The following is a 115343-nucleotide window of genomic DNA, read 5'->3' on the forward strand; positions in this document are numbered from 1 at the left end:
TATGGCCGCACAGTGGCTACCGACTCCCTTGGAGCGCTAGATCCTGACATTGGAGAATGGCTTAGCCCCACGCGCAGGCGCTCGACTGGCGGCGATGCTCAACACGCGGGTGCGGAAAACGCCTAGCGCGGAGCAGAAAACACCAACCGCGGAATATGGACTGGTGGCTTGTTGAGCGTTGGCAGTGTCGCGCCTGCGTGAAGCTGCCGGCAGACCGGCCGTATGCTCTATCGATGCGAACAACCATCCTTCGGGTTGGATCCTTTCCACGCGGCACCGCACCCATCGACGGTCTCTGGATGTTCTCCAATGAGGATTCGGTGAACTACAAGAAGTTCCTTGGATTGAGCGATCTCAGCGGACCTTTTTGACGCCTTTGCGACCATCGCCCGTCTGCCGGTGATACGCACTCGCGCCGAGGCGGAGTAGCTCAGTTCGCGCTACGGGCCTGATGCCTTGCTTCGCCGTGATCGCGCGCTGCCGGTGCTTCTGTCACCACGCATGGCGCACCCTCCCCTTGCCCGCGTAGCTTCGCGTCATGTTCGAGAACTCGCCCTCGAACGTCGCGGCCGCCGACCAGCCGTTGACCTACCGCCATTCGGCGGATGCGGTGGTGAGCACGGAGTCGGCAGCCTGCGCTGCGCCGTTTACGAGGAAGCTCGCTCCGGGCAGCAACTGGAAGGTCGCGGCGATGGTGCGGTCCGGATCGAAGTCGTGCGCCCAGGCGAGGCGGCCGCGCAGCGTCAGCACGCCGTTGGACATGACGAAGAACTTGTCGGTGCGGATGCCGATTTCGCTGCGCGGCTCGGTGACGCTGCGTGCGCCATAAGCCAGCGCGAAGTTCGGCGTACCGGCAATGGCGCGCTCGCAATAGGCCGGAAGATCGAAGGTCGTGAACTGCCCCGCGGCATAGGGCGTTATGCCGACACCAGCCATCACCTGCGCGACGAAGCGATAGACGCCTTCGATGCGACCCGAATAGGCATTCGCGTTGAACTCGGCGCGCAATTGATCGATGCCGGCAAGGCTCACGGTGCGATTGGTGGTGATCTCCTGCCAGCCATAGGCCAGCGCGCCGGTGATGTAGGCCGGCCCGCTGGGGTGCCGGACACAAGTGCCGGCCTGGAACAGATCGGAGCGGCCGCAAAGCGCTGGTCGAAATGCAGCCACGCTAGAGATATTCGTGAATCGTGGCTTGTACTCTTCATACGTCGCTTGGCCGGCATGGCCAGGCGTTCCCGCCATGATCGCAGCTTGCCATTGGCGACGCCCGTTACGGCTCGGTCAAAAGCATTGCTGCGGTGCTTGGTGAACCATTCATGTCGATGGCGGCTCGAAGATCTGAGTTGCGGGCCACCCGGAGATTTCGCCAGGTTGCGTCTGTTCACTCATGCCCCAACGGGGATCCAGTCGCCATACGGCACTACGCCGTCCACGCCAACCGCTCAGCTGAATGATGGCTGACCAGACGCCAAACCTAATGACGGTGAAGTGCCATCGTCAGCACGCCCCTCAATTCGCATCGAAACTCCGCCGCGGACCTGGCATCGATCGGGTGGCCAGCGTTTCAGCAAAGTTACGCCTCGGCGTATTCGCCTGATACACCTTGTACCGTTGCGATGAAGGCCCTGGCGGCCGCCGAGCAATAAGCGTTGCGGCGGCGGAGCAACGCCGCTCGCCGTGGTTCGAACCCGGGCTTTATCTTCACTGTGGAAAGTCCTGGGCCAGCCACGTTCTCCGGCAGAATTGTCGCAAGATCTGTCGAACGAACAAGATCGATCAAAGTCGATACTGAATTCGCCTCCACGACGACGTTGGCCTGGAAGCCCTGCTCCCGGAAATAGCGATCGACCATCCGGCGGATTGAAAACGTCGGGGTGAGCAGCGCCATTGGCATATTCGCGACATTGGCCGCAGATACGACCGACCTGCGCGCGCCCCCTCGTTTGGCGCTGACGATCAACACAAAACGTTCCTCATGCAGCGCAATAACTTCGATATCGTCGGAAGGAAGATCGGCGAACCCGATCCCGAGATCGATCTTGTCATCCATCAATGCCGGCTCGAACTCCTCGTGAGATGAGACGGTGATCGAGAGCATGATGTTGGGGTAGCTTGCCCGGAAACGCCGCGATACGGGCCCGATCAAATATGTGCCGACAGTCGGGGTTATCCCGAGGCGAACCGTACCGGCGGATAGATCCTCGACGTCGCGAAGCGCGCGTGCGCCTTCATCCAATTCGCGCAACGCTCGCCCCACGCGTTCCAGATAGGCCCGACCCAGGTCGGTCGGACGCACGCGGCGGCCGCTACGATCAAGCAGTTGCGCGCCAAGGCGCAATTCCAGTTCCTTGATCTGTTGCGACAGAGCGGGCTGCGAAACGTGAAGCGTCTGCGCCGCTCGGGTGAAGCTGCCGAGGTCGGCGACGGCCTTCAAATAGCGAATATGACGGAGGAGCATGTTTATAATCCTGGCTTATAGCCACGCTAATAAATTGGTCTTGGACGATTATATCTCGAGATTCTACCTTTTCTCCAGACGCACCGAGGCGGGGCGTCATTTCTGAATGCAATCAAAAGGCCTTGACCGGTCGCCGCAAACCTCCGGCGCGTCCGATCGCAGCCACGTTCAAAGAGGAGAGTTCGACAATGCAGCAGTTTGCACGCGTGCTAACGAAAAATGGCGTCGTCCCGGTGATCCTCCGGCGCGACGTCCATCTGGATCTTCGTCCGATCGTCGCCGACATCACCCCGGACGCCATCGCGAGCGGCGCCCTGACGGCCGTTGATACCGGCGGCTTGTCGCCCGTCAGCGGTCCGTTCACCTACCTCACGCCGATCAACGGTGTGCGCCAAATCGCGGCAACTGGTTTCAATTACAAAAAGCACATCGAGGAATTCAAGATGCAGCCGCCGACCGAGCCCGAAGTGTTCCTGAAGGCGATCACATCGCTGACCGGCCCCGATGATCCCATCTCCCGCGGCTTGAATCCAGGAACAAAACTCGACTGGGAAGTGGAGTTGACGATCGTCGTCGGACGCGAGGCCCAAGACATCACAGCGGCCGAAGCAGCCAACTACATCTTCGGCTATGTCTGCTTGAACGATGTTTCCGACCGCACAACCCAGGTCGACAGCGAGGGCGGTCAGCATCTCGTTCGCGCGAAATCCCGGCCTGGCTATACGCCGGTCGGACCTTTCCTGACCACGGGCGTCGACGGCATGAATCTCAACCTCTGGACCAAGGTGAACGGTCGGTACGAACAGCAAGGCAATACCAACGACATGCTGTTCTCGATTACCGAGATGCTGGCCTACTTCTCCAGACACATGAAGCTGCTTCCCGGTGATCTTCTGGCGACCGGAACACCTCCGGGAGTTGGATTCGGCAAGAACCGATTTCTCGCTCCGGGCGACGTGCTGGAGTGCGGTATCGCCAATCTTGGAGCCCAGCGCCACGAGATCTTGAAGTAGGCATTGGGCATCTCAACGCTGAACAGGCGCGAAGGCGATCGTTGTGGCAGGGATGGAGCCAGCCCCATCCCTGCCATGAAAGTGACGATCTGCTCCTGCCATGGCCGCACCGACATTGATGAAAGAGTTAGTGGTGGCCGCGTAGATGGCTATCGCGGACCGACGACTGCACACGACAGCCTACTCGACCGGTGTCACGGTATCAGCCGCACTGTCGCTCGCGAAAACACTGATAAGGAAAGACCGAGAACTGCAACAATCCACCACGCGCTGATCCGACGGCTATTCGAACCTGAACATACTCTCTCCAAGCAAGGTGTGGCATTGCTTCGCAATCGCAGAGAAACTGTCGGCACCGTTGTAGCGGCCAAAGCTATGCACGATAATCGGCACGCTTATAGGCGTTGACGTCACTCCGACGAAGAACGAGAACTTCTTGCCCTCCGCACTATATGCAATTTTTTCCGAAAGCCGGCATCCAAACAACGTCTCGGCAACTTCGCTCGATTGCTTGCCATTGCATTGAATCCAGCGCGGTTGAAGAGCGGTCAAGAACGCATTGATCAAGCCGTAATAGGACTGAAGGGCATCATCATGCGCTGCAGCCACCTTTGACCAATCAATTTCGCTCGTATCGTTTGAAAACCACGGCAGGAAGTCGGCCTTGAACACCATCGTTCGAAAGATCGATCGAGGAGAGTTCGGCGGATCATCGCCAAATCTACATAGATCCTTGCGAAGGAAATTTCCCAGCCGCGAGAAATACCGCCAGTAATAGATACGGCTATCGTCGTCAAAATAGCCAGCCCTGATACGCCGATATTCGTCAAAGCCGGCTTCTCTCCCCGAACGAAATTGATCGATAGCTATCCTAACGGGGTTATACTCCTTTTCCGCATAAGCGTCATTCGGACCTCGCCAACGCGGGTTCAGCCCCAATAGGGCGATGCAGCGATTCTTACGTAGTGCGAATGGGTTTCCCGAGTACGCGAGAGGCGGCATGGAAGGCTCCAACCCCGCACCATTGCTCGACCTTGAGATTGTCTCATTCAATCGAGCGACGTCCGCGTGATAGTTACGCAATAGGAACGATCGCAACCGCGTGGCGATCAGTTCAGTGTCCGGCAACATTCACCGCCCCCTGCCATATCGCGTCCGCAACGACCGTGCAGTCCGCTATACTTTCTACAAACGTCCGGAGGGTACATCCTAGTTGTCATCCGTATACGGAGCCACCTGATAAATTTGCCGCCGAACCGCGTCTATCTTATCGCCGGCTACTTCCGAACGTTCCTATAACCTTATGCGACCAGCCCCGACCATCGCCCCGCTGAACGAGGGCAATGATCGGCACGATCATCGCTAGCGTTTTCGGACTGACTTCGTCGGTATCGGCGCGCGCATATCGACGACTGCTTCAAAACATCGATTCCAGAGCAGCGATTTCAGTGCCGACGGCCTCTTCCGGCAAGCAAATATTGATAGCCTATCAGTCGCCAAACTGACTCGATTTCGCCAATTTCCTGATCAGTCCTCGGGCTGCCTCCATTTGACCAGAAAGCTCATCAAGCATGGCACGGCCCCGCGACGTCGCTTCAGCGCTCGCCGCTGTCAACCACCACCCGAAGGAAGGGACCATCGCGGTATCGTGCGTGTCGTCCTGCCACCGAAAGGGAAAGCGCGCGATCGCTGGTTGACCCGCTCCGAGGTGGCAGCGTTGCTGTGGGCATGTTGGCGCGAAGGAAACCCAGACAATCCATCGAGACCTCCGCAACAGTGAAGTCATTGAGATAGACAAGCGCCCTCTGCGTCATCTCGCAAGGTTCACCCTCGTCGGCCTCTACACCGGCACACGAGCCGCTGCCATCGCCAGCGCATCGCTTGAGCGCGGTGAAAGTCGGTCCTTCATGGATCTCAACCACGGCATCTTCTACTGGTTGGCCGAAGGCCGACGCGAGACCAAGAATCGACAGCCGCCTGTCCCGATCCCTCCACGCCTGCTGCCTCATCTCAGGCGCTGGCGCGCCAAGGGTATCGTCCGTCAGTTCGTGGTCGAATGGAATGGCGCCCCCCTCAAGTCGGTCAAGACGGCCTTCAAAAGCGCCGTGACGCTAGCTGGCCTAGACGGCCAGGTCACACCGCACACACTTCGACACACGGCCGCGACGTGGCTGATGCAGGCCGGCGTCGACAAGTGGGAAGCCGCTGGCTTTCTAGGCATGACGGTCGAAATGCTGGATCGCGTCTACGGCCATCATCACCCGAACCACCTGCAGCAGGCCGCCAAATCGATTGGCTTTCGGCGCCAGAACGAAAGATTGGTTGAATCGTTGGTCGTTGATCGGTCTCGTCAGCCGACCACACCACAAACCATTGATATCGTTGGTGGGCCCGGCAGGACTCGAACCTGCAACCAGACCGTTATGAGCGGCCGGCTCTAACCATTGAGCTACAGGCCCGCCGGGGCGCAGGGCGCCGCGGCAGCGGTTCATCCCATACAATGGAGGCCGCCCTGTCCGCAATCGGGGCGTCCCCGGGCCCCACAGCCGTCTGGCCGGCGCGGCGCCCTCTCCGCCCCGCGGCATCGCAAGGCATGAGCGCCTGACCGAAAACGAGGACAGAGCCACCTCCCTGCCTCGCCCTCCAAAAGTCTGCCGGCCTCAGGCCACCGCCAGTTCGCGGCGGCGGGCGCGCAGGAGGAGGCTGACGGCGATCACCATGTTGACCGCGTTCCAGGCGAGACCATTGAGGAAGGCGGCGGCATAGGAGCCGGTGGCGTCGAAGATGACGCCGGAGATCCAGCCGCCGAGCGACATGCCGAACACCGAGGCGAAGATGACGATGCCGACACGGGTGCCGGCCTCGCTCGCCGGCATCGACTCGCGCACGATGATGGCGTAGCTCGGCACGATGCCGCCCTGGAACAGGCCGAACATCGCCGAGATGATGTAGAGCGATGTCAGGCCGTCGAAGAACACATAGAACAGCAGCGCCATGCCCTGGGCGACCGAGCCCAGCAGCAGGGTGCGCAGGCCACCGATCCGGTCCGCCAGGTATCCCGATCCGACGCGGCTGATGATGCCGAACGCCAGCATCAGCGACAGCATCTCGGCACCGCGCGCCACGCCATAGCCGAGGTCGCCACAGTAGGCGACGATGTGCACCTGGGGCATCGCCATGGCGACACAGCAGGCGATCGAGGCGAGGCTGAGCAGCGCAGTCAGCGCGTTGGTGCCGAGCCGGAAATCGATGCGCGGCGGCGCCGCATTGGCATGGCTGCGCCGCTGCTGCCCGCCGATCTGCGCCCGCAGCACCAGCAGCGTCAGCGCCATCAGGGTGGTGCAGCCGATGGCGATGGCGATGTGGGTGGTGCGCCAGCCGACGGTCGCAATGCCGTGCTCGACGAGCGGCGGCCAGATGGTGCCGGCGACATAGTTGCCGCTGGCGGCGATGGTCACCGCAAAGCCGCGGTGGCGCTCGAACCAGTGCGACGCTTCCGCCATCAGCGGCCCGAAGGTCGCGGCGCCGCCGAGGCCGATCAGCACATGCATGGCGTTGAACTGCCACAGCGCCGCGGCGAAGCCGACGCCGAGGAAGCCGAGCGCCAGCGACACCAGACCGATGGCGATGGCCGGGACAATGCCGAGCCGATCGGTGACGCGGCCCATCACCACGCCGCCGACCCCGAAGCCGAGCATGACACAGGTGAAGGCGAACGAGGCCGCGCCGCGCGTGGCGCTGAAATCGGCCTGCACCACCGGCAGGGCGACCACGACGGACCACATGCCGACGCTGCCGAGCGAGCCGATGATCAGGGCAAGCCCGAGCCGGACCCACGCCTGGCGCGAGTCGGGGACGAAGACGGACGGTTGAGACATGGAGTGAATGAAACCCGGCGACAGCCCGCACTGTCACCGCCGGACACGTCGCGGTCAAGTCATTCTCCGAATGGCCCCTATGCAAGCATAAACATGCTACGCGGCGACGGCCGCGACCTTATCACCGGGGCGCCGTTAACCATTTGCTAACCATACACCGGGCAAATTTTGCCCAGTGAAAGTGAGTGTCGTCTGCCTGCAGAACGGGGGTGCCCCGTGGAAGCCAGCGCGGTGAATCACTTCTCGGTCGGTGGCCCCCTGGCTGCCGCGCGGACGCGTGGCGGCCGCGATCGTCACGGGCGCGGGGAAGCGGCGGCAATGGCAGAGACGGCGGGCGTTGCGGCGGTGACCGGGTCCGGCATCCCGTCGCTGGCGGAAATCGGGCGCATCCTGCGCCGCGGCGACATCGCACTGGCCGTCGGCATCCTCACCATCCTGGTGGTGCTGATCCTGCCGCTGCCGGCGATCGTGCTCGACCTGTTCCTGGCGGTCTCGATCACCCTGTCGGTGCTGATCCTGATGACCGCGCTGTTCATCCAGTCGCCGATCGAGTTCTCGTCGTTTCCGACGGTGCTGCTGATCTCGACCATGCTGCGCCTGTCGCTCAACCTCGCCTCCACCCGCCTGATCCTGGCCCACGGCCACGAGGGCACGGCGGCGGCCGGCCACGTCATCGAAGCGTTCGGCAGCTTCGTGATGAGCGGCAACTTCGTCATCGGCATCATCGTCTTCATCATCCTGGTGATCGTCAACTTCGTGGTCATCACCAAGGGTTCGGGCCGCATCGCCGAAGTCGCGGCGCGCTTCCACCTCGACTCGATGCCCGGCAAGCAGATGGCGATCGACGCCGACCTCTCCGCCGGCCTGATCGACGAGAAGACCGCGCGCGAGCGCCGCAAGGCGCTGGAGGACGAAAGCGGCTTCTACGGCGCCATGGATGGTGCCTCCAAGTTCGTGCGCGGCGACGCCGTCGCCGGCCTGCTGGTGGTGTTCATCAACGTCATCGGCGGCATGATCATCGGCATCGCCCAGCAAGGCCTGCCGTTCGCCGAGGCCGCGCGCAGCTACACCCTGCTGACCGTCGGCGACGGCCTCGTCACCCAGGTGCCGGCGCTGATCGTGTCGACCGCGGCCGGCCTTCTGGTGTCCAAGGCCGGCGTCAGCGGCGCCGCCGACAAGGCCCTGATGAAGCAGTTCTCCGGCTATCCGCAAGCGCTCGGCATGTCGTCCGCGGTCATGATCCTGCTGGCGATCGTCCCCGGCATTCCGACCATCCCCTTCCTGCTGCTGGGCGGCGGCGCCGGCGCGCTGGCCGTCATCGCCCGCAAGCGCAGCCGCCAGACCGTCGCGGACGAGGCTGCGGCAGCCGCCGCGCCAGCCGCGGCCGCCGCTGCGGCAGCCGCCGCGGAGGAGCCGATCTCGGCGGCGCTGAAGATCGACGATCTCAAGATCGAGCTCGGCTACGCCCTGCTGCCGCTGGTCAACGGCCCGGACGGCACCGATCGCCTCACCGAGCAGATCAAGGCGCTGCGCAAGTCGCTGGCCATGGAGATGGGCTTCGTGATGCCGGCGGTGCGCATCCTCGACAACGTCCAGCTCGAAGCCAACACCTACATCATCAAGATCAAGGAAGTGGACGCGGGCTCGGGACGGATCTGGCCGAACAACTACATGGTCATGGATCCGGCCGGCGGTCAGGTGCAACTGCCGGGGTCACACACCACCGAACCGACGTTCGGCCTGCCCGCGACCTGGGTGGACGCCGCGCTCAAGGAAGAGGCCTCCCTCAAGGGCTACACCGTGGTCGACGCCGCCACGGTGCTGTCGACCCACCTCACCGAGCTGCTCAAGAACAACATGTCGGACCTGCTGTCCTACGGCGAGGTCCAGAAGCTGCTCAAGGAGCTGCCGAAGGAGCAGGGCGAGTTGCTCAAGGACATCGTTCCCAGCCAGGTCACGGTGTCCGGCATCCAGCGCGTGCTGCAGCTGCTGCTCGCCGAACGCATCTCGATCCGCGACCTCTCGACCATCCTGGAGGGCATCGCCGACGCGTTGCCGTTCTCCCGCAACCCGGCCACCGTGGTCGAGCATGTCCGCGCCCGCCTCGCCCGCCAGATCTGCGCCCAGAACACCTCGATCAACGGCTACATGCCGCTGATCGCCATGTCGGCGCGGTGGGAGCAGGCGTTCGCCGAATCGCTGATCGGCACCGGCGACGACCGCAGCCTCGCCATGCAGCCGTCCAAGCTGTCGGAGTTCATGACCGTGGTCCGCGACCGCTTCGAGCAGGCGGCCCGGGAAGGCGAGTCGCCGGTGCTGGTGACCTCGGCGGCGATCCGGCCGTTCGTCCGCTCTCTGGTTGAGCGTTTTCGGTCACAGACAACTGTTTTGTCACAGGCCGAGATCCACCCCCGCGCCCGGCTGAAAACCGTCGGCTCCATCTAATTATCTGAAACTATTAGTCTTAATTTGCGGCCGCGATTTCCCAATCGCGGCCGTTCAAGCATTATCACCGCCTTGTGATCGCCTATTTGGAACCAGAAGGCCGATCCCTACGTTCTCTTGGCACGTGACGTTGAACCTGACGAGAAACGACGCGACCAACGTCCTGAAGCAGGACAGCGTGACGGCAGGAGGCTTCGGTGAACCACTCGATTTACAGTGCGGATCGTTCGACCCACCTGAAAGTTGTGGTCGTTGCGCTTGTCGCCGCCATCGTCGTCGCCGGTGTCGGCATCACCGCCCGGCTCGGCGCGGATGACGGAGTTCAGACGGCACGGGTCATCAAGGCCGGTAAACCGGTGGTGCTGACCAGCAGCGGAGCATCCGTGGTTCGCTGATGCGGACCGCAGACAAAGAGGAATTTCAGGAATTCACGAGGCTCTTTACCAGCCCCCCAAAGTCGCCCCGTGGATACGTAGACTACCCACTACCCCAAGTGACTACCCCATGACGACCCCGTCACTTCCCCAAGTGACACAAGTGAGAAAGCGCCTGCTCCCCACAGGCGCTTTCTTCTTGTCTGGGGCTTGTTCTTGTTCGGGTCTTGTTCGGGTCTTGGCTTTGACGGCGTTTTCCGCTGACCTCCCCGCGGCACACGGCAGCGAGGCTTGCTGCCGAGATCAGCGCGGAGGCGTCGACGGCGCGGGCGATGCCGCCGGCACGGTCTCGACCAGCTTTCCGGTGAAGACGATGGGGCCGGTGGCAACGCCGGTCGGCGAGCCGCCTTCCGGCTCGACGGTGACGGCATAGGTCGCGTCGTTGATGGTGGCGGCGTCATAGGCCGCGAGCGCCGGCCGCGCGGTGAAATCACTGTCGCCGATCACACCCAGCGAGCGCGGCCGCGGAAACTTGTCGGACACCAGCCACAGCTCGTAGCTCTTGCCCTGCTCGGCCTCGGCGCCGACGCGCCGCACCGTGAATGTCTTGCCGGCGAGATCGACGGTCAGGATGAAAGCGGGCGCATCCGTGCCCTTCTGCAGCACCGCGACGAACTGCGCCGGCACGGGCGCAGCGACCTGGACCGGCACCTGAACCTGGACGGTCTCGATCCGCGGCTTGCCGCGCAGCGCCGCCGGCAGCAGATCCGGCCGCACCACCTGCGTCACCACCACCGCGGCGAGCGATGCGGCAAGCGCCGTCGCGACCGCCGTGACATTGCGCCAGCGCCTGACGCGGCTCTCGAACGCAATCACCTGGGCGCGCTCCACCGTGACATCGACCGCGGGAGCCACCGGCTCCGGCGCCGGTGGCGGCGGCAGCTCCGGCAACGCCATTGGCAGTTGCTGCGACGTCAGGCCGATGGCGGCGCGGATGCGGCCCCACAATTCCGGCGACGGCTCGACCGCGCCGACCATGGCGTTGAGTTCGCCGAGCCGGTTCTGCCAGCTCTCGACAACGCGCCGGTACTCGCCGTCGACGGTCATCATGGTCTCGACCTGCGCGCGTTCGTCGATGTCGAGCGTGCCGAGAACGTACTCGGCGGCCAGAACGATATGGTCTTCGCTGTAGCTCATGCACCCATCGTCACGTCAATCCGAGACAGTCCCTGATCTCGAGCATGCTGCGTCGCAGCCAGGTCTTGATCGTGTTCACCGGCGCGCTGAACTTGGTCGCCAGTTGTTCGCGGCTCCAGCCGTTGTAGTAGGCGAGCAGCACCAGCTTCTGCCGGTCCGGCTCCAGCCGGCCGACGCAGGCCAGCAGCCGGCGCAATTCATCGTTCATCTCGCGCCGCTCGAGCGGATCCGGGGTGTCCGATGCCACTTCCATCGCAGCAGGCTCCTCTTCGATCGAGACCTCGCCGCGCTTGCGCACGATGTCGATCGCACGGTTGCGCGCGATCGAGACCATCCAGGTGATCGGAGACGCGAGGCCGGGATTGAATTGCCCGGCACCGTTCCAGATCTTGACGTACGCTTCCTGGACAACCTCCTCGGCGAGATCCTGTCGACGCAAGATACGCAGCACGACGCCGTAGAGTTTCGCACGGGTCGCCTCATACAGCCGCTCGAACGCCGCCTCGTCGCCCTTGGCGACGGCCGCGAGCAGCCAGACCAGTTCGGCCGGCGTCAGCATGTAATCGTCCCCAGCCCCTGGAACTCCACGGTATCGATCCCCTGATCCTTCCTGCACAGGCGCCCGCAGGCCCGCCCGCCCGCCGCAACCGGGGGGCGAGACAATGACGTTGGTATCACATCTTGCCTCGGCCGTGGCCAGCCTTGCCGGCCGATCCGCCCCGCAGCGGCCGATTCGCCCCCAACAAACAAAGACCCGGGCCGCCGGGCCCGGGTCTGGATATCTTGGTGACAGGCCTTGGCAAGATGGCTTGGCCAGATGACCTGGCAAGATGTTCTGGCAGATGTCCTGGCCGATATGCTGGCGATGCGCCGTGGATGGAGCATCGCGACCGATCGCCGCGGATCAGGCCAGCGCCGACAACCGCGCCGCCCGCATCAGGCCGATGCCGTCCATATCCGCCTGCTCGCGCGCATTCTCCTCGGCGCGCTCGCGCGCCTGGTCGCGCTCGTCGAGCAGCTCGACCTTCTTCAATTCCTCGAACGCCTCGCCGAGCGCGGCCTTGGCTTCCTCGAGCTGACCGCGCAGCTCGTCGGCCGAGCGGGTCAGGTTCTCGCGGCGCTGGATCGCGGCCTTGGCATAGGTCGGATAGGCGAAGTGCGTCGGATCGCTGATGCCGGCGCGCTCCTGCTCCAGCTGGATCTCGCGCTCGAGATCCGACGACATGCGCTGGAAGTCGGCGATCATGCTCTCGATCTGAGCAACCCGACGGCGCTTCTCGTCGACCTGAAATTTCTTCAGCCGGATCAGCGTGTCTCGTGACTTCATCGACTCGTACTCCCCAGAAGTCCCCCGACGAACGCGGGACAATGCCGGTTCCCTGGAAGGGCCCCGCCGGCATTCACTGCAAATTGTGGGAGATCATGGCCCGACAAAGTTAGCGTTCCGTTTCCAACACCCCGACAATTTGCTCAAGCCTTTGGTAGCCTTCCACAATGCCGGTGGCATCGGTTTTCGCCTGGCGCAGGAAGTCCTCCAGCGGCTCGTGCAGGCGAATGGCCTCGTCGACCTCCGGGCTCGAACCGGCGCGATAGGCGCCGAGCCGGATCAGCTCCTCCATGTCAGCGTAGGTCGCCATGATCCGCCGCGCGCGACTGATCACCGGCAGGTAGGCCGGATCGGCCGAGCGCGGCATGGTGCGCGAAACCGACTTGAGAATGTTGATCGCCGGGTAGCGGCCGCGTTCGGCGATCGAGCGCTCCATGACAATATGGCCGTCGAGAATGCCGCGCACCGCGTCGGCGACTGGCTCATTGTGATCGTCGCCATCGACCAGCACCGTGAAGATGCCGGTGATGGTGCCGCTGCCCATGCCGGGGCCGGCGCGCTCCAGCAGTTTCGGGAGCTCGGTGAACACGGTCGGCGTATAGCCCTTGGCCGTCGGCGGCTCGCCGGCGGACAGGCCGATCTCGCGCTGCGCCATGGCAAAGCGCGTCACCGAATCCATCAGGCACAGCACGTCCTTGTCGTCGTCACGGAAATACTCGGCAATGGCGAGCGTGAGATACGCCGCCTGGCGGCGCATCAGCGCCGGCTCGTCGGACGTCGCCACCACGACCACCGAGCGGGCGAGGCCCTCCTCGCCAAGGTCTTCCTGCAGGAACTCCTGCACCTCGCGGCCACGTTCGCCAATCAGCCCGATCACCGAGATATCGGCATCCACGTTGCGCGCCAGCATCGACAGCAGCACCGATTTGCCGACACCGGAGCCGGCGAAGATGCCCATGCGCTGGCCGCGGCAGCAGGTGAGAAAGGTGTTCAGCGAGCGCACGCCGAGATCGAGCGGCGCGCCGACTCTCTTGCGGGAGTGCGCCGGCGGCGGCGCGTTGCGATAGGGCATCGGGGAGGCGCCCTGGACGATCGGCCCCTTGCCGTCGATCGGCTCGCCCATGGCGTTGACCACACGGCCGAGCCAGGCCGGCGAGGGCCGCACCTGCCCCGCCGCGGTGGCGATCACCGCGCGGCAGCCGCGCCGCACCCCCTCGAGACCGCCGAACGGCATCACCATCGCATTGCTGCCGGTGAAACCGATCACCTCGCAGGGAATGAGACGGTCGGGCGCGGTCTCCACGACGATGCGCGCCCCCACCGACATCGCATGGATGGGACCGGCGATCTCGACCATCAGGCCGCGCACACCCACGACGCGGCCATAAATATTGACGCCTTCGATATCGCCGATTTGTTCCGCGAGCGCTTTCATTGCGAAAACCTTAAGTTTTGGAACCGCTAGGGCCCGCCCTTAACTTCGTGTTTACCCGCATCGTTAATCATTGCGTCACTGTCTTTGGTAACTGATCGCGCTCGCCCTTTCGGACGAAGGAGCGAGTCGCGAGAGTCGGTTAACGCCGACTCTTAAAGTGGAACTTGAACGCGGGCGGGTACGAAAAGCTGGTTACACGCAATATCTTAGGTCGATTCGGCGAATTTTGCACCGATAGAGCTTGCGGAGACGAATCAGGTTTTGTTAACCATAGCCAGTCAGGGTCCGAATCAGTTGTTCAAAGGCGTTTCCAGTGCCGCACGTTCGCGGCTCGACCTGACGCCCGGAGCGGCGATTATAGGGGACTGGCATGCGCGTTTTGCTGATTGAAGATGACAGCGCCGTCGCGCAGTCGATCGAACTGATGCTCAAGTCCGAGAGCTTTAACGTCTACACGACGGATCTCGGCGAAGAGGGCGTCGACCTCGGCAAGCTCTACGACTACGACATCATCCTGCTTGATCTGAACCTGCCGGACATGTCCGGATATGACGTTCTCAAGCAGCTGCGGGTTTCCAAGATCAAGACCCCGATCCTGATCCTGTCCGGCCTCGCCGGCATCGAGGACAAGGTGAAGGGCCTGGGCGTCGGCGCCGACGATTACATGACCAAGCCGTTCCACAAGGACGAGCTGATCGCGCGCATCCACGCCATCGTCCGCCGCTCCAAGGGCCACGCCCAGTCGGTCATCCAGACCGGCGACCTCGTGGTCAACCTCGACACCAAGACGGTGGAAGTGGCTGGCCAGCGGGTTCACCTGACGGGCAAGGAATACCAGATGCTGGAGCTGCTCTCGCTCCGCAAGGGTACCACCCTCACCAAGGAAATGTTCCTCAACCACCTCTACGGTGGCATGGACGAGCCCGAGCTGAAGATCATCGACGTCTTCATCTGCAAGCTGCGCAAGAAGCTCGCGAACGCGTCCGAGGGCCGCAACTTCATCGAGACTGTGTGGGGCCGCGGCTACGTGCTCCGCGAACCGCACGAGGAAGACGTTCGCATTCCTGCGTAAGGCGTCTTGACGGCGAGCCGCGAGGCTCTCTCCTCCCGACTGAACCCCGCCGCAAATGGCGGGGTTTTTGTTTGTGCGGCCGCATCATCAACATGACCACGAACGCGGTCCCCACCCGCCCGGCATGGACGGCGCCGCCGGCAAAGCTATAGTTGCAGCGTTTGAAGCGCATCGGTCGCGGCCGACACGATGCCGTTTTCGTCTGCGCAGCCGTCCTGCCGGAGACAGCAATGATTTCAGCCCCGCCTCCGCCCGCGGGTTCGACGATTTCCATTCAGAGCGACGGAGCTGATACGCTCGTCGCCATCCCCTACCCGGCCTCGCCCTCGCGCTATTTCGCGGGCCTGTTCCTGCTGTGCTGGCTTGGCGGCTGGGCCTTCGGCGTCAAGGACGCCGGTGGCCGGGTGCTGTCTGGTCAGGCCAACGGTTTCATCATGTTCTGGCTGGCCGGCTGGCTCATCGGCGGCGGCTTTGCGATGTACATGGCCTTCCGTCATCTCCGTCCACCTATCCCCGAAACGCTGCGATTGACCCAGTCGGGGATCGACTATGACGCCGGCGTTCCCCCGCCTCCAACGACGCCACGCACCGGCAGTTGGAACTGGCAGGCAACGTTTCCCAAACGTATCCGCCTGAACTTGAACCGTATGGCGCTGCGAACCCTGCAGCTCCGGCCAACGGACAACAGCAACCGCCTGACAATCGACGTTGGGACCCAACGCATCGATATCGCCAGAGCAGCGACCGAAATCGAACGCGAATGGCTCTACCGCGTGATCGCCGGCCGCTATTCGCTGCCGCCTGCCGAATCAGGCCGCAGCGCCGCCGAATGAGAACGATTGGCGCGGCGCAAGACTTGCGGTCTCGAACCGCCACATCTGTTGCCACGACCAATCACCCGAACCCGATTTCCGACTTTTTTCCATGGGACATCACTGGGGGTTGAACCGATGATCCTGCAATCGCTCGCCGGGCTGCCGGCATTTCTGGTGTATTTCTGCACGGCGATCATTGCCGTGCTCGCCTATCTGTTCGTCTACACCCGCGTCACGCCGCACGACGAGTTCAAGCTGATCCGCGACAACGTGCCGAGCGCCGCCATCGCGCTCGGGCTCAGCCTGCTCGGCTTCACGCTGCCGGTGATCAGCGCCATGACTCATGCCGCCAATGTCCTCGACTGCCTGATCTGGAGCGCGATCGCGCTGATCGTGCAGATCGTCGTCTATTTCATCGTGCGCATCCCCGTGCCCAACCTGTCGGCGCGCATCGCCGCGGGCGAGTTGGCACCGGCGATCTGGCTGGGCTTGTCGTCGCTCGCCGCCGGGGCACTCAACGCCGCATCGATGACCACCTGAGGCGCGCGATGAAACGCTCCCAGGTCGTGCTTCTCCTCATGGGCACCGCTGCTGTCGGCGGCGGCGCCTATGCGATGATGCCCAGCGAGAACTGCCGTGCCGACCGCGCGGCGATCGCGGGGACCGACGGCGCCCCCGGCCCGCAGGATCCGCGCGACTGCGCGCGACGCACGGGAAGCTCCTGGTCGTCCGGCGGACACGGCTCATCAAGCCGGTCATGGGGCTTTTTCGACGACAGCAGCTCGTCGTCCTCCTCCCACGGCACGACGAGCAGCAGCGCCCCCGGCGACAGCGGCAGCCATGTCACGCGCGGCGGCTTCGGCTCGTTCGCGCACGCGATCGGCGCACACTTCTCCGGCGGCTGAGCAAGACACATGCAGCGCATCGTCTGTCCGGAGCGTGACGACTGGCAGGCCACGGCGCATGCCATGGGCTTCACGTTCCATGCCATCGGCGGCGAGCGCTACTGGGACGAGCGCGCCTACTACGGTTTCACGCTCGACGAGATCGAACGCAGCATCGAGGCGCCGACCGGCGAGCTCGATGCGATGTGCCGCCAGCTCGTCGCCCGCGTCGTCGACAGCGAGCGCGACTTGAGGCGGCTGCAGATCCCGCAAAATTTCTGGACGTTCATCGCCGCAAGCTGGAAGCGCGGCGACGCCAGCCTCTACGGCCGCCTTGACCTGCGCTTCGACGGCCATGGTCCGGCGAAGCTGCTGGAGTACAACGCCGACACCCCGACCTCGCTGTTCGAGGCCGCCGTCTTTCAGTGGACCTGGCTCGAACAGGCGATCGAGCGCCAGATCATTCCACGCGCCGCCGACCAGTACAATTCGCTGCACGAACGGCTGATCGCGCGCTGGGCCGAGGTCGCCAGGGGCAAGCCCGTGCATCTCGCGGCGATGATGGAAAACGACGAAGACGCCGGCACCCTCGCCTACCTCGAGGACACCGCGCGACAGGCCGGGCTTGCGACGACGCAGCTCGACGTCACCGCCATCGGCTGGCGCGACGACGGCCATTTCGTCGATCTCGACGAGCGCCCGATGGCGCTCGTCTTCAAGCTCTATCCGTGGGAATGGATGGTGCGCGAGACGTTCGGCGCGCGTCTCAAAGGCGGCGATACCCGCTGGATCGAACCGCCATGGAAGATGATCCTGTCCAACAAGGGCATCCTGCCGCTGCTGTGGGAGATGTTCCCGAACCATCCCAACCTGCTGCCGGCCTACTTCGACGACGATCCCGCGGCCGCGACGCTCGGCACATCGTATGTGCGCAAGCCGCTGTACTCGCGCGAGGGTGCTAACGTCACGATCGTCAGCGGCGGCGAGACGCTGGTCGCCGAGGACGGCCCCTATGGCAGCGAAGGCTTCATCCGCCAGGCACTCGCGCCGCTGCCGGCGTTCAACGGCCAGCATCCGGTGCTCGGCAGCTGGCTGGTCGGCGACACGCCATGCGGGTTGTCGATCCGCGAGGACGAGAACCCGATCACCGGCAACGGCTCACGGTTCGTGCCGCACGCGATCGTGTGAGCGCTGGTGGCCGGGCGAGAGCCGGCGCATGTCGGATTCCCGATAAGGATCGTACAGGGGAGCGGCCAACTGCCATCCGTCACCTTGAGGTGCGAGCAACGCAAGCCTCGCAGGATGAACGGCCGCTGGGCCAAGGACCGCTAAATCAAGGCTTGGGCCGTCGCCCTTCAAGGCCGCTCACAGCGCGACAGGTCGGGCTTGCCCGACTTGTCGATGTCAAAGGACGCTCCGGCTGAAGCCGGAGCTAGCCACCTCAGGGTGACGGATCACTTCAGACAAGCCCTCAAGTCACTACGTTTTAGCTGCCCGTCGCGATCTTGAACGGGCGCGCCGCTGGGGCGGTCGCGGCGGCGCCAGCCGCAAGGCCCGGCACCAGTCCCGGCGCCGCCCGGGTCGGCAGCGCGTTCGGCGAATACAGGCCACGGCGATCGGGATAGGGCTTGAACGCGTCGGTGAGACCGACCACGGTCTCGGCGGCGCCGAGCACGAGGAAGCCGTCCTGCTCCATCAACTTCACGAGACGGTTGAACACCGCGATCTTGGTGTCCTGATCGAAGTAGATCAGGACGTTGCGGCAGAACACGATGTCGAAGGTGCCGAGATGGGAGAAGTCCTGCAGCAGGTTGAGCTGGCGGTGCTGCACCATGGCGCGGATCTCCGGATTGACCTGCCAGGATTCGCCGACCTGCTTGAAATACTTCACCAGCATCTGGATCGGCAGGCCGCGCTGCACCTCGAACTGGCTGTAGATGCCGGCCTTCGACTTCTCCTGCACCTCGACCGAGATGTCGGTGGCGAGGATATCGATCCGCCAGCCGGCGAGCTGCGATCCCATTTCCTTGAGGATCATCGCCAGCGAATAGGGCTCCTGCCCGGTCGACCCCGCCGCGCACCAGATGCGCAGCGATTTGCGGGCGGCGCGCGCCTGCAGCATCTTCGGCATGATGGTGTCGCGGAAGTGCTCGAACGGCACCTTGTCGCGGAAGAAGAACGTCTCGTTGGTGGTCATCGCCTCGACGACGTCGACGATGAGACGCTCGTCGCCGGCCTTCATCTTCTGCACCAGTTCGACGATGCCGGGCAGGCCCGCCTTGCGGGCGAGCGGCACGAGGCGGCTCTCCACCAGATACTGCTTGTCCGCCGACAGCACGAGGCCGGAGCGATCCTTCAGGAGCTTGCGCAGGTAGTCATAGTCCAGTGGCGTCACGGGCGGCCCCCTGCAAACATCCGGTTCAGTTTCGGAGCGATCTGATCGAGCGGAAGAATGGCGGCGCAGATGCCCGCCTGCGCGGCGGCGCCCGGCATGCCCCAGACGACGCTGGAAGCCTCGTCCTGGGCGATCACGCTGCCGCCGGCATCGACGACGGCCTTGCCGCCGCGCATGCCGTCGGAGCCCATGCCGGTGAGAATCACCGCGAGAATGCCGGCCTGCCAGATGTCGATCGCGGACGAGAACATCGGATCGACCGCCGGCTTGCAGAAATTGACCTGCGGGCCGTTGTCGAGGGCGATCACCGCCTGCGCGCCCTTGCGCACGACGCGCATGTGCAGGCCGCCGGGGGCGAGATAGATGCGGCCGGGCAGCACCGGCTCGCCCTCGACGCCCTCATGGGCGGGACGGCCGCTGGCGCGGGTGAGATGCTCGGCGAGAATGGTGGTGAAGGTCGGCGGCATGTGCTGGGTGATCAGCACCGGCACACGGTCGATCACCGCGCCGATCTCCGTCACCAGCGACATCAGCGCCTGCGGACCGCCGGTCGAGGAGCCGATCAGCAGCACGCGCGGCGCGACGAGGCCGAACGGGCGCAGCGAGCTGTGCCCGGCGGCCGCGGCGGCCGGAGCGGCGACATGGCGCACCGGCTCGTGCCGCACGACGTTGGGCGCGGCCACCGGCGCGGCCGGCGGCGTCGGCGACACCGGGGCGATCGACGGCGACGACACCGAACGGCGCAGCCGTGCGGCGAGATGGCGGATCTTGAACAGCAGATCGCGCTTGAAGGTGCCTGCGGCATCGATCTCGCGCGTCGTCTCCGGCTTCGGCACGTAGTCGGACGCGCCGAGCGACAGCGCCTTGAAGCTGATCTCCGCGTTGCGACGGGTCAGCGTCGAGGCCATGATGATGACGAGGTCGCGCTTCTTGGCAAGCAGCATCGGCAGCGCCGAGATGCCATCGAGATCGGGCATCTCGATATCGAGCACCACGACGTCGGGGTCGCAGCGCTCGACATTATTGACGGCATCGCGGCCGGTCCGCATCGACGCGGCGACCGCCATGTCGGGCTCCGCCTCGATCCAGCGGGAGATCAACCCGCGGATGACGACGGAATCGTCGACCACCATGACGCGGATCGGCCCCGATTGCGCCGTGGTCGACGCGCGGGAAGTCGCTGCTAAAACACTCATTACTCACCGAAAAACGCCGTACACAACACAACTTGGCGAAGAAGGGCCGATGTCAGATCAGCCCGACCTCGTGAAACTTCGCGGTCACGATATCCTTGTCGAACGGCTTCATGATGTACTCGTTGGCACCGGCATGGAGCGCGCGCGCGATGTGCGCGACGTCGTTCTCCGTGGTGCAGAACACCACCTTCGGCCGGTCGCCACCGGGCATCAGGCGCAGGTTCCGCAGGAACTCGTAGCCGTCCATCACCGGCATGTTCCAGTCGAGCAGCACCGCGTCCGGCAGGCCCCGCTTGCAGGCGTCGAGCGCCTTTTCGCCGTCCTCGGCCTCGGTGATCTGGAAATCCAGACCTTCGAGAATGCGCCGCGCCACCTTGCGGATGACACTGGAGTCATCGACGACCAGACACGTTTTCATTTCCAACCTCGATTGTCGGGCCCGCTGGGGCCATTACTTGGACTTGTCCTTGGACGGACGCGGCATGTCCGTCATGCCGCCAGCTTGTCGGTGGAGATGTCCAGCACACGATCGACGTCGAGCACGACCATCAGCTGGCCGTCGAGCCGATGCACGCCGGCCGCGAGCTTGGCCATGCGCGGATCGAGATTGACCGGGTTCACCTCGCGGGTATCGTCGGCGAGCTTGAGCACCTCGCCGATGGTGTCGATCAGGAGGCCGTAGGATTCGCCTCGCAGTTCGACTCCGACCGCCATCGGCGGCCGGTCGTCCTCGCTCTTGGGCAGGCCGAGCCGCGAGCGCATGTTGATCGCGGTCACGATCCGGCCACGCAGATTCAGGACGCCCGCGACGTCGCGCGACGCCAGCGGAACCCGCGTCAGGCGTTCCGGCATGAAGACATCCTGCACCCGCGAAATCGGCAGGCCGAACAGCTGGCCGCCGATCATGGTGGTGACGTACTCGGTGACGCCGGTGGAAATCGTATCGGTCTTGGTCGTCATCACCGGTCTCCTTTAGGCCGCCTGGTGGATCTCAGTGGTCTGTTCCTTGAGCGCCGCGATCAGGCCGGGGCGGTCGAACTTCGCCACATAGTCGTGGAAACCGGCCTGGCGGCCGCGCTCGATGGCTGCCGGCGAGATCACCGACGACAGCGCGATGATCGGCGTGGTGCCGAGCTTGCGGTCGGAGCGGATGGTTTCGGCGAACTCGAAGCCGTTCATGTCCGGCATCTCGATGTCGGTCAGCACGACGTCGAACTTCTGGCCGGCGCGCAGCACGCCGAGGCCTTCCTGGGCGTTGGTGGCGACCGTGACGCGGTAGCCCGCGGCCTTGAGCACCGGCGCCAGCATGTTGCGGAAGAACGCGGAGTCGTCGACCAGCAGCACGCTCTGCGACGCCGCCGACACCCGCATCTCCTTGCGCGTGAACCAATCGGAGAAAGCCATCGGCAGGAAGTGGCCGACGTCGATGACCTCGGTCGCCTGGCCCTTGATCACCGCCGAGCCGAGCACGCCATCGCGGCCGCTGGCGACCTCGATGTTGAGCCGCTCCTCGACGATATCGATGATCTCGTCGACGACAAGGCCCATGGAGCGGCCGTCGTCGGAGAACACCAGGATCGGCTGCACACCGGTGGTGCGGATCTCGACGCCCTCGACCTGGACCAGCGGCATCAGCTGCTCGCGGTACTGCACCATGTAGCGGCCGTTGGAGAGTTCGATCTTGTCGGTCGACAGCTCCTCGAGGCGCGTGACAAGTGCGAGCGGCACGGCCTTCGGCTGGCTCGAGCCGGCGCGGAACACCAGCAGCGACGTCGTCTGGTCGGACTGATGGCGCGATGCCGCATTCTCTTCGGCGATCTGGTGCTGGGCGTCGATCGCGGTACCGAGCGCAGTGGCGATACCGTTGGGATCGACGATCATGATCACGGCACCATCACCAAGAATGGTGTTGCCCGAGAACATGTTGATGTGGCGCAGCATGCTCGACATCGGCTTGACGACGATTTCCTCGGTGTGGAACACGCCGTCGACCACGATGCCGAAGGTCTGGCCGCCGATCTGCGTCACCACGATGAAGCCGTTCTCCGGATCGGTGGCCTCGCCCTCATCGATCTTGAGCAGCTTCTTGAGATGGGTCAGAGGCAGCAGCTTGTTGCGCAACCGCAGGACGGGCGTATCCTTGATGCGCTCGATGCGATGCTCGGAGTTGGCGCGCGCACGCACCAGCTCGACCACCGCGAGCTGCGGGATCGCGAAACGGTCGCCGGCGGCCTCGACGATCAGCGCCGAGACGATGGCCAGCGTCAGCGGGATCTTGATGGTGACGCTCGCGCCCTCGCCCGGCACCGACTTGATGTCGATGGTGCCGCCGATCTGGTCGATATTCGTGCGCACCACGTCCATGCCGACGCCACGGCCCGACACGCTGGTGACGGCCGCCGCAGTCGAGAAGCCCGGCGCGAAGATGAACTTGTGGATCTGCGCTTCCGACATCTTCTCGAGTTCGGCCTCGGTGACGAGGCCGTTGGCGAGCGCCTTGGCCTTGATGCGGTCGGTATCGAGACCGCGGCCGTTGTCGGCGATGCAGATGATGATGTGGCCGCCCTCGTGATAGGCCGAAAGGCGGATGGTGCCCTGCTCCGGCTTGCCGGTCCTGGCGCGTTCGGCAGGCGTCTCGAGGCCATGGTCGGCCGAGTTGCGCACCATGTGCGTCAGCGGGTCCTTGATCAGGTCGAGCACCTGGCGATCGAGCTCGGTGTCGGCGCCGTGCATCTCCAGCTCGATCTGCTTGCCGAGTTCGCTGGAGAGGTCGCGCACGATGCGCGGCAGCTTCTGCCAGGCGTTGCCGATCGGCTGCATGCGCGTCTTCATGACGCCTTCCTGCAGCTCGGCGGTGACGCTGGAGAGCCGCTGCAGCGGCACCTTGAATTCGTTGTCCTCGTTGCGACGGCTGATCTCGAGCAGCTGATTGCGCGTCAGCACCAGCTCGGACACCATGGTCATGAGGTGTTCGAGGGTGTCGACGTTGACGCGGATCGACTGGTTGGAAATCTTGTCGCTCTCGCTGGCCGGTGCGTCCTGCTCGACGACGGACTTGCGTACGGCGGGCTTCGCCGCCGGCTTGGCCGCGACCTTCTCCGCCACGGGTTCGGCCGGCATTGCCGGCGCGATCGGCGGCGCCGCCATCTCGACCTCGGTCTCGCGGAAGGCGCGTTCGAGGTCATCGAGCGACACCTCGCCGGGGCGCAGCGGACGCTCGAGCACCTGGAAGGTCAGCGATCCCGTCGCGACCTGCGGCTCCGGTTCGACGACGGGCGGCGGTGCGGGCTCGGCCTGAATCACAGCGTCGGCACCATGCTCGGCGAGATGATGCAGCTGCTCGATCAGGTCCTCGTCGGCGCCTTCGGGCTCCGCCTCAGTGGCTTCGAGCTGATTGAGGATTTCCTTGATGCGGTCGATGGTGGTCAGGATCAGCGTCACGGCCTGGCCGGTGACCGGCATGCCGTCGCGGAATTTGCCCATCAGCGTTTCGGCGGCGTGGGCAAGCGCCTCGAGGCGCGGCAGGCCGAGGAAGCCGCACGTGCCCTTGATGGTGTGAACAAGGCGAAAGATGTTGTCGAGGATCTTGGCGTTGTTGGGCTCCTGTTCGAAGCGCACCAACTGATTGTCGACAACGTCGAGACTTTCGTTCGTCTCGGTCAGGAACTCTCGGAGCAGATCGTCCATGGACAGGCCTTCGAACACCAGGCGCGCGACCACAGCACGCCTTTCAGGGCCTGTTCAGTTTCTATGCAAAGCGTTTAATTTTAGTTGCGTGATGAGAAAAGAACGGATGCGCCAAGGAGATGGACGGATTTGGCGCGAATGGGCGCAAATCCGTCAATCAATCCTTAACGCTCGCGCACCGCGCAAGCGCCGTCAGGCCGCCTTGACCTCGACGGTATCGCCTTCGAGCGTCAGCGTGACGGTAAGGCCGCAGGACTGCGCGAGCAGGCGCGTGTAGTATGGCTGCACCGCATGCGCGTCGACCGCGGCATGGGTCGCCGCGAGTGTGTCGGCGATCGCCTGCGGGATGCGCGCGTTGAGGCCCTGGGAGCGGATGGTGAAGGTCATGGTGTCGCCTTCGCCGACGGCATCGACCGTCAGCATGCCGCCGCGCGGGATGGTCTGCTGCGCGATCACCATCATGTTGAGCAGCAGCTTGACGCGGTTCTTCGGCAGCAGCACGCGCGGCAGGTTCCAGGTGATCTTGGTCTTCTCGTCCTCGAAGTGACCACGCGCCATGTTCTGCGCATCGCCGAGATCGATCACCGCGCCGGCCGAGCCCGCCGCGCCGAACGCCAGACGGCAGAACTGCAGGCGGGCCGAGGCGGTGCGCGCGCTCTTGCGGATCAGCGACAGCGCGAACTCGCGGTCCTCCTCCTTCGGATCGTCGTCGAGCACCTCGAGCCCGTTGACGATGGCGCCGACCGGGCTGATCAGGTCGTGGCACACACGCGAGCACAGCAGCGCGGCGAGTTCGAGGGCGTCGGGGGCAGAACCAGTGGCGGGAGTGCCGGACATGGATGCGTTCCTCGGCTGGCCGCGCACGAGGGGCACGGCGAATCAAAACACGTCTTGGTTGATACACCGCGGGCGATGCTGCGGCCACCCACGCGGCCCGGCACCGCGGCGGCAGACGGCGGTACCGCCACGCCGCTCCGAGCGTGCGGGTTTCGGTGTCGTTTTCATGACAGTTTTCTTGCCCGGCGGTTGTTGATATGCCGGGGGCTGGGCGCCGCGGAGCGCCGCCGGCGGGCGACGGGACCCGCCAGCCCCGCGAGGCGCCGAAAGGGACTGCCGTGACCACGCCGGTTATCGAACGCGACGCCGCCCTCGCCCTGCTTGCTCCCCTGACCGACCTTGTCGTCCGCGCCGGCGAGGCCATCCTCGCGGTCAACCGCCGCGCCATGGACGTCATCGGCAAGGCCGACGGGTCGCCGGTGACCGAGGCCGATCTCGCCGCCGACGCGGTGATCGCCGCAGGTCTCACGCGCCTCGCGCCGGACGTACCGGCCCTGTCCGAAGAGCGCACCGACCAGACGGCGCGGCCCTGCCGCCACAGCTTCTTCCTGATCGATCCGCTCGACGGCACGCGCGAATTCGTCGCAGGCCACGGCGAGTTCACGGTCAACCTCGCGCTGATCACCGACGGCCGGCCGCTGCTCGGCATCGTCGGGGCGCCGGCACTGGGGCTGATCTGGCGCGGGGTCGTCGGTCAGGGCGCCGAACGCATGTCGGTCGCCCCCGACGGCTCGCTGGGCGCGCCGGAGGCAATCCGCACCCGCGCGTTTCCGGGCAGCCCGTGGATCGCGGCGGTCAGCCGCTCGCATGGCGATGCCCGCACCGAGGCCTTCATCGACGCGCGGCCCGGCGCGGTGCGCCAGGCGATGGGCTCGGCGGTGAAGTTCTGCCGGGTGGCCGAGGGCAGCGCCGACATCTATCCCCGCCTCGCCCCGACCTGCGAATGGGACGTCGCCGCCGGCCATGCGGTGCTGACCGCGGCGGGCGGACGGATCATCGACACGCAGGGCCAGCCGATCCGCTTCGGCGAAACGCGCGACGACTTCATCATTCCGGAATTCATCGCGTTCGGCGACGGTGCAGCGGCGACGGCCTAGAACACGATCCTTGCGTTTGACGCCGTGCCTTCACGTCAACAGGTCGCGTTCACGCGCATGCTAGCGCGCCAGCGTCTCGCGCAGGGCGGGCCAGGCGGCCGCGGCGGCGCGGGCCGTGGCGTCGGGGCGCGCCGCGAACGCATTGCGGCTGTCCTCGCGGGCGAACAGATAGAGCCTCTGGCCATAGATCAGCCACAGCCGCGGCTGTCCGGCCACCGCGACGCCGCGGGCGACATCCACGGGATCATAGCCGCCGAACTGCGGCCCGTAGATCTGGGGGGCAGCCGCGAAGAACGCGCGGTTGTCCTCGTTGCGAAACCGCCACACGGCGCCCTGGGCCATCAACTCGAACTCGGGAAGGCCCTTGAGCATCTGTCCGTCGGTGAAGTAGGCCACGGGATCGACCCCGCCGATCGCAAGGCCAGTGTAAGCTTCGACCACTATGCGTTCGGTGGTCGCCGCCGGCGCGCGCGCAATGCTCAAGGACAGCACGAAAAGGCCGGCGACCGCCGCAATCCGGCCGATTTGAGGCCATCGCCCTTTCATTTCCTGCCGCCGTACCGTCATAGTTGCTGCGGATAACCCCTTGAGTCGGGAACGCTGGCCACCTTTAAATTCATCTTCTCAGTATCCGGTTAAGCTGAGGATCGGGATTCATCTTTGAGACGAGAGGCCTTCATGACCTTCGCTTCGCGCCTGACGGCGCTGATGCTCGCAGCGTTCGTGTGCTGGAGCGCGCCGGCCGTGGCACAACAGGGCGCCCCCGCGCAGCAGCAGCCCGGCTCCTACGGTCCGGACGAACTGGTGACCGCCGGCCATCGTTTCTTCGGCAACGTTTCGCGCGGCCTCGCATCGGTGATCGAGAAGGCGGTCAGCCAGTGGGGCCTGCCCAACGGCTATGTGCTCGGTGAGGAAGGCAGTGGCGCGTTCGTCGCCGGCCTGCGCTATGGCGAGGGCACGCTCTATACCAAGAACGCCGGCGACCTGCGCGTCTACTGGCAGGGCCCCTCGCTCGGCTTCGACTGGGGCGGCGACGGTGCCCGCACCATGATGCTGGTCTACAACCTGCCGGCGACCAACGCGATCTATCAGCGCTTCGTCGGCATCGACGGCTCGGCCTATCTCGTCGGCGGCTTCGGTATGACGGCGCTGACCGCCAACAACATCGTCCTGGTTCCGATCCGCTCGGGCGTCGGCCTGCGCCTCGGCGCCAATGTCGGCTACCTCAAGTTCACGCCGCGGGCGACCTGGAACCCGTTCTGATCCCGATAGGCCGCCCTTGAGCGGCCCGGCCTTCCCCTGATCCGGCAGGCAGCCCCGACGGAGGGCGGGAACCGGCGCGATTTACGTTAACAAGCGGTCGCGCTGGATTTGCGAGCGGACGCCGTGGCATGGTGAACAAAGGGTTTTCGCACCGGGCCGCGCGCCACCGCGCCGCCGGCCCATTCGCAACCCATTGGAAAAGTTAGCCTTGTTCTGCCCCGGCCGGAGCGCGCTCCGGATGGGCCGTGCCGTCACGCAGGAGTTTCTCCATGGTCGAGCCGATCATGTATCTGGGGATCGGTTTCCTGATCGCCGCGCTGCTCGCGCTGATGGTCATGCCGCTGGTGCACAACCGCGCCGTCCGGCTGACCACCAGGCGGCTGGAGGCGGCGACGCCGGTGTCCATGGCGGAGATCCAGGCCGACAAGGACCAGCTGCGCGCCGAATTCGCCATGTCCGCCCGCCGGCTGGAAATGAGCGTCGACCAGCTCAAGAACAAGACCACCAGCCAGCTCGCCGAGCTCGGCAAGAAATCCGATGCCATCAACCGCCTGCGGGTCGAGCTCGGCGAGAAGAACGCCGCGCTGTTCGCGCTCGAAACCCGCGAGAAGGCGATGAAGGCGCAGCTGCGCACCACCGAGGAGGAATTCACCGCCAAGACGGCCGCGCTGCGCACGGCCGAGCAGGCGCTGGCCGACAAGCACCGCGAACTCGACAAGGTGCGGCAGGATCTCACCGGCCAGAGTTCGGCGGCCGCCGGCCATCAGGCGGAGATCGCCGCGCTCAACGCCCAGATCGAGGTGATGAAGCTGCAGGTCAGCACCGCCGCACGTGAATTCGGCGACGCCGAGCAGAAGCTCACGGCGCAGCGCGTCGATTCCGACGCCGCCGCGCGCGATCTCACCGATGCCCGCAGCCGCGCCGAAAACCTCGGCCAGCGGGTCGGCGATCTCGAAAGCCAGCTCTCCTCCCACACCCGCGACGTCGAGGCGCTGAACGGTCGCATCGCCACGCTCGAACAGGAAAACCAGCAGCTGCGCCGGCAGGCCGGCACCGCTGCGGCCGCGACGCCGGACGCCTGGCGCAGCGAGAAGGCGGCGCTGGAAGCCCAGCTCAAGGGCAGCGGCGAGGACAAGGCGCGGCTGCAGCGCGAGCTCGCCGCGCTCCAGCAGCAGACCGAAAGCTCCTGGGCGACCGAGCGTATGGAGAACGCTTTGCTGCGCGAGCGCATCAACGACATCGCTGCCGAGGTCGCCAAGCTCGCCTCCGCGATCGAGGGCCCGAACTCGACCATCGATGCGATCCTGTCCGCCGAGCCCCTGGCCATCCCTGCCGCCAACGGTCAGGCGACCAATGGAACGGCAGTCTCCAGCGGCGGAACACTGGCCGACCGTATCCGCGCGCTGCAGACCCATGCCTCCCGCGCCCGCCCGGCCGGCTGATTTCAGCCAAATCCCTTGATTTGATGCAATTGTCGGCCCGCGACGCTTGACACCCCACCCCCGCGTTCCGTAAATCGCGGCTTCGATGACCGGCGGCCTCGTCCGCCCATCGTCCCGGGCGCATAGCTCAGCGGGAGAGCGTTCCCTTCACACGGGAGAGGTCCAAGGTTCGATCCCTTGTGCGCCCACCATTCGGTCTTCCTGATCAGTTTATATAGCTCGGCGGCGTAGCGATCGAACTGCCCTCGGCGCTCGTCTTCCTCCGCCGGGATGACCGACAGTTCCTCGCGATGGGCCAAATTCACCGCTCCCTCGATGCCGATGCCCCCCGAACTCGCCGGTCGGCCATGACACGGTGAAGAACGGCGCCAGTGTACGGCCTCCAGCCATGGCCTGGCCGCCGAGGCCGTAGCCCTTGCGAAGCACGATCGTCACCATCGAGACCTTGATTTTGGCGGCACCAACGAACATTCGTGACACCCGTCGGACCAAGGCGATCTTCTCAGCCTCCGCGCTCATTTGGGGGACTCCCTCATACTGTCTCACTGCGCGCTGAACGGGATCGAGGCGCGCGCGCGGTAGGTCCAGAGGCCGAAGTTGCCGCCGATGCCGCTGCGCTCACCGCCGACCGTCAACTGTCCGCCATTCTGGAATTGCGCGCCGATGCCGAGCTGGGTGCGCGCCGACCAGCCGGCGAACATCGGCGTGGCCCGCGCGGTCGCGCCCGCGAGGCTGGTGTCGTCGGTGTTGAAGTAATAGTCGCCGTGGATACCAAGATAGGGCACGAGCTTGATCGCATCGGTCCATGAAAATGGATAGGCGATCTTGACACCGCCGCTGGCACGGCCGGTCGAGAAGGTGCGTGCGGTCTGCAACACCCCGAGCGAGTCGGTGTAGGCGTTCTCGCGCTCCCACAACGCGAAGACAGTCGCGGACGGCTCGATCTGAACGCCGTAGCTCTCATAGTTGCCCTTCAATCCGGCCGAGGCCAGCCAGCGATTGCCGGCGAATGAGCCGGATGCGGCTCCCGCGCTGCCGTCATAGCCGATGCCGGAATAGGCGACGCCGGCATCGAAGCGAACCGAGGACGTGAGTTTCCAGCTCGCATACGCGCCCGTGGTCCAGCCGTTGCCTTTGAGCCGGCCCTGGATCGCATCGTAACGGTAGTCGAAGGTCTCGTAGCCGCCGAGCACGCCGATCAGGATGTTCGGCGTCAGCATGCGGGTGAGACCGGCGAGAACGTCGACCTGATTGCCGTAGACCGACGGGTTGGTGGCGACCAGACCGACTTGTGTCGGCGGCGCGGCCCAGCGACTCAAGGTGGCGCCACTGATCTCGGCCCAGCCGAACCACTCCTTGGGGACGGCGACGCTCGGCGACGTCCGTGCAGCGCGATCGCTGGAATTCGGATCGCCGAACGCGGCGAAGGCGTTATTGATCCGCGACGAGGCAGATGCGCCGTCGCGGGCCCGCGCCGCACCCGTGCCGGCCAAACCCTGCCCATTGCCGGAGAAGCCGTTGGCGTTGCTGAAGAGATCGCGCGCTGTCCTGCCCGCCTGCTGCGGCTGCGAATCGGGCTCGGCTCCGAAGTTGAAGCGCATGCCGCTTCCGCTCGGGCTTACCAGCGGGCCGCCGCCGCTGAAGCCTTCGGAGATGGCGCTGTCCATCGCGCCCACAGTCGCCTGCGCCCAGGACTGCGCCACCATCGGCGTCACCGTGGCCTGCAGCTTGCGCAGGTTTGCACTGTCCGCACTCGCGGCATAGGTGAAACGATCCGCAGCGCTGAGTTGGCTCGAGACGCCGGATGCTGTGACCGTCACATCGACGGCGCCGAGCGGTCCCGATGGCGCGACGGCGCTGATCTGGGTGGCGCTGATCACCGTGAATGAGACCGCGTTGGCGTTGCCGAATTTGACGGCGGTCGCTCCGGCGAGGCTGCTGCCAGTGATGGTGACCGACGTGCCGCCGGTGGTCGGGCCGGTATTCGGACTGACGGCGGTGACGACCGGCGCGGCAGACGCCACGGTGAGGCTGAAGGTCTTCGACGAGGTCTGCGCCGTCGGCGTGGTCTGGTCCGTCACGGTCACCGTGAAGACCGTGGTGGCGAGCAACGTCGTCGGTGTGCCGGTGATCTGGCCGGTCGTCACGGAGAAACTCAGCCCCGTCGGCAAGGTGCTGGGCGCCAGTCCAAAGCTGCGCGTGCCGAAGCCGCCGGACGCGGTGACGGGCGTGAAGCTCGCGGCCGAGCCTGCCGTCAGCGCGGTCGAGGGCACCGACTGCGTCGTCGTCAGCGTCGCCGCGTTGACGGTCAGGCTGAAGGTCTTCGACGAGGTCTGCGCCGTCGGCGTGGTCTGGTCGGTCACCGTTACCGTGTAGGTGGTGCTGCCGAGCAGCGCCGTCGGCGTGCCGGTGATCTGGCCGGTCGTGGTCGAGAAGCTCAGCCCCGCCGGCAGCACACCGGTGGACAGCGCGTAGGTCAGGCTGCCATTGCCGCCGAACGCGGTCACCGGCGTGAAGCTTGCAGCCGAACCTGCCATCAGCGTGGTCGAGGGCACCGCCTGCGTCGTCGTCAGCGCTGCGCTGTTGACCGTTACGATCGTCGCCAACGACGTACTGGTGGCATTGTTGGCATCGCCGCCGTAGACCGCCGTGATGCTGTGCACGCCGACGCTGAGGCTGCTGGTCGTGTAGGTTGCGATGGCGCTGGAGACCGTACCGCTGCCCAGTGTGGTCGCGCCGTCCTTGAACGTCACCATGCCCGTCGGCGACGAGCCCCCCGCGATCGTCGCGGTGAAGGTGACGCTGGTGCCATAGCTCGGCGTCGTCAAGGACGAGCCGACGCTCGTCGTCGTCGCGTCCAGCCCAACCGTCACGGTCGTCGCCGCCGACATGCTGGTGGCATTGTTGGCATCGCCGCCATAGACCGCCGTGATGTTGTGCGCACCGACGCCGAGGCTGCTGGTCGTATAGGTTGCGGTGGTCCCGGACACTGAGCCCGTACCCAGCGTGATCGCGCCGTCCTTGAAGGTCACAATTCCGGTCGGCGACGCGCCACCCACGATGGTGGCCGTCAAGGTAATGCTCGTCCCAAAGGTTGGTGTGGGCAAGGACGAGAAGAGACTCGTCGTGGTCGTCTGCAGATAGGTGAACTGGTCCGCCGACGAGATCGCGCTGGTCTGCCCACCGACGGTCACGGTGACATGGACGGTGCCCGCGGAGCCCGACGGCACCGTCACGCTCATCGATGTCGCCGTCGGCGTGCCGATGACGGTGGCGGTGGTCGTGCCGAACTTCACCGTGTTGTTGGCGGCGGTCGTGCTGAAATTCGTCCCGGTGATGGTGACGTTGATCCCGCCGGTGATCGTCCCCGTGCTGGGCGAAATCGCCGTCACCGTCGGGGCCGCGACATAGGTGTAGAGCGTGTTGGCAGCGTTCGTTCCGCCTGATGTCGTGACCAGCACACTTGCGGTCCCCGCTGAACCTGCCGGAGTCACCGCGGTGATCGAGGTCGCCGACACGACCGTCACCGAGGTTGCCGCCGCGCCGCCGATGGTGACGCTGGTGGCACCGGTGAAATTGGTGCCGGTGATGGTGACGCCGGTGCCGCCGACCGTAGGGCCGCTCGCGGGCGAGATCGCGATCACTGTCGGCGCCGCGACATAGGTGTAGAGCGTGTTGGCGGCGTTGGTCCCGTAGGGCGTCGTGACCAGGACGCTTGCGGTCCCCGCAGCACCAGCCGGCGTCACCGCCGTGATCGAGGTCGCGGACACCACGGTGACCGATGTCGCGGCCACGCCGCCGATCGTCACACCGGTCGCGCCGGTGAAGCCAGTACCGGTGATGGTGACGCTGGTGCCGCCTGTTGCGGGACCCGCATTGGGTGAGATCGCCGTCACCGTCGGCGCCGCGACATAGCTGTAGAGCGTGTTGGCGGCGTTGGTGCCACCAGACGTCGTCACGAGGACGCTCGCGGTCCCCGCGGCGTGGGCCGGCGTCACGGCCGTGATCGATGTCGCGGAGACGATGGTGACCGACGTCGCTGCTGTACCGCCGATCGTCACACCTGTCGTGCCGGTGAAACCGGTGCCGGTGATGGTGACGGAGGTGCCACCCGTCGTTGGGCCGGAATTGGGCGAGATCGCCGTGACAGTCGGGGCCGCGACATAGGTGAAGAGTGTATTGGCGGCGTTGGTGCCACCTGATGTCGTCACCAGGACGCTCGCGGTCCCCGCCGAACCCGCTGGTGTCACGGCCGTGATCGACGTGGAGGACACCACGGTGACCGACGTCGCGGCCGTACCGCCAATCGTCACACCTGTCGCGCCGGTGAAATTGGTGCCCGTGATAGTGACGGAGGTGCCACCCGTCGTTGGGCCGGAATTGGGCGAGATCGCCGTCACCGTCGGGGCCGCGACATAGGTGAAGAGTGTATTGGCGGCGTTCGTCCCGCCCGCCGTCGTCACCAGGACGCTCGCGCTCCCCGCCGTGCCGGCCGGCGTTACCGCCGTGATCGACGTGGAGGACACGACCGTGACCGACGTCGCTGCCGTACCGCCAATCGTCACGCCTGTCGCGCCGGTGAAGTTGGTGCCGGTGATGATGACGCTGGTGCCGCCAGATGTTGGGCCAGTGCTGGGCGAGATCGCCGTCACCGTCGGGGCCGCGACATAGCTGTAGAGCGTGTTGGCGGCGTTGGTGCCACCAGACGTCGTCACGAGGACGCTCGCGCTCCCCGCAGCGCCGGCCGGCGTTACCGCCGTGATCGACGTGGAGGACACGACCGTGACCGAGGTCGCGGCCGTGCCGCCGATCGTGACGCCTGTCGCGCCGGTGAAGTTGGTGCCGGTGATGGTGACGCTGGTGCCGCCAGATGTTGGGCCGGTGCTCGGCGAGATCGCCGTCACCGTCGGCGCCGCGACATAGCTGTAGAGCGTGTTGGCGGCGTTCGTCCCGCCCGCCGTCGTGACCAGGACGCTCGCGCTCCCCGCCGTGCCGGCCGGCGTTACAGCCGTGATCGACGTGGAGGACACGACCGTGACCGAGGTCGCGACCGTGCCGCCGATCGTGACGCCCGTCGCGCCGGTCAAATTGGTGCCGGTGATGGTGACGCTGGTGCCGCCAGATGTTGGGCCGGTGCTCGGCGAGATCGCCGTCACCGTCGGCGCCGCGACATAGCTGTAGAGCGTGTTCGCGGCGTTCGTCCCGCCCGCCGTCGTCACGAGGACGCTCGCGCTCCCCGCAGCGCCGGCCGGCGTTACCGCCGTGATCGACGTAGAGGACACGACCGTGACCGAGGTCGCGGCCGTGCCGCCGATCGTGACGCCGGTCGCGCCGGTGAAATTGGTGCCGGTGATGGTGACGCTGGTGCCGCCCACCGTCGGACCGGCGCTCGGCGAGATCGCCGTCACCGTCGGGGGACTAACATAAGTGTAGAGCGTGTTGGCGGCGTTCGTCCCGCCCACCGTCGTGACCAGGACGCTCGCGCTGCCCGCAGAGCCAGCCGGTGTCACCGCGGTGATCGAGGTCGCGGAGACGACCGTGACCGATGTCGCGGCCGTGCCGCCGATCGTCACACCGGTCGCACCGGTGAGGTTGGTGCCGGTGATGGTGATGCTGGCACCGCCGACCGTAGGGCCGTTGGCGGGCGAGATCGCGATCACTGTCGGCGCCGCGACATAGGTGTAGAGCGTGTTGGCGGCGTTGGTCCCGTAGGGCGTCGTGACCAGGACGCTTGCGGTCCCCGCAGCGCCAGCCGGCGTCACCGCCGTGATCGAGGTCGCGGACACCACGGTGACCGATGTCGCGGCCGCGCCGCCGATCGTCACACCGGTCGCGCCGGTGAAATTGGTGCCGGTGATGGTGACGCTGGTGCCGCCAGATGTTGGGCCAGTGCTGGGCGAGATCGCCGTCACCGTCGGCGCCGCGACATAGCTGTAGAGCGTGTTGGCGGCGTTCGTCCCGCCCGCCGTCGTGACCAGGACGCTCGCGCTCCCCGCCGAACCCGCTGGTGTCACGGCCGTGATCGACGTGGAGGACACCACCGTGACTGATGTCGCGGCCGTGCCGCCGATCGTGACGCCGGTCGCGCCGGTGAAGTTGGTCCCGGTGATGGTGACGCTGGTGCCGCCGGCCGTCGGACCGGCGCTGGGCGAGATCGCCGTCACCGTCGGCGCTGTAACATAGGTGTAGAGCGTGTTGGCGGCGCTGGTGCCGCCTGGTGTCGTCACCAGCACACTCGCGGTCCCGGCCGTACCGGCCGGTGTCACCGCTGTGATCGAGGTCGCGGACACCACGGTGACCGAGGTCGCGGCCGTGCCGCCGATCGTCACGCTCGTCGCGCCGGTGAAGCCGGTGCCCGTGATGGTGACCGATGCGCCGCCTGCCGCCGGGCCGGAATTGGGCGAGATCGCCGTCACCGTCGGCGCGGCCGCATAGGTGAAGAGCGTGTTCGCCGCGTTCGTTCCGTCAGGCGTCGTGACAAGGACGCTTGCGGTCCCCGCCGTGCCCGCCGGTGTCACGGCGGTGATCGTGGTCGCGGAGACGATGGTGACGGCGGTCGCGGCCGCACCACCGATCGTGACGGCCGTGGCGCCGGTGAAATTGGCGCCGGAGATGGTGACGCTGGTGCCCCCCGAAATTGGACCTGCGCTCGGTGAGATCGACGCCACAGTCGGGGACGTGCCATAGGTGAAGAGGCTGTTGGCGCTGTTGGTGCCGTAAGGGGTGGTGACCAGGACGCTTGCGGCCCCCGCCGTGCCGGCCGGCGTTACCGCGGTGATCGAGGTCGCCGACACCACGGTGACCGACGTCGCCGCCGCGCCGCCGATCGTCACGCCGGTCGCGCCGGTGAAGCCCGTACCCGTGATGGTGACGGAGGTGCCGCCTGTCGTGGATCCGGAATTCGGTGAGATGGCCGTGATCGCCGGCGGAGCGACATAGGTGAAGAACGTGTTGGGCGCGTTCGTCCCGCCTGTCGTGCTCACCAGGACGCTCGCGCTGCCCGCAGTGCCAGCCGGCGTGACCGCCGTGATCGAGGTCGCCGACACCACCGTGACCGACGTCGCGGCCGTGCCGCCAATCGTGACTCCAGTCGCGCCGGTAAAGCCGGTGCCGGTGATGGTGACGGAGGTCCCACCTCCCGTCGGTCCCGTGTTGGGCGAGATGGCCGTGACCGTCGGCGCCGCGACATAGCTGTAGAGCGTGTTGGGGGCGTTCGTGCCGCCTGCCGTCGTGACCAGGACGCTCGCGGTGCCGGCCGACCCCGCTGGCGTCACCGCCGTGATCGAGGTCGCGGACACCACCGTGACCGACGTCGCCGCCGCGCCACCGATGGTGACACCGGTCGCGCCGGTGAAGTTGGTCCCCGTGATGGTGACGCTCGCGCCGCCCGCCGCTGGACCAGCGCTGGGCGAGATTGCTGTGACCGTCGGGGCCGTCACGTAGCTGTAGAGCGTGTTGGCGGCGTTGGTGCCGCCAACCGTCGTCACCAGCACGCTCGCAGTCCCCGCCGTGCCAGCCGGCGTCACCGCCGTGATCGAGGTCGCCGACACCACGGTGACCGACGTCGCCGCCGCGCCACCGATCGTCACGGCGGTCGCGCCGGTGAAGTTGGTACCGGTGATGGTGACGCTGGTGCCGCCAGATGTTGGGCCGGTGCTCGGCGAGATCGCCGTCACCGTCGGCGCCGCGACATAGGTGTAGAGCGTGTTGGCGCCGTTGGTGCCGCCAGCGGTGGTAACCAGGACGCTCGCGGTCCCCGCGGCGCCGGCCGGCGTTACCGCCGTGATCGAGGTCGCGGACACCACCGTGACCGATGTCGCGGCCGTGCCGCCGATGGTCACGCCCGTCGCGCCGGTGAAGTTGGTGCCGGTAATCGTGACGCTGGTGCCACCTATGGTCGGGCCGGCGCTCGGCGAGATCGCGCTGACGGTCGGCGCCGCGACATAGGTGTAGAGCGTATTGGCAGCGTTCGTTCCGCCTGATGTCGTGACCAGGACACTCGCGCCGCCCGCCGCCCCCGCTGGCGTCACCGCCGTGATCGAGGTCGCGGAAACGACGGTGACCGAGGTTGCCGCGGCGCCGCCGATGGTCACGCCGGTCGCACCGGCGAAGTTGGTGCCGGTGATCGTGACGCTGGTGCCGCCGGTCGTGGGACCGGCGCTGGGCGAGATTGCCGTGACCGTGGGGGGAGCAACATAAGTGTAGAGCGTGTTCGCGGCGTTGGTGCCACCGGGCGTCGTCACCAGCACGCTTGCAGTTCCCGCCGTTCCAACCGGCGTAACAGCAGTGATCGAGGTCGATGAGACGACGGTGACCGATGTCGCGGCTGCACCGCCGATCGTGACGCCGGTCGCGCCGGTGAAGTTGGTGCCGGTGATCGTGACGCTGGTGCTGCCTGTTGTGGGACCCGCATTGGGTGAGATCGCCGTCACCGTCGGCGCCGCTACATAGGTGTAGAGCGTATTGGCAGCGTTCGTTCCGCCTGATGTCGTGACCAGGACACTCGCGCCGCCCGCAGCGCCGGCCGGCGTCACCGCCGTGATCAAGGTCGCGGAAACGACGGTGACCGAGGTTGCCGCGGCGCCGCCGATGGTAACGCCGGTCGCGCCGGTGAAGTTGGTGCCGGTGATCGTAACGCTGGTGCCGCCTGTTGTGGGACCCGCATTGGGTGAGATCGCCGTCACCGTCGGCGCCGCAACATAGGTGTAGAGCGTGTTGGCGGCGTTCGTTCCGCCTGATGTCGTGACCAGGACGCTCGCACTGCCCGCAGCGCCGGCCGGCGTCACCGCCGTGATCGATGTCGCAGACACCACGGTAACCGAGGTTGCCGCCGTGCCACCGATCGTCACACCGGTCGCGCCGGTGAAGTCCGTGCCGGTGATGGTGACGGGGGTGCCGCCTGCCGTCGGACCTGTGCTGGGCGAGATCGCCGTCACCGTCGGGGCTGCGACGTAAGTGTAGAGCGTGTTGGCAGCGTTTGTGCCGCCCACCGTCGTGACCAGGACGCTCGCGCTGCCCGCAGCGCCGGCCGGCGTCACCGCCGTGATCGATGTCGCGGATACCACGGTAACCGAGGTTGCCGCCGTGCCACCGATCGTCACACCGGTCGCGCCGGTGAAGTTGGTGCCGCTGATGGTGACGGAAGTCCCGCCTGCCGTCGGACCTGTGCTGGGCGAGATCGCCGTCACCGTCGGGGCTGCGACGTAAGTGTAGAGTGTGTTGGCGGCATTCGTCCCGCCAGCCGCCGTCACCAGGACGCTTGCGCTTCCCGCCGTGCCGGCCGGCGTCACCGCCGTGATCGAGGTGGCAGAGACGACAGTCACCGAGGTTGCAGCCGTCCCACCAATCGTGACCCCTGTCACACCGGTGAAGTTGGTGCCGGTGATGGTGACGCTGGTGCCCCCCGCCGTCGAACCGGAATTGGGTGAGATCGCCGTCACCGTCGGCGCCGCGACATAGGTGTAGAGCGTGTTCGCGGTGTTGGTTCCGGCCGATGTCGTGACCAGCACGCTCGCAGCGCCCGCCGTTCCGGCCGGCGTCACCGCCGTGATCGACGTGGACGACACCACGGTGACTGAGGTGGCCGCGGCACCGCCGATCGTGACGCTCGTCGCGCCGGTGAAGTCCGTTCCGGTGATGGTGACACTGGTGCCGCCGGTCGTGGGACCGGAGTTGGGCGAGATCGCCGTCACGGTCGGCGCCCCGACATAGGTGAAGAGCGTGTTCGCCGCGTTCGTTCCGCCTGATGTCGTCACCAGGACGCTCGCGCTCCCTGCCGTGCCGGCCGGCGTTACAGCCGTGATCGACGTGGAGGACACGACCGTGACCGAGGTCGCCGCCGCGCCACCGATCGTGACCGCCGTCGCGCCGGTGAAGCCGGTGCCGGAGATGGTGACGCTGGTGCCGCCCGCGATCGGCCCCGTGTTAGGCGAGATCGCGCTCACCGTCGGCGCCGCGACATAGGTGTAAAGCGTATTGGCGGCGTTCGTGCCGCCTGGTGTCGTGACCAGTACACTCGTGGCGCCCGCGAATACGCGGGACGGCGTGACCGCGGTGATCGAGGTATCGGAGACGACGGTGACCGAACTCGCGGCCGTGCCGCCGATCGTGACCGCCGTCGCGCCGGTGAAGCCGGTGCCAGTGATGGTGACGCTGGTGCCGCCCGCCTTGGGACCGGCACTGGGCGAGATCGCAGTCACCGTCGGGGCCGCGGCATAGGTGTAGAGCGTGTTCGCAGCATTCGTTCCGACAGGTGTCGTGACCAGGACGCTCGCAGCCCCCGCTGTTCGGGCCGGCGTCACCGCGGTGATCGAGGTCGCCGACACCACCGTGACCGAGGTCGCCGCCGCGCCGCCGATCGTCACTCCGGTCGCGCCCGTGAAGTTGGTGCCGGTGATCGTGACCGAGGTGCCGCCCGCCGTTGGACCGGCGCTGGGCGAGATGGCGGTGACGGTCGGCAGATTGGCATAGGTGAACGTCGTGCTGCCGGTGGCGGCCACGGAGGCGGTGGTGTCGGTCACGGTCACGGTGGCGGCGCCGAGCGTACCGGCCGGCGTCGTCGCCGTCAGCGTCGTCGCGCTCGCATAGGTCGCCGTCACGGTCGACGAGCCGAAGGTCGCCGTGTAGTTGTCGCCCGCGACGAAGCCCGTGCCGGTGATCGTCACGGAGGTCCCGCCCGACGGCGGACCGGTGGCCGGCGAAATCGCCGTCACCGTCGGTGCGGCGTAGGTGAAGGTTGCGCTGCCGACCAGGCTGACCGACGCGGTGAGGTCCGCGACCATCACCGTGACCGCGCCCGCCGACTTGGCCGGCGCCGTCGCCGTCAAGGTCGACGCGTCGACGTAGGTCCCCGTCACCTGGGTCCCGCCGAAGTTGACCGTATAGTTATCGCCGGCGATGAACACCCCGCCCGTCAGGGTCACCACGGTGCCACCCGCGGTCGGCCCCGCAACGGGCGAAATCGAGGTCAATGCGGGCCTGTATTTGAATGTCGCGCTGCCGGTGGCGGCGATGGAGGCCGTGGTGTCGGTCAACGTCACCGTCGCCGATCCCGCCGCGCCGGCGGGTGTCGTCACCGTCAGCGTGGTGGCGCTGGCATAGGTCGCGGCCACCGAATTCCCGCCGAAGCTCGCCGTGTAGCTCTCGCCGGACACGAAGCCCGTGCCCGTGATCGTCACCGTCGTGCCGCCCGACATTGCGCCCGATGTTGGCGAGATCGACGTCAAGGTCGGCGTCACGACATAGGTGTAGGTCGGGGTTCCCGTGGCGGGAATTCCGATCGTCGTGTCCGTCACTGTTACCGCGACTGCGCCTGCCAAACCTGAGGGCGTTGTCGCCGTCAGCGTCGTGGCGCTGACATAGGTCGCCGCCACCGAACTCCCGCCGAAGCTTGCGGTATAGCTGTGGCCGGAGACGAAGCCCGAGCCCGTGATCGTTACCGACGTGCCGCCCGATGTCGTACCCGACACGGGCGAGATCGACGAGATCGTGGCCGGCGTCAGGTAAGTGAAGGTCGTGCTGCCGGTGGCGGTGATCGACACCGTGGTATCCTTCACCGTCACCGTCGACGCGCCCGCCGAGCCCGCAGGCGTGGTTGCCGTCAGCGTCGTCGAGCTGGCATAGCTAGCCGTCACGGTCGACGAGCCGAAGGTCGCCGAATAGCTCTCGCCCGGGACAAAGCCCGTGCCGGTGATGGTCACGCTGGTGCCGCCTGCCGTCGAGCCGCTCGACGGCGAGATCGAGGCTACGGTCGGTGTCCCCACGTAGGTAAACGTCGCGCTTCCGGTGGCGACAACGCCGGCCGTCATGTCCTTGACCGTCACCGTGGATGCACCCGCCGAACCGGATGGGCTCGTCGCCGTCAGCGTCGTGGCGCTGACATAGGTCGCCGTCACCGAACTTCCGCCGAAGCTCGCGGTGTAGCTGTGGCCGGACACGAAGCCGGAGCCGGAGATCGTCACCGACGTTCCGCCCGACATCGGGCCTGATGGGGGCGAGATCGACGCGACCGTGGCCGGCGTCAGGTAAGTGAAGGTCGCGCTGCCGGTGGCATTGAGCGAAGCCTTGGTATCCTGCACCGTCACAGTGACCGCGCCCGCCGAGCCCGCCGGCGTCGTCGCTGTCAGCGTCGTCGCACTGGCATAAGTCGCCGTCACGCTCGACGAGCCGAAGGTCGCCGAATAGCTCTCGCCCGGGACGAAGCCCGTGCCGGTGATCGTGACGCTCGTACCGCCCGCTGTCGAACCGATCGACGGAGAGATCGAGGTCACCGTCGGCGGCGCGACATAGGTGAAGGTCAGACTCCCGGTGGCGACAACCCCGGCCGTCGTATCCGTGACTGTCACTGTGGATGCGCCCGCCGAGCCGGGGGGCGCCGTTGCCCTCAAGGTTGTCGCATCGACGTATGTCGCCGCGACCGTGCTCGAGCCGAAAGTGGCGGTGAAGCTGTCGCCTGACACGAATCCTGAACCGGTGATCGTCACCGATGTACCGCCCGCGATCGGCCCCGTCCCCGGCGAAATCGTTGAGATCGCCGGAGCATAAGTGTAACCACCCGACAACGTCGTGGTCCCGCCCACCGTCGTCACGACCACGTCGCAGACCGCGGCGGAATGCGATGACGCGGTGACCTCTACTCTGGTCCCGGTAGGCGTCGGCACAATGCTGGCCGCCACCCCGCAGATGGTGACGTTGACCGAGGATGAACCATTCTGATCAAAGCGGCCGGTGATGACTACGTCGGTGCCACCAGCCGGCAATCCGGAGCTTGGTGAGATCGAGGTGATCGAAGGCGGTGCATCAAAAGCGAAGGGGGCTGAAGTCGTGACGGTGGTCGAGGTCGTTGTGTCCGTCAGCAGCAAGTTGACAAGGCCCGCTGCCTGGGCAGGCGTGGTCATCGTCAGCGTTGTCGAATTGACGTAGGTCGCGGTCGCGGATGCCCCGCCTGTCCCAAATTGCACCGTATAGCCGTGACCCGAGACGAAGCCGACGCCGGTGATCGTCACGAAGGTGCCGCCAGAAACCGGGCCTGCCTGAGGAGACACACTCGTGATCGCCGGATCGGCCTGGGCGTTGCCCGCGGTAGCGCAAAGAACGAGCAGCGCGCCGATCAGTGCAACCAGGACGATACGGAGGCGTCCACTCCTGGCGACCGGGACGAGGAGCCGGGCTCCTGCTCCGGGGGGCTTTTCCCCCCGCGCGGGCCGCGAAACGCCGCCGGCCGGTACCGACTGCCCGGACGAGGCGGGACCAAACCCGATCCGCTTACGCCAAGCCCCGCCGAACATACTCCACCCCAAACGACTGCAGGCAACGACGCCGATTGCTGCGGGACCGTCTGAAGCAACCCATTCGCAAGTCTTGACCGGCAGGGCTGGCCATTAAACGAATGGCGTCGCATCCAATGCCGCCCCGGCCATTCGTTAAAAATACCTAAATCAGCGCACAACGCGTTTTCGACCAATCGACAAAAACGTCGACGAAACGGCGTGTTAACCATGTGCGCGGGGTGCCGGCCGGGCTGTGGACGCGATGCCCATGGCCGGATTTCGATGACAAATTCGTCATCCGAAACCCGCCTCATGCGCGCGATCTCGCAGCCCCCGGCGCCTCATCGGCCCCCCGCCCCCTGCGAACGCCCGGCGCCGCAACCTCTGCATGGATCTCGTCGGTAGCGGAGATTCCGGTCCCGGACGATGCGTCGCCCGCGCCGCGCTTAACCAGTCCGTGCGACCACGTTGATCGTCCGTTGCTCCACCCGCGCCATCTGGCGTACAAACTAAAGGTTCCAACTGCCGCGGATCACGGGCCCCGCGGCAGGTCGCCGGCCGGACCACTCATAACGACGACCATTGCGGCCGCCGGACCTACACATATTTCGCTCACGTATTCCAAATCATAACAAACAACCGTCATTGAAGAGCATGTCGGACACAGTTGGAAACAAACCGATCGTCAGCTCGGAGATCGTCAATACAAAATATATTTTCGTCGTCTACGCCGCGCTCATCTTCCTCATGGGGATGCTCATCAGATTCGATCTGCACAAGAGCCTCCTCGTTGCAACGGCCCAAACCACACTGCTCGACGGCATTTTCGTCATCGTCCTGTATTCGATCAATCTTCTTTTCGATGGCTACGAGATCAAGGTCTCGATCGCCGCGACGCTGTCGATCCTGCTGTTTTCCATGGCGCTGGGCGTCTTCTTCGCGATCTTCATCATTCCATTCGTTCTGCAGCCGTTGCTTAAACTGCTGTTTCCGCCCGGCACCATCATGACGTACGCTTGGGCGACGGTGAGCGTCTACTACGCGATGATTGCGATCATATGGTCGGTCACGCTGCTTTGGACGATGAATATCCGCGCTTCGATCAAGAACGAGATCACGGCCATCAATGCCCGCAACGATGCCGAGCAACTCGCAATCCTGTCGGAGCTGCGCCGGTTGCGGCAGCAGCTCGATCCGCACTTCATCTTCAACAGCCTCAATGCGATCATCACCGAGGTCTACGATGACCCTCGCCAGGCGGCCGCGTTGCTGCGCGAACTGAGCGCGTACCTGCGCTACACGCTGAGCATCGGAGATCAGGAATTTGCGCCGATCGCGGCCGAAGCCGGCGCAATCCGCGCCTATCTGCGCGTGCAGGACATGCGGTTCGGATCGAAGCTTGCGTCGCGCATCGACGTGGCGCCCGAGGCTCAGAACCGCATCATCCCGACACTCCTGCTGCAACCCCTGATCGAGAACGCGTTGAAATTCGGCGTCGCCGACGCATCGGGCGTGCTCCAGATCGCGGTCCACATCACGGCGCAGGACGACACGGTGAACATCTCGGTCGAGAACTCGGGCGTCCTGCTCCAGTCTCCGCGCGGCGGGAACGGCAACGGCGTGGGGCTGCGAAATCTGCGCAGCCGATTGGCCATGCATTACGGCGCGCGCGCTTCGTTCGAGTTGAAGCAGCGCGACCGGATGGTCGCTGCGACCGTCGAACTGTCGGGAGAACCGGCGTGAGGCTGTTCGTTGTCGACGACGAATCCCACGCACGGCGTGCCATCCATCAGGCCTGCCTCGACCATGGCGGCGTCACGGTCGCCGGTGAGGCGGCATCGGTCGAGACGGCAGTCCCGCTCATCAAATCGGTCCAGCCGGACGCGATCATTCTCGACGTCGTGATGCCGGGCGAGGAAGGCTTCAGCCTGTTCCGCGCGCTCGACGCGCAGCTTCCCATCATCATCTATTCCGGACACGCCGGCCGCGCGCTCGAGGCATTCGAGGCCGAAGCGTTCGATTTTCTCCTGAAGCCGGTCGAGCCGAACCGGTTCTCCCAGGTCATTGGTCGATTGGAACAGGCAATCGAGCAACGCAAGGCGCGGGCCGGCGGTCGCCCCGACAACAAGGCGTCGCTGCCGCTCCGGATCGCTGATCATACCGGCTACCGGCTGATCCAGCTCGACCAGATTCTCGCGGTCGAGGCCGAGAAGGATTTCAGCCGCCTGCTGCTGGCATCCGGCGAGAACTGCTTTGCGACATTGTCGATCGGACGGATGGAGGAGCGATTGCCAAATCCGCCCTTCGTGCGCCTCGGTCGCTCGATGATCGTCAATTGCAGCCGGATCGACCGGATCGATCCGCTCGACAATGGGCGCGGCCATCTCCGCTTCGCGAAGAACCTGGCCACGCTCGAGGTCGGGCGCGCCGCGCATTCGATCGTGAAGAAGATTATCTCGGTCCCTTGAATTGAAGCGGCGCAAGTCCACAACCGTCACCGCCTCATCCCGAAGGTTGGTCTTGGCGGCCTGTTGGGGGAGGAATCCCGACATGATAACGACGATCGGCCTTGTGCTCAGAGCCGCCGGCTATCTGCTGGGAATTTTTCTGATCCTGATGAGCGTCTATTGCCTGTTATGGGCCGTTCAAAGTGCATCGTTCTCTGTCGCTGCCGATCCCATGGCGCGCATCGCCTATGAGATGCGTGTAGCGACCATGCTCCCGATCAGCGTGCTGTCTTTCGCGCTTGGCGCTCTCTATCTGTACGTTTTATCCAGCCGCCGGAAATGATCAGGATCCTCTGGATCGGATCATCCATTCGGCAGCCGACCGATGCGCGGCCCTTCCTGGCGACGTGCCTGAACATCACCATCCGTCAATCGGCAGCCGTCCCAACATCAAGCCCGCCTCGCCGCGCGCCGCGAGAGCAGACGCGGCGTTCGCGGCCGGCGATGTCGCCGCTTACTTCGTCAGCTCCGCGACACGATTCCATGCCGCCGGAAAGCCCTTGAGCGAGACTTTCAGCGCCACCGGCTCGGTCTGGTTGACCGCGCTGGCGCCGATGGTGAGGGCCGCGCTGGTCTTCAGCTTCGCGACCTGGGGCGGATCGAGGCTCATCGGCACAAGGCAGCCCTGCGGCACGCAGGTGGAGAACGCGAGGCCCCCGACCGGCGCCTCGTCGATCTTGAGGGTGACGCCCTTGGCGAGCGCAAGGCCGAATGGCAGCAGCAGCGCGCCCTCGAGCTTGCCGCCGGCGACGCTGCGGAATTCGACGGTGAGCACCACCTGGTTGTTCTGCGTGTTGCTCTGCACCTGCCGGATCACGCAGTTCGTCACCGCTTCCTGCGCCTGACAGGCGACGACCCAGTCCTGATAGGTCTCGACCAGCGAGCCGGCGCCGCCCGGCAGCGGCGCCGCCGCGGCCGGCGCGGCAAGCAGAACGAGGGAAGCGAAGGCGGCGCCGAGCGCCGAAGTCAGCGAGCGTGTCATGAGGTCAGTTCGAGTCCTGTTCGAAACCACGGGATGAACCGCGCACACACGCGGCCTCGCCCGCCGGATGCCATCGCGTGACGAGCTGCGCAAGGGGATATTCAGAGGGAGCGCCGCCTGTCTTCTCGCTCCGCGCAAATGGCTGTAAATTTTTCCGGGTCGATCGGGCACATCGAGCCATGTGCCTCGTGCGTCAGTCGTAGAACGCCGGGGCGTGCCGGACCCCGGCCCAAGCTTCCGGATCATGCCCGGGGATCACCCTGGCGCCGAGGCGCTCGGCCAGCGCCCGAAGCTTGCGCACCGAACGCACCGCCTCGACCGCCGAGGTCATGAAACCGGGCAGCGCACGCTCATGCCAGTGGTCCATGGTGTAGGCCGCGTCGGCGGTGAGCAGCAGCGGCCCGCTGCGCGGCAGCGTCACCACGAACGACTGATGACCGACCGAATGCCCGGGCGTGAACACCAGGCGCAGCGTGCCGTCGCCAAGGAGATCGCAGTCGTCGGCCGCTTCGCCATCGAGCAAGCGCCACGCGAGACCGGAGCGGTCGACATCGCGACGGCAGTAGGCCGCCACCGCGAACCAGTCCGGCGCGAACGCATAGTCGTACTCGCGCCGCTGCACGATGTGGGTCGCACGGGGAAAGCGGCCGATGGCGCCGGTGTGGTCGGAATGCAGATGCGACAGCACGACGTAGCGGATATCAGCCGGCGCGATGCCGAGCGCGGCGAGCGCAGCGACACAGCCCTGCTCGCGGGTCATCTGCGTGCGGAAGACGTCGACCGAGGCACCCCAGTAGCCGCGCGGGTCGTCGAGCCCCTCGGCCGCGAGCCCGCCATCGAGCACCACGGGACCGCGGGGGTGCATCAGCAGGAACCACGGCACGGGAATTTCAAGGTCGGCGCCGCCGCCCTGATTCATCCTGATGTCGTGCACCTTGCAGTGCTGGGTGCCGGACTGAAGCATGTACAGGCGGATGGCGCTCATCGGTCGTTGATCTCGGTGCTGACGCGCGGCGGACGTGCCGCGCAACGCCGATATGAGGGCTCCGGCGCAGGGCCGGTACGCGGGCCGGGCCGATTACAATCATCGGCTTCGCTGATATATCCGTGGCCATGGACCTGCTGGCAGCGATGCGGATTTTCGTCAGGGTGGTGGAGCGCGGCAGCATGTCGGCCGCGGCGCGCGATCTCGGCATCGGCCAGCCCGCGGTCAGCGAGCGCATCGATCGTCTCAAGGCCCATCTCGGCATCACCCTGCTGCGGCGGAACACCCGCAGCATCACGGTGACCGATGCCGGAAGCGCCTTCTATACGCGCAGCAAACAGACGCTGGAGGCTGCCGACGAGGCGCTCGCTTCTGTTGCGCCCGATCGCGCGGTGCGCGGCACGCTGCGCATCGCCGCGCCGCAGGGCCTCGGCGAGGTCGTGCTGCCGCCGATCCTGCTGCGCCTGCATGCGCGCCATCCCGATCTCAAGGTCGAGCTGGTGCTCAACGACCGCATCGTCGATCCCGTCACCGAGGGCGTCGACCTGTCGCTGCGGCTTGGCGATGGCGGCGACGGCAGCTTCATCGCGCGCCGGCTTGGCCATGTCCGCCGCGTGCTGGTGGCCGCGCCCGGCTATCTGGCGAAGCATGGCGCGCCGGCGCGGCCTGCCGATCTCGTCGATCACCCGTTCGTCCGCGTCACCGGGCTGTTCAACACCGCACGGCTGCCGTTGACCGGCCCCCGCGGCCAGCGCGTCGAGGCACCGCTGCGGATCGTCTGGTCGATGGGCCAGTGGCGGCCGGTGCTGGCGCTGCTGCGCGACGGCGGCGGCATCGGCGTGCTGCAGGAGCCGGCCTGCGCCGCCGAACTCGCCCGCGGCGAGCTGGTGCGCCTGCTGCCCGACCACACCGTGCCGGGCTTCGACCTGCATGCCCTGATCCCGCCGGGGCGGCCGGTGCCGCTGAAGACGCGCGCCCTGCTGGAGATGCTGGCCGAACATCTGCCGCAGGCGATCCGGCCCTGAGGCCTCGGGCGCCACGGGGCCCCATCGAAACCCTGCCCCGCGGCATCCGGGTTCCGGCTCCTCAAGATGGCGCCCGGTCCGTTGGCTCGATCCGGGCGTTTGGGCACCCTGTCCGTTCGACTTTCCCCGGACCGGTTAACCCCAAACTCAGCTTCCGCCCCTAAGGTCGGCGGCGTCGGTGCCCCTTCGGGCAACCGCCCCGCACCATGGACGAACCCGCGATGACGATGGAAGCGACGGCCCCGCAACCGACCACCCCGCCGGCGACGAACCCGGTGCCGCGCCGCATCGTCATGCTCGACATCATCGAACGCGGCATCGTCACCGCCGTGTTCTGTCGCTTCGCCTACCTGATGCTGCAGAACATCTCGGACACCGCCAACATCGGCGTCGCGCTGATGTTCATCTCCGAGCTGCTGGCGTTCGTGCTGATCATCATCCGGCCGCTGTCGGCGACCCTGTCGATCCGGCCGCTGGACTGGCTGTTCGGCGTGGCCGGCACCGTCGCGCCGCTGCTGGTGACGCCGGCGCCAGTGGCGCCGCTGCTGCCGGAAGCGGCCTGCTTCGCCATCATCATCGCCGGCATCTACGTGCAGATCGCCGCCAAGGTCGCACTCGGCCGCAGCTTCGGCATCATCGCCGCCAACCGCGGCGTCAAGGTCGGCGGTCCCTACCGCTTCATCCGCCACCCGATGTACGCCGGCTACACCATCACCCACATCGGCTTCCTGCTCACCATGCCGTCGCTGCGCAACGCGCTGTTCTACGCGCTGGCGCTGACGTTCCAGGTGGTTCGCATTCTGCGCGAGGAGCGGGTGCTGAACGAGGCGGCGGACTATCGCGAGATGGCCGCGCGGGTGCGCTACCGTCTGCTGCCCGGGGTGTTCTGAGGATCGGGCGGACAGTCGTTTCCGTCCGCAAGCCGTGCGGCGAGCTGTCGCAGATTACTGCGACGACGACACGGCGGAGGTCACCGAGCTGTACCTGGTGCTCAGCGACGACCCCATCTGGGTCACGAGCACGGCGATCACGATCGAGACGCCGGAGGCGATCAGGGCATACTCGATCGAGGTCGCGCCGGAATCGCAACGCCAGAATCGTCCAAGCATCTTCATCAGCCCGCCCCTCGGTGCCTGCGCCGCTGCGCAATCTAGAGGCCAATGTGCTGCGGAAAGCTTAAGCCACCGGCTGGATGCTACTACCGGACGATGAATTTCTCCGGGCGCATTTGAAGCGAAAGCGCCGGCACATCGCGCAGGGCGCCCGCGATGTCATTGCGCCAGCTGGAAAATCCTGCGTTGCACCATCCAATCGACGACTTGCCGGACGGGCGCGAATACCGCAGTCTTCCTTCACTCATAAATAACCCTGCCCGCGACACCGGGCAGACAGACGCCAACGGCGCATCCCGGGAGAAGCCCATGCCCTTCATCAGAGCATCCCTCATCAGCAGCACCATCTTCAGGGGAGCCGCCGCTGCGGCGCTCGCCCTCGCTCTGGCGAGCAGCACCGCACTTGCCCAGAAACGCTATGACCCCGGCGCCAGCGACACCGAAATCAAGCTCGGCCAGACCAATCCGTTCTCGGGTCCGGCCTCCGCCTACAGCACCATCGCCAAGGTGCAGGCCGCCTACTTCAAGATGATCAACGAGCAGGGCGGCATCAACGGCCGCAAGGTCAATCTCATCCAGTACGACGACGCCTACAATCCGCCGAAGACGGTGGAGCAGGTGCGCAAGCTGGTGGAGAGCGATGAGGTCCTGCTGACCTTCCAGATTCTCGGCACCGCGCCGAACGCCGCCGTGCAGAAGTATCTCAACGGCAAGAAGGTGCCGCAGCTGTTCACCGCGACCGGCGCGGCGCGCTTCACCGATCCGAAGAATTTCCCATGGACCATCGGCTACAACCCGAACTACCAGACCGAGGGGCGGATCTACGCCCGCTACATTCTCGCCAATTATCCCAACGCCAAGATCGGCGTGCTCTATCAGAACGACGACCTCGGCAAGGACTATATTGTCGGACTGAAGGCCGGTCTCGGCGACAAGGCCGCCAAGATGATCGTCGCCGAAATCCCCTATGAAGTTACTGACCCCACCATCGACTCCCAGATCGTGCGGCTGAAATCGCTCGGCGTCGACCTCTTCTATAACATCACCACGCCGAAGTTTTCGGCCCAGGCGATCCGTAAGATCGCAGAGCTCGACTGGCACCCGGTGCACATCCTCAACATCAACTCACAGCCGGTCGGCGGCGTGCTCAAGCCCGCAGGCCTTGAGAATGCCCAGGGCATCATCAGCGTCAACTACGGCAAGGATCCGGGCGATCCGACCTGGGACAAGGATCCCGGCATGACCAAGTGGCGCGCCTTCATGGACAAGTATTATCCCGAAGGCGACAAGAACAGCAGCTTCAACACCTATGGCTACGGCGTTGCGCAACTGCTCGAAATCGTGCTGCGCCAGTGCGGCGACGACCTCACCCGCGAGAACGTGATGCGACAGGTGGCCAGCCTGAAGAACGTCAACACCGATCTGGCGCTGCCCGGCATCACCATCACCACCAGCCCGACCGACTTCCGTGTCATCAAGCAGTTGCAGATGATCCGCTTCAAGGGCGAGCGCTGGGAAAGCTTCGGACCGATCATCAACGACGACGACTGAGCCGCCGCTCACGCGACGAGGTCCTCGAAGGCAAGGTCCATGAACACGAACGGCGCAGCGCGATCACCGCGCTGCGCCGTTTCTGTTTCAGGCTGCGGGGTTCAGAGCACCACTTCGATCAGCCGCGGGCCCTTCTGGGCATTGGCGTCGGCGAGCGCGGCGTTGAACTCCTCGGCGGTGCGCACCGCGCGGCCCTCGACGCCCATGCCCTTGGCCAGCGCCACCCAGTCGAGCGCCGGGCGGTCGATGTTGAGCATGTCGAGCGCGCGCTGGCCGGGCTCGCCGGCATCGACGCCGGCGAACTCGCCGCGCAGGATCTGGTAGGTGCGGTTGGCGAACACGATGGTGGTGACATCGAGCTTCTCGCGCGCCTGGGTCCACAGCGACTGCAGTGTGTACATGGCGCTACCGTCGCCGACCATGCAGATCACCTTGCGGTCCGGACAGGCGACCGCGGCGCCGGTCGCGACCGGCGTGCTGAAGCCGATCGAACCGCCCATGTTCTGCAACCAGTCATGCGGCGCCGCCGAGCCGGTCGGCGGGAAGAAACCGCGGCCGGTGGTGAGGGATTCGTCGACGAGAATGGCGTTCTCCGGGATCGCGCAGGCGATCGCCATCGCGACATTGGCGTAGCTCAGCGCCCCCGTCGGCTTGATCAGTTCGACCTTCGCCTGCGGCGGCGCGTCGCCGGCCCTGGCGCCGAGCGCCTCGGCCAGCGCCTCGAGCGCGGCGACCGAGCTGTCGCCGGTCTCGCACATCTGGTGCACCTTGCAGTCCTCGGGACGCAGGCGGCTCGGCTTGTTGGGATAGGCGAAGAACGCCACGGGATCGACCGCCTCGACCAGCACGATATGGCGGAAATCCTTGAGCACCGGCAGCGCCTGGTCGACCGGATAGGGAATGCGCTCGATGAAGGTGCGGCCGCGGCCGCGCGCCATGCGCGGGTTGTAGGTCTGGGCCAGCATCTTGCAGCCGGTCTTGCCGGCGATGCGGGCGGCGAGCGCGAGGCCCTGCTCGGTCAGCGCCTGCCCGGTCAGCAGCAGCAACGTCGGCTCGCCGCTGCGCAGGATGCGCGCCGCCTCGGTCACCGCATCGGTGGAATAGGACGGCTGCTGCGCCGCCGCCGGCACCTGCGCGATCCCCTCGGCCTCGTTCCAGGCGGTGTCCGCGGGCAGAATCAAGGTCGCGATCTTCGGGGGATGGCCCTTGGCCGCGGCGATCGCCTCGGCGCCGTCGCGGGCGACCGACACCGCGTCGGGCGAGGTCTTCACCCACTCCGACATCGGCCGCGCCAGACCCTCGATGTCGGAGGTCAGCGGTGCGTTGTAGGTGATATGGTAGGTGGCGTGCTGGCCGACGATATTGACGATGCCCGAATGGGCCTTCTTGGCGTTGTGCAGGTTGGCGAGACCGTTGGCGAGGCCCGGGCCGAGATGCAGCAGGGTCGAGGCCGGGGTGCCGGTCATGCGGAAGTAGCCGTCGGCCGCGCCGGTGACGATGCCCTCGAACAGGCCGAGCACGCAGCGCATGCCCTCGGTCCGGTCCAGCGCCGCGACGAAATGCATTTCCGAGGTGCCGGGGTTGGCGAAGCAGACGTTCACTCCGCCGGCGACCAGCGTCCGCACCAGACTTTCCGCTCCGTTCATCATCTCATCCTTGTTGTAGGCGCCGCGCCGGCGAAGGCGCCGTTGGCGTCATGTCTCCCTGCCGCACAGAACAATCATCCTTCGCCGCATTCGTCAAAGCCCCAACGCCCTCCCCGCCGTGCGGCGGGGGCATGGAGGGTTGCAAATCCCGCCGGACGCGACCTGTCGCCGGGAAAGAAATGGACGGACCGGCGGCATTCGACACTTTTGGGCAACGGCCACGGGCAATCGCACCGGGGTCCTCCCCCGGCCGCTTGCGCGCGCGCAACAATTGTGGCCTTTCTTGGCACGGTCGGCGGACCGCTCCGGGGAAACTCCCGTGCCGTCTGGTTCCGTTTTCGGGGCTCGCCGACGGATTGGACATTTTTGCGAGGAATTTTATGACTCGTCTTGCCGCCCTGACCTTTGCCGCCATGACCCTGCTCGCCACCTCCACCTCGGTGATGGCCCAGAGCTTCTACGAGGACTTCCTGTCCGGCGGCGCGCCGCTCAACCGCCGCTCCCAGTTCGGCTTCTTCGGCAGCTCGAACGGTACCGGCCCCATCCCGCGCACCACCGTCAGCTTCCCGGGCAACTACGCGCCCGGCACCATCGTGGTGAACACGGCGGAACGCCGGCTGTATTTCGTGACGGGCAATGGCGAGGCCATCCGCTACGGTATCGGCGTCGGCCGCGACGGCTTCCGCTGGGGCGGCGTGCACAAGATCTCGGCCAAGAAGGAGTGGCCGGATTGGACCCCGCCGTCCCAGATGCTGCGCCGCCGGCCGGACCTGCCGCGCCACATGAAGGGCGGCGAGGACAACCCGCTCGGCGCCCGCGCGCTGTACCTGGGATCGACGCTGTACCGCATCCACGGCTCCAACGAGCCGGAGACCATCGGCCAGGCCGTCTCGTCCGGCTGTTTCCGCATGGTCAATGCCGACGTCATCGACCTCTACAATCGCGCCTCGGTCGGCGCGACGGTGATCGTGAAGAATTGATCTCCGGCGAGGCCGCGGAGCCCGCGAGGCTCCGCGGCCGCCCCCCTTGCACCGCACGTGCCCATCCGGCAACGTGACCGGCGATGCATGGTTATCTTCGATCGACCCGGACACTGCTCAGCCTTGGGCTGCTGCTGGCCGGCACCGGCGCCGGCGATGCCAGACCGCCGCGGGCCCCCGCCGACATCCCGGCCATCGCCCAGCGCCTGCGGGCCGAGCGCAAGACCTTCACCGACGCCGACATCATCGACGGCTTCCTGCGCACCGCCTTCGGCGCCGAGTATCATCTCGCCGGCCGCGTCGACCGCATCCGCAAATATCACAAGCCGGTGCGCGTCTTCATCGAAGCGCCGGGGCGGCCCGAACGCCGCGCCCAGCTCGCCGCCGTGGTCGCCGATATCGCCCGGCACATCCAGCATCTCGACATCGCCGTCACCGAGCGGCGCGAGGACGCCAGCATCGTGGCGCGCCTCGTGCGCGACCGCGATCTCTATCGCACCATCGGCGCGATGTACGGCTCCGACAGGGCGCGCGAGATCCGCACGTCGCTCGACCCGCAGTGCCTGTCCGGCTTTCGCAAGAACGACAATTTCGAAATCATCAATTCCGACGTCATCCTCACCGTCGACAATGGCGACTTCACGTTCTACGACTGCGCCTATGAGGAACTGCTGCAGTCGCTGGGACCGATCAACGACACCACCGCGGTGCCCTGGACGATGTTCAACGACGACGTCCAGATGGGCTTTTTCGACGTCTACGACCAGTACATCCTGAACATCCTCTACGATCCACGCATCCGCGCCGGCATGACCGTCGACGAGGTGCGCGCACTGCTGCCCGACGTGCTGGCCACTGTGCGCCCGTGGATCGCGCAAGTGAACGGCCTGCCGCCCTGAGGTGCCTCAGCTCTCATCCCTGGCGACGTGGGCTACGCCTCCCTCTCGGGACCGGGGAAATGACGGAACGCACTCACGCCGCAGGCGTGCGCGCAGCGTCGCGCGGGGTCAAACGCACGCCGGCCCGCGACAGGGTCACGGGCCGGCGGACAGGAGATTGAGCGAGACGGCGCGGACCTGAGTTCGCCGCTCTGACCTCAGGCGAGTGCGCGGGCCGCTTCCGCCACCTTGCGCGTGGCGCTGTCGACGGACTGCGTTTCGCCGGCGATCTCGTTCATGTTGGCGCTGATGTCGGTGACACCCTTGGCAGCGTCCTGCATGTTCGATGAAATCGACTGGGTCACCGCGGCCTGCTCCTCCACCGATGCGGCGATCGCCGCGGAGATCTCGTTGATCCGCGAGATGGTCTGGGTGATCGCCTCGATCACTTCGACCGCGTTGGTGGTGGTGCCCTGGATCTCGGCGATCTGGCCGCTGATCTCGTCCGTTGCCTTCGAGGTCTGGGTCGCCAGACTCTTGACCTCGGCCGCAACCACCGCGAACCCCCGTCCCGCCTCGCCAGCACGCGCGGCCTCGATGGTCGCGTTGAGCGCCAGCAGGTTGGTCTGGTCGGCAATGTTGTTGATCAGCTTGACCACGTCGCCGATCTTCTGCGCCGCGGAGGCCAGCCCGGAGACGATCGCGCTGGTTTCGTTGGCCTGATCGACCGCCTGCTTGGAGATGCCGAGCGCGTTCGATGCCTGGCGGCTGATTTCGCCGACGGACGCCGCGAGCTCCTCGGCGCCGGTCGCCACCGCCTGCATGTTGGACGACGCCTGTGTCGAGGTGGACACTGCCGACGTCACCCGTTCCGACGTGGTTGCCACGGCGCGCGAGATGCCTTGCAGATCGGCGTCGATGGTCTTCTGCACCTCGCCGCGACGGATGCGATCCTGGACCTGCTGGGTGGTGTCGACCGCGAACTTGACGACCTTGGCGATCTTGCCTTCGGCATCGAACACCGGATTGTACGACGCCTGGATCCACACCGTCCTGCCGCCGTTGCCGATCCGCTCGTACTCGCCGGCCTGATACTCGCCGCGCCGCAGCGCATCCCAGAACTCGCGATAGGCCGCGCTGTTGCGGTAGGCCGGCGTCGCGAACATGCTGTGATGCTTGCCCTTGATCTCGTCGAGCCGATAGCCCATCGTCTTGAGGAAGTTCTCGTTGGCGGTGATTATGGTGCCATCGAGATTGAACTCGATCACCGCCTGCGAGCGATGGATCGCCTGGATCTGGCCTTCATGATCGGCCGCCTGCAAGCGCGCGGCCGTGATGTCGGTGGCGAACTTGATCACCTTGAACGGCTTGCCGTTGGAGCCGATCAGCGGATTGTAAGACGCCTGGATCCAGATCGCCCGCCCGCTCTTGCTGATCCGCTTGTAGGCCTTCGCCTGATATTCGCCACGGCGCAGCGAATCCCAGAACTCGCGATACTCGGGACTGACGCGCGTCGCGTCATCGACGAACATGCTGTGATGTTTGCCCTGGATCTCGTCGAGCCGATAACCCAGCGCGTTCAAAAAATTCTCGTTGGCCGTAATGATGGTGCCGTCGAGGTTGAATTCGATGACCGCCTGCGACCGGCTGATGGCCTCGAGCTTCGCTTTCACTTCCTGTGACGTCGAATTGAAAAGTCGCATTCCTGCGCCCTCCAGCGAATGTTCCAATCGTGCCAGCCAACGCTTAATTTTTTAAGAAATTTTATTATCTTTCTTAGGGCTAGCGCGCATTTTAATTACGTACAAACAACGATGCCCGCGGTAGCTGCAGCCGGTTTGCGCACCAGCGCCATGACCTGGACGCGGCGTCGCGACGCTTGCTCTTGCCCCGGCGAACGTTTGTAATCGCGGCCGAGCGCGCCGAAACACGAGGCAGCGACGGCTGATGATACCGTCGGCCGCGAGAAATGCGCCGGGGAGACGAAACGCCATGACGCCCGCACACCGCCTCGTCCAGTTTGCGCCACCGGCCGTCGGGCGCACGCCCCGCCATGCACCAAACACCCCGGCGAATCAGCGCCCGATCGCGCCGCATCGCGCCGGCGGCGCGGCGGGCAACTGCACCTGACGACAGACAGCAACGAGGACACGATGCACGGAACGATCGACAACGCCCGCCACCTCGCCCGCGAGGAAGCCCGTGAGAAGGCGTATGCGACCCCGCTCGCTGACTTTCACCCGGGCCACCCCGAGTTGTTCCGTTCCGACACGCTGTGGCCCTACTTCGAGCGGCTGCGCAACGAGGAGCCGGTGCACTTCTGCAGCACCAGCCCGGTCGGCAACTACTGGTCGGTGACGCGCTACCAGGACATCATGCATGTCGACACCAACGCGGCGATCTTCTCGTCCGACGTCAAGCTCGGCGGCATCATGCTGCGCGATGTCGAAGCGGACTATGCCTGGCCGAGCTTCATCGCCATGGACGAGCCGCAGCATGCGCCGCAGCGCAAGACGGTGCAGCCGCTGTTCACGCCCGTGCATCTCGACAAGCTCGCGGTGCTGATCCGCGAGCGTGCCAGCCTGATCCTCGACAACCTGCCGCGCAACGAGACCTTCAACTGGGTCGACCGCGTCTCCATCGAGCTGACCACGCAGATGCTGGCGACGCTGTTCGACTTCCCCTGGGAGGACCGCCGCAAGCTGACGCGCTGGTCGGACCTTGCCACCGCGCTACCCAAGAGCATGATCTACGACAGCGAGGAGCAGCGCCTCGCCGAGCTCGGCGAGTGCGCCGACTACTTCACGCGGCTGTGGAACGAGCGCGTCAACGCCGAGCCGCGCAGCGACCTGATCTCGATGATGGCGCACAGCGACGCGATGCGCCACATGGACAAGAATACGCTGCTCGGCAACCTCATCCTGCTGATCGTCGGCGGCAACGACACCACGCGCAACACCATGTCCGGATCGGTGCTGGCGCTCAACGAGAACCCCGACGAGTACGACAAGCTGCGCGACAACCCCGCGCTGATCGACAGCTTCGTACCGGAGGTGATCCGCTGGCAGACCCCGCTGGCCCACATGCGGCGCACAGCCCTCGTGGACACCGAACTCGGTGGCAAGCTGATCCGCAAGGGCGACCGCGTCGTGATGTGGTACGTCTCCGGCAACCGCGATGAGCGCGCGATCGAGGATCCTGACAGCTTCATCATCGACCGTGCCCGGCCGCGCCAGCACATGTCGTTCGGGTTCGGCATTCACCGCTGCGTCGGCATGCGGCTCGCCGAGCTGCAGCTCAAGATCATCTGGGAAGAAATTCTCAAGCGCTTCCGCCACATCGAGGTGGTGGGCGAGCCGAAGCGCGTCTACTCGAGCTTCGTGCGCGGCTACGAGGAACTGCCGGTGCGTATTTCGTCTTGAGGAATTTGTTGTGACGACCAATCCACTGTCGCTGATCGATACCATCATGGCTATGCCGGGATATCCACGCGCCTCCGGCATGCGCGTCGTCTTGGCCGAACCTGGCCGCATGACGCTGGCACTCTCGAAACGGCCGGAGTTGCTGCAGTTTGCGGGCCATTTTCATGGCGGCGTGATCACCGGCCTCGCCGACCAGGCGGCCGGCGCCGCCGTGTCCAGCATGCTGCCGAAGGGCCGCATTGCGGTGACCGTGGAGCTCAAGGTGAATTACCTGACGCCGTCCGACGGCGAGGAGATCATAGCCCGCGCGGAAGCTATGCAGGCCGGGAATACGATTGGCGTTGCAAAGATCGAGGTGATCTCCCAGAACAAAGGGGTCGAGCGCATGTGCGCGTTCGGCATCGCCACCATGCGTGCGGTCGACCTCCCAGCGAAGATCAATGACCCAGACCGAGATTGACGATTATCGTGACATCCGTGATGCGGTTGCGAAGCTGTGCGAGCAGTTTCCTGGCGAATACTGGCGCAAGCTCGACCGTGAGATGGCCTGCCCATCGGCGTTCGTCGACGCGCTGACCAAGTCCGGCTACCTGTCGGTCCTGATCCCCGAGGAATATGGCGGCGCCGGCCTCAAGCTCTCCGCCGCGGCGGCGATCCTGGAAGAGATCCAGCGCTCCGGTTGCAACGGCGGTGCCACCCACGCCCAGATGTACACCATGGGCACACTGCTGCGGCACGGCAACGAGGCGCAGAAGCAGCAGTGGCTGCCGCGCATCGCCAGCGGCGAACTGCGCCTGCAGGCGTTCGGCGTGACCGAGCCGACCAGCGGCACGGACACCTCGTCGCTCAAAACCTTCGCGCGACGCGAGGGGGACCATTATGTGGTCAACGGCCAGAAGATCTGGACCAGCCGCGCCGAGCACTCCGACCTCATGATCCTGCTGGCGCGCACCACGCCCAAGGACCAGGTCGCCAAGCGCACCGACGGGCTGTCGGTGTTCATCGTCGACATGAAGGCGGCGAAGGACAATGGCCTGACCATCCGGCCGATCCGCACCATGATGAACCATGCCACCACCGAAGTGTTCTTCGACAACATGAAGGTGCCGGCGGAGAACCTGATCGGCGAGGAAGGCAAGGGCTTCCGCTACATTCTCTCGGGCATGAACGCCGAGCGCATCCTGATCGCCGCCGAATGCGTCGGCGACGCCAAGTGGTTCATCGCCAAGACGACCAACTATGCCCGCGAGCGCGTGGTGTTCGGCCGCCCGATCGGCCAGAATCAAGGCATCCAGTTTCCGATCGCCAAGGCCTATGCATCGATGCGCGCGGCCGAGCTGATGGTGAAGGAAGCCGCGCGCAAGTACGAGGCCGGCCTCGACTGCGGCGCCGAGGCCAACATGGCCAAGATGCTCGCGGCCGACGCGTCGTGGGAAGCGGCCAACGCCTGCATCCAGACCCATGGCGGCTTCGGCTTCGCCGAGGAATATGACGTCGAGCGCAAGTTCCGCGAGACGCGGCTCTATCAGGTGGCGCCGATCTCGACCAACCTGATCCTGTCGTATCTCGCCGAGCATGTGCTGGGCATGCCGCGGTCGTATTGACTTAAGGAACGGCGCTGGGGGCCTCATCCTTCGAGACGGCGCTGCGCGCCTCCTCAGGATGAGGATTGTCCCTCGGACGAGAATTACTCCTCATGGTGAGGAGCGCGGCTTCGCCGCGCGTCTCGAACCATGAGGCCCTGGCATCGTCGAATAGGGCGACAACGATGAAACGTGCGATCATGCCTGCACCACAAGGGACCGTGTTCTAGAATGTTGCCGCTCGAAGGTCTCACTGTCATCGCTGTCGAGCAGGCCGTCGCTGCTCCTTTCTGCACCTCGCGCCTCGCTGACGCCGGCGCCACCGTGATCAAGGTCGAGCGCCCCGAGGGCGATTTCGCCCGCGGCTACGACGCCGCGGCGAAGGGGCAGAGCAGCTACTTCGTCTGGCTCAACCGCGGCAAGAAATCGGTGGTGATCGACCTCGCCACTCCTGACGGCCGGCGCACGCTGGAAGGGCTGATCGCCGGCGCCGACGTGCTGGTGCAGAACCTCAAGCCCGGCGCGATGGACAAGCTCGGCTTTTCCCTCGCGCGGCTGCGCACGGATTATCCGTCGCTGGTGTGCTGCACCATCTCGGGCTACGGCGACGACGGCCCCTACGCCCACCGCAAGGCCTATGACCTCCTGATCCAGGCGGAGAGCGGTCTCGCCTCGATCACCGGCGGTCCCGAAGGCCCCTCGCGTGTCGGCGTCTCCATCGTCGACGTCGCCACCGGCGCGACCGCCCATGCGGCGGTGCTCGAGGCGCTGATCGGGCGCTCGCGCACCGGCCAGGGCGCCGACATCCGCATCTCGATGTTCGACGTCATGGCCGACTGGCTGACCGTGCCGCTGCTCAATGCCGAGGCCGGCAACCCGCCGCAGCGCATGGGCCTCGCCCATCCCTCGATCGCGCCCTACGGCGTGTTCCGCTCCAGCGACGGCAAGGACATCCTGATCTCGATCCAGAGCGAGCGCGAGTGGAAGAAGCTGTGCGCAGACGTGCTCGGGCGCCCTGACCTGCCGAACGACCCGCGCTTCGCCAACATGGTGGAGCGGGTGCGCAACCGCGCCCTGACGGACCAGGTGGTCGGCGAGGTGTTCGGCACGCTGACACGCGATGCGCTGCTGCAGAGCCTTGCGGCGTCCGACATCGCCTTCGCCGAGGTCAACACCATGGCGGATCTTACCACCCATCCCCATCTGCGCCGCATCACCGTGGACACGCCGGCCGGCCCGGTGGCCTATCCGGCGCCCGGCGCGATCGTCGTCGGCGAGGAGCGGACCTATGCTGCGGTCCCGGCGATCGGCGCCGACACCGCCGCCATCGGAGCGACCCTGCCCGGCGAAAGGACGTCATCGTGACCACCGCCATCGATCTCGACCATCTGCGCGGCTGGATCGGCCGCAGCGAAACGGCGACCGATCTCGTCACGGCGCAACTCGTGCGCGGCTTGCGCGCGACGCTGTTCATGGACCCGGGCACGCCGCAGCGCGGCGATGCCGCACCCTACACCGTGCACTGGTGCCTGGCCCAGCCGGTGGCGCCGATGGCGGCGCTCGGCCCGGACGGCCACCCCACCCGCGGCGGCTTCCTGCCGCCGGTGCCGCTGCCGCGCCGGATGTGGGCCGGCGGCCAACTTCACTTCCACGACCGCCTGCGGGTCGGTGACGAGGTGACCCGCACCTCGACCATCGTCGACGTCACGCTCAAGAGCGGCAGCACCGGTCCGCTGTGCTTCGTCACGGTCGAGCATGCCACCGCGACCACGCGCGGCGTCGCCATCAACGAACGTCAGGACATCGTCTATCGCGAAGCGGCAAAGCCCTCGTCCGCGGCACCGCCCGCGCCCCGAGCCAGCGCGGCGCCGGGTCAGCATCGCCGCACGCACTTCGCCGATCCGGTGCTGCTGTTCCGCTATTCGGCGCTGACCTTCAACGGCCACCGCATCCACTACGACCGTGACTACGTCACCAAGGTCGAAGGCTATCCCGGCCTCGTCTTCCATGGGCCACTGCAGGCCGCGCTGCTGGTCGAGTTCGCCGCCACGCTTCATCGCGACACGGCACCAAGGACGTTCGACTATCGCGGCGTCAGCCCGCTGTTCGATGGCGCCGAGTTCAGCCTCAATGCCAATGAGACGCCGACGGGGCTGGCGGTGTGGACCGCCAACGCCGCTGGCGTGCCGACCATGAAGGCGACGGCCGCCTGGTAACTCGCGCCGGCGTCACAGCGCCGGCTGCCACGTCCATCGCACCCTGCCTTACTCAAGGAGCGCGCATCGTGACGTCCAAACCGACCTCCCGCAGCCCCGTGACCGTGAAGCAGGCGACGCTCGACCTGCTGCGTGCCTTGCGCATCGACAAGGTGTTCGGCAACCCCGGTTCGACCGAGCTGCCGTTTCTCAGCGACTGGCCCTACGACATCGACTATGTGCTGGGCCTGCAGGAAGCGAGCGTCATCGGCATGGCAGACGGCTATGCCCAGGCGACGCGTAACGCCGCGTTCGTCAACCTGCATTCGGCTGCCGGCGTCGGCCATGCGCTCGGCAACGTCTACACCGCCTTCCGCAACCAGACGCCGATGGTCATCACCGCCGGCCAGCAGGCGCGCAGCATCATGCCGCTGCAGGCGTTCCTCTATGCCGAGCGGGCGTCCGAATTTCCGCAGCCTTATGTCAAGTACAGCGTCGAGCCGGCGCGCGCCGAGGACGTTCCCGCTGCCATCGCCCGCGCCTACTACACCGCGATGCAGCCGCCCTGCGGGCCGACTTTCGTATCGGTGCCGATCGACGACTGGCTCAAGCCGACGCGGCCGCTCGCCGCGCGCCATGTCACCCGCACGATCGGTCCGGATGCCGAGGCGATCGGCGCGCTCGCCGCGGCGCTCGACGCCAGCGCGTCTCCGGCGATGGTGATCGGCCCAGGGGTCGACCGCGCGCAGGCCGTCGATCTCGCGGTCAAGCTCGCCGAGCGCAGTCGCACCGCGGTGTGGGTCAGCCCGTTCTCGGCGCGCTGCAGTTTCCCCGAGCGCCATCCGCAGTTCGCCGGCTTCCTGCATGCCGCGCCCGGACAATTGTCCGACGCGCTGCGCAGTCATGATCTCGTCGTGACCATCGGCGCGCCGGTATTCACCTTCCATGTCGAGGGCGAGGCGACGATCTTCGACGGCGGCACGGCGCTATGGCAGGTCACCGACGACGCCACGGCCGCGGCGATCACGCCGATCGGCAGCACCATCGTGGCAAGCATCGCGCCCGCACTCACAGCCCTGCTCGCGGCCCTGCCGGAGCCGCGCCGGGCGACGCCGAAGGGCCGCACGCTGCCGGAGGCCCCCAACGCTGCTGATCCGATCCCGGTCGAATATCTGCTGCATGCCCTGTCCACGGCGATGCCGGCGGACGCAGCGCTTGTCGAGGAAGCGCCGTCGCATCGGCCGGCGATGCAGAAATTCCTGCCGATGCGCGGAGAAGACAGCTTCTACACCATGGCGAGCGGCGGCCTCGGCTGGTCGCTGCCGGCCGCCGTCGGCCTCGCGCTCGGCCGCCCGGCGCGGCGCACGGTGTGCCTGATCGGCGACGGCTCGGCGATGTATTCAATCCAGGCGCTGTGGACCGCGGCACAGCGCAGGCTGCCGCTGACGGTGGTGGTGATCAACAACGGAGGCTACGGCGCGATGCGCTCGTTCAGCCAGGTGATGCAGGTGCGCAATGTGCCGGGCCTCGACCTGCCCGGCATCGACTTCGTCAGGATCGCCGAAGGCCTCGGCTGCCACGCCGTCCGCGTCAGCCGCGCCGCGGAGCTGCCCTCCGCGCTGGCGCGAGGCCTCGCCCATGACGGCGTCAGCCTCGTCGAGGTCATGGTCGACGGAGCCGTGCCGATTTTGTATGGGCAGCAGCATTGAGAATGCTGCGGAAGAGCGGCATCCACTGCGCAACTCCTCATCCTGAGGAGCGGCCTCTTGGCCGCATCTCGAAGGATGAGGCCCGCGATGCAAGCGCCTTGGCCTCATGGTTCGAGACAGCGCTTCGCGCCTCCTCACCTCACCATGAGGGATGATCCCCTCACCCCTCCTTACGTCTCCCGCAGCTTCGCCTGGATCTTGGCCATGCCGCCGATCCAGCGATCGTAGTTATCGACCTTGGCGCGCATGTAGGTCGCGACCTGGGGATGCGGCAGGATCAGGAACCGTTCGCGCGTGATGCCTTCAAGAGCCGATTCCGCAACCGCTTCCGGCGACAGGTTGCCGTCGGCCGACTGCGGTCCCTTGGGCAGGCCGCGCAGCATGTTGGTGTCGACGCCCTGCGGACACAGGATGGAGACGCGGATGCCGTGGGCCTTGTGCGAGATCGCGAGGTTCTCGGCGAAGCCCACCGCAGCGTGCTTGGTGGTGGAGTAGGCCGCACTGCCGACCTGGGACAGCAATCCCGCCGCCGACACGGTGTTGAGGAAATAGCCGCCGCCGCGCTCCTTCATCAAGGGCACGAGATGCCGCGCGGCATAGACATGGGCCATGACGTTGACCGCCCAGCTCTTCATCCACGGATCGTCGCTGGTGCCGCCGGCATTCACCGACAGCGGATCGAAGCCGCCGCCGATGCCGGCATTGGAGCAGAACAGCGCGATCGGGCCGAAGCGGCGCTCGGTCTCCGCAATCAGTCCGGCGACATCGTTCTCGTTGCCGACATCGGTGCGGAATGCGGCGCCACCGAGCGACGCGGCGACGGCCTCCGCAGCCGGCATGTCGAGATCGGCGACAACGACCTTGGCCGCGCCCTCGCGATGAAATATTTCGGCCAGCGCCTTGCCGATTCCATTGCCGCCGCCGGTGACGACGACGACCTTGCCCTGCACCTGCATTGTTTCAACCCTGCGGTTTCCGGCCTTGCCGGCCGGCTTCGAGCCCTTTGGGTCCTCAGGCGAGGACCAGATCGAGCACCGCAGTATAGTGACAGGCCGCACCGAGTAAAACGAAAGCATGCCAGATCGCATTCTGGAAACGCAGGCGTTCCCAGACGTGGAATATCACGCCCGCCGAATACAGCAGCCCGCCGGCAGCGATCAGGCCGAGGGTGACCGGCGACAGCGACGCCACCACCGTGTCGTAGATCATCACCCCGCTCCAGCCCATCGCCAGATAGAGCACGATGGACAGGCGATCGAAGCGGCCGGGAAACACGATCTTGAGAAAGATGCCGATGCCGGCCACCGCCCACACGCCGGCAAGAAGAGCGCGCGTGAACGGGCTGTCGTTCATCTCGACGATGAACGGCGTGTAGGTCGCCGCGATCAACAGATAGATCGCCGAATGGTCGAAGCGGCGCAGCCACCACTTCCAGCGCGACACCGGCAGCATGTTGTAGGTGGCGGAGATGCCAAGCATCGCGAGGAGACCGGTGGCGTAGATCGCCACCGCCGCGACCTGCGAGCCGGTGAGATAGTTGCTAGCGAGGACGACCAGCACCACGGCCGCGACCAGACCAAGACACACGCCGACCACATGCACCACGCCGTCGGCCCACAATTCGGCGCGGTCGTAGTTCCAGCTCACGCCCTTGGGGGCGCCGATCAACGCCGTCGAGGCCAGTTGCTTCAGTCGGAAGATCGTCATGTCACCACGTCACATCCTTCGGTGAGGCGGCGAAAGTATGTCCCCCTCATCACATCAAATTGGGTGGCGCGGTGCGTCATTCAAGCGCAGCCGGCGAAGACATCGCACACCGCGCCCCTCATCCCTACATGGACCGTGATGTGTTGATTTTCTTCCAATATCCACGTTTGATCGGCCCTGATGGCTCCAAATTTCTCAGATCTCGTCGAGGAAGCCCGCCTGTCGCTGCAGGCGCTGGTCGACTATGGCGACCAGCTGTTCAATCCCACCGTCCGCCTTGGTGTCACCGGCCTGTCACGCGCCGGCAAGACAGTGTTCATCACGGCGCTGATCCACGGCCTGCTGCGCGGTGGCCGCTTCCCGGTGTTCGATGCCTATGCGACCGGACGGATCGCCCGCGCCCGCCTCGCCCCCCAGCCGGACGACGCGGTGCCGCGTTTCGCCTATGAGAACCATGTCCGCACCCTGGTCGAGGCGCGGCAGTGGCCACACTCCACCACCGACATCAGCGAGCTGCGCCTTGTCATCGACTACCAGCGCCCGAACGGCGCTGACCGCACGCTGACCCTCGACATCGTCGACTATCCCGGCGAATGGCTGCTCGACCTGCCGCTGCTGGCCAAGAGCTATCAGGAGTGGTCGGCGGAGAGCATCGCGCTGTCGCGCCAGGGTCCGCGGGCACCGCTTGCCGCCGCCTGGCATGGCCATCTCGCCACCCTCGATCCGCGCGGCCCTGCCGACGAGCAGGCGACACTGACGGCCGCGCAGCTGTTCACTGATTACCTGCGCGCCTGCCGCGACGAGCGCTTCGCCATGAGCCTGCTGCCGCCGGGCCGCTTCCTGATGCCGGGCGGCCTCGCCGGCTCGCCGGCGCTGACCTTCGCGCCGCTCGACGTGCCGGCCGACGGCACCGCGCCCGACGGCTCGCTGTGGGCGATGATGGCGCGGCGCTACGAGGCCTACAAGGACGTGGTGGTGCGGCCGTTCTTCCGCGACCACTTCGCCCGGCTCGATCGCCAGATCGTGCTGGTCGACGCGCTCGCCGCGTTCAACGCCGGGCCCGCGGCGCTGAGCGACCTGCAGGCCGCGCTCGCCGGCATTCTCGACTGCTTCCGCGTCGGCCGCCGCACCTTCTTCGCCTCGCTGCTGCGCCCGCGCATCGACCGCATCCTGTTCGCGGCGACCAAGGCCGATCACCTTCATCACGCCAGCCACGACCGCCTCGAGGCGATCCTCAAGCGCATGGTCGAACGTGCCGTCGCAAAAGCCGAGTTCACCGGCGCCGACGTCGATGTCGTCGCGCTCGCCGCCGTGCGTGCCACGCGCGAGGTGCGGGTGCGGCGCGGCCACGAGCAGTTGCCCTCGATCGTCGGGACGCCGCTCGCGGGCGAAAGCGCCAATGGCGAACAGTTCGACGGCGAGACCGAGGTCGCGACCTTCCCTGGCGACCTGCCGGCCATCCCCGAGGCGCTGTTCGCCGCCGATGCGGCCGAGAACGCCTTCAAGGGTCTCAGCCACGGCGCGGCCGAGCAGGCCGACTACCGCTTCCTGCGCTTCCGGCCGCCCCGCCTCGACAACACCGGGGGCGACACCCCATATCTGCCCCATATCCGCCTCGACCGGGCGCTCCAGTTCCTAATCGGAGACCGACTGACATGAGCGACCGCCCCATCCCCCGCCGGCCGGCGACGTTCAAGCTGGACGACCCGCAGGTGGTGGTGATGTCGCCGGACGACGACGGCCGGCCCGCGCGCGGCACGGTGCAGGTGGTGCCCGAGCCGGAACCCGCCGCCCTGCCAGTGCCGCGTGACGACGGCCTGCTCGCGCCGCCGCGCGGCTTTCGCTGGGGCACGCTGTTCTGGAGTTCGCTCGCCGGCCTCGTGGTGCTCGGCGCCGGGCTCGGCCTCACCAACCTCGTCGAGGACCTGTTCAACCGCAGCGAAGGTCTCGGCTTTCTCGGCCTCGCCTTTGCACTGGTGTTCGTGGTGGCGCTGATCGCCATCGCGGCGCGTGAGCTGATCGCGCTGTCGCGCCTCGCCACCATCGAGAAGCTCCATGCCCGCGCCGCCGCGACGCTCGCCAGCGACGACCGCGCCGAGGCCCAGGCGATCGTGCGCGACCTTCTCAGGATCGCCCATGGCAATCCGCGCCTCGCCCACGCCCGCGGCACGTTGCAGGGCCATGCCGGCGACATCATCGACGGCGCCGACATGCTGCGCCTCGCCGAGCGCGAGTTGATGAACCCGCTCGATCAGGAAGCCCGCCGGCTGATCTCGGTGGCCGCGCAGCGGGTGTCGATCGTCACCGCGGTGAGCCCGCGCGCCGTGGTCGACGTGCTGTTCGTTTTCGCCGCCGCCGTGCGCCTGATCCGCCAGCTCGCCCGTCTCTATGGCGGACGCCCCGGCGCGCTCGGCATGATCAAGCTGACCCGTCAGGTGGTCGCCCACCTCGCGATCACCGGGGGCCTTGCCGCCAGCGACAGCGTGATCCAGCAGATGCTCGGACATGGCATCACCGCGAAACTGTCGTCGCGCCTCGGGGAAGGCCTGCTCAACGGCCTGCTCACCGCGCGCCTCGGCCTTGCCGCGATCGATGTCACCCGGCCGCTGCCGTTCACCGCGCTGCCGCGCCCGGCGCTCTCCGATCTCGCCACCGACCTGCTGCGCAAGCGCGAGGAGACGGAAGCACCGGACGGCAAGGGGTGACCACAGCCCTTGCAGTGAGTCGGGGGCCGTTCCTCCTTCGAGGCTCGCAGAGCCTGTCATCGGGCCGCGCTTCGCGCGGACCCGTTGGCTCGCACCTCAGGATGACGAATTGTGGTTCTGCCCATAGCCCGGGTGAGCGCAGCGACACCCGGACATTCACACACGCAGTCCGGATATCGCTGCGATCATCCCCGTTACAAGACCGTCAATCGATCAATCCAGCTTTACCCACTGGTCCGCCGGCATCACCTCCGGCGTCTCGCCATAGCCGCGCGTCCAGAGATCGACGACCCATTCCACCCGCGTCGCCTTGTCGATCAGGATCGCGGTGTTGTGCGGCGTCTGGCCGACCAGCGCGTTGCCGCGATACCGCGGGTCGCCGACGGTGTGATATTTGAACAGACCCCAGTCCTGCATCACCAGCAGCAGCGCCGTGGTGTTGCGCGTCGTGTCCCAGCAATCGTAGTTGGTGGCGTCCGAGCCGGCGCGGAAGTCGGCGCGCGCGACGCGCTTGTTGGTGCCGATCATCGGCCCGACATGCTTGTCGAACCACACCACCGCCTTCTGCGAGGCCGCGCGCTCGGCCGCAGCCGAGCCTCTGCCGCCGGCCATGATCGACGCCAGCGCGGCGCGGTCGCTCGTGCTGAACACGTACTCGAGGCGGCGGCGGCACTGGAAGCCGTAGCACACGGTGAACGCACCGGACTTCGGCGGATAGGCCGAAACATCGGTATAGAGCTGGTTGATCGCCCGGCTGACCTCCATGGCGGAGGCCGGCGACGCCAGCAGGCCGCCGAGAACAAGACAACCGGAGAACATGCGGCGCAGGGCGCGCCCGCCGAAAACCATCGTGAGCATACCTGACCTCAAGGACCCGTCCCGACAAAGCTGCGGTTCCAGGTGGGACTGATGAGAATTTCGTTGACGCAAACACGCGGTGGCATGCCGGCGATGAAGGCGATGGTGCGGCCGAGGTCCTCGCCCTGCAGCATGCGCGCCATGTCGGCCTCGCTCGGCGGCACCGGCCGCTGCTTCATGATCGGCGTCGCGACCTCGCCCGGCGACAGCGCACAGGCGCGAATGCCATGGCGAAACTCCTCCATGTTGAGCGAATGGGTGAGCGCGACCACCGCGTGCTTGGTCGCGGTATAGGCCGGGCCGGTCAGCTTCGAGACGATCCGCCCGGCCCACGACGCGACATTGATGATGATGCCATCCTGCTGCACCCGCATCGCCGGCAGCACCGCGCGAATGCAATACAACAGGCCGTTGAGATTGATGTCGACGATGTGGTCCCAGCTCTCGACCGAAATCTCCTCCCAGCTGCGCCTGGGCACATTGACCCCGGCGCTGTTGACCAGGAGATCGATGCGGCCATGTTCGGCGAGGATCGCCTGCACCACCCGCTCGGCATCCGCCGCCGTGCCGACATCCATCGGCGCGGCGGAGATATCACCGCCCCGGGCACGGATGGCCTCGACGGCGGCGTCGAGCACCTCCGCCCGCCGTCCCGAGATCACCACGCGCCAGCCGTCCGCGGCCAGCGCCTCGGCGCCGGCCAGCCCGATGCCGCTGCCGCCCCCCGTGATCCATGCGATCTTCCTGACCGTCGCCATCCCTGCGATTCCCGTCTTTTCCTGAAGCTTCACATGCCGTTGTCGCATGTTTCGATGCAACAGCGGAGCCGGACCTTTTCACATCTGCGTTGCACTCCGCTCGCGCCCTCCCCATGCCACCCTGTGTCCCGCTGCGATCCGCGCCCGCGCGCCCGGCGCATGTCACCTCCGTTCCACGGGCTGAAATTTGCCGCTCCGAAGCCGCCAACATGCGCCGTGGCGGCATCCCAGACCACGAGCATGCTGCAATGCACTTGCGGTGCACAGCCCGCGATCCATCTGGCACAGCGTTTGAATCTGCGATTAAATTCGTGCCCACTGCGGGGGCAGTGAGGACAAGAGGGGCAGTTATGAGCAGTGATATCCATCCGGTCGACCAGGTTCTACCCACGCCGCGCCTGTTCGCGCTGGGCTTGCAGCACGTTCTCGTCATGTACGCCGGCGCGGTCGCCGTGCCCTTGATCATCGGCCGTGCACTCAAGCTGCCGCCGGAGGATGTCGCCTTCCTGATCAGCGCCGACCTGTTCGCCTGCGGCCTCGCGACCCTCGTGCAATGCATCGGCTTTCCCGGCACCGGCATCCGCCTGCCGGTGATGATGGGCGTGACCTTCGCGTCCGTCGGACCGATGCTGGCGATGGCGGGCAATCCCGAGATCGGCCTGCTCGGCATCTATGGCGCGGTGATCGTTGCCGGCATTTTCAGCATCATTGCTGCGCCTTTCATCAGCCGCTTGCTGCCGCTGTTCCCGCCCGTGGTGACCGGAACCATCATCATGGTCATCGGCATCTCGCTGATGCGGGTCGGCATCAACTGGGCCGGTGGCGGCCTGCCCACCCTGACCAAGGTGGTGGACGGCGTGCCCGGCGCATTCCCGAACCCGGCCTACGGCCAGCTGCAGGGCCTCGGCATCGCGCTGTTCGTGCTGCTGGTGATCCTCGGCCTGATCAAATGGGGCACGGGCTTCATCGCCAATGTCGCGGTGCTCCTCGGCATCATTGCCGGCGCGGTGCTGTCGAGCTTCCTTGGCGTCATGCACTTCGAGAAGGTCGCGGCCGCAAGCTGGGCCGATATCATCGTCCCCTTCCACTTCGGCATGCCGAAGTTCTACCTCGTGCCGTGCGTGACGATGTGCGTCGTCATGGTCGTGGTGATGATCGAGTCGCTGGGCATGTTCCTCGCGCTCGGCGACATGACCGACAGGAAGGTCGACCGCGAGGCGCTGGCGCGCGGCCTGCGCGCCGATGGCGTCGGCACCCTGCTCGGCGGCATCTTCAACACCTTCCCCTACACCTCGTTCTCGCAGAATGTCGGCCTCGTCGGCGTCACCGGCGTCAAGTCGCGCTGGGTCACCGTCGCCGGCGGCGTCATCATGCTCGTCCTCGGTCTCGTGCCGAAGATGTCGGCGCTGGTCGAGGCCGTACCTCAAGTGGTGCTCGGCGGCGCCGGCCTCGTGATGTTCGGCATGGTCGCAGCGACCGGGGCGCGCATCCTGACCGCAGTCGACTTCCGCACCAACCGCTTCAACCTGTTCATCGTCGCGATCTCGGTCGGTTTCGGCATGATCCCGCTGGTGGCGCCGAACTTCTTCAAGCAGCTGCCGCATGACCTGCATCCGCTGCTCGAATCCGGCATCCTGCTGGCGGCGCTGGTCGCGGTGCTGCTCAACGCCTTCTTCAACGGCGTCGGCAGCGGCGAGCGGGCGCATGCGGAGGCAGCGAGCGCGGCGACCGCGGCGGAGCACGTTTAGGGCATTATCGCCTGACACCAGCCAGCACGCCCATTTGTGGCGTCATCACCGGGCCGACGCGAAGCGTCGAGACCCGGTGATCCAGCTCAACGCCGTTCTGCAGGCATGAAGAAAGCTGGATTGCCGGATCAAGTCCGGCAATGACGCATGGGATGTAGCAAAGTCCGAAAACAAACCCGAACGACCGCAGGCCTCGGAGAAACGTCCTCAACTGCCCCGATACGTCGCATAGCTCCAGGGCGTCACCAGCAGCGGCACGTGGAGATGGCCTTCGGGTTCGGCGATAGCGAAGCGGATCGGGATGACATCGAGGAACGGCGGATCCGACTGCTGCGCCTTGCGGTCGGCAAAATACGCGCCGGTGTGAAACACCAGCTCATAGTGCCCCATCGGCAGTGGCCGGCCATGGATCAGCGGCTGGTCGGTACGGCCGTCGGCATTGGTCACGGCACGGGCGATCAGGCGATTGACGCCGAGCGTGCACAGCTCGAACAATGAGATGGCGATCCCCGCCGCCGGCGTTCCACCATGCGTATCCAGCACATGGGTCGACAGCCGGCCGTTGACCGGCAGACGCTCGCCACCGGCCACCAGCTGATCGAGACGCAGCGCCGCGATCCGGCAGATCTCGCGGACCGAGGTCGCGACCTCGATCGCGGGATCGTTTGGCAGCCGCCGTTCGAAATCCCTGAGGATCGAATCCTTGGTGTGCCGGCGCACGCAGACGATGTAGGGAAAGCCGAACTTGCCGCGATAGGCATTGTTGACGCGCTCGAACGCCGCGTACTCGGCATCCGACAGCGTATCGAGGCCGACACTGGTCTGCTCGGCATTCGATTCCGCGGTCAGGCCCGCGGCCCGCTGCGTCTTGTCGGCCAAATCCGGGTGCGCCTTGATCAGCGCCATGCGCTGCTCGGGCGAAGCCTGCTCGACCGCGGCGGTCATCGCCGACAGCAGGTCGGCGAGGCGCGCGAACGGCCGCCGCACGGCGGCTTGTTCGGCGATCCACGGCGAATGCTCGAAGATGTTGCCGAGCCCGGCGACGAAGTCCGCGACCGGCATGGCGTTGAGCGCGTCGAGAGTCAGGTGCGACATGTACGCCTCCCTTCAGGTCAGCGGTGCAGCGCTGGCCGCGAGGCCGCGGTGATGCGCATGCCAGTGCTCGGCGATGGCGCGGCGGGTCGGCGTCCAGACGCCGTCATGGCGCGCGATGTAATCGAGGAAGCGTTGCAGCGCCATGGCGCGGCCGGGGCGACCAACGAGACGGCAGTGCAGCCCGATCGACATCATCTTCGGTGCGGTCTCGCCCTCGGCGTAGAGCAGGTCGAAGCCGTCCTTCAGATAGGTGAAGAAGTCCTCGCCGGTCGCAAAGCCCTGCGGGTTGATGAAGCGCATGTCGTTGTTGTCGAGCGTATACGGTATGACGAGATGCGGCTCTTGCGGCCCGTTCAGCCAGTACGGCAGGTCGTCGGCGTAGGAATCCGACAGGTACAGAAGACCGCCGGCCTCCGCCACCAGACGCAGGGTGTTGATCGAGGAGCGGCCGGTGTACCAGCCAACCGGGCGCTCGCCCGTCGCCGCGGTATGGACGCGGATCGCCTCCGCGATCGCGGCGCGCTCTTCGCCCTCGGTCATGGTCTTGTGCTCGATCCATTTCAGGCCGTGGCAGGCGATGTCCCAGTGGGCCTCGCGCATCGCGGCGACAACATCGGGATTGCGGGCGAGCGCGGTCGCGACACCGAACACGGTGACGCCGATGTTGCGCGCGGTCAGCATCCGCCACAACCGCCAGAAACCGGCGCGCGAGCCGTACTCGAACATCGATTCGATATTGGCGTGACGCTCGCCGGGCCACGGCTGAGCCCCCAGCACATCCGACAGGAACGCCTCCGATGCCGGATCGCCGTGCAGGATGTTGTTCTCGCCACCCTCCTCGAAATTGACCACGAACTGCACGGCGACACGCGCCCGGCCGGGCCACTGCGGATGGGGCGGATTGCGGCCGTAGCCGCGGAGGTCACGGGGATAGGATTGACTGGTCATCACTCGGCATCGCCTGCACAAACAAAAGGGCTGCGGCCCACATTGAAGGCCGCGGCCGCGTTATGCAAGCGAGCTGGCGGGCGTCACATCGTGGCGCCGAGCACCCAGGGCGCGAATTCGGCGCCGCCGAAATCGAAGCTTTCGCTCTTGGTCGGCTCGCCGGACGCGACCCGCAGCATCAGCTCGAAGATGCGCTGGCCGCACTGCTGCACGTTCTCGTCGCCATCGAGGATGGTGCCGCAGTTGACGTCCATGTCGTCTTCCATCCGCTTGTACATCGGCGTATTGGTGGCGAGCTTGATCGAAGGCGACGGCTTGCAGCCGAACACGCTGCCGCGGCCGGTGGTGAAGCACACGAGGTTGGCGCCGCCGGCGACCTGTCCCGTGGCCGCCACCGGGTCGTAGCCGGGGGTATCCATGAACACGAAGCCCTTCTTCGTGATCTGCTCGGCGTAGTTGAGCACATCGACGAGATTGGTCGAGCCGGCCTTGGCCATCGCCCCCAGCGACTTCTCCAGGATGGTGGTAAGGCCGCCGGCCTTGTTGCCGGGGCTGGGATTGGCATTCATCTCCGCGCCCTCGCGCGCGGTGTACTCGTCCCACCAGCGCATCAGGCCGACGAGCTTTTCGCCGACCTCGCGGCTGACGGCGCGGCGCGTGAGCAGGTGCTCGGCGCCGTAGGTCTCGGGTGTCTCGGAGAGCACCACCGTGCCGCCATGGCGCACCACGAGATCGCTGGCCGCGCCGAGCGCCGGGTTGGCGGACACGCCGGAATAGCCGTCGGAGCCGCCGCACTGCAGGGCGACGGTCAGTTCGCTCGCAGGCACCGCGACGCGCGTCACCTTGTTGGCATCGGTGAGCGCCTCGCGCACGAAGGCGACGCCGGCCTCCACCGTCTTGCGGGTGCCGCCGATGCTCTGGATCTCCAGTTCGCGCAGCCGGCCGGCGAGCTTCTGCTCCTGCATCAGGCCGCCGATCTGGTTGACCTCGCAGCCGAGCCCGAGCACCACCACCGCCGAGAAATTGACGTGGCGGGCATAGCCGCCGAGGGTCCGCCGCAGCAGCTTGAGCGGCTCGTCCTGGGTCATGCCGCAGCCGGTCTTGTGGGTCAGCGCCACCACGCCGTCGACGTTGGGAAAATCCGCCAGCGGATTGTCGCCGGTGAACGGGTTCTTGCGGAACATGTCTGCGACCATCCCTGCGACATGGGCGCTGCAGTTCACGCTGGTGAGCAGGCCGATGTAGTTGCGGGTGGCGACGCGGCCGTCCGGGCGGCGAATGCCCATGAACGTCGCGGGCACGTCGACCGGCTCGACCGGCTTCGCGTCGACGCCATAGGCATAGTCCTTGGCGAAATCGCCCATACCGCAATTCTGGGTGTGGACATGCTGGCCCGGCTCGATCGGCATCGTGGCGAAGCCGATGATCTGGCCATAGCGCCGCACCGGTTCGCCGACCACGATCGGCCGCACCGCCACCTTGTGGCCCGCCGGCACGCGATCCCGCGCGGCAACCCCATCGGCGACGACGGTTCCGGGCAGCAGCGTGGCGCGGGCGATGACAACGTTGTCGTCGGGATGCAGGCGGATGACGGGAGCGGGGGTCATGGCGGTCCTCTTGAGGTCCTCTCTCAAACACATCGATCGCCGCTCCTCATCCTGAGAAGGGACCGGAGGTCGCGTCTCGCGGGGATGAGGCTGCGACGGGGCCTCATGGTTCGAGACGCGCGGCGTGGCCGCGCTCCTCACCATGAGGGAATAGTGCTACGCGCGGCCGCCGGAATCCTTGCGGGTCTGCTGCACCGACGTCTTGGCGAACTGGGCAAGGAGACCGCTGTCGTTGAGCAGCGTCACCAGCTTGAAGCCCATGTTGATGTTGCGCGCCGCACCGGCCGCACCGCTGCAGTGGATTCCCGGATAGATGCCGCGCTTGTCGCATTCCTTGAGCAGCTTGTCGTAGATCTTGAGAATCTCCGGCTCGTCGCGGTCGAGCTTGGGCACGAGGCCGTAGGAAAAACCGAGATCGGACGGGCCGATATAGACGCCGGCGATGCCCTCGACGTCGAGGATCGCCTCCATGTTCTCGACCGCGGTGCGGGTCTCGATCATCGGCAAGCAGAGCGTCTCCTGGTTGGCCGTCTGCTGATAGGCGCCGGCGTCGCCATACAGGCCGGAGCGGATCGGGCCGTTGCTGCGATTGCCGCGCGGCGGATACTTGCAGGCCGCGACGAACGCTTCCGCCTCTTCTCTGGTGTTGATCATCGGGCAGATCACGCCATAGGCGCCGCCGTCGAGCACCTTGCCGATGATGCCGGGCTCGTTCCACGGCACCCGCACCATCGGCGTCACCGGATGGCCGTTCATCGCCTGGAAGCACTGCACCATGGACTGATAGTCCTGCACGCCATGCTGAAGATCGACGGTGACACTGTCGAAGCCGCACTGCGCCATGACCTCGGCGGAGAAGCCCGACGGGATCGCGAGCCATCCATTCACCACCGCCTTGCCCGAAGCCCAAATTTCCTTGACCCTGTTCGCCATCATCATGTCCTGTCGTTGGTCTGTTGGTTCGCCGTCACGCGCAGCATAGCGATTTCCCGTGCGCGAGCTATGCCGTCACGCGCGTGATGAGGTCCTCACTTATGCCGACATCGCGGGCGGTGGCCGTGATCGCCGCCCAGGTGTCGTCCGGCAACGGTACGCCATTCGCCATCCGCTCGGCGCGCAGGCGCGCTTCCGGCTCGCCGGGAACGAGTACTTCGTCGTGTCCCGCCGCGGGACGGCTCGCCTTGAAGAAATCGACGTAGCGGCTGATCTCGCCGTCGAAGAATTCACCGACATCGATCCGCGCGGGATCGATGAAGATCGCGAACATACCGTTGGCGAAACGCCGCGGCGCGCTGGTCGCGCCGTTGCCGGTCAGCGCGCCGCCGAGCAATTCGCAAATCAGTGCAAGGCCCGATCCCTTGTGCTCGCCGAAAGCGCGGATCGCGCCAAGACCCTTGGAGTGATCTCGCGGGCCCTGCGCCTCATATGGACCATAGAGCAGCGTCGGATCCTCGCTCAGCGTGCCGTCCGGGCCAATCAGCGCGCCCTTGGGCAGCTTCTTGCCGCCTCGGCTCGCCACGAGTGCCTTGCCTTCCGCGACCATCGAGGTGGCGAAATCCAGCACGATCGGCGGACGGCCGTTGCCGCGCGGAATGCCGACGCAATAGGGCGCGGTCGACAGCCGGCGGTCGACGCCGCCATAGGGCGCCACCAGGATCGATCCGGCGGCGGTGACGAAATAGATCGACACCAGCCCCTCGGCCGCCGCCATCTCCGCCCAGTCGCCGATCCGGCCGATATGCCCGGAGTTGCGCAACGTGATCGCCGCGAGGCCCGCCGCCTTGCATTTTTCGATGCCGATGGCGACCGCCTGCGGTCCGACCGTCTGGCCATAGCCGAAGCAGCCGTCGATCACGGCCAGCGATGGCGTATCGACCAGAAGCTGCACCGTGCGGTCCGGCACGATGTCGCCGTTCCGGAGCCAGCGCATGTAGACCGGCACGCGGATTACGCCATGGCTGTCATGACCGGTGAGATTGGCGGTGACGAGATAGCGGCCGATGCGCTCGGCTTCGGCGGCGGACGATCCCGCGCGATCGAAGATGGCAGCGACGAAATCGATCAGGGGCTCGTAGGGGATCGTAACCATCAGGACGTTGCCTTGCAGTTCGGTGGACGGACTGGAGCGCGTTCGCTTTTGACGCAATCGCAAACGCGCTCCCGATTCTTGTTTTGACGCGTTTTCTTCACGCGAACCGGTCCCCGCTTCGCTCGAAAACGCTCTAGACCGCGACCTTGGCGTGGCCGCCGAGATAAGCGGCGCGGATCGCCTCGTTGCTCCAGAGATCCTCGGGCTTGCCGCCGAGCACCAGGCGTCCGGTCTCCAGCACATAGCCGCGGTCGGCGACCGACAGCCCCATGCGCGCGTTCTGCTCCACCAGCAGCACCGTGGTGCCGCGACGCTGGATCTCGGCAATGATGCGGAACACCGCCTGCACGATCACCGGCGCGAGGCCGAGCGACGGCTCGTCGAGCAGCAGCAGCCGCGGCTTGGCCATCAGCCCGCGCGCTACAGCGACCATCTGCAGCTGGCCACCGGACAGCGTCCAGCCCAGCGCGTCGGCGAACTTGCGGATATCCGGGAACAGGTCGAACATCGCGTCGGCCTCGCGCGCGAGCTCGGCCTTGCCGGCACGGCGGTTCGAGCCGCCGAGCATGATGTTCTCCCGCACCGTGAGGCCGGGAAACACCCGGCGGCCTTCCGGCACGTGGGCGATGCCGAGGCGCACGATCTCCTCGGGATGGCGGCCGGCGATCGACTGGCCGTCGAACAGGATGTCGCCGCTTGACGGCTTGCTCAGGCCTGAAATCGCCCGCAGCGTGGTCGACTTGCCGGCGCCGTTGCTGCCGAGCAGCGTCACCACCTGCCCCGCATCGACGCTGAACGAGATGCCGCGCAGCGCCTCGATCTCGCCGTAGCGGACATTGAGATCCCTGACTTCCAGCAGCGGCATCATTCGCTCCCGAGGTAGGCGGAGATGACATCGGGGTGCTGCAGCACCGCCAGCGACTCGCCGTCGGCGATGCGCCGACCGAAATTCAGCACGGTGATGTGCTGCGCCGCCTCGCGCACCAGCGTCATGTCATGGTCGATGATCAGGATGGTGAGGCCGTGGGCGGCGATGCGCTTGAGCAGGTCGTGCAGCTCGACCTTCTCGCTCGAGTTCAGGCCGGCGGCCGGCTCGTCGAGCAGCAGCAGCGTCGGATTGCCGGCCAGCGCGCGGGCGATCTCGATCAGGCGCTGGTGGCCATAGGAGAAGCTGGTCACCAGCTCATGGGCGCGATCGCCGAGGCCGACGAAGGTCAGCGCCGCCAGTGCGCGTTCGGTGAGCGCGGCATGGTTCGCTCCGGCCGCCAGCGCGTTGCCTGGCCGCTCCGCGCCGATCACGACGTTTTCCAGGGCCGTCATCGAGCGGAACAGGCGGATGTTCTGGAAGGTGCGGCCAAGGCCGGCGATGGTACGGGCATGCGGCGACAGTGTCGTGATGTCGGCGCCGTCGAGCATCACCTGGCCGGCGGTCGCCTTGTAGAGCCCCGACAGCACGTTAAGCGTCGTGGTCTTGCCCGAGCCGTTGGGACCGATCAGCGCATGCACGCCGCCACGGCGCACATCGAAATCGACGCCATCGACCGCCTTGAGGCCGCCGAAATATTTCGACAGGCCGCGCACCTGCAGCACGACGTCGCCGCCGGTGGACGCCGGCGCGAGCTGCAGCGCGGTGCGCGCCGCCGCCGGCTCGGCCTTGCGCCGCCAGCGATCGGCCACCGTCTGCACGAAACCCCAGATGCCGTCAGGCATGAAGCGCACGATCAGGATCACCGACAAGCCGTAGATCGCGAGATAAAGGCCCGGCAGGCTCTTGAGGAAGCGGAGCCATTCCGGGATCAGGATCAGCAGCGCCGTGCCGATCACCGCGCCGATCGGCGACGCCACGCCGCCGAGCAGCGCCATGGTCATGAACACGATCGATTCGGCGAACGAGAACTGATCGGGACTGACATAGGCGAAGCCACCGGCGAACAGGCCGCCGGCGAGCCCGCCGAGCAGCGCCGACAGCGCGAACGCGGCGACCTTGGTGCGGTAGACGTCGATACCGGCGATGCTGGCGGCAAGCTCATTGTCGCGCACCGCACGCATGGCGCGGCCGATCCGCGTGTCCGGGAGCTGCCACACCGCGTAGCCGACCACCGCCAGCGCGGCGACGCAGAACGCCAGATAGGACTGCGACGAGGTCAGCAGCGACGGCCGGACGATGTTGCCGACGCCGTCCGGCCCGTGGGTCAGGCCGATGGCATTGATCATCACCAGCGTCACGATCTGCTGGAACGAGATCGTCACCATGGCGAGATAGTGACCGCCGAGCCGCAGCGTCGACATGCCCAGCACCGCGCCGGCGCCGAGCGCAACCACCGAGCCGACGACAAGGCAGATCCAGAAGCTGAGATGATAGTCGGTCGTCCCGAGACCGACCGCGTAGGCGCCGAAGCCAAAGAATGCGGCCTGGGCGAGGTTGATCTGGCCGCACAGGCCGAGCACCACCGACAGCCCGAACACCGCGATGGCGAAGGTCGAGGCCTGCATCAGGATGTTGAGGATGTAGCCGTCGAACGGCAACACGCCGGCGGCGATCACCGCGGCAATGGCCAGCAGGAAATAAGGCAGATGGCGCACCAGCGTCGGGACGGGGCGCGCGGCGGCGATGGCGAGATTATCGCTGGACGAGCTCATGCTTTCTCCGCGACGCGTTCACCGAAGATGCCTTGCGGCCGGAACACCAGGAACACCACCAGCACCAGGAAGGCGAAGCCATCCTTGTAGGGCACCGAGATATAGGCGGCGCCAAAGGTCTCGATGATGCCGAGCGCGAAGCCGCCGATGATGGCGCCTGCGACGTCGCCGAAGCCGCCGATGATGGTGGCGGCGAACGCCTTGAGCGCGATGGTCGAGCCCATCTGGATCGACACGAACAGCACCGGCGCCACCAGGATGCCGGCGATGCCGCCGAGCACGGCGGAATAGACGAAAGTGATCATGATCATGGTCGACACGGAGATGCCGAGCAGTGAGGCCATCTCCTTGTCCTGCGAGGTCGCCTGCAGCTTCTTGCCGAGCAACGTGTGCTCGAAGAACCAGTACTGGATCGCGACCATGGCGATGGCGACCGCGATGATCAGCAGGTACTGGCTGTCGAGATACACCGGGCCGAGCTGGATGCCGGGCGTGTCGAACCACGGCGCCAGCACCTGGGGCTGCGGGCCGTAGATCGCGAGCACCGAGTTGGCGAGCAGGATCGAGGCACCGATGGTGGCGATGATCACCGGCAGGAAGCTGCGGTTGCGCAGCGGATAATAGACGCCGAGATTGAAGATCACGCCGAGCAGCGCCATGCCGGCGAGCGCCGCCAGGAACGAGATCCAGTACGGCCAGCCGAGATCGACCGCGAACACCACCATCAGATAGGCCGCCACCATGGAGAACTCGCCCTGGGCGAAGTTGACGACATTGGTGGCGCGGAAGATCAGCACGAAACCGAGGGCGACCAGCGCGTAGACCGCGCCGATGCCGATGCCGGTGAACAGCAGTTGCAGGACCAGATCCATGTGCCGCTCGCGGTGCGAGGAACGAGGCTCCCGGCGGCACGTGGCCGCCGGGCGGGCGAAGTCGGCCTCCGCAGGACGGAGGCCGCGACAGCGCTCAGTCGTCGAATTCGATGTGCTTGTCGAAGACGATATTGCCCTTGTCGTTCTTGACGATGTTGTAGCCGTGCAGGCCGTCACCGTTCTTGTCGAAGTTGTATTCGCCCTCGGCGCCCGGGAACTTCTTGGTGGCTAGGATCGCCTCGCGGACCTTGTCCGGCGCGGTCGAGCCGGCCTTGTTGATGGCGGCGCTCAGCACCGTCACGGCGTCGAATGTCCACGAGCTCTGGTTGTCCGGCGCGACCTTGTAGGCATCGCGATAGGCCTTGCCGAACGTCTTCGAGCCATCGCTGGAATCCTCGGCGTAGTCGGCGACCCCGAAGGTGCCGTAGAGCGCGGGCCCTGCGAGCTTGAGCGCGGTGATATTGACGATCGACGGCGAGCCGACCCATGGAATGTTGACGCCGAGCTGGCGCAACTGGCGGGCGAAGATGCCGAGATCGTTCTCGAAGGTGAAGTACGAGCCGAGAATGTCCGCGCCCGACTGCTTGATCGCCAGCACCACCGGGGTGAAGTCCTGGCTCTGGTTGGCATAGCCCTGGTCGAGCACCGGCGGCGCGCCAAGCTTGCCCAGCGCTTCGGTCAGCGCCTTGCCGCCGGCGGTGCCGAACGCGTCGGTGGAATGCACGATCGCCCATTTCTTCTTGTCGAGCGTCTTGACGCCGTACTCGGCGATGACGCGGCCGGAGTAGCTGTCATTGGGGCGGAAGCGGAACAGCCAGGGATTGCCGAGATGGGTCAGCGCCGGATCGGTGCCGCCGATCATCACCGGCTTGCCGAGCTTGAGCACGTCCGGCTGCATCGCATGGACCTGCGTCGAGCGGATCGAACCAAGGAAGGCGACGATGTCCGACTGGGCGGCGAGCTTGGAGAACGCCAGCACGATGCCGGGGTTGGTGGTCTGATCGTCCTCGACGATCAGTTCGGCCTGCTTGCCGAGAACGCCGCCGGCCTTGTTAACCGCCTCGAGCGCGAGCCTTGCGCCGTTGATGGCGTACTTGCCGGATTCGGCGGCGGGACCGGTGACCGGCGCGCACATGCCGATCTTGATGGTCGCGCCCTGTGCCCACGCGGAGCGCATGAGTGCCGGCGCGGCGATGCCCGCAGCCAGCCCGACGGAAAAATGACGTCTCGTCAGCTTCATTCAGTCCTCCCTCGCGCGCCGAACGTTGATGCCGGCTTGTTGAAACGAAAGACGCGCGACCATCGCGCTGCAATGCGACGAACGTGCTGCGGCACAGCCTGATCGGCGATGCTGCAAGCGCTCGACCCATATTGTGGACAGCGCAGTGTCCCCAGCGGCGACGCCAATCCCTTCGCTTGCAGCGAGCTAATCACGACCGTACATTGCATGCAATAGACACACGTAGCTTTGATGCCGAAGACGAGGATGCCCAGCCGACCGTCCCCCAAGCCGCGGCGAAAGCAGCCGGCCTACGCCCTGATCACCGAGACGCTCGCGCGGCGCATCCGCACTGGCGACGTGCCGGCCGGCACGGTGCTGTCGGAACCGGCGATCGCCAATCTGTTCGGCTCCAGCCGCTCACCGGTGCGCCAGGCGTTCGAACGGCTGGAGGGACTTGGGCTGGTGCGCCGCTTCGACGGCCGCGGCGTGATCGCGGGGCGGCGGCGCGCTGAGCCGAAGCGCACGGCCGTGACACACCAGATGCTTGGTCTTGCCGACGGCGCAGCGGAGTCGCTGCGCGGCGACGGCTGGGATGCGCTGTATTACGAGCTCGAGCGTGACATCATCTACCGCTCGGTGTTCGGTCGTTTCCGCGTCAACGAGCTGGCGCTGGCGCGGCATTTCCACGTCGGCCGCACGGTGGCCCGCAACCTGCTGCTGCGCGCCCAGGCCGCCGGCCTGCTGGAGAAGGGCGCCAAAGCGCACTGGTACGTCGTCGCCCTCGACGACGACCGTGTGCGCGACATTTTCGAGCTGCGCCGGAGCCTCGAGCCGACGCTGATCGGCAGCGCCGCCGGCAAGATCCCCGCGGACCTTCTTGAGGCGATGGCCGCGCGGCTGCGAAGCGCGATCGCGGCGCGCTCCGACGTCAGCATCGCCGAGCTCGACCAGCTCGAAAGCGACCTGCACATCCGCTGCCTCGGCTATGGCAAGAATCGCGAGATGGTCGAGGCGCTCAAGCGCACCCACTGCAGCTTCGTGATCGGCAAGCACATCCAGGTGGCGCTGGCGCAGCGGCCGCAGGCAGATCCGTTCATGGACGAACACCTGCCGATCATCGAGGCGCTGTGCCGGCGCGACGGGCGCGGAGCCGCCAATGCCATGCGGCGGCATCTCGACCTGACCCAGGAGAAGCTCGCACGCTGGTTCGAGGCGTTTCGTGCCCTCAACCTGATGTCGCAGGTTCCGTATATCGTCTAGACATGCTGCTCTCGTCATTTTGAGTGCAAGCCTCGCGGGATCGCCTGTACCCTGCCGCAGCCACCCGCCTCGCGACCGTTCACGTCGCCGTTTACCCCGCCTCACCGGAGAGACCAGATGTCCGCAGACCTTCAGTTGACGGCCGATGTCATCGGCCTGACGCACACGCCGCCGCTGTCGCGCCGGTCCTTCATGACGGCGACCGCAGCGGCCGCCGCCGGCTATACGCTGGCAGCCGGCCCGGTGCGCGCCGACGTCATCAAGACCGACACGACGGGCCTCGATGCCGGCGATGCCAGGGTGAAGGTCGCGGACGGCGAGATGCCGGTGTACTTCGCGCGGCCGGCCGGCGTGAAGAACCCGCCCGTCGTGCTGGTGGCGATGGAGATCTTCGGCCTGCACGAATACATCAAGGACGTGACGCGGCGCCTCGCCAGGCTCGGCGCCTTCGCCATCGCCCCCGACTATTACTTCCGCAAGGGCACCGACCTGACCAAAATCAGCGAGATGTCGCAGCTGCTGCCGCTGGTCAATTCCAAGCCGGATGCCGAGCTGCTGTCCGATCTCGACAGCACGGTGGCCTGGGCGAAGTCCCAGGGCGGCGACACCGGCCGGCTCGGCATCGTCGGCTTCTGCCGCGGCGGCCGCACGGTGTGGGAATATGCCGCCCACAGCAGCGACCTCAAGGCCGGCGTGGCGTTCTACGGCCCTCCGGTGGATGCGCCGAACCCGTTGTGGCCGAAGAGCCCGACCCAGCTCGCACCCGACATGAAGGCACCGGTGCTCGGCCTCTACGGCGAAGCCGATCAGGGCATTCCGGTCGCCCAGGTCGAGGCGCTGAAGGCGGCGCTGGCCGCCGCGCACAAGACGGCGGAGTTCAAGCTCTACCCCGGCGCTCCGCACGGCTTCCATGCCGACTATCGCGCGAGCTATCGCAAGGAGGCCGCCGAGGACGCCTGGGCGCAGCTGCAGGCCTGGTTCAAGAAGTATCACGTGCTCGGATGAGCCACGGCTGCCGGCGGCCCCGTGCCGCCGGCACGCCCTGCGCCGCGCCAGACTTCAACGATCAGGCCGCGGCCTTGGCCGGCGCGGCCGCCGGCCGGGCCAGGTTGAGCAGGTTGCCGGCGAGGATGACCACCGCGCCGACGATGGTCAGCAGGTCGATGTTCTCCGAATAGACCAGCCAACCCGCCATGGCGCTGAGCGGCACGCGCAGGAAGTCCATCGGCACCACGATGGTGGCGTCCGCATAGCGCATCGCATTGGTGAAGCAGTAGTGCGAGAAGGTGCCGCAGAACGCCACCACCACGATCCATGGCCAGACATGGGCCGCTGGCCATGTCCAGTAGTACAAGGCCGGGCCGATGCCGATCGCCGACTGGATCACCAGCATCCAGAAGATGATCACCACCACCGCGTCGGTGCGGGTCAGCGATTTCATCATCACGATCGCCGTGCCGAAACCGAACGCCGCCACCAGCATAACGACATGGCCGATGTTGCTGGCGCCGACCCCGGGCCGCACGATGATCGCCACCCCTGCGATGCCGAGCACGATGGCGAGGCACTTGCGCCAGGTGATGGTCTCGCCAAGGAAGATCGCCGCCATGATCGCGGTCCAGATCGGCATGGTGAACTCGATCGAAACCACCTGCGCCACCGGGATCAGCGTCAGCGCGAGGAACCAGAGATATTGCGCGGCATAGTGAAAGACATTGCGGCCGACCAGCAGCCACGGCCGCGCCGACCGCATCGCCCGGAGACCGCCATGGCGATGCACCAGCGGATAGAACAGCACGAGCCCGATCAGCGAGCGCAGCTCCATGATCTCGAACACATTGAGCTCGCGCGTGGTCTCGCGGCCGGCGATCACCAGCATGAGCATTGCCGCGTGCCAGCCGACCATCCACAGGGCGGCCTTGAGATAGGATTGCGGAACGGAAGAAACCGACATCGGAACGGCGCTGCCTTGCTGCTTGTCACCACGGGCGTGGGCTCCGCACATATGCACAAAAAGCAGGCGCCAGCTATGCCGCCGGGCTCAAGGCTGCCCCGCAACGGCAACCGCCGCGGTGCTCCCTTCGGTGCGCCGCGGCGGTCGGTCGAGCCCGTGAGCCAGGCTATATATTGAGCGTCATTCGCCGTGGCGGGTGTCGAGCAGGGTCCAGCGGCCGCCCTTGGCCTCGACCACGTAGATCGGCTTGATCGAGTCGCGATCCTCGCCGAAGGAGATCTCGCCCTCGAGCGCCGCGTATCCCCTGAGCTTCGACAGGGCGTCGCGGATCGCGGTGCGCTCGGCGACGACCTTGTCCGCCGCGCCGGTCGCGCCAGCGCGCTTGATCGCCTCGGCATAGAGATAAACGATGTCGTAGGCGGAGGCGTCCTGCTGGTTCGGCTCGTGGCGCGCGATGCCGGCCTTGGTGGTGCGCACGCCGAACTCCTTGGCGAAGGCGCGGGTGCGGTCGTTGAGATCGGCAAAGAACGTGGTGCCGATGGTCATGCCGTCGCCAGCGCCTTCCATGCGCTGCGGCAGGTCGGGATCGGCGACCGTGGTGCCGCCGACGACGCGGGCGACGACGCCCTGGCGCTTGAGCTCCTTGGCGAGGTTGATCGCGGCCTCCGGCGGCGCGCCGAGACCGATGATATCAGGCTTCATCTGCGCGAGCTGCGACACCTGAGGCGACAGGTCGAAGGCGTTGTACTGGAAGTCGACCGCCCCCTTGGGGTTGATGCCGTACTTGTTGAACAGGCCCGGTAGCACCGTGGTGCCGACCGACTTCGAGACGGTGTCGTCGGTGGCATAGGCGGTCGCGCCGTTGGTCATCGGCAGCTTCTTGTCACGCAGCGCCGCCAGCACCTGGTCGATCACCATGCGCTCGTCGCGGGTGTTTCGGAAGGCATAGCTGAAGTCCTTGGTCAGCGCCGGAGCCGACGACGACATCGACATCTGCACGATGCCGAGCCGCTCGCCCGCCGGGAATGCGACACGCACTTCACCCGAAGAGAACGGGCCGATCACCGCCAGCGCCTTGTTGTCCTCGGCGAACTGGCGCACTGCGAGCGCCGCCTGCTTCGGATCGCCGCCGGTGTCGAACTTGACCAGCTTGATCTTCTTGCCGTCGATGCCGCCCTTGGCGTTGATCTCGTCAACAGCGAGATCGACCGCCACCTCGTTGGTGTTGGCGAGACTGACATAGGGGCCGGTCTTCGCCATGGAGAACCCGATGATCAGATCGTCGGCGCGCGCCGCGCCGGAGACCATGGCGAGGGCGGCAACCCCGGCCAGGAACATACCACGTCGTATCATATCCCCACTCCTTCGTGATGTTGTCGTTCACTGCGACTTCAGGACATCGCCCGCAGTGCCGGCCGCTGTTCTGCGGACGGCTCGGCGCTGCGGCCGAGATAAGCTTCCTGCAGGCGCGGATCGGCCTGCAGGACATGTGGATCGCCGGCCATGACGACACGGCCGAGTTCGATCACGGTGGCGCTGTGCGCGACCGACAGCGCCTTGCCGGTGTTCTGTTCGACCAGCAGGATCGCGAGACCGTCGCGGTTGAGCTCCTTGATGAGATCGAACAGGCGCGACACGAACAGCGGCGACAGACCGAGCGACGGCTCGTCCAGCATCATCAGACGTGGGCGCGCCACCATGGCGCGGCCGATTGCCAGCATCTGCTGCTCGCCGCCCGACAGGCACGACGCCGCCATGTGGCGGCGGGTGGCGAGATTCGGGAAACGTTCGTAGATCGCGGCGATGTCGGCGCGTACGCCCGCCGGATCGCGGCGCAGGTGGGCGCCGACCAGCAGGTTCTCCTCGATGGTCAGCGAGATCAGGATGCGGCGCCCCTCCGGCACCAGCACGATGCCCTGCGCCAGCCGCGCGCTGACCGCATCGCCGCCGACATCGCGGCCGGCGAAGCGGATCGTGCCGCTGCGCGCCTTGATGGCGCCGACGATGGCGCTGAGCAGCGTCGACTTGCCGGCGCCGTTAGCGCCGAGCACGGTGGCGATCTCGCCCTCGCCAATGGTCAGGGAGACGTTATCGAGCGCAGTCACACGCCCGTAGGTCACCGTCAGGTCGGAAACGGACAGCAGCGTCATCAGGCAGCCTCGTCGAAACCGAGATAGGCGGCGCGCACCTGCGCATCGCTCTGGACGGCGCTGAGCGTGCCTTCGGCAATCTTTTCGCCGAAGTTCAGCACCACCACGTGTTCGCAGACATTGCCGATGAAATGCATGTCGTGCTCGACCACCAGCAGCGTCACGCCACGCTGTTTGAGCAGGTCCAGATGGCCGCGCAGCGCCTCGGTCTCGGTCGGGTTGAGGCCGGCCGCCGGCTCGTCGAGCATCAGCAGCGAGGCGCCGGCGAGCGTCGCGCGCACGAGATCGATGCGCTTGCGTACGCCATAAGGCAACTCACTGACGGTGGAATCGGCATGGGCGGCGAGCCCCGCCTCGTCGAGCGCCTCGATCGCCTGGCGGCGCCAGCGATGGTTCGGCCACAGGCGGAACGGCGTCAGCAGGTTCATGAGGCCGCCGGCGCGGACGTGCTGGCCGACGATCAGGTTCTCGCACACGGTGAGATGTGGCATCAGCCGCACGTTCTGGAAACTGCGAGCGATGCCGTGGCCGATGCGGCGGCGCGACGGCACCGCGGTGATGTCCTGGCCATCCAGCACGATGCGGCCCGACGTCGGCGCGTAGACGCCGCTGATGACGTTGAACACGGTCGTCTTGCCGGCGCCGTTCGGCCCGATCAGCGCGGTCGCCTCCCCGCGGCGCACGGAAAAGCTGAGGTCGCGGATGACCTGCAGGCCGCCGAACGCCTTGCTGAGATGATCGAGGGTCAGGATGGTCGACGCGTCGGTCATGACGTCACCTGTTCGGTCGAGCGCCGCCGGCCGGAGAGCCAGCGGCCGAGAGCCGGCGTAATCAGGCCCTGCGGCCGCAGCGCCATGAAGCCGATGATGAACAGCGCGAACAGCACATAGCGCCAGCCACCGCCGGCCCGCAGCAGTTCGGGGATCAGCGTGAAGAACGCGGCGCCGACCAGCGGCCCCCACACCGTCTGGGTGCCGCCGAGCAGCACGTAGAGCACGGTGTAGACGCTGAGCGCGACACTGAAGTGCTGCGCCTCGACGAAACTGAAGTGATGACCATAGAGGCCGCCGCCGATGCCCGCGATGGTGGCGCCGATGGCGAAGGCGGCAACCTGCAGCGCCCGCACGTTGAGGCCGAGCAGGTCCGACACCACGGTGTCATTCTTGATCGCGGTGAGATAGAGCGCAAAGCGCGTCCGCGACAGCAGCAGGACGAACACGATCACGCCGGCGGTGGCAGCGAACACCATCCACGGCTTGGCGTAGGCGATCACCTGATAGCCGGCGGCAGCGCCGACGACCTCGAGATTGAGGAACACCGCCGAGATCACCTGCCCCAGCGCGAAGGTGGCGAGCGCAAGGTAGATGCCATGGGTGCGCAGGATCGGGATCGCGACGACCAGCGCCAGCACGCCCGCGGCGCTGCCGCCGGCGACGATCGCCGGCGCCAGTTGCCAGGACATCTCGTTGGTGAGGTAAGCCGCCGTATAGGCCCCGACCGCCATGAAGCCGGCGATGCCGAGATTGAGCTGGCCGGCGGCGAGCGGCAGGTAGACCGCATAGGCGGCGATGATGTTGAAGCAGAGGATGACCAGAAGGCCGACCTGGTAGCCGCTCATCACAGCTTCTCCCGCGCCGGAGGACGGCCGAACAGGCCCTGCGGGCGCACGATCAACAGTGCCAGCAACAGGCCGTAGACGGCGATGTTGACCATGTCGGCGCCGAGGAAACGGATCGACAGCACTTCGGCAAGGCCGATCAGCAGGCCGCCGAGCACAGCACCCCACACGCTGCCCATGCCGCCGATGATCATGGCGGCGATGCCCTTGAAGCCAACGCCCTCGCCCATGAACGGCGACACCTGCAGGTAATTGAGGGCGAACAGGATGCCGCCGAGCGCCGTGAACAGCGCGCTGAACACGAAGATCTGGGGAATGATGCGGTCGACGTCGATGCCGAGCAGAATCGCGGTATCGCGGTTCTCGGCGATGCTGCGGATCTGCCGGCCTAGGCTCGTGCGGCGCAGCATCACCGACAGCCACACCACCAGCGACAGCGCCACGACGAGGCTGATGATCTGCGCAGTGCCAATGACGAGATCGCCGATGCGGATGTTGAAGTCGGCGATCAGCGACGGAAACGCCTGCTGGTCGGAGCCGACCGTCACCAGCGCCAGGTTCTCGAGCAGCACCAGGAAGCCGAGCGAGGACACCAGCGGCACCTCGGGATCACTGTTGCGGCTGCGACGATACGACAGCCGCTCGACCAGCAGGGCGATCAGCGCGGCGGCGAACAGCGCTGCGCCGACGGCGAGGCTCCAGTGCCAGCCGCCCTTGAGCATCACCCAGGTCACCATGCCGCCGACCATGAACAGGCCGGGGATGGAAAAGTTGAGAAAGTTGAGAATGCCGATGGCCAGCGTGAACGACACGCCGACCAGCACGTAGATGGCGCCGAGCATGACGCCGTTGATGAGCTGTTGCGCGATCATGCGGTCCTCCCGTGCCGGGACGCGGCCGCGGCGGCGCTGACGCCGCCGGGGTCATGGGCTGGATCGGTGGCAAGAGAGACGAACCGCATGCGGCGCACCCTGCGTCAGACGGGATCGAAGTAGTGAAGTTCGAACAGCAGGCAGCCCTTCTCGGACTTGAACGGCCCGTGGAAGGCGCCCGGCGGACGGCAGGCGTAAGTAAAGGGCTGGAAGCTCTCGCCGCCATTGCCGCTCTCGTCGTTGCCGACGGTCAGGTCGCCCGACACCAGGAACACTTCTTCCCAGTACTCGTGGACGAAAGGCTTGGTGGTGTAGACGCCGGGCTCGAAGCGCAGCAGGCGGCTGCGGGTGCCGCGGCGGTTCTCCTCGTCGAGCGCGCCGGCGAGGATCTTCTGCTGGATGCCGGCGGGATAGCCGGCCGGCACTTCCCATCCGGAGGTCATGTCGACCGTGCGGAATTCGTCGTGCAGCTTGTTGACGGGCATGGCTGTGTCTCCTTGCGTTCGCGTCAGGCCGCGGCCTGGGTGCGGCCGAGTTCGTCGGCGAGGTCGTAGCCGTCGAGGATGTGGTTGACGAGAGCGCCGGCAGCGTTCCAGTCATAGCAGCGGAACGAATGCCCCTTCGTGACGAAGGTCGCGCCGGCATAGAACATCTCGTACTGATGATGACGCGAGGCGAATTCGGAGCCGACCGCGTCCCACGCCAGCTTGTAGAACTTGACCTTGTCGAGGGCGCTCGCCGCCGGCGACTGCTGGGTGCGCTCGATCAGGGAGGCGATCTCCGGGTTGCTGAAGTCGGCGACCGAGGACGGCAGCATGATCATGCCGCCGCCGGCAAGCTCGCGCAGGGTGTTGAGGATCTTCGGGTAGAGCTGCTGGGTCAGCGTCTGCGCCGCGTACAGGGTGTGGCGGTCCGGCACGTAGTAACGGCCGTGCTGATAGCCCTTGGCTTCCATCGCCGCGACCAGCGCGTCAATCATGCCGCCTTCGGCGGCGAGCTGGCCGAGGGTCTCGCGGACCTGGGGGAAGCCGAGGATGCCGTTGATCTCGGCGGTACGACGCGCGAGGCCGAGCAGGAAGCGCACCTTCACCGACAGGCGGATCATCGCCTGGTAGTTCTGGTAGACGTGCGCCGGCGTGGCGTGGAACTGCTTCTGGCACATCTCGACATTCTTGAACACGAAGATGCGGTCCCACGGCACCTTGACGTCGTCGAAGTACAGCACCGCGTCGTTTTCGTCGAAGCGGCTCGACAGCGGATTGTCGAACACCGTCGGCGACGCCGCCTCGTAGGACTTGCGCGACAGCAGCGTCAGGCCCTTGGTGTTCATCGGGATGGCGAACGACAGCGCGTAGGGCTCATCGCCCGGCTGCAGCGGCTGGATGCAACTGACGAACACCTCATCCGCCATGATGCCGCCGGTCGCCAGCATCTTGGCGCCGCGCACGGTAATACCCTCGGCGTCCTGGTCGACGACACCGGTGGTGAGGAAGGCGTCCTTCTGCTGGGCCGCGCTCTTGGAGCGATCGGCCTGCGGATTGATGATCACATAGGTCAGGTAGAGGTCGCGGTCACGCGCATAGGTGTAATAATCCGCCAGCGCCCTGGCGCGGTCCTTGTCGTAGGCCTCGAACACCTCGAGACCCATGTACATGCCGGCGATGCAGGATGCGACGTGATCGGGAGCGCGGCCGAGGAAGCCGGCATGCTGGCCATCCCACGCCTCGAGCGCGCGGCGGCGCTCGACCAGCTCGGCATAGCTCTCGGGCAACTGCCAGATGCGGTTGGCGCGACCGCCTGTCGGCGTCTTGAAGGTCATCAGCTCCTGGTTTTCGGGCGCGCTGGCGTAGTCAAACAGCTTGCCGACCGACTGCACGGCGCGGGCGAACGCCGGGTGCCGGGTCACGTCGTCGACGCGCTCGCCATTGATGAACACCGTTCGGCCATCGCGCAGGCCCGCGATATGCTTCTCGCCGCTCTTCATGATCGCTTGCTCCATGTTGGCTGTCTCGCTTGATCAGTAGTGAATGGGGAGCGGCCACACCGGCTCGCTCTGATTGTGAAGGCTGTGGTATTTGCCGCGGAAGAACACCAGCGGATCGCCGTCCTCAGCCGCCGTGAAGCGCACGACACGACCGATGAAGATGACGTGATCGCCGCCGTCGTGATGGGCGTAGGGTTCGCACTCGAAGTGCGCCAGCGCACCGTCGAGCAGCGGCGCCTCGGCATGGCCGAGGGAGTGCGCGACGTTATTCCACTTGTCGCCGAGCGCTTTCGCGAACTGGTTCGACAGCGCTTCCTGCTGCCGCGCCAGGATATTCACCGCATAGCCCTTGGCCGCGATCATCGCCGGCAGGCTGAGCGCGCGGCGATCGACGCTGAACAGCACCAGCGGCGGGTCGAGCGACACCGAATTGAATGAACTCATGGTCATGCCGATGGCATCGCCGCCATCACCGCGCGCCGTGATCACGGCGACACCGGTCGCGAATTGCGACAGAGCCCTGCGAAAACTGCGCTGATCGACGGACAAGGACGACCTCCCGAGTAATTAGCTTTGATGTAAAGCTATTTCGTAAAGGCAGTCAAGCGCAATCGTGCGGCATCACCTGCCGACTTATGCGGCAGCGCAACACGATCAACGAACGATGAATCGATGCGGAAAGGCCTGTAAAATCAGGCGCGGCGCGCGGTCTTTGCGGCGGCCTTGGCGGTAACCTTGCGCGGCGCCGGCGCGACGACCGGCGCGGCCACCGAGGGCTGCGACATAAAGGCGAGCAGCGATACCGCCTTGTCGCCGCACGACACGAGGCGCGCCATCATCGAGGAAAACTGCATGAATTCCTCGGCGCTGAGACAGTCGAACAGCGCATCATTGACCGGCGCCTGCACCTCGACGAGGCCATCGAGCAGCTTGCGGCCCTTGGCCGTTACGGTCAGCAGCACGCGGCGGCGATCACTCTTGTTGGTGCGCTTCTTGACGAGATCGGCCTTCACCAGCTTCGACACCTCGATGGTGACGAAGGCGCCGGACAGATGCAGATGCTCGGCGATGCGGCTGACGCCGACGCCCTCCTCGCCCTGCAGGTGAGCGATGGAGATCAGCGTGGTGTAGGCGATACCGGAAATGCCGAGGCGCTCGCCGAAGCCGGTCCGGCACTGGTCCACCCGCGCGCTGAAGGCCAGGAAATTGTGGATGAAGCTGCGAAACCGGGAGTCGTCACCCCCAGGCATCAACTCCGGCTTCGTGACGGTGGACGGCGGCACGGCGATCGGCTCCCCTTGAAAGCACGGCCGGCACGCATATCCGCCCGACGCGAATCCTACAATCCTCGCCGGGCCGGATTTTACAAGGGAGATCTGCGCAGGACATGCCGCCGGATTGCGCAGATCGCAGTTCCGGCGGCGCGTGGCCGCGGCTCAGGCCGCGCCGGACTGGCGGGGCAACAGCACACGCGCGAGCTTGTCGCGCGGGACGGGAACGCCGAACAGCGGCCCCTGCACCATGTCGAAGCCGGCGTCGCGGGCCTGGGAGAACCCCGCCGACGCATCGACGCCGGTGGCCACGGTGCGCAGGTTGTGGCGCCGGGCCAGTTCGAGGATGCGGCTGCAGCGGCCATGCTTGCGACGGTCGCCATCGTGCTCGGGCAGCGACGAACGATTCACCTTGAGTTCGACGATCGGGATGTCCTCGAACACGCCGCGCGGCAGCTGGCCGACATCGACGTCGTCGAGCGAGACGCCGATGGTGCTGCGGCGGATGGTGCCGAGCACGCTCGCGAACTCCGACGCATGGGCGAGCAGATCGCGCGCGCGGATCTGGAACAGCAATCGCGGCATGGCCGAATGATCGGCCATCAGCGCATCGGCGAGCTCGACGAGGCGCCGGTCCGGCTGGCCGAACACCGGCACGTTGAGCGTGAGTTCGGCGCGGCCGAGATCGTCGACGCAGGCGCTGACGTCCTGCACGCTGCGGCTGAGCGCGAATGCCGACAGCTCGGCGAGATCGGCCTGATCGTCCTGCGTCGGGCGGAACAGCCGTCCGCCGGTCGGCTCGGTCGTCGGCCGCAGCGCCAGCGCCACTTCCGTGCCGCAGATCGCGAGCCGGCGGGTGTCGACCTTGCTCTGGTAATAGATATCGAAACGCTGCTGGCGCAGCGCATCGGCGACTTGCACGGGATTGGCCGCGGCGCCACGCGGCCGGCGCGTCGGCCGCGACTGGAGGAACTTGTACAGCCTCTCGTGCAGCTCGACCGCGCGGTATGGCGTGCCGAGCGGCGCCAGCATGGCGAGCGAAAACTGCCGGCCGCAGTTCTGCACGCGCTCCATGGTGTCGTCGGCGCCGACGAGCAGGATGTCGCCCTTGAAGCGACGCGTATGCAGCAGCGTCAGGACGTCGATCGCGTCCGACGCCTCGCCGGAGACGCGCGACACCACGACGTCGGCGCCGCCATCGAGCAGGCCGGCCAGTTCGGTGGCATCCGCGCATGGCCGCGTGACGAAGCCGAGTCCGCCGATCTCCTCACACAGAAAGGTGCGTAGATGCCGCTTGGAATCCACGACGCAGACGACCGGCACGGCCGGCGCTCCCGGTAACGATGTGCGCAACTCTTAGCTCCGTATCAATGCAAGACATTCAGGCGTGTTGCGGCAGTGCAGTCGACCACGCGGGCCGCGCCCTGGCGCCGTGGTCGGGACCCTAGCTGGCAAATCCAAAGCCAAGGGTATTTCCGTACGCAGACTTTTCTGAAAAATGTTCGCGCTTCGCAGGATTTGCGTAACGAAATGGGCCGCGGGTTCCCGCGCGCGGCTTAAAATCCCAGATCGAGCTGCTGGCGCTGCTCCGCATAGACGAGGTGCGATCCGACCATCCGCGCATGCGGGCTCAACGCCCCATCCTCGCGCGTCTGCACATCGACGACATGCACCACGCGATGTCCCGCGATGATGAGATAGTCGGTGAGGATCTGGCGATGGCACTCGCGCCAGTGCTTCTCGGCGCACATCAGCACCGTGCCCGGCCGCAACGCCGCACGCAAGCGCGCCACCGCCTGCTGATAGGCCGGCGTCTGCGCGTAGTCGGCATAGTTGCGAAGAAAGCCCACCGGCCACGCGGTGTTGCTACTCATCGCGGCGGACGCCGCGCCATCGCCACGAAAGCCGCCGAGGTCCGGTGCGTGGCGATAGACGATGCCGGCCTCCGCCAGCGCCCGCTCCATCGGCGGCCGACAGAAATGCGGATGCCGGCGCGACATCGGATAGCGGCGAATATCGACGAGCTGACGCACACCGGCCGCGGCGAGCACGGCGATGAACTCCGGCCATGTCCGGTTGGAGTGCCCGACCGTGAAGACGGGATCGGCGGCGACCGCCGCGCCCTGCGGCGCTTCGCTCATCCCGCCGCCTCCGTGCCGACGAAGGCGCGGCGCGCTGCCCGCACACTGGCGACGAGATGGTCGTGTACGACGGCGACGCGGCGCGCGTCATGGGTGTCGGGGTGGGACATCAGCCAATACGTGCGCACGAAGCGCGTCTCGGGCAGCAGACGCTTGAGCTCGGGATAACGGCGCGCGGCATAGTCGTGCAGGATGCCGACGCCGTGCCCGGCCCGCACCGCCTCCATCTGCGCGACCACGCTGCCGCACTCATAGTGACGCGCCATGACCTTGCCGAGCGCGGCGCCATAGTCGAGCGCGCGGCTGTAGACGAAATCGTCCACAGAGGTGATGAACAGATGGCCGGCGAGATCGGCCTGCGTCCGCACCGCCTTGTGGCGCTGCAGGTAGCTCTTCGCGGCATAGACGCTGAGCGTGTAGTCGGTGAGCTTCTTGACGATCAGGCGGCCCTGCTTGGGCCGGTCGAGGGTGATCGCGATGTCGGCCTCGCGCCGCGACAGGCTGAAGGTGCGCGGCAACGGCACGAGCTGGATCAGCAGCTCCGGATGGCGCGCGGCCAGCGCGCCGAGCTGGTCGGCGAGAAAGTAGTTGCCGAGGCCGTCCGGCGCGCCGACGCGCACGGTGCCGGACACCGCCTCCGACGTGCCGTTGAGCGACGAGCCGACCTTGAGGAATTCGGATTCCGCCCGTTCCGCAGCGGCGACCAGCGCCTCCCCGGCCCCGGTCAGCACGCTGCCGGTGGTGTGGCGCTCGATCAGCTTGGTCTTGAGACGGGTTTCGAGTGCGGTGATCTGTCGCGCCACGGTGGCGTGGTTCAGCCCGAGCCGGCGCGCGGCGCCGAGAATCTGGCCGCTGCGCGCCACCTCCAGAAAGATACGGACGTGATCCCAATCCATGGTCCGACTTTAATTTCTGCACATCGAAACCGCAATGCTTCGTATTGATGTGCGTTATCGATCATCGTCCTATGCCGCGGCCCGTCCACTGCGCGCATCGGCCCCCACGGACGGCCGAATATCAGCTCGAGGATCAGTTCATGGCTTCACGCATTCCCCATTACATCGACGGCGCCCGTGTCGACGGCCGCGCCGACGCCCGCACCTCCGCCGTCTACAATCCCGCGACCGGCCAGCAGACCGGCGTCCTGCCGGTGGCGACCGCCGCCGAAGTCGACCGCGCCGTCGCCGCCGCCAACCGCGCCGCGCCCGACTGGGCTGCGACGCCGCCGCTGCGCCGCGCCCGCATCCTCAACCGCTTCCTGCGCATCCTCGAGGACCGCATCGACGAACTCGCCCACGTCATCACCGCCGAGCACGGCAAGGTGTTCTCCGACGCCAAGGGCGAGATCCAGCGCGGCATGGAGGTGGTGGAGTTCGCGACCGGCGCGCCGCAACTGCTCAAGGGCGAGGTCACCGAGAATGTCGGCACCCGCGTCGACAGCCATTCGCTGCGTCAGCCGCTCGGCGTGGTCGCCGGCATCACCCCGTTCAACTTCCCGGCGATGGTGCCGATGTGGATGTTCCCGGTGGCGCTGGCCTGCGGCAACCCGTTCATCCTCAAGCCGTCGGAGCGCGATCCCTCAGCGGCGCTGCTTATCGCCGACTGGCTCGCCGAGGCCGGCCTGCCGAAGGGCGTGTTCAACGTCGTCCACGGCGACAAGGAGACCGTCGACGCGCTGCTGCATCATCCTGACATCGCGGCCATCAGCTTCGTCGGCTCGACGCCGATCGCGCGCTACATCTACGAGACCGCGGCGCACACCGGCAAGCGCTGCCAGGCGCTCGGCGGCGCCAAGAACCACATGATCGTGATGCCGGACGCCGACCTCGACCAGGCGGTCGATGCCCTGATGGGCGCGGCCTACGGCTCGGCCGGCGAGCGCTGCATGGCGATCTCGGTGGCGGTGCCCGTCGGCGAGAAGACCGCCGAGGCGCTGATCGAACGGCTGGTGCCGAAGATCAACGCGCTCCGCGTCGGACCTGGCACCGATCCCGAGGCCGAGATGGGACCGCTGGTGACGCGCCAGCATCTCGACAAGGTGCGCAGCTACATCGACGCGGGCGTCGCCGAAGGCGCCAAGCTCGTGGTCGACGGCCGCGGCTTCCGCATGCAGGGCTACGAGGACGGCTACTTCATCGGCGGCACCCTTTTCGACCATGTCACCACCGACATGAAGATCTACAGGGAAGAGATCTTCGGACCGGTGCTCAGCGTCGCCCGCGCGCCCGACTACGCCACCGCGGCGCAGATGATCAACGCCCACGAGTTCGGCAACGGCACCGCGATCTTCACCCGCGACGGCGACGCCGCGCGCGAGTTCGCCCATGCCATCAAGGTCGGCATGGTCGGCATCAACGTGCCGATCCCGGTGCCGATGGCCTTCCACTCGTTCGGCGGCTGGAAGGCGTCGATCTTCGGCGACCATCACATGCACGGCCCCGAAGGCGTGCGCTTCTACACCCGCCTCAAGACCATCACGAGCCGCTGGCCGACCGGAATCCGCGCCGGCGCCGAGTTCGTCATGCCGACCATGGGCTGAGCCCCCGTCGCCGCGGCGCTCGCGAGCGCCGCGGCTCTGCTTCTCCTGACACGAAGACCGGCCGCCGCGATGCTTTGCCGCGGCCAACGGGGGCTGCGCCCCGGACGCGGCCGGCACGTGCGACGATCGTCGATTGCGCCCCACCCGGCCTGCAACCCCAGCGACATTTCATCGCGCACAGCCGGCATCATCGCACCTTCAAAAAATCTTAAGATTCAACGTGGAAGCTGCTGTCGTCGCGCACTCCGCGGCATGGTTTTGATCGAGGTGGCCGGTTTTACGGGGCATGCCGGCCGCCGCGATATTTCAGGCTACTGGGCGACCCGACAGCAAGAACCGTGGATCAGGCCGCACCGACTTCCGACACCTCCGACGGCAACATCACAGCCGCTTCCCTGCAACCCGCGTGCGTCGAGTCCCACCTGGACCTCGACAACGGTCGGAACGACGATCCGTTGCTGGAAACGCTCGACGCGCTGAGCGAGGCGGTCATCATCCAGGACGGCAATCGCCGCATCATCGCGCGCAACGCCGCGTCCGCGCGCGTGCTCGGCGCGCGCGACGGCGCGCTGCTCGGCTGCGACGGCGCCACGGCCATTCGCGCACTGCGGGCAGACGGCACCGAATTCCCCGCCACGGAGTATCCCACCGTCATCGCCTGGCGAACCGGCGAGGCTCAGCACGCCGTGGTGATGGGGCTGCGGGGCGAAAGCGGCGCCATCACCTGGATCTCGGTGAACGCCGTGCCGATCCGCGACGACGCGGCTTCGGCGCCGCGGCGCATGATCACCTCCTGCAGCGACATCACCGCCCACAAGCTCGCCCAGGAGACCCTGCACGAAGCCGTCGGCGCGATTCCGGATGGCTTTGCGCTGTACGACTGGGACGACCGCCTGCTGCTGTGCAATGATGCCTACCGGCAGATCTATGCGGAGTCGGCGCCTGCGATCCAGCCGGGCGCATCCTTCATCGACATCGTGCGTTACGGCGTCGCCCGCGGCCAGTATCCCGAGGCCGGTGAGACCCTCGCGGAGCGCGAGGCCTGGATCGACGAGCGCATCAGGCTGCGCCGCCATATGCCGCGCGACGTCCTGCAACAACTGCCGGGAGAGCGCTGGCTGCAGATCCGCGAGCGCCGGACGCCAAGCGGCTACACGGTCGGCTTTCGCATCGACGTCACCGACCTCAAGCGCGAGGCGACCCGCCTGCAGGCCGCGATCGACAACTTCCCGGGCGATGTGTCGTTCTTCGAGCGCGACGGCGCGCTGGTCGCCTGCAACGACGGCTTCCGCACGCTGCTCCGCTTGCCCGAGAGCCTGTTCGCTGCCGGACTGCCGACACTCGACGACATCGACCACGCCATCGACACAATGCCGGCCGCATGCGAAGGCCGCGCCCTGCTCAAGCAGGATGCCGCGCGAATCCGCAGCGGCGAAGCGCACCTGTCGACCCGCCTCTGGCCCGATGGCCGCATGATCGAGGCCCATGGCACGCCGACCCGCGGCGGCGGCTACGTGCTGAACTACATCGACGTCACGGAACGCCACGCCGCGCAGCAGCGCCTGCGCGACAGCGAGCAGCGCGCCCGCACGCAGTCGGAGATGTTGCAGATCACCCTCGCCCATATCGGCCAGGGCCTGTCGATGTTCGATGGCGACGGCCGTCTGATGGTATGGAACAACCGCTACCTCGAAATCTACGGCATGTCGCCCGAGGTGGTCAGGCATGGCGTGCACATTCGCCAGATCCTCGAGCACCGCCGCGAAGCCGGCGATCTCGACATCGAGGTGGAGCCCTATCTCCAGGTGCTGCAGGACAAGGTCCGCGCCAACATCATCTCGCCAAGCATCACCCATATCCGCGGTGGACGCACGATCTCGATCGTCAACACGCCGATTCCCGGCGGCGGCTGGGTCGCCACCCACGAGGACATCACCGCCAAGCAAAGGGCCGAACTGCTGCTGGTGGAAAAGGCCGAAGAGCTGTCGCGCACCAACATGCGCCTCGATGCGGCGCTCTCCAACATGTCGCAAGGCCTCTGCCTGTTCGACGCCCAAAAGCGGCTGATCATCGCCAATCGCCGCTTCCGTGAGATGTATGGCTTGACCGATCAGCAGGGCCAGCCGGGCACGCATGTCGCAGACCTGCTGCGACAGCACCGCCTCCACCTGACCGACGAGGAGGAGATCGACGCGCTGGTGGAATCGATGCCGAATGCCGCCAACGAGATCACCCGGCTGACCGATGGCCGCGTGATCTCGGTCCGCCGACTGCTGACCCCGGACGACGGATGGGTCGCGACCCACGAGGACATCACCGAGCGGGAACGCGCCAGCGAACGCATCAGCCACCTCGCCTATCACGACGTCCTGACCGGCCTTGCCAACCGCGCCGAATTCACCCGCCAGGGCGAGCGCGCGCTGCAGGACGCGGTCGGCCAGAACGCCCTGATCAGCCTGCTGCTGATCGATCTCGACCGCTTCAAGGCCGTCAACGATACCTTCGGACATTCCGCCGGCGACAAGCTGCTGCAGCTCGTCGCCGACCGCATGCGCCAGAACGTGCGCGGGCGCGACATCGTCGCCCGGCTCGGCGGCGACGAGTTCGCCATCATCCAGGCCGGCGAGCCCGACCAGCGCGAGGGCGCGATCGCGCTCGCCGCGCGCCTCGTCGACACGCTGTGCGAGCCCTACCAGATTGGCGATCACCAGGCGATCATCGGCGCCAGCATCGGCGTCGCCGTCGCCTCCGACCGGCACGACACCATCGAGCAGTTGATGCACCGTGCCGATCTCGCGCTCTACCGCGTCAAGGGACAGGGCCGCAACGGCTACCGCATCTACGAGGACGGCCTCGACCGCCGCGCCGACGATCGCCTGCGCCTCGGTCAGGAGTTGCGCGCCGCCATCGCCAACGGCGAGCTGCTGTTGCACTACCAGCCGATCGTGTCGATGCGGGACCAGAGCGTGTGCGGCATGGAAGCGCTGGTGCGCTGGAAGCATCCGGTCCGCGGCATGATGTCGCCGGATCAATTCATTCCGCTTGCCGAGGAAACCGGCCTGATCGTGCCGCTCGGCGAATTCGTCATCCGCCAGGCCTGCCTCGACGCCAGCCGCTGGCCGGAGCATGTCACCGTCGCCGTCAACATCTCGCCGACCCACATCAAGCGCCGCACGCTGATGGACACCGTGACACGAGCCCTGCTGAAGGCCCGTCTTGCTCCCGAGCGGCTCGAGATCGAGGTGACCGAAACCGTGCTGCTGCAGCAGGACGAGGACATCCTGACCGAGCTCCACCAGTTGCGCAGTCTCGGCATTTCGGTGGCGCTCGACGATTTCGGCACCGGCTATTCCTCGCTCAGCCACCTGCGCATGTTCAGCTTCGACAAGATCAAGATCGACCGCTCGTTCGTCGCCGAGATCACCGAACGTCCGGACTCGGCCGCGATCGTCTGTGCCGTCACCGGCCTTGCCCGCAGCCTCGACATGAAAACCACCGCCGAGGGCATCGAAAACGAGGAGCAACTGCGCATGCTGCAGGCCGCCGGCTGCGCCCAGGGCCAGGGCTATCTGTTCGGCCGCCCTCAGCCGGTTACCGACACGTTCTTCTCGCTTTTCGCGGCGGCGCCGCTTCGACAAACCGCATGAGCTGACGATGTGCGCCACCAGCCTTCTTCGTGAACCATCATGAACCAGCAATCCCTCCTGATCGAACAGCTCGACAGTGCGCTCAGCGGCGCGTCAGCCGGGCGCGGCGTCCACATCCTGCAGCAGGTCACCGACCTGTTCCTCGCTGGTGCCGGCTATTCGCGGGAGCAGATCGAGCTGTTCGACGACGTGCTCGGCCGTCTCAGCGATGGTGTCGCCGCGCCGGCCCGTACCCAGTTGGCGCAACGGCTGTGCAACGTCGCAACGCCACCGCTGCGGCTGTTGCGGCGCCTGGCGCTCGACGATCTCAGCGATGTCGCGACGCCGCTGCTGGCGCATTGCCGTCACCTCGACGACAACCTGCTCGTCACCTGCGTGGAGACGCGCAGCCAGCGCCACCTGCTGGCGATCTGCCAGCGCCCGCAGGTGTCCGAGAGCGTCACCGACCGCCTGGTCGACCGCGGCGAGGCCGCCGTACTGCTGGCGATCGTCGAGAACACCGGCGCGCGCTTTTCCAACACCGGCTTCGGCGCGCTGGTGCTGCGCGCCGGCGGCAGTGACCCGCTGGCCATCAAGATCGGTGCGCGGGCCGACCTGCCGCGCCATCACTTCCTGCGGCTGCTGACCGTGACGCCGAGCACCCTGCACGAGGCACTGGAGGCCGGCCGCCCGCCCGACGCGGCGCAGATCCTGGTGTCGCGCGTCGCCGAAGCCGCCGCCCGGCAGGCGCCCGTCGCGCCCCACAACTATGCCACCGCGCTCGGTCGCACCCGCGCGATGCGCGGCTCCGACGCACTCGGCGAGCGCGAGCTGCTGCAGTTCATTTCCGATGGCAAGCTCGATTATGTCATCGCCGGCATCGCCGTGCTCGCGGAGCTCGACGTCAAGGTGGTCGAGGACGCCTTCATGCAGCCTCGCCACGAGGCCCTTCTGACTATCGTCAAGGCCGTCGGCCTCGGCTGGCCGACGGCAAAGGCACTGCTGCAGCTGCGTGGCGGCGGCGGTAACACTGAACTCGAACAGGCGCTGGCGAGTTTCGTGCGGCTGAAGCCGGACACCGCGCGGCAGGCGCTGCTGCTGAAGCAGATCACGCATTGATCATCATGCACCGTCACGCGGTCACGCCGGAAAGCGCACCACCGGCTTGACCGCCACGCCATGCTCGGAATCGTGGATCGCCTGATTGATATCGGCGAAGGAATAGAAGCGGATCAGGCGGTCGAACGGAAAGCGGCCCTGGCGGTAAAGCTCGATCAGCCGCGGAATGAATACGTCCGGATTGCTGTCTCCCTCGACAATGCCCTGGATCCGGCGCCCCGCCGTCATGATGTCGGGAAGGTTGATCGCAAGCTCCGAGCCCGCCGGCGAGGCGCCGAGGATGCCGCACGTGCCGCGCGGCGCGAGCGCGTCGATCGCCTGGCGCACCACCGGCAGCAGACCGGTCGTCTCCAGCGAAAAGTCGACGCCGTACCCGGTGATGGCGCGGATCGCGGCGACCACATCCGTGGCCCCCTGCGTGGTCCTGGCCTGGATGACGTCGGTGGCCCCGAGCTCCTTCGCCAGCGCCAGCCGTGTCTCGATGACGTCGACCGCGATGATCGTGCCGACGCCCGACAGCCGCGCCGCCATTACCGCGCTCAATCCGACCGAGCCCGCCCCGAACACCGCGAGCGTCTGTCCGACGCCGACCCTCAGCGCATTGATGATCGCCCCCGCGCCGGTCTGGATGCCGCACGCCAGCGGGCCGAGCAGCTCCAGCGGCACGTCGTCACGCACCCTGACGACGTTGCGCTCGTGACAGAGCGCGTGGGACGCGAACGACGACTGGCCGAAGAAATTGCCATGCAGATGCTCGCCCGGCCGCGACAGCGGGCTGGTGCCGTCCGGCCGGCTGCCGCCGAAATTGTGGCCGAAGAAATCGTGGCAGTAGCCCGGCAGATGTTCCCTGCAACTCGGGCAGTGGCCGCAGGAATTGAATGTCATCACCACATGGTCGCCCGGCCGCACCTTGGTCACCGCAGCTCCGGTCGCCATGACGATGCCCGCCCCTTCATGGCCGAGCACAATCGGCTGCGGCACCGGATAGGCCTGGTCGCGCATCGCGATATCGGTGTGGCAGATGCCGGTCGCGACCAGCTTCACCAGGATCTCGCCGTCACGGGGCGGCTGGAGATCGACCAACTCCAGCGACATCGGCGCGGCGGGAGCACGGGTGACGGCGGCAGTGATCTTCATCAGGGGGCGTCCTGGCTGCGGGCGAATGCTGACGAGCCATAGCATGGCGGACATGACCGCTCCTGCCCGACAGTGCTCGTCAGTTGCCTGATGGCGTCGGCGAGTGGTCGCTGCGCCTGATCCCGCAACACCGGCGAGCCGCTGGTCATGTGGTCTTCGCCACATCAGTTGCGCGACGAACCTCGACGGCGCCATCCAGGCGCCTCACCTCCGCCTGGCGAGCCTCGCCAGCACCGCACGCAGCTGGACGTACTCGATCTTGGAGGCATGGCGGCGGTCGAGCGGCATGGCTTCGAGGTGCACCACCGTGCCGATGCCGATCGCCCGGGCGCGCTGCCGCCAGTCATCGAGCGACGATGCCGGCCCGGTCAGCACGAGCAGCGGCTGCCCGGTCTCGTCACGATACAGCGCGGCGCTCTCGACATGCGGCCACTGCCGCGCCACCGCCTCGACCCCGAACGGAAACAGCCCACCGACCCGGCCTTCGAGCCGACCCAGCAACCACAGCCGCCCCTGCGCATCGAGCCGCCCGGCATCGCCGGTGCGGTGCCAGATCTCGCCGGCGTCGTCGGTCACCTTGGTCGCGGCGTCCTGCGCCGGATCGAGATAGCCCTTGTTGACATTGGGGCCGGTGACCAGGATCTCGTCGTCGACGATGCGCACGCGCACCTGCGGCGCCGGCGGCCCGGTGAGAATCCCCTGCCCTGCCGCCATCGCCGCCCAGTCGGCCGGCGCGATCTCACCGGCGGTGACATGCGCGATCGGTTCGGCCTCTGTCGAGCCGTACACCGAATAGACCTCGGCAACGTGCGCGGCGAGACGGCGCAGCAAATCCGGATAGACCGGTCCGCCGCCGGTCAGCACCGCGCGCACGCCGGGCGGGATATCACTGTTGACGAGACGCTCGCACAGCGCCGGCTGCAGCAGCATCCGCGTCACGCCATGCCGGCGCGCATGGGCGAGAATGGCATCGAGCGGTGCCTGCCGCGGCTTGCGCAGATCCCAGTTCGGCAGCACGTTGGTCGAGCCGAGATTGAGGCAGGCCAGCACGAACAGCGGGAACGCGCAAAGATCGACCTCGCCCGCCTGCGGCCTGAACAGCGGCGTCAGCCCCGCGACCTGCGCGAGGATGAAGCCGTGGGTATAGACGATGGCCTTCGGCCGTCCGGTCGAGCCGCTGGTGAAGAAGATCAGCGCCGGCGCCTCCGGCGGCACGGCCGCCGCGGCGGCGGCGACCGTCGCAATGTCACCCGTTACAATGTCACCCGTTTCAACCTCACCCGTCGCACGATCATCCGCGGCGATATCGTTCGCCACGCCTGGCGGCGGCGACAAGCCGCGGCGAATGCGCCGCAGCTCCGGCGCCAGCAGACCGATGACGCGCCACAGCGGCGGGGCGAGCCAGGCGTCGATATGAATGCGCGCGGCATGGCGCAGACCGGTGAATCCCATCGCCGGTTCGGGAAACACCACCACCGCGCCGATGCTCCAGAGCGCATAGAGACTGGCGTAGAGCGGCACCGCGACCTTCAGTGTCACCAGCACGCGATCGCCGGCACCGATCCCCGCACGGCGGAAATGACCGGACTGGGCCGCCACCATCCGCGCAAGCTCGCCATAGCTGACGCCCGCGCCATCGGAATCGATCAGCGCAGTGCGCGCGGGATGCTGCGCGGCGCGGCGGAAAAAGTCGGACACCAGCGTCATGACGGCCCACGGATTCGTGCCAGCGCGGCAGGGAACGAGGAAGGCTCTGACGGGAAAAGCTCCTGAAAGCGGAGCGGCAACAATGCACGAAATGAAATGGACGGACATCGCAACAGCACGCGCCGGACCGCACGCACCGTCCCGGCGATTCTTATCGGGTCGCCCGGGCGGTTGTCCAGACGACGCCGGCGGGCGCCGCCTGGACCGCCTGGCTCAGCCCGCGGCAACGGCGGCGACGGTGACCTGGCGCAACGCCTCGGCGGCGCCCGGCACCGTGGTGCGCATGCCCAGCCTGTCGAGCAGCCCGGCATCGTGGTCTTGCGTGGCGTTGCGCGTCGTCAGCAGCACGTTGCCGACGAAGATCGAGTTGGCGCCGGCGGTGAAGCACAGCGCCTGCAACTCGTCACTCATGCCGGCGCGCCCCGCCGACAGCCGCACAATGCTGCGCGGCATCAGGATGCGCGCCACCGCGATGAGGCGGGCGAACGCGATCGGGTCGGGCTTGTCCGCCGTCCGCGCCACCGGCACGCCGACCACCTCGTTCCACATGTTGATCGGCACGCTCTCGGGATGCGGATCGAAGCTGGCAAGGGTCAACAGCAGGCCGAGGCGGTCGGTGACCGCCTCGCCCATGCCGACAATGCCGCCGCAGCAGACATGGATGCCCGCGGAACGGACATGGGCGATGGTGTCGAAGCGATCCTGCATCGTGCGCGTGGTGATGATCTCGCCATAGTATTCCGGCGAAGTATCGATGTTGTGGCTGTAGTAGTCGAGGCCGGCCTCCGCGAGGCGTTCGGCCTGGTCGCGCGTCAGCATGCCGAGTGTGACACAGGCCTGCATGCCCAGCGCCTTGACGCCCGCCACCATCTCACAGACGCGATCGAGGTCGCGATCCTTGGGGCTGCGCCATGCGGCGCCCATGCAGAATCGGCCGGCGCCGGCGGCTTTCGCCGCGCGGGCCTGCGCAATGACGTCGTCCGTGCGCATCAGCTTCGATGCCTTGACGCCGGTATCGAAATGCGCGCTCTGCGAGCAGTAGCCGCAATCCTCCGGGCAACCACCGGTCTTGATGCTGAGCAGGCTCGCCGTCTCGATTTCTGCCGGATCGAAGAAGAGGCGGTGAACGTCCTGCGAACGATGGATCAGTTCGGGCAGCGGCAGCGCGTAGAGCGCTTCCGCCTCGGCCCGCGTCCAGTCGGACCGCACCATCTCGGCCGGTCCGTTGCGGGTGGCGAGACGTTCCATCACGCCGCCTCCTTCCAGCGCAGCACGCCGGCTGCGGTCACTGCGGCGAGCAGCACCTTGAGCAGGTCGCCCGGCAGAAACGGCATCACGCCGACAGCGAGCACCTGGTGCCAGCCGACGAACGACGCCAGCCACAATCCGCCGCACAGATAGATCAGGCCAAGACCTGCGACCATGGGCAGCAATGCGGCCGCACCGCCGCGCGCACCGATCCGCCGCATCCATTCGCCAGCGACCAGCGCTGCAATGACGAAGCCGGCAAGATAGCCGCCGGTCGGCCCGAACAGCGCGGCAAGGCCGGCGCCGCCATTGGCAGCACTCGCAAACACCGGCAGGCCCAGCGCCCCTTCGGCGAGATAAACCAGGATCATCCCGGCGGCGAGCCGTCCGCCGGCGAGCGCGGCGAGCAGCAACGCGCCGAACACCTGCATGGTCATCGGCACCGGCCAGAACGGCACCGTGGTCTTGGCCGTGGCCACCATCACCAGGCTGCCACCCGCGAGCAGCGCCATCAGCCGCGCCGCGTTGGCCAGCGGCGGGCGGGCGGGATGCCCCGGGACGATCGTTTCTTCTGACATTGCCTATCCTTTCAACCAAATCATAGATAATTATTGAAATTATCTATAATATTGCTCATAAGGATGAGGCTAATCAGGATGCGAGCCCGCTTCACTTGAAATCTTCATAGATAATCTATCAATGAGCGAGAAATTCGATCCGGTCGCGACCCGCATCGCCGCTGCCCTGACCGAGCAGATCATCACCGGCGAACTGCCGCCCGGTGCACCGCTGCGGCAGGATCATGTCGCGCACGCCTTCGGCGCCAGCCATGTGCCGGCGCGGGAAGCCTTTCAGATGCTGCGCGCCTCAGGCCTCGCGGTCAGCGAACCGCGCCGCGGCATGCGGGTCGCGCCGCTCGATGCCGGTGCCATCCGCGAAGTGGTGGAAATGCGTGCTGTGCTCGAACTGCTGGCGTTTCGACATGCCGCGCCGCGCTTCAACGCCATCCATGTCGCGACCATCGAGCAAGCCGCGCTCGCCGGCGAGCAGGCGGCGACGATCGTCGCATGGGAGGCAGCCAACCGCGACTTTCACAAGGCGCTGGTCGAACCCTGCCGGATGCCGCGGCTGCTCGCGACGCTGGAGCAACTGCGTCTCGCCAACTCGCGCATCGTGCTCGCCGCCGCGCGCTCGGCATCGTGGCGACCGCGCTCCAACACCGACCATCGCCGCATCGTCGAGGCGATTCGCGAGAAGAACCCCGAACGCGCGGCGACGCTGCTGAAGCAGCATCTCCATGGCATGGAACGCACCGGCACGCCTGCGACGCCGGAGAGCTGAACCGCGATCGTCATCGATCCGTCGTCGCATCGTCCGACTAATGGAATGTTCGCGCCGCAGATGACGGTTGCGGCGGCGGCTCGACATCTCCGGTGCTTGCACTACGATTTCGCCATTGAATAGACAGTGGGGAAACGACGTGACAACAACACCGATCTGGCAGTGGTCTGCCGTCGACACGGCCGCAGCCATCAGGGCCGGCAAGGTCAGCGCCGAGCAGGTCGTCGATGCACATCTGGCGCGCATGCACGCCGCCAACCCGGCGCTCAATGCCGTGGTGGTCGATCTCGGCGCGGCGGCGCGCAGTGCCGCGAAGGCTGCCGATGCGGCGTTGGCCGGCGCCAGGAAGCACGGCGAGGACGTCGGCCCGCTGCACGGCGTGCCCGTGACCATCAAGATCAATATCGACGTCGAGGGCCAGGCCAATTCCAACGGCGTGGTCGCCCTCAAGGACAATATTGCGCCCGGCGATTCCCCGGTGGTGTCGAACCTGAGGAAGGCCGGCGCCATCGTCATCGGCATGACCAACACGCCGGAATTCTCGTTGCGCGCCTTTACCGACAATCCGCTGCACGGCGCGACGCGCAATCCCTGGAACGCGGAGGTGACCTGCGGCGGCTCGTCCGGCGGCGCCGGCGCCGCGGTCGCGGCCGGCATCGGCACGATCGCCCATGGCAACGATATCGGCGGTTCGCTGCGCTGGCCGGCGCACTGCAACGGCGTCGCCACCATCAAGCCGACGCAGGGCCGCATCCCCGCGTACAATCCCAGCGCGACCGCCGAGCGACCGCTGATGGCCCAGTTCATGTCGTCCCAGGGGCCGCTCGCCCGCTCCGTCGCCGACGTCCGGCTTGGCCTGGAGGTGATGGCGCAGCGCGACCCGCGCGATCCCTGGTGGGTACCCGCCCCGCTCGAGGGGCCGAAGCCGAAAGGCCCGATCAAGGTTGCGCTGGCGAAGCTGCCGGCGGACATCGACGCCGATCCTGCCATCATCGCCGTGCAGCGCAAGGCGGCCGATCATCTGTCGAACGCCGGCTACGCCGTCAACGAGGTCGAGGTCCCCGACCTCGACGGTGTGTGGCAGCTGTGGGCCGACCTCATCATGAGCGAGGTCTGGACGCTGCAGAAAGACCAGATGCTGGCAGTCAGCAGCCCCGACTTCCAGAGGACGTTGAACGGCTTCGTCGCGCTCGCCACCCAGCTCGACAAGGCCGGCTACATGAAGGCGATCGCCGATCGCTCGCGCCATATCCGCAACTGGCTGGCGTTCCTCGAGGACCATCCGCTGGTCCTGGCGCCGACCACGGTGCAACCGACGCCGCCGGTCAACGCCGACCTCGCCGGCGACGCGCGGGTCAGGGAGCTGTTCTGGAACGACCTGCGCTTCATCTCGTCGATGAACGTGCTCGGCCTGCCCGCGGCCGTGGTGCCGGTCGGCCTGCACGACGGCGTGCCGGTCGGCGTGCAGATCGTCGGCTCGCGCTACCGCGAGGATCTCTGCCTCGACGCCGCGGCGGCGATCGAGCAGCGCGCCGGCCGCCTGGTCGAACAGCTGTGGGCACGCGGCTGACGCCGCAAGCTGTTGTCAGCTCCGCGCGGCGCCCGCCGCCGCGCGGGTGGCCACAACGTCCGTCGACGCCGGCGTCGCAACGGCCTCGGTAAACCAGCGCCACTGCCCGCCACCGGCGCGCTTGGCCGCATAGAGCGCCTGATCGACCTGATCGAACAGGCGCGCGGTTGAACCGGCCGGCAGCTCTGCCGGCGCCGCCGTGATCAGGATCCCCGCACTGGCGCCGATCCGCACCGGCTCGTTGAGCACGAAAAAGGGCAGGGATAGCGCCGCGACGACGCGCTTCGTGAGTGCCAGCGCGGCGGCCTCGCCTGCGGCCCCGTCGTCGATCCGGCTCAGCAGCATGAACTCGTCACCGCCGAAGCGCGCAGCAAGGCTGTCCGGCCCGATGCAGGTGTCGAGGCGCTCGGCGACCTGGCGCAGCAGCACGTCACCGGCCTGATGGCCGAGGCGGTCATTGACCGGCTTGAAGCCGTCGAGATCGACCGCAATGATCGCAATCCGGCCACGCGCCGCATCGAGCGCCGCGCAGAACGCCGCGCGATTGGGCAGGCCGGTGAGAAAATCCTGATGGGCCTGGCGCGCCAGCGCCTGCTTGGCCTCCAGACGCTCGATGAAGGCCGTGCTGAGATGCCGCGAAGCCTCGCGCAGGGTGATCCAGAACAGGATCAGCATGCAGGCGCCGAGCTTGTAGGGCATCTCCGGCCGGGACAAGCCCACCACGATCGTCGGCGTCAGCAGCAGCGCCGACGCGAGCAGCACGATCCATGGCCGCACTGCGGCCCGCGACACCATGCCAACACAAAACGAGATCGAGAGCCCGAAGGCGATCCAGGCGCCCGGCGCATCGCCGAGCCACAGCGCGCACGCCGACAGCATGCCCTGCGCAACGGCGAAGACCGCGGCTCCGATGCCGTAGATGTGCTCCCACCGCAGCACTTCCGCATCCGACAGCGGCCCCTGCCCGAGGCGACGCTGATAGGCCCAGAGGCTGTAAAGCCGCACGGCCCCGGTCAGCGCGATGGCGCAGGAAACAACGACATAGCGGATATCGCCGCTGATCACGGCGAGGCTGACGGCGCCGATGATCGACGTTCCGACGGTCGCGGCCACCTGCGGCAGCGACGTGAAGAGCATTTCGATGAGCTCACGCCGGATGCCCGGCCGCGGCGTCGTCGTCGAAGCGGTCTGTCCCATGGACGTACCATGATGGCGAGTCCCTAACGAGAAGTAGGGAGACAGCGCGCCATGGAACGGGCTTGTACCGAAGCTTAAGAGGAGATGAACGCGCCAGGGCCTGCCCTGACCCCGGCGCGAGCCGATCGCCACCGCGATCGACCGCGGTCAGCCTGCGCGTTACTTGAGCAGGTCGAGAAGACGGCTGACGGCGCTGCCGAAGCCCTTCAGCGAGATCTTGAACGCCGCCGGCTGCGCATTGCCGAAGGCCGCCGCCGCGACGTTGATCGCCGTGCCGGTCTTCAGCTTGCCGACCGTGGCCGCGTCGAAGCTGACCGGGACAAGGCAGCCGGCCGGCATGCAGGTCGAGAACGGCAGAGCCGCCCCCATCGCGGCCTCGTCGAGCTTGAGAGTCGCGCCCTGGGCGAGCGCGAGGCCGAACGGCAGCAGCAGGGCGCCCTCAAGTTTGCCGCCCTGGGCGCTGTGCAGCTCGAGCGCCAGCACGGTCTGGTTGCTCTGGCTGTTGGTCTGAACCTGGCGGATCACGCAGCTGACATTATTGTTCTGCGCCTGACAGGCAAGGCTCCAGTCCTGATAGCTCTCGACCAGCGACCCGGCGCCGCCCGGGAGCTGCGCCGCCCCGGCCGCCGACGACAGACACGCCGCGGCCGCCGTGAGGGCGAGGAGCGAGCGAAGGGGAGTCCGTGGCATCGTGGCCCGGCGGCGATCGGTCGAGTGCGGCATGGTCGTATGGAAATCCTGATGGGACACATCCGGCCCCAAAGCAGGACCAGCATGCCGTTTCCACCCTGCCGCGACGGCGTTGTCAATCACCGACGCCCGACGCGGCCGGAATCACTTCTCAATCAGCGCAAAAGGCAAAATCCGCTTTTGCCATTTAACCAAATCTGAATGACCTCCCGAGCCAATATCCGCACCCGCAGCGACCGCCCTTGGCGTGTCGTTTCACCGACCTCCGACGCAACCACGGCACAGACACAAGGGTGGATCAAGAACCATGAGCACGATCGGTATCCGGGGCACGTTCTTCGATTTCGTCGACGATCCGTGGAAGCATGTCGGCAACGAGCAGGCCGCGGCCCGCTTCCACCAGGACGGCCTGCTGGTCGTCGCCGACGGCATCATCAAGGATTTCGGCCCGCACGCCGAGGTCGCGCCGCGGCATCCCGGCCTCGCGGTCACCCACATCCAGGACCGCATCATCGTTCCCGGGTTCATCGACGGCCATATCCACCTGCCGCAGACCCGCATCCTCGGCGCCTATGGCGAGCAGTTGCTGCCGTGGCTGCAGATGTGGGTCTACCCGGAAGAGCTGAAGTACCGTGACCGCGACTACGCCCGCGAGGGCGTCAGGCGCTTCCTCGACGCCCTGCTCGCCAGCGGCACCACCACCTGCCAGGCCTTCACCAGCTCCGCGCCGGTCGCGACCGAAGAGCTGTTCGACGAGGCCGCCCGCCGCAACATGCGCGTGATCTCCGGCCTCACCGGCATCGACCGCAATGCCCCGGCGGAATTCATCGATACGCCGGAGAACTTCTATAACGACAGCAAGCGGCTGATCGCGCAGTACCACAACAAGGGCCGCAACCTCTACGCCATCACGCCGCGCTTTGCGTTCGGCGCCTCGCCGGCGCTGCTGGAGGCCTGCCGCCGTCTCAAGCACGAGCATCCGGACTGCTGGGTCAACACCCACATCTCCGAGAATCCGGCCGAGTGCCGCGGCGTGGTGCAGGAGCATCCCGACTGCCAGGACTATCTCGGCGTCTACGAGAAGTTCGGCCTCGTCGGCCCGAAATTCTCCGGCGGCCACGGCGTCTACCTCTCCGACAGCGAATTCCGCCGCATGTCGAAGGCCGGCGCCGCGGTGGTGTTCTGCCCCTGCTCCAACCTGTTCCTCGGCAGCGGCCTGTTCCGCCTCGGCCGCGCCACCGATCCGGAGCACCGCGTCAAGATCGCGTTCGGCACCGACATGGGCGGCGGCAACCGCTTCTCGATGATCCATGTGCTCGACGACGCCTACAAGGTCGGCATGTGCAACAACACCATGCTCGACGGCTCGATCGATCCCGTGCGCAAGGATGTCGCCGAGGCCGAGCGCAACAAGCTGTCGCCCTATCGCGGCTTCTGGTCGGTGACGCTCGGCGGCGCCGAGGCGCTGTATATCGACGACAAGCTCGGTAACTTCGCGGTCGGCAAGGAAGCCGACTTCGTCGCGCTCGACGTCAATGGCGGCCCGATCGCGCAGCCCTGGCACCAGTCGCTGATCGCCGATGGCCGCGGCCCGCAGACCATGGACGAAGCCGCAAGCCAGCTGTTCGGCGTCATGATGGTCGGCGACGACCGTGCCGTCGACGAGACCTGGGTGATGGGCAAGCGCCTGTACAAGAAGGCCTGAGCGGACGACGCCGATGGCCGCGAGCCGCGACAGCATCGACGGGCCGGTCGCGCTCGTCATCCAGCGCCGCATCGCCGACGAAGGCTTCGCTGCGTTCGCCCGCTGGAGCGGCGCGGTCGCCGAGCGGCTGAAATCCTGGCCGGGCTTTCTCGGCCAGGAGGTGGTGCCGCCACAGCCACCCGCCCATGTCGACTGGGTGCTGATCCTGCGCTTCGCATCCGCGGCCGCGGCACGCGGCTGGCTGCAGAGCGACCTGCGCGAAGAACTCCTCGCGCAGATTCGCCACCATTTCGTCGGACCGGAAGACATTCATCTCCTGCCCGACGCGGGCCAGCGCCAGGAGACCGCGGTTTCCGCCGTGATCTCCTTCAAGGTGCCGCCGGGCGCGGACGATACCTTCCTCGCCTGGCAACAGCGCATCCAGGCGGCCGAGGCCGAGTTCAAGGGCTTCCTGCGCCACAAGATCGAGCCGCCGATCCCGGGCCTGCACGACGACTGGATCATCATCCTGTCGTTCGACAGCGACGCCCACCTGTCGGCGTGGCTGGACTCGCCGGAGCGGCAGGCACTGCTGGCGGAAGGCGAGCGCTTCAACGCCGGCATGAGCGTGAAGCGGACGAGCTACGGCTTCAATTTCTGGTTTCCCGCCGGACAGGCCCCGGCGCCGGGCCCGGCGTTCATCTTCAAGTGCAACCTGCTCGTCCTGCTGGTGCTCTACCCCATCGTCTATCTCTGGGGGTTCTTCGTCAGCCGCCCGCTGATCGATGCCCACGGCGTGCCGTTCTGGCTGTCGCTGTTCATCGGCAATCTCGTCAGCACCCAGTTGCTGGGCTGGTGGGTGGTGCCCGCCGCCTTCAAGGCGTTCGACTGGTGGCTCAAGCCGACGGCCACGACGGGCCGGCAGATCGGCGGCTATGCACTCGTCGCCGCGCTCTACGTCGTCGCCATGGCAATCTTCGCGCTGCTGCTGGCGTGGAACTGGGGCAAGGGCTGAGCGCGCAGGGCATGGCCGCTCGGCCGCAGCGCCAGGCTGCGCACTCCCGCGCCGCATGCCTCGCCAGAGCGGCGAAGCCGTCCAGCCTCATCAAGACCTGAAATGAAAAAAGGCCTGCGCTCGTCGGGAGGTTTGACCCTCCCGAAAAGCGCAGGCCTTGTGTCTTCGCGTCACCAGCCGTAGCGGACGACGCCCTTGCCGCCGTAGGAGCGCGTCACGTTCGAGAACTCGCCCTCGAAGGTCGCCGCGGCCGACCAGCCGTTGAGCCAGACCTTCTCGACCGACGCGGTGACCAGAGCCGCTTCCGAGGCCTGCGCCGCGCCGTTGACGACGAAGCTCGCGCCCGGCAGTCCCTGGAACGACGCGGTGACCGAGCGGTCCGGGCTGAAGTCATGCACCCAGGCGACGCGGCCGCGCAGGTTGAGCAGGCCGTCCTGCAGGGCGTAGGACTTGTCGGCGCGCACACCGAGCTCGGTGCGCGTGTCGGCCGCGGTCCGCCGCGCATAGGCCAGCGCGAAGGTGCCGGCGCCGGCTGTCGTGCTCTCGCGATAGCCCGGCATGTCGAACGCAGTCGCCTGCACCGCCGCATAGGGCGTCAGGCCGATGCCGCCGGTCCACGGCGCGGCGACGCGGTAGCCGCTCTCGACGCGGCCCGAATACGCCAGCGCATTGAACGCCGAACGCAACCGGTCGACGCCGTTGGCGGCGACAGTGCGGTCCATCGTGACATCCTGCCAGCCGGTGGCGACCGCGGCAGTCACGTATGCGGCGCCCTGCGTGTGGTGGACGAACGCGCCGGCCTGGAACAGGTCGGAGCGGCCCGAGCCAAGGCCGCTGACGCCGAAGTTGGTGCCGCCGCCGCCGAGCGCGAAGCCAGCGACCGTGTCGCGCGAGAAGCGATAGTCGGCGCCGACGGCCGTGCCATAGACATTGGCGGTGGCCGAGCTCGATCCAGTGGTGGCGTTCCCGTCGGTCGTCTGCGAGCCGCCGAAGCCGGCCACCCACACACTCCACGGCTGCGTGCAACCGGCGCCGCGCGGCGCCTTGGCCGGCAGATCCGCAGCCCCGCAGGTGCCCTGGCCGCGGCCAGCGGCCGACTGATCGGTCAGCGCTCCGAGGAACTGGCCCATCGCGCTGAATGTCGACTGCTGCGCACCGGTTGCCACCTCGCCCGTGAGCTGGGTCAGCGACGCCGGCGCCATCGTACCGAACACCAGCGGAATGCTCCCGTTGCGATCGAAATAGCCCGACAGCGCGCCGCCGACACTACGCTGGTTGCGCGTCAGGTTCGGCCCGAAGTCCAGCGCCATCGTCAGGTAGGCGTGGGTCGCATCATAGGTCAGCGACGACTGGAAGTTCGTCGGCAGCGTGGCGTTGACGGTGCCGTTGAAGCCGCCGGAGACGCCGCCATCAGCGGTCATGATGGTATAGCGCTTGGCGATGTTGCTGCCGCCGATGAACGATGCGGTGACCGTCGAGCCGCCCGGCATCGCCTGCCCCGTGACATAGGTCGACGACGACTTGGTGTCGAACAGGTTGATCACATAGCTCGCACCGGACTGCATGGCGAGGTTGCCGGTGATCGTGAGCATGCCGATCGGATTGGTCGTGTTGCCCGGCGACAGCGTGCCGCCGGAAGCGATCGTCGTGACCGCCGGCGGATCGACGATGCCGATACCGCTGAGGATCGCGCCCGATGCGACCGTGACATTCGACGAGCTGGCAATCGAACCATCGACCTGCAGCATGCCGCCGGCGATGGTCGTGCCGCCGGTGTAGTTGTGCAAGCCGGTCAGGATCAACGTGCCCCCGCCGCTCTTGACCAGGCCGCCGGGGGTGTCGCCATCGCTGATGGTGCCGGTCAGGATGGTGGTCAGGCCGCCATTGACGTTGAAGTTCGAGATGCCGGTCAGTGAGAAGGCATTGGCGATAAGGCGGTTGCCCTGGAAGTCCAGCGTCGCGCCCTGGGACATGTTCACGGTGCCGGTGCCGAGCGCACGGTCGTTGGCGACCGCCAGGGTGCCGCCAGTGACGTTGGTGCCGCCCGAGTAGGTGTTGGCATTGGTCAGGACCTGCGTGCCGCTGGCCTGGGTGAGGCTGCCTGCACCGGAGATCACGCCCGCGAAGGTGTTGGTGCCCGAGCCGTTGAGGGTCAGCGTGTTGCCGCCCGACAGCATGATCTGTGCATTTCTGCCGCCGGTCAGGTTGTTGAGCGACTGGTTGTAGCCGTTGGTGTCAAACCGGCTCTCGACATCGACCGCGCTCGACGACGCGAGGACGTTGGCGGCGCCCGCCTGCAGCGTGCCGCTC

General features: G+C 66.6%; 91 protein-coding genes, 2 tRNA genes and 3 pseudogenes (1 of these 96 cut by a window edge). 39 read left to right on the forward strand and 57 right to left on the reverse strand.

Annotated features, from left to right (window positions below):
- Positions 1–492 precede the first annotated feature (492 nt).
- Positions 493–1143, reverse strand: a pseudogene (locus JQ639_RS14825) (autotransporter outer membrane beta-barrel domain-containing protein); the annotation flags it as partial.
- Between the two features lie 433 nt (positions 1144–1576).
- Entirely contained in the window at positions 1577–2461 is an 885-nt protein-coding gene (gene cynR, locus JQ639_RS14830) for a transcriptional regulator CynR (RefSeq protein ID WP_211966987.1), read from the reverse strand.
- A 188-nt stretch (positions 2462–2649) separates the two neighbouring features.
- On the opposite strand from cynR, the gene JQ639_RS14835 reads away from it, so the two are divergent.
- Positions 2650–3474, forward strand: coding sequence for a fumarylacetoacetate hydrolase family protein (locus JQ639_RS14835; protein ID WP_211966986.1), 825 nt, complete (start codon positions 2650–2652; stop codon positions 3472–3474).
- Positions 3475–3756: 282 nt separating this feature from the next.
- Here JQ639_RS14835 and JQ639_RS14840 read toward each other — a convergent pair whose 3' ends face one another.
- Positions 3757–4605, reverse strand: coding sequence for a hypothetical protein (locus JQ639_RS14840; protein ID WP_211966985.1), 849 nt, complete (start codon positions 4603–4605; stop codon positions 3757–3759).
- 674 nt (positions 4606–5279) lie between these two features.
- Between JQ639_RS14840 and JQ639_RS35290 the strand changes: the two are divergent.
- Positions 5280–5726 (forward strand): annotated as a pseudogene (locus JQ639_RS35290) (site-specific integrase); the annotation flags it as partial.
- Between the two features lie 131 nt (positions 5727–5857).
- Here the strand turns inward: JQ639_RS35290 and JQ639_RS14850 are convergent.
- Positions 5858–5933, reverse strand: a tRNA-Ile gene (locus JQ639_RS14850).
- Positions 5934–6134: 201 nt separating this feature from the next.
- Entirely contained in the window at positions 6135–7352 is a 1218-nt protein-coding gene (locus tag JQ639_RS14855; protein ID WP_211966984.1) for an MFS transporter, read from the reverse strand.
- A 216-nt stretch (positions 7353–7568) separates the two neighbouring features.
- On the opposite strand from JQ639_RS14855, the gene flhA reads away from it, so the two are divergent.
- Both flhA and JQ639_RS14865 read left to right on the forward strand, forming a co-directional pair.
- Positions 7569–9797, forward strand: coding sequence for a flagellar biosynthesis protein FlhA (flhA, locus tag JQ639_RS14860; protein ID WP_211966983.1), 2229 nt, complete (start codon positions 7569–7571; stop codon positions 9795–9797).
- A 197-nt stretch (positions 9798–9994) separates the two neighbouring features.
- Positions 9995–10192, forward strand: coding sequence for a hypothetical protein (locus JQ639_RS14865; RefSeq protein ID WP_211966982.1), 198 nt, complete (start codon positions 9995–9997; stop codon positions 10190–10192).
- A 282-nt stretch (positions 10193–10474) separates the two neighbouring features.
- Here JQ639_RS14865 and JQ639_RS14870 read toward each other — a convergent pair whose 3' ends face one another.
- The 4 genes from JQ639_RS14870 to fliI form a co-directional block, all read right to left on the reverse strand.
- The gene (locus JQ639_RS14870; protein WP_211966981.1) at positions 10475–11368 is read right to left on the reverse strand and encodes an anti-sigma factor; all 894 of its coding nucleotides are present in this window, start codon (positions 11366–11368) and stop codon (positions 10475–10477) included.
- Between the two features lie 10 nt (positions 11369–11378).
- Positions 11379–11927, reverse strand: a complete 549-nt coding sequence (locus tag JQ639_RS14875) for a sigma-70 family RNA polymerase sigma factor (protein WP_211966980.1) — start codon at positions 11925–11927, stop codon at positions 11379–11381.
- 345 nt (positions 11928–12272) lie between these two features.
- Complete coding sequence (gene fliJ / locus JQ639_RS14880; RefSeq protein WP_211966979.1) at positions 12273–12695, reverse strand: flagellar export protein FliJ; 423 nt, start codon at positions 12693–12695, stop codon at positions 12273–12275.
- 109 nt (positions 12696–12804) lie between these two features.
- Entirely contained in the window at positions 12805–14130 is a 1326-nt protein-coding gene (gene fliI, locus JQ639_RS14885; RefSeq protein ID WP_211966978.1) for a flagellar protein export ATPase FliI, read from the reverse strand.
- Between the two features lie 370 nt (positions 14131–14500).
- On the opposite strand from fliI, the gene ctrA reads away from it, so the two are divergent.
- The 5 genes from ctrA to JQ639_RS14910 all read left to right on the forward strand — a co-directional run bounded on the left by ctrA (position 14501) and on the right by JQ639_RS14910 (position 18089).
- Entirely contained in the window at positions 14501–15202 is a 702-nt protein-coding gene (gene ctrA, locus JQ639_RS14890) for a response regulator transcription factor CtrA (RefSeq protein WP_211966977.1), read from the forward strand.
- A 230-nt stretch (positions 15203–15432) separates the two neighbouring features.
- Positions 15433–16035 carry a hypothetical protein gene (locus tag JQ639_RS14895; RefSeq protein WP_211966976.1) on the forward strand — a complete coding sequence of 201 codons (603 nt, stop codon included), beginning with the start codon at positions 15433–15435 and terminating at the stop codon, positions 16033–16035.
- Between the two features lie 117 nt (positions 16036–16152).
- Positions 16153–16557 (forward strand): DUF350 domain-containing protein, encoded by a 405-nt coding sequence (locus JQ639_RS14900; protein WP_211966975.1) that lies wholly within the window; start codon positions 16153–16155, stop codon positions 16555–16557.
- A gap of 8 nt (positions 16558–16565) precedes the next feature.
- Positions 16566–16922 carry a hypothetical protein gene (locus JQ639_RS14905; RefSeq protein ID WP_211966974.1) on the forward strand — a complete coding sequence of 119 codons (357 nt, stop codon included), beginning with the start codon at positions 16566–16568 and terminating at the stop codon, positions 16920–16922.
- A gap of 9 nt (positions 16923–16931) precedes the next feature.
- A complete protein-coding gene (locus tag JQ639_RS14910; RefSeq protein WP_211966973.1) occupies positions 16932–18089 on the forward strand; it encodes a glutathionylspermidine synthase family protein in 1158 nt (385 codons plus the stop codon).
- Between the two features lie 298 nt (positions 18090–18387).
- Here JQ639_RS14910 and JQ639_RS14915 read toward each other — a convergent pair whose 3' ends face one another.
- The 6 genes from JQ639_RS14915 to chpT form a co-directional block, all read right to left on the reverse strand.
- The gene (locus JQ639_RS14915) at positions 18388–19296 is read right to left on the reverse strand and encodes a CheR family methyltransferase (RefSeq protein ID WP_211966972.1); all 909 of its coding nucleotides are present in this window, start codon (positions 19294–19296) and stop codon (positions 18388–18390) included.
- Positions 19293–20492: a protein-glutamate methylesterase/protein-glutamine glutaminase gene (locus JQ639_RS14920; protein ID WP_211966971.1), complete on the reverse strand. Its 1200-nt coding sequence runs from the start codon at positions 20490–20492 to the stop codon at positions 19293–19295. The genes JQ639_RS14915 and JQ639_RS14920 overlap by 4 nt, the downstream gene beginning before the upstream one ends.
- A gap of 52 nt (positions 20493–20544) precedes the next feature.
- Complete coding sequence (locus JQ639_RS14925; RefSeq protein WP_211966970.1) at positions 20545–20910, reverse strand: response regulator; 366 nt, start codon at positions 20908–20910, stop codon at positions 20545–20547.
- A gap of 71 nt (positions 20911–20981) precedes the next feature.
- Positions 20982–21452 carry a chemotaxis protein CheW gene (locus JQ639_RS14930; protein ID WP_211966969.1) on the reverse strand — a complete coding sequence of 157 codons (471 nt, stop codon included), beginning with the start codon at positions 21450–21452 and terminating at the stop codon, positions 20982–20984.
- Between the two features lie 12 nt (positions 21453–21464).
- On the reverse strand, positions 21465–24179 hold the full coding sequence (locus tag JQ639_RS14935; protein WP_211966968.1) for a hybrid sensor histidine kinase/response regulator: 2715 nt from the start codon (positions 24177–24179) through the stop codon (positions 21465–21467).
- 192 nt (positions 24180–24371) lie between these two features.
- A complete protein-coding gene (chpT, locus tag JQ639_RS14940; protein WP_211966967.1) occupies positions 24372–25016 on the reverse strand; it encodes a histidine phosphotransferase ChpT in 645 nt (214 codons plus the stop codon).
- A gap of 278 nt (positions 25017–25294) precedes the next feature.
- Between chpT and cysQ the strand changes: the two genes are divergently transcribed.
- Entirely contained in the window at positions 25295–26113 is an 819-nt protein-coding gene (cysQ, locus tag JQ639_RS14945; RefSeq protein WP_349644709.1) for a 3'(2'),5'-bisphosphate nucleotidase CysQ, read from the forward strand.
- Positions 26114–26173: 60 nt separating this feature from the next.
- Here cysQ and JQ639_RS14950 read toward each other — a convergent pair whose 3' ends face one another.
- Complete coding sequence (locus tag JQ639_RS14950) at positions 26174–26605, reverse strand: YHS domain-containing (seleno)protein (protein ID WP_371745087.1); 432 nt, start codon at positions 26603–26605, stop codon at positions 26174–26176.
- 186 nt (positions 26606–26791) lie between these two features.
- On the opposite strand from JQ639_RS14950, the gene JQ639_RS14955 reads away from it, so the two are divergent.
- The 3 genes from JQ639_RS14955 (at position 26792) to JQ639_RS14965 (ending at position 29009) form a co-directional block, all read left to right on the forward strand.
- Positions 26792–27376: a DUF1134 domain-containing protein gene (locus tag JQ639_RS14955; RefSeq protein ID WP_211966964.1), complete on the forward strand. Its 585-nt coding sequence runs from the start codon at positions 26792–26794 to the stop codon at positions 27374–27376.
- 269 nt (positions 27377–27645) lie between these two features.
- Positions 27646–28818 carry a coiled-coil domain-containing protein gene (locus JQ639_RS14960; RefSeq protein WP_211966963.1) on the forward strand — a complete coding sequence of 391 codons (1173 nt, stop codon included), beginning with the start codon at positions 27646–27648 and terminating at the stop codon, positions 28816–28818.
- Positions 28819–28934: 116 nt separating this feature from the next.
- A tRNA-Val gene (locus tag JQ639_RS14965) sits at positions 28935–29009 on the forward strand.
- A gap of 351 nt (positions 29010–29360) precedes the next feature.
- On the opposite strand, the gene JQ639_RS14970 is transcribed toward JQ639_RS14965, so the two are convergent.
- Both JQ639_RS14970 and JQ639_RS35825 read right to left on the reverse strand, forming a co-directional pair.
- On the reverse strand, positions 29361–41162 hold the full coding sequence (locus JQ639_RS14970) for an IPT/TIG domain-containing protein (protein WP_349644839.1): 11802 nt from the start codon (positions 41160–41162) through the stop codon (positions 29361–29363).
- Positions 41163–42104 (reverse strand): annotated as a pseudogene (locus JQ639_RS35825) (IPT/TIG domain-containing protein); the annotation flags it as partial.
- Positions 42105–42740: 636 nt separating this feature from the next.
- Between JQ639_RS35825 and JQ639_RS14975 the strand changes: the two are divergent.
- The 3 genes from JQ639_RS14975 (at position 42741) to JQ639_RS14985 (ending at position 44876) form a co-directional block, all read left to right on the forward strand.
- A complete protein-coding gene (locus tag JQ639_RS14975; RefSeq protein ID WP_211966961.1) occupies positions 42741–43829 on the forward strand; it encodes a sensor histidine kinase in 1089 nt (362 codons plus the stop codon).
- Positions 43826–44554, forward strand: a complete 729-nt coding sequence (locus tag JQ639_RS14980) for a LytR/AlgR family response regulator transcription factor (protein WP_211966960.1) — start codon at positions 43826–43828, stop codon at positions 44552–44554. Before JQ639_RS14975 ends, JQ639_RS14980 begins: the two co-directional genes overlap by 4 nt.
- Positions 44555–44636: 82 nt before the next feature.
- Positions 44637–44876, forward strand: a complete 240-nt coding sequence (locus JQ639_RS14985; RefSeq protein ID WP_211966959.1) for a hypothetical protein — start codon at positions 44637–44639, stop codon at positions 44874–44876.
- Between the two features lie 171 nt (positions 44877–45047).
- Here the strand turns inward: JQ639_RS14985 and JQ639_RS14990 are convergent, their stop codons facing one another.
- Together JQ639_RS14990 and attM are read right to left on the reverse strand one after the other, a co-directional pair.
- The gene (locus JQ639_RS14990) at positions 45048–45575 is read right to left on the reverse strand and encodes an invasion associated locus B family protein (protein ID WP_211966958.1); all 528 of its coding nucleotides are present in this window, start codon (positions 45573–45575) and stop codon (positions 45048–45050) included.
- A 193-nt stretch (positions 45576–45768) separates the two neighbouring features.
- On the reverse strand, positions 45769–46560 hold the full coding sequence (attM, locus tag JQ639_RS14995) for an AttM family quorum-quenching N-acyl homoserine lactonase (protein ID WP_211966957.1): 792 nt from the start codon (positions 46558–46560) through the stop codon (positions 45769–45771).
- Positions 46561–46688: 128 nt separating this feature from the next.
- On the opposite strand from attM, the gene JQ639_RS15000 reads away from it, so the two are divergent.
- Together JQ639_RS15000 and JQ639_RS15005 are read left to right on the forward strand one after the other, a co-directional pair.
- Complete coding sequence (locus tag JQ639_RS15000; RefSeq protein WP_211967251.1) at positions 46689–47585, forward strand: LysR family transcriptional regulator; 897 nt, start codon at positions 46689–46691, stop codon at positions 47583–47585.
- A 221-nt stretch (positions 47586–47806) separates the two neighbouring features.
- Positions 47807–48475 carry a methyltransferase family protein gene (locus JQ639_RS15005; protein WP_211966956.1) on the forward strand — a complete coding sequence of 223 codons (669 nt, stop codon included), beginning with the start codon at positions 47807–47809 and terminating at the stop codon, positions 48473–48475.
- 54 nt (positions 48476–48529) lie between these two features.
- Here JQ639_RS15005 and JQ639_RS15010 read toward each other — a convergent pair whose 3' ends face one another.
- Together JQ639_RS15010 and JQ639_RS15015 are read right to left on the reverse strand one after the other, a co-directional pair.
- On the reverse strand, positions 48530–48700 hold the full coding sequence (locus JQ639_RS15010) for a Flp family type IVb pilin (RefSeq protein ID WP_211966955.1): 171 nt from the start codon (positions 48698–48700) through the stop codon (positions 48530–48532).
- An 83-nt stretch (positions 48701–48783) separates the two neighbouring features.
- The gene (locus JQ639_RS15015; protein WP_211966954.1) at positions 48784–49017 is read right to left on the reverse strand and encodes a hypothetical protein; all 234 of its coding nucleotides are present in this window, start codon (positions 49015–49017) and stop codon (positions 48784–48786) included.
- On the opposite strand from JQ639_RS15015, the gene JQ639_RS15020 reads away from it, so the two are divergent.
- Positions 49007–50248: an ABC transporter substrate-binding protein gene (locus tag JQ639_RS15020; protein WP_211966953.1), complete on the forward strand. Its 1242-nt coding sequence runs from the start codon at positions 49007–49009 to the stop codon at positions 50246–50248. The genes JQ639_RS15015 and JQ639_RS15020 overlap by 11 nt on opposite strands.
- Positions 50249–50349: 101 nt before the next feature.
- On the opposite strand, the gene JQ639_RS15025 is transcribed toward JQ639_RS15020, so the two are convergent.
- Positions 50350–51894, reverse strand: a complete 1545-nt coding sequence (locus JQ639_RS15025) for an acetolactate synthase large subunit (protein ID WP_211966952.1) — start codon at positions 51892–51894, stop codon at positions 50350–50352.
- A 380-nt stretch (positions 51895–52274) separates the two neighbouring features.
- Here JQ639_RS15025 and JQ639_RS15030 point away from each other — a divergent pair, with 380 nt between their 5' ends.
- Together JQ639_RS15030 and JQ639_RS15035 are read left to right on the forward strand one after the other, a co-directional pair.
- Complete coding sequence (locus JQ639_RS15030) at positions 52275–52874, forward strand: L,D-transpeptidase (protein ID WP_211966951.1); 600 nt, start codon at positions 52275–52277, stop codon at positions 52872–52874.
- Between the two features lie 83 nt (positions 52875–52957).
- Positions 52958–53773, forward strand: a complete 816-nt coding sequence (locus JQ639_RS15035) for a DUF2927 domain-containing protein (RefSeq protein WP_211966950.1) — start codon at positions 52958–52960, stop codon at positions 53771–53773.
- 197 nt (positions 53774–53970) lie between these two features.
- Here JQ639_RS15035 and JQ639_RS15040 read toward each other — a convergent pair whose 3' ends face one another.
- Positions 53971–55455: a methyl-accepting chemotaxis protein gene (locus JQ639_RS15040; RefSeq protein ID WP_211966949.1), complete on the reverse strand. Its 1485-nt coding sequence runs from the start codon at positions 55453–55455 to the stop codon at positions 53971–53973.
- A 450-nt stretch (positions 55456–55905) separates the two neighbouring features.
- Between JQ639_RS15040 and JQ639_RS15045 the strand changes: the two genes are divergently transcribed.
- The 6 genes from JQ639_RS15045 (at position 55906) to mdlC (ending at position 62661) form a co-directional block, all read left to right on the forward strand.
- Entirely contained in the window at positions 55906–57174 is a 1269-nt protein-coding gene (locus JQ639_RS15045; RefSeq protein WP_211966948.1) for a cytochrome P450, read from the forward strand.
- A gap of 10 nt (positions 57175–57184) precedes the next feature.
- Positions 57185–57634 (forward strand): PaaI family thioesterase, encoded by a 450-nt coding sequence (locus tag JQ639_RS15050; RefSeq protein ID WP_211966947.1) that lies wholly within the window; start codon positions 57185–57187, stop codon positions 57632–57634.
- Positions 57615–58778, forward strand: a complete 1164-nt coding sequence (locus JQ639_RS15055) for an acyl-CoA dehydrogenase family protein (protein WP_211966946.1) — start codon at positions 57615–57617, stop codon at positions 58776–58778. Before JQ639_RS15050 ends, JQ639_RS15055 begins: the two co-directional genes overlap by 20 nt.
- A gap of 210 nt (positions 58779–58988) precedes the next feature.
- Positions 58989–60122 (forward strand): CaiB/BaiF CoA transferase family protein, encoded by a 1134-nt coding sequence (locus JQ639_RS15060; RefSeq protein WP_211966945.1) that lies wholly within the window; start codon positions 58989–58991, stop codon positions 60120–60122.
- Positions 60119–60973 (forward strand): HTD2 family dehydratase, encoded by an 855-nt coding sequence (locus JQ639_RS15065; protein ID WP_211966944.1) that lies wholly within the window; start codon positions 60119–60121, stop codon positions 60971–60973. The genes JQ639_RS15060 and JQ639_RS15065 overlap by 4 nt, the downstream gene beginning before the upstream one ends.
- 68 nt (positions 60974–61041) lie before the next feature.
- Positions 61042–62661 (forward strand): benzoylformate decarboxylase, encoded by a 1620-nt coding sequence (gene mdlC, locus JQ639_RS15070; protein WP_349644707.1) that lies wholly within the window; start codon positions 61042–61044, stop codon positions 62659–62661.
- 170 nt (positions 62662–62831) lie between these two features.
- Here mdlC and JQ639_RS15075 read toward each other — a convergent pair whose 3' ends face one another.
- The gene (locus JQ639_RS15075; protein WP_211966943.1) at positions 62832–63617 is read right to left on the reverse strand and encodes an SDR family oxidoreductase; all 786 of its coding nucleotides are present in this window, start codon (positions 63615–63617) and stop codon (positions 62832–62834) included.
- 55 nt (positions 63618–63672) lie between these two features.
- Entirely contained in the window at positions 63673–64368 is a 696-nt protein-coding gene (trhA, locus tag JQ639_RS15080; protein ID WP_211966942.1) for a PAQR family membrane homeostasis protein TrhA, read from the reverse strand.
- Between the two features lie 180 nt (positions 64369–64548).
- Here trhA and JQ639_RS15085 point away from each other — a divergent pair, with 180 nt between their 5' ends.
- Positions 64549–66027 carry a YcjX family GTP-binding protein gene (locus JQ639_RS15085; RefSeq protein WP_211966941.1) on the forward strand — a complete coding sequence of 493 codons (1479 nt, stop codon included), beginning with the start codon at positions 64549–64551 and terminating at the stop codon, positions 66025–66027.
- Positions 66024–67073 carry a YcjF family protein gene (locus JQ639_RS15090; protein WP_211966940.1) on the forward strand — a complete coding sequence of 350 codons (1050 nt, stop codon included), beginning with the start codon at positions 66024–66026 and terminating at the stop codon, positions 67071–67073. The genes JQ639_RS15085 and JQ639_RS15090 overlap by 4 nt, the downstream gene beginning before the upstream one ends.
- 213 nt (positions 67074–67286) lie before the next feature.
- Here the strand turns inward: JQ639_RS15090 and JQ639_RS15095 are convergent, their stop codons facing one another.
- A complete protein-coding gene (locus JQ639_RS15095; protein WP_211967249.1) occupies positions 67287–67892 on the reverse strand; it encodes a hypothetical protein in 606 nt (201 codons plus the stop codon).
- 47 nt (positions 67893–67939) lie between these two features.
- Positions 67940–68689 (reverse strand): SDR family oxidoreductase, encoded by a 750-nt coding sequence (locus JQ639_RS15100; protein ID WP_211966939.1) that lies wholly within the window; start codon positions 68687–68689, stop codon positions 67940–67942.
- A 350-nt stretch (positions 68690–69039) separates the two neighbouring features.
- On the opposite strand from JQ639_RS15100, the gene JQ639_RS15105 reads away from it, so the two are divergent.
- Complete coding sequence (locus tag JQ639_RS15105) at positions 69040–70437, forward strand: nucleobase:cation symporter-2 family protein (protein WP_211966938.1); 1398 nt, start codon at positions 69040–69042, stop codon at positions 70435–70437.
- Positions 70438–70644: 207 nt separating this feature from the next.
- Here the strand turns inward: JQ639_RS15105 and uraD are convergent, their stop codons facing one another.
- The 9 genes from uraD to JQ639_RS15150 form a co-directional block, all read right to left on the reverse strand.
- A complete protein-coding gene (gene uraD, locus JQ639_RS15110; RefSeq protein ID WP_211966937.1) occupies positions 70645–71532 on the reverse strand; it encodes a 2-oxo-4-hydroxy-4-carboxy-5-ureidoimidazoline decarboxylase in 888 nt (295 codons plus the stop codon).
- 12 nt (positions 71533–71544) lie between these two features.
- Positions 71545–72480, reverse strand: coding sequence for an allantoinase PuuE (puuE, locus tag JQ639_RS15115; RefSeq protein ID WP_211966936.1), 936 nt, complete (start codon positions 72478–72480; stop codon positions 71545–71547).
- Between the two features lie 83 nt (positions 72481–72563).
- Positions 72564–74087 carry a UxaA family hydrolase gene (locus JQ639_RS15120; RefSeq protein WP_211966935.1) on the reverse strand — a complete coding sequence of 508 codons (1524 nt, stop codon included), beginning with the start codon at positions 74085–74087 and terminating at the stop codon, positions 72564–72566.
- A 156-nt stretch (positions 74088–74243) separates the two neighbouring features.
- On the reverse strand, positions 74244–75020 hold the full coding sequence (locus tag JQ639_RS15125; RefSeq protein WP_211966934.1) for an HpcH/HpaI aldolase family protein: 777 nt from the start codon (positions 75018–75020) through the stop codon (positions 74244–74246).
- Positions 75021–75087: 67 nt separating this feature from the next.
- Positions 75088–76176: a malate/lactate/ureidoglycolate dehydrogenase gene (locus JQ639_RS15130; protein ID WP_211966933.1), complete on the reverse strand. Its 1089-nt coding sequence runs from the start codon at positions 76174–76176 to the stop codon at positions 75088–75090.
- 133 nt (positions 76177–76309) lie between these two features.
- Complete coding sequence (locus JQ639_RS15135; protein ID WP_211966932.1) at positions 76310–77041, reverse strand: ABC transporter ATP-binding protein; 732 nt, start codon at positions 77039–77041, stop codon at positions 76310–76312.
- Complete coding sequence (locus JQ639_RS15140; RefSeq protein WP_211966931.1) at positions 77041–78816, reverse strand: branched-chain amino acid ABC transporter ATP-binding protein/permease; 1776 nt, start codon at positions 78814–78816, stop codon at positions 77041–77043. The genes JQ639_RS15135 and JQ639_RS15140 overlap by 1 nt, the downstream gene beginning before the upstream one ends.
- Positions 78813–79688 (reverse strand): branched-chain amino acid ABC transporter permease, encoded by an 876-nt coding sequence (locus tag JQ639_RS15145; protein ID WP_211966930.1) that lies wholly within the window; start codon positions 79686–79688, stop codon positions 78813–78815. Before JQ639_RS15145 ends, JQ639_RS15140 begins: the two co-directional genes overlap by 4 nt.
- A 94-nt stretch (positions 79689–79782) precedes the next feature.
- On the reverse strand, positions 79783–80928 hold the full coding sequence (locus tag JQ639_RS15150; protein ID WP_211966929.1) for an ABC transporter substrate-binding protein: 1146 nt from the start codon (positions 80926–80928) through the stop codon (positions 79783–79785).
- Between the two features lie 246 nt (positions 80929–81174).
- Here JQ639_RS15150 and JQ639_RS15155 point away from each other — a divergent pair, with 246 nt between their 5' ends.
- Entirely contained in the window at positions 81175–82170 is a 996-nt protein-coding gene (locus tag JQ639_RS15155) for a GntR family transcriptional regulator (protein WP_211966928.1), read from the forward strand.
- Positions 82171–82362: 192 nt separating this feature from the next.
- On the forward strand, positions 82363–83175 hold the full coding sequence (locus tag JQ639_RS15160) for a dienelactone hydrolase family protein (RefSeq protein WP_371745100.1): 813 nt from the start codon (positions 82363–82365) through the stop codon (positions 83173–83175).
- Positions 83176–83236: 61 nt separating this feature from the next.
- Here the strand turns inward: JQ639_RS15160 and JQ639_RS15165 are convergent, their stop codons facing one another.
- From JQ639_RS15165 to JQ639_RS15225, 13 genes are all read right to left on the reverse strand, one after another.
- Complete coding sequence (locus JQ639_RS15165) at positions 83237–84124, reverse strand: DMT family transporter (protein WP_249123193.1); 888 nt, start codon at positions 84122–84124, stop codon at positions 83237–83239.
- A 180-nt stretch (positions 84125–84304) separates the two neighbouring features.
- Positions 84305–85477, reverse strand: a complete 1173-nt coding sequence (locus JQ639_RS15170; protein ID WP_211966925.1) for an ABC transporter substrate-binding protein — start codon at positions 85475–85477, stop codon at positions 84305–84307.
- 38 nt (positions 85478–85515) lie between these two features.
- Complete coding sequence (locus JQ639_RS15175; RefSeq protein WP_249123192.1) at positions 85516–86274, reverse strand: ABC transporter ATP-binding protein; 759 nt, start codon at positions 86272–86274, stop codon at positions 85516–85518.
- Positions 86274–87044 carry an ABC transporter ATP-binding protein gene (locus JQ639_RS15180; protein WP_211966924.1) on the reverse strand — a complete coding sequence of 257 codons (771 nt, stop codon included), beginning with the start codon at positions 87042–87044 and terminating at the stop codon, positions 86274–86276. The genes JQ639_RS15175 and JQ639_RS15180 overlap by 1 nt, the downstream gene beginning before the upstream one ends.
- Positions 87041–87892: a branched-chain amino acid ABC transporter permease gene (locus JQ639_RS15185; RefSeq protein WP_211966923.1), complete on the reverse strand. Its 852-nt coding sequence runs from the start codon at positions 87890–87892 to the stop codon at positions 87041–87043. Before JQ639_RS15185 ends, JQ639_RS15180 begins: the two co-directional genes overlap by 4 nt.
- Positions 87892–88764: a branched-chain amino acid ABC transporter permease gene (locus JQ639_RS15190; protein ID WP_211966922.1), complete on the reverse strand. Its 873-nt coding sequence runs from the start codon at positions 88762–88764 to the stop codon at positions 87892–87894. Before JQ639_RS15190 ends, JQ639_RS15185 begins: the two co-directional genes overlap by 1 nt.
- A gap of 104 nt (positions 88765–88868) precedes the next feature.
- Complete coding sequence (locus tag JQ639_RS15195) at positions 88869–89249, reverse strand: cupin domain-containing protein (RefSeq protein ID WP_211966921.1); 381 nt, start codon at positions 89247–89249, stop codon at positions 88869–88871.
- A gap of 23 nt (positions 89250–89272) precedes the next feature.
- Complete coding sequence (locus JQ639_RS15200; protein ID WP_249123191.1) at positions 89273–90763, reverse strand: 4-hydroxyphenylacetate 3-hydroxylase family protein; 1491 nt, start codon at positions 90761–90763, stop codon at positions 89273–89275.
- Positions 90764–90781: 18 nt separating this feature from the next.
- Positions 90782–91297, reverse strand: a complete 516-nt coding sequence (locus JQ639_RS15205) for a flavin reductase family protein (RefSeq protein WP_211966920.1) — start codon at positions 91295–91297, stop codon at positions 90782–90784.
- 143 nt (positions 91298–91440) lie between these two features.
- Positions 91441–92031, reverse strand: coding sequence for a MarR family winged helix-turn-helix transcriptional regulator (locus JQ639_RS15210; protein WP_211966919.1), 591 nt, complete (start codon positions 92029–92031; stop codon positions 91441–91443).
- Between the two features lie 153 nt (positions 92032–92184).
- Entirely contained in the window at positions 92185–93342 is a 1158-nt protein-coding gene (locus JQ639_RS15215; protein WP_211966918.1) for an EAL domain-containing protein, read from the reverse strand.
- A gap of 233 nt (positions 93343–93575) precedes the next feature.
- Positions 93576–94160 (reverse strand): DUF488 domain-containing protein, encoded by a 585-nt coding sequence (locus tag JQ639_RS15220; protein WP_211966917.1) that lies wholly within the window; start codon positions 94158–94160, stop codon positions 93576–93578.
- Positions 94157–95056 (reverse strand): LysR family transcriptional regulator, encoded by a 900-nt coding sequence (locus JQ639_RS15225; RefSeq protein ID WP_211966916.1) that lies wholly within the window; start codon positions 95054–95056, stop codon positions 94157–94159. Before JQ639_RS15225 ends, JQ639_RS15220 begins: the two co-directional genes overlap by 4 nt.
- A gap of 140 nt (positions 95057–95196) precedes the next feature.
- On the opposite strand from JQ639_RS15225, the gene JQ639_RS15230 reads away from it, so the two are divergent.
- The 3 genes from JQ639_RS15230 (at position 95197) to JQ639_RS15240 (ending at position 101444) form a co-directional block, all read left to right on the forward strand.
- Positions 95197–96699 (forward strand): CoA-acylating methylmalonate-semialdehyde dehydrogenase, encoded by a 1503-nt coding sequence (locus JQ639_RS15230; RefSeq protein WP_211966915.1) that lies wholly within the window; start codon positions 95197–95199, stop codon positions 96697–96699.
- 455 nt (positions 96700–97154) lie between these two features.
- On the forward strand, positions 97155–100346 hold the full coding sequence (locus JQ639_RS15235; protein ID WP_211966914.1) for a PAS-domain containing protein: 3192 nt from the start codon (positions 97155–97157) through the stop codon (positions 100344–100346).
- A 39-nt stretch (positions 100347–100385) separates the two neighbouring features.
- Positions 100386–101444, forward strand: coding sequence for a DUF2336 domain-containing protein (locus JQ639_RS15240; RefSeq protein WP_211966913.1), 1059 nt, complete (start codon positions 100386–100388; stop codon positions 101442–101444).
- A gap of 21 nt (positions 101445–101465) precedes the next feature.
- Here the strand turns inward: JQ639_RS15240 and JQ639_RS15245 are convergent, their stop codons facing one another.
- The 4 genes from JQ639_RS15245 to JQ639_RS15260 form a co-directional block, all read right to left on the reverse strand.
- A complete protein-coding gene (locus JQ639_RS15245; protein WP_211966912.1) occupies positions 101466–102581 on the reverse strand; it encodes an NAD(P)-dependent alcohol dehydrogenase in 1116 nt (371 codons plus the stop codon).
- 204 nt (positions 102582–102785) lie between these two features.
- Positions 102786–104288 carry an AMP-binding protein gene (locus tag JQ639_RS15250; RefSeq protein WP_211966911.1) on the reverse strand — a complete coding sequence of 501 codons (1503 nt, stop codon included), beginning with the start codon at positions 104286–104288 and terminating at the stop codon, positions 102786–102788.
- A gap of 213 nt (positions 104289–104501) precedes the next feature.
- The gene (bioB, locus tag JQ639_RS15255) at positions 104502–105536 is read right to left on the reverse strand and encodes a biotin synthase BioB (RefSeq protein WP_211966910.1); all 1035 of its coding nucleotides are present in this window, start codon (positions 105534–105536) and stop codon (positions 104502–104504) included.
- The gene (locus JQ639_RS15260) at positions 105536–106114 is read right to left on the reverse strand and encodes a biotin transporter BioY (RefSeq protein ID WP_211966909.1); all 579 of its coding nucleotides are present in this window, start codon (positions 106112–106114) and stop codon (positions 105536–105538) included. The genes bioB and JQ639_RS15260 overlap by 1 nt, the downstream gene beginning before the upstream one ends.
- Before the next feature lie 121 nt (positions 106115–106235).
- On the opposite strand from JQ639_RS15260, the gene JQ639_RS15265 reads away from it, so the two are divergent.
- Positions 106236–106877, forward strand: a complete 642-nt coding sequence (locus tag JQ639_RS15265) for a GntR family transcriptional regulator (RefSeq protein ID WP_211966908.1) — start codon at positions 106236–106238, stop codon at positions 106875–106877.
- Between the two features lie 139 nt (positions 106878–107016).
- Complete coding sequence (locus JQ639_RS15270) at positions 107017–108447, forward strand: amidase family protein (protein WP_349644706.1); 1431 nt, start codon at positions 107017–107019, stop codon at positions 108445–108447.
- 15 nt (positions 108448–108462) lie between these two features.
- Here JQ639_RS15270 and JQ639_RS15275 read toward each other — a convergent pair whose 3' ends face one another.
- Together JQ639_RS15275 and JQ639_RS15280 are read right to left on the reverse strand one after the other, a co-directional pair.
- Positions 108463–109644: a GGDEF domain-containing protein gene (locus JQ639_RS15275; RefSeq protein WP_211966906.1), complete on the reverse strand. Its 1182-nt coding sequence runs from the start codon at positions 109642–109644 to the stop codon at positions 108463–108465.
- Between the two features lie 159 nt (positions 109645–109803).
- Positions 109804–110334 (reverse strand): invasion associated locus B family protein, encoded by a 531-nt coding sequence (locus tag JQ639_RS15280; RefSeq protein WP_211967246.1) that lies wholly within the window; start codon positions 110332–110334, stop codon positions 109804–109806.
- 307 nt (positions 110335–110641) lie between these two features.
- Here JQ639_RS15280 and guaD point away from each other — a divergent pair, with 307 nt between their 5' ends.
- Together guaD and JQ639_RS15290 are read left to right on the forward strand one after the other, a co-directional pair.
- The gene (gene guaD, locus JQ639_RS15285; RefSeq protein ID WP_211966905.1) at positions 110642–112039 is read left to right on the forward strand and encodes a guanine deaminase; all 1398 of its coding nucleotides are present in this window, start codon (positions 110642–110644) and stop codon (positions 112037–112039) included.
- Positions 112040–112052: 13 nt separating this feature from the next.
- Complete coding sequence (locus tag JQ639_RS15290; protein WP_211966904.1) at positions 112053–113033, forward strand: antibiotic biosynthesis monooxygenase; 981 nt, start codon at positions 112053–112055, stop codon at positions 113031–113033.
- A 170-nt stretch (positions 113034–113203) separates the two neighbouring features.
- On the opposite strand, the gene JQ639_RS15295 is transcribed toward JQ639_RS15290, so the two are convergent.
- A protein-coding gene (locus JQ639_RS15295; RefSeq protein WP_211966903.1) for an autotransporter domain-containing protein crosses the window boundary here: on the reverse strand, positions 113204–115343 show its final stretch. Its footprint extends 2663 nt past the window's final position; 2140 of the gene's 4803 nt are visible here — the last part of the coding sequence; its start codon lies beyond the right edge, outside the window; the stop codon is at positions 113204–113206.

The organism is Bradyrhizobium sp. U87765 SZCCT0048, assembly GCF_018131225.1.
In the GTDB taxonomy this organism is placed as follows: domain Bacteria; phylum Pseudomonadota; class Alphaproteobacteria; order Rhizobiales; family Xanthobacteraceae; genus Bradyrhizobium_A.

Excerpts from the sequence above, each read along its gene's own strand:
- JQ639_RS15135 (WP_211966932.1), bottom strand. The coding sequence starts at position 77,041 with ATGCCGCTGCTGGAAGTCAGGGATCTCAATGTCCGCTACGGCGAGATC.
- JQ639_RS14905 (WP_211966974.1), top strand. The coding sequence starts at position 16,566 with ATGAAACGCTCCCAGGTCGTGCTTCTCCTCATGGGCACCGCTGCTGTC.
- JQ639_RS14975 (WP_211966961.1), top strand. The coding sequence starts at position 42,741 with ATGTCGGACACAGTTGGAAACAAACCGATCGTCAGCTCGGAGATCGTC.
- chpT (WP_211966967.1), bottom strand. The coding sequence starts at position 25,016 with ATGTCCGGCACTCCCGCCACTGGTTCTGCCCCCGACGCCCTCGAACTC.
- JQ639_RS15130 (WP_211966933.1), bottom strand. The coding sequence starts at position 76,176 with ATGGTTACGATCCCCTACGAGCCCCTGATCGATTTCGTCGCTGCCATC.
- JQ639_RS14855 (WP_211966984.1), bottom strand. The coding sequence starts at position 7,352 with ATGTCTCAACCGTCCGTCTTCGTCCCCGACTCGCGCCAGGCGTGGGTC.
- JQ639_RS15165 (WP_249123193.1), bottom strand. The coding sequence starts at position 84,124 with ATGTCGGTTTCTTCCGTTCCGCAATCCTATCTCAAGGCCGCCCTGTGG.
- JQ639_RS15125 (WP_211966934.1), bottom strand. The coding sequence starts at position 75,020 with ATGGCGAACAGGGTCAAGGAAATTTGGGCTTCGGGCAAGGCGGTGGTG.
- JQ639_RS15120 (WP_211966935.1), bottom strand. The coding sequence starts at position 74,087 with ATGACCCCCGCTCCCGTCATCCGCCTGCATCCCGACGACAACGTTGTC.
- JQ639_RS15035 (WP_211966950.1), top strand. The coding sequence starts at position 52,958 with ATGCATGGTTATCTTCGATCGACCCGGACACTGCTCAGCCTTGGGCTG.
- JQ639_RS14840 (WP_211966985.1), bottom strand. The coding sequence starts at position 4,605 with ATGTTGCCGGACACTGAACTGATCGCCACGCGGTTGCGATCGTTCCTA.
- JQ639_RS15055 (WP_211966946.1), top strand. The coding sequence starts at position 57,615 with ATGACCCAGACCGAGATTGACGATTATCGTGACATCCGTGATGCGGTT.
- JQ639_RS15085 (WP_211966941.1), top strand. The coding sequence starts at position 64,549 with ATGGCTCCAAATTTCTCAGATCTCGTCGAGGAAGCCCGCCTGTCGCTG.
- JQ639_RS14990 (WP_211966958.1), bottom strand. The coding sequence starts at position 45,575 with ATGACACGCTCGCTGACTTCGGCGCTCGGCGCCGCCTTCGCTTCCCTC.
- JQ639_RS14960 (WP_211966963.1), top strand. The coding sequence starts at position 27,646 with ATGGTCGAGCCGATCATGTATCTGGGGATCGGTTTCCTGATCGCCGCG.
- JQ639_RS14920 (WP_211966971.1), bottom strand. The coding sequence starts at position 20,492 with ATGAGTGTTTTAGCAGCGACTTCCCGCGCGTCGACCACGGCGCAATCG.
- JQ639_RS15200 (WP_249123191.1), bottom strand. The coding sequence starts at position 90,763 with ATGGAGCAAGCGATCATGAAGAGCGGCGAGAAGCATATCGCGGGCCTG.
- JQ639_RS15265 (WP_211966908.1), top strand. The coding sequence starts at position 106,236 with ATGAGCGAGAAATTCGATCCGGTCGCGACCCGCATCGCCGCTGCCCTG.
- JQ639_RS14910 (WP_211966973.1), top strand. The coding sequence starts at position 16,932 with ATGCAGCGCATCGTCTGTCCGGAGCGTGACGACTGGCAGGCCACGGCG.
- JQ639_RS15290 (WP_211966904.1), top strand. The coding sequence starts at position 112,053 with ATGGCCGCGAGCCGCGACAGCATCGACGGGCCGGTCGCGCTCGTCATC.
- JQ639_RS14835 (WP_211966986.1), top strand. The coding sequence starts at position 2,650 with ATGCAGCAGTTTGCACGCGTGCTAACGAAAAATGGCGTCGTCCCGGTG.
- JQ639_RS15100 (WP_211966939.1), bottom strand. The coding sequence starts at position 68,689 with ATGGCGACGGTCAGGAAGATCGCATGGATCACGGGGGGCGGCAGCGGC.
- bioB (WP_211966910.1), bottom strand. The coding sequence starts at position 105,536 with ATGGAACGTCTCGCCACCCGCAACGGACCGGCCGAGATGGTGCGGTCC.
- JQ639_RS15175 (WP_249123192.1), bottom strand. The coding sequence starts at position 86,274 with ATGACGCTGCTGTCCGTTTCCGACCTGACGGTGACCTACGGGCGTGTG.
- JQ639_RS14900 (WP_211966975.1), top strand. The coding sequence starts at position 16,153 with ATGATCCTGCAATCGCTCGCCGGGCTGCCGGCATTTCTGGTGTATTTC.
- JQ639_RS15250 (WP_211966911.1), bottom strand. The coding sequence starts at position 104,288 with ATGACGCTGGTGTCCGACTTTTTCCGCCGCGCCGCGCAGCATCCCGCG.
- JQ639_RS15060 (WP_211966945.1), top strand. The coding sequence starts at position 58,989 with ATGTTGCCGCTCGAAGGTCTCACTGTCATCGCTGTCGAGCAGGCCGTC.
- JQ639_RS15245 (WP_211966912.1), bottom strand. The coding sequence starts at position 102,581 with ATGAAGATCACTGCCGCCGTCACCCGTGCTCCCGCCGCGCCGATGTCG.
- JQ639_RS15145 (WP_211966930.1), bottom strand. The coding sequence starts at position 79,688 with ATGGATCTGGTCCTGCAACTGCTGTTCACCGGCATCGGCATCGGCGCG.
- JQ639_RS15150 (WP_211966929.1), bottom strand. The coding sequence starts at position 80,928 with ATGAAGCTGACGAGACGTCATTTTTCCGTCGGGCTGGCTGCGGGCATC.
- JQ639_RS15095 (WP_211967249.1), bottom strand. The coding sequence starts at position 67,892 with ATGTTCTCCGGTTGTCTTGTTCTCGGCGGCCTGCTGGCGTCGCCGGCC.
- JQ639_RS14895 (WP_211966976.1), top strand. The coding sequence starts at position 15,433 with ATGATTTCAGCCCCGCCTCCGCCCGCGGGTTCGACGATTTCCATTCAG.
- JQ639_RS15185 (WP_211966923.1), bottom strand. The coding sequence starts at position 87,892 with ATGAGCGGCTACCAGGTCGGCCTTCTGGTCATCCTCTGCTTCAACATC.
- JQ639_RS15025 (WP_211966952.1), bottom strand. The coding sequence starts at position 51,894 with ATGAACGGAGCGGAAAGTCTGGTGCGGACGCTGGTCGCCGGCGGAGTG.
- JQ639_RS15195 (WP_211966921.1), bottom strand. The coding sequence starts at position 89,249 with ATGCCCGTCAACAAGCTGCACGACGAATTCCGCACGGTCGACATGACC.
- JQ639_RS15045 (WP_211966948.1), top strand. The coding sequence starts at position 55,906 with ATGCACGGAACGATCGACAACGCCCGCCACCTCGCCCGCGAGGAAGCC.
- JQ639_RS15030 (WP_211966951.1), top strand. The coding sequence starts at position 52,275 with ATGACTCGTCTTGCCGCCCTGACCTTTGCCGCCATGACCCTGCTCGCC.
- JQ639_RS15020 (WP_211966953.1), top strand. The coding sequence starts at position 49,007 with ATGCCCTTCATCAGAGCATCCCTCATCAGCAGCACCATCTTCAGGGGA.
- cynR (WP_211966987.1), bottom strand. The coding sequence starts at position 2,461 with ATGCTCCTCCGTCATATTCGCTATTTGAAGGCCGTCGCCGACCTCGGC.
- JQ639_RS15010 (WP_211966955.1), bottom strand. The coding sequence starts at position 48,700 with ATGAAGATGCTTGGACGATTCTGGCGTTGCGATTCCGGCGCGACCTCG.
- JQ639_RS15000 (WP_211967251.1), top strand. The coding sequence starts at position 46,689 with ATGGACCTGCTGGCAGCGATGCGGATTTTCGTCAGGGTGGTGGAGCGC.
- JQ639_RS15040 (WP_211966949.1), bottom strand. The coding sequence starts at position 55,455 with ATGCGACTTTTCAATTCGACGTCACAGGAAGTGAAAGCGAAGCTCGAG.
- JQ639_RS15155 (WP_211966928.1), top strand. The coding sequence starts at position 81,175 with ATGCCCAGCCGACCGTCCCCCAAGCCGCGGCGAAAGCAGCCGGCCTAC.
- JQ639_RS15230 (WP_211966915.1), top strand. The coding sequence starts at position 95,197 with ATGGCTTCACGCATTCCCCATTACATCGACGGCGCCCGTGTCGACGGC.
- JQ639_RS15105 (WP_211966938.1), top strand. The coding sequence starts at position 69,040 with ATGAGCAGTGATATCCATCCGGTCGACCAGGTTCTACCCACGCCGCGC.
- attM (WP_211966957.1), bottom strand. The coding sequence starts at position 46,560 with ATGAGCGCCATCCGCCTGTACATGCTTCAGTCCGGCACCCAGCACTGC.
- JQ639_RS15180 (WP_211966924.1), bottom strand. The coding sequence starts at position 87,044 with ATGACCGACGCGTCGACCATCCTGACCCTCGATCATCTCAGCAAGGCG.
- JQ639_RS15170 (WP_211966925.1), bottom strand. The coding sequence starts at position 85,477 with ATGATACGACGTGGTATGTTCCTGGCCGGGGTTGCCGCCCTCGCCATG.
- JQ639_RS15225 (WP_211966916.1), bottom strand. The coding sequence starts at position 95,056 with ATGGATTGGGATCACGTCCGTATCTTTCTGGAGGTGGCGCGCAGCGGC.
- JQ639_RS14985 (WP_211966959.1), top strand. The coding sequence starts at position 44,637 with ATGATAACGACGATCGGCCTTGTGCTCAGAGCCGCCGGCTATCTGCTG.
- fliI (WP_211966978.1), bottom strand. The coding sequence starts at position 14,130 with ATGAAAGCGCTCGCGGAACAAATCGGCGATATCGAAGGCGTCAATATT.
- JQ639_RS14925 (WP_211966970.1), bottom strand. The coding sequence starts at position 20,910 with ATGAAAACGTGTCTGGTCGTCGATGACTCCAGTGTCATCCGCAAGGTG.
- guaD (WP_211966905.1), top strand. The coding sequence starts at position 110,642 with ATGAGCACGATCGGTATCCGGGGCACGTTCTTCGATTTCGTCGACGAT.
- JQ639_RS15220 (WP_211966917.1), bottom strand. The coding sequence starts at position 94,160 with ATGAGCGAAGCGCCGCAGGGCGCGGCGGTCGCCGCCGATCCCGTCTTC.
- JQ639_RS14870 (WP_211966981.1), bottom strand. The coding sequence starts at position 11,368 with ATGAGCTACAGCGAAGACCATATCGTTCTGGCCGCCGAGTACGTTCTC.
- JQ639_RS15260 (WP_211966909.1), bottom strand. The coding sequence starts at position 106,114 with ATGTCAGAAGAAACGATCGTCCCGGGGCATCCCGCCCGCCCGCCGCTG.
- JQ639_RS15240 (WP_211966913.1), top strand. The coding sequence starts at position 100,386 with ATGAACCAGCAATCCCTCCTGATCGAACAGCTCGACAGTGCGCTCAGC.
- JQ639_RS15160 (WP_371745100.1), top strand. The coding sequence starts at position 82,363 with ATGACGGCGACCGCAGCGGCCGCCGCCGGCTATACGCTGGCAGCCGGC.
- JQ639_RS14930 (WP_211966969.1), bottom strand. The coding sequence starts at position 21,452 with ATGACGACCAAGACCGATACGATTTCCACCGGCGTCACCGAGTACGTC.
- uraD (WP_211966937.1), bottom strand. The coding sequence starts at position 71,532 with ATGTCGCACCTGACTCTCGACGCGCTCAACGCCATGCCGGTCGCGGAC.
- JQ639_RS15090 (WP_211966940.1), top strand. The coding sequence starts at position 66,024 with ATGAGCGACCGCCCCATCCCCCGCCGGCCGGCGACGTTCAAGCTGGAC.
- ctrA (WP_211966977.1), top strand. The coding sequence starts at position 14,501 with ATGCGCGTTTTGCTGATTGAAGATGACAGCGCCGTCGCGCAGTCGATC.
- JQ639_RS15275 (WP_211966906.1), bottom strand. The coding sequence starts at position 109,644 with ATGGGACAGACCGCTTCGACGACGACGCCGCGGCCGGGCATCCGGCGT.
- JQ639_RS14875 (WP_211966980.1), bottom strand. The coding sequence starts at position 11,927 with ATGCTGACGCCGGCCGAACTGGTCTGGCTGCTCGCGGCCGTCGCCAAG.
- JQ639_RS15280 (WP_211967246.1), bottom strand. The coding sequence starts at position 110,334 with ATGCCACGGACTCCCCTTCGCTCGCTCCTCGCCCTCACGGCGGCCGCG.
- JQ639_RS15005 (WP_211966956.1), top strand. The coding sequence starts at position 47,807 with ATGACGATGGAAGCGACGGCCCCGCAACCGACCACCCCGCCGGCGACG.
- trhA (WP_211966942.1), bottom strand. The coding sequence starts at position 64,368 with ATGACGATCTTCCGACTGAAGCAACTGGCCTCGACGGCGTTGATCGGC.
- fliJ (WP_211966979.1), bottom strand. The coding sequence starts at position 12,695 with ATGAAGTCACGAGACACGCTGATCCGGCTGAAGAAATTTCAGGTCGAC.
- JQ639_RS14935 (WP_211966968.1), bottom strand. The coding sequence starts at position 24,179 with ATGGACGATCTGCTCCGAGAGTTCCTGACCGAGACGAACGAAAGTCTC.
- JQ639_RS15015 (WP_211966954.1), bottom strand. The coding sequence starts at position 49,017 with ATGAAGGGCATGGGCTTCTCCCGGGATGCGCCGTTGGCGTCTGTCTGC.
- JQ639_RS15075 (WP_211966943.1), bottom strand. The coding sequence starts at position 63,617 with ATGCAGGTGCAGGGCAAGGTCGTCGTCGTCACCGGCGGCGGCAATGGA.
- JQ639_RS15140 (WP_211966931.1), bottom strand. The coding sequence starts at position 78,816 with ATGAGCTCGTCCAGCGATAATCTCGCCATCGCCGCCGCGCGCCCCGTC.
- JQ639_RS14955 (WP_211966964.1), top strand. The coding sequence starts at position 26,792 with ATGACCTTCGCTTCGCGCCTGACGGCGCTGATGCTCGCAGCGTTCGTG.
- JQ639_RS15190 (WP_211966922.1), bottom strand. The coding sequence starts at position 88,764 with ATGATCGCGCAACAGCTCATCAACGGCGTCATGCTCGGCGCCATCTAC.
- puuE (WP_211966936.1), bottom strand. The coding sequence starts at position 72,480 with ATGACCAGTCAATCCTATCCCCGTGACCTCCGCGGCTACGGCCGCAAT.